Origin of the sequence: Paracoccus alkanivorans (genome assembly GCF_003697785.1) — a bacterium.
Lineage (GTDB): Bacteria > Pseudomonadota > Alphaproteobacteria > Rhodobacterales > Rhodobacteraceae > Paracoccus > Paracoccus alkanivorans.
The window spans coordinates 1-113,432 of the sequence record NZ_QOKZ01000011.1 but is presented as its reverse complement, the minus strand read 5'-3'; the positions used below and the strand labels follow the sequence as shown (position 1 = coordinate 113,432).

Annotated in this window: 105 protein-coding genes and 1 pseudogene (1 of these 106 running past the window's edge); 52 read left to right on the top strand and 54 right to left on the bottom strand. The window is 62.2% G+C overall.

Annotated elements, in window-relative coordinates:
* From C9E81_RS20315 to C9E81_RS20300, 4 genes are all read left to right on the top strand, one after another.
* A protein-coding gene (locus tag C9E81_RS20315; protein WP_122114180.1) for a hydroxymethylglutaryl-CoA reductase, degradative crosses the window boundary here: on the top strand, window positions 1-53 show its final stretch. 1,264 nt of this gene lie to the left of the window's left edge; only the last 53 of its 1,317 coding nucleotides appear in the window; its start codon lies beyond the left edge, outside the window; the stop codon is at window positions 51-53.
* Between the two features lie 74 nt (window positions 54-127).
* On the top strand, window positions 128-1,162 hold the full coding sequence (gene dctP / locus C9E81_RS20310) for a TRAP transporter substrate-binding protein DctP (protein ID WP_122114206.1): 1,035 nt from the start codon (window positions 128-130) through the stop codon (window positions 1,160-1,162).
* A 65-nt stretch (window positions 1,163-1,227) separates the two neighbouring features.
* Complete coding sequence (locus C9E81_RS20305) at window positions 1,228-1,764, top strand: TRAP transporter small permease subunit (protein WP_122114179.1); 537 nt, start codon at window positions 1,228-1,230, stop codon at window positions 1,762-1,764.
* Window positions 1,761-3,077 carry a TRAP transporter large permease gene (locus tag C9E81_RS20300; protein WP_122114178.1) on the top strand — a complete coding sequence of 439 codons (1,317 nt, stop codon included), beginning with the start codon at window positions 1,761-1,763 and terminating at the stop codon, window positions 3,075-3,077. Before C9E81_RS20305 ends, C9E81_RS20300 begins: the two co-directional genes overlap by 4 nt.
* 71 nt (window positions 3,078-3,148) lie before the next feature.
* Here C9E81_RS20300 and C9E81_RS20295 read toward each other — a convergent pair whose 3' ends face one another.
* Window positions 3,149-4,036 carry a LysR family transcriptional regulator gene (locus C9E81_RS20295; RefSeq protein WP_122114205.1) on the bottom strand — a complete coding sequence of 296 codons (888 nt, stop codon included), beginning with the start codon at window positions 4,034-4,036 and terminating at the stop codon, window positions 3,149-3,151.
* 103 nt (window positions 4,037-4,139) lie between these two features.
* Between C9E81_RS20295 and C9E81_RS20290 the strand changes: the two genes are divergently transcribed.
* A complete protein-coding gene (locus C9E81_RS20290; protein WP_122114177.1) occupies window positions 4,140-4,877 on the top strand; it encodes an SDR family oxidoreductase in 738 nt (245 codons plus the stop codon).
* A gap of 82 nt (window positions 4,878-4,959) precedes the next feature.
* The gene (locus C9E81_RS20285; RefSeq protein ID WP_122114176.1) at window positions 4,960-5,169 is read left to right on the top strand and encodes a tautomerase family protein; all 210 of its coding nucleotides are present in this window, start codon (window positions 4,960-4,962) and stop codon (window positions 5,167-5,169) included.
* Between the two features lie 206 nt (window positions 5,170-5,375).
* Here C9E81_RS20285 and C9E81_RS20280 read toward each other — a convergent pair whose 3' ends face one another.
* On the bottom strand, window positions 5,376-6,050 hold the full coding sequence (locus C9E81_RS20280) for a GntR family transcriptional regulator (RefSeq protein ID WP_243698741.1): 675 nt from the start codon (window positions 6,048-6,050) through the stop codon (window positions 5,376-5,378).
* Between the two features lie 123 nt (window positions 6,051-6,173).
* On the opposite strand from C9E81_RS20280, the gene C9E81_RS20275 reads away from it, so the two are divergent.
* The 7 genes from C9E81_RS20275 to C9E81_RS20240 all read left to right on the top strand — a co-directional run bounded on the left by C9E81_RS20275 (window position 6,174) and on the right by C9E81_RS20240 (window position 13,497).
* Window positions 6,174-7,196, top strand: a complete 1,023-nt coding sequence (locus C9E81_RS20275) for a DctP family TRAP transporter solute-binding subunit (protein ID WP_243698740.1) — start codon at window positions 6,174-6,176, stop codon at window positions 7,194-7,196.
* A 57-nt stretch (window positions 7,197-7,253) separates the two neighbouring features.
* The gene (locus C9E81_RS20270) at window positions 7,254-7,745 is read left to right on the top strand and encodes a TRAP transporter small permease (RefSeq protein WP_122114175.1); all 492 of its coding nucleotides are present in this window, start codon (window positions 7,254-7,256) and stop codon (window positions 7,743-7,745) included.
* A 35-nt stretch (window positions 7,746-7,780) separates the two neighbouring features.
* Window positions 7,781-9,052 (top strand): TRAP transporter large permease, encoded by a 1,272-nt coding sequence (locus C9E81_RS20265; protein ID WP_122114174.1) that lies wholly within the window; start codon window positions 7,781-7,783, stop codon window positions 9,050-9,052.
* A gap of 52 nt (window positions 9,053-9,104) precedes the next feature.
* On the top strand, window positions 9,105-10,256 hold the full coding sequence (locus C9E81_RS20260; RefSeq protein ID WP_122114173.1) for a mandelate racemase/muconate lactonizing enzyme family protein: 1,152 nt from the start codon (window positions 9,105-9,107) through the stop codon (window positions 10,254-10,256).
* Window positions 10,257-10,721: 465 nt separating this feature from the next.
* Window positions 10,722-11,717: a TRAP transporter substrate-binding protein DctP gene (dctP, locus tag C9E81_RS20250; protein ID WP_122114171.1), complete on the top strand. Its 996-nt coding sequence runs from the start codon at window positions 10,722-10,724 to the stop codon at window positions 11,715-11,717.
* Window positions 11,701-12,213 carry a TRAP transporter small permease gene (locus C9E81_RS20245; protein WP_122114170.1) on the top strand — a complete coding sequence of 171 codons (513 nt, stop codon included), beginning with the start codon at window positions 11,701-11,703 and terminating at the stop codon, window positions 12,211-12,213. Before dctP (C9E81_RS20250) ends, C9E81_RS20245 begins: the two co-directional genes overlap by 17 nt.
* Window positions 12,214-13,497, top strand: coding sequence for a TRAP transporter large permease (locus tag C9E81_RS20240; RefSeq protein WP_122114169.1), 1,284 nt, complete (start codon window positions 12,214-12,216; stop codon window positions 13,495-13,497).
* Between the two features lie 28 nt (window positions 13,498-13,525).
* Here C9E81_RS20240 and C9E81_RS20235 read toward each other — a convergent pair whose 3' ends face one another.
* From C9E81_RS20235 to C9E81_RS20205, 7 genes are all read right to left on the bottom strand, one after another.
* On the bottom strand, window positions 13,526-14,029 hold the full coding sequence (locus C9E81_RS20235) for a hypothetical protein (RefSeq protein WP_122114168.1): 504 nt from the start codon (window positions 14,027-14,029) through the stop codon (window positions 13,526-13,528).
* On the bottom strand, window positions 14,022-16,874 hold the full coding sequence (locus tag C9E81_RS20230) for a 2Fe-2S iron-sulfur cluster-binding protein (protein WP_122114167.1): 2,853 nt from the start codon (window positions 16,872-16,874) through the stop codon (window positions 14,022-14,024). The genes C9E81_RS20235 and C9E81_RS20230 overlap by 8 nt, the downstream gene beginning before the upstream one ends.
* Window positions 16,871-17,137, bottom strand: coding sequence for a sarcosine oxidase subunit delta (locus C9E81_RS20225; protein WP_122114166.1), 267 nt, complete (start codon window positions 17,135-17,137; stop codon window positions 16,871-16,873). Before C9E81_RS20225 ends, C9E81_RS20230 begins: the two co-directional genes overlap by 4 nt.
* 13 nt (window positions 17,138-17,150) lie before the next feature.
* Window positions 17,151-18,401 carry a sarcosine oxidase subunit beta family protein gene (locus tag C9E81_RS20220; RefSeq protein WP_122114165.1) on the bottom strand — a complete coding sequence of 417 codons (1,251 nt, stop codon included), beginning with the start codon at window positions 18,399-18,401 and terminating at the stop codon, window positions 17,151-17,153.
* Window positions 18,398-19,072, bottom strand: a complete 675-nt coding sequence (locus C9E81_RS20215) for a TetR/AcrR family transcriptional regulator (protein ID WP_122114164.1) — start codon at window positions 19,070-19,072, stop codon at window positions 18,398-18,400. The genes C9E81_RS20220 and C9E81_RS20215 overlap by 4 nt, the downstream gene beginning before the upstream one ends.
* Before the next feature lie 118 nt (window positions 19,073-19,190).
* The gene (locus tag C9E81_RS20210; protein WP_122114163.1) at window positions 19,191-21,602 is read right to left on the bottom strand and encodes a GcvT family protein; all 2,412 of its coding nucleotides are present in this window, start codon (window positions 21,600-21,602) and stop codon (window positions 19,191-19,193) included.
* Between the two features lie 852 nt (window positions 21,603-22,454).
* The gene (locus C9E81_RS20205) at window positions 22,455-23,414 is read right to left on the bottom strand and encodes a GlxA family transcriptional regulator (RefSeq protein ID WP_122114162.1); all 960 of its coding nucleotides are present in this window, start codon (window positions 23,412-23,414) and stop codon (window positions 22,455-22,457) included.
* A 120-nt stretch (window positions 23,415-23,534) separates the two neighbouring features.
* On the opposite strand from C9E81_RS20205, the gene C9E81_RS20200 reads away from it, so the two are divergent.
* Window positions 23,535-24,083 (top strand): cysteine hydrolase family protein, encoded by a 549-nt coding sequence (locus C9E81_RS20200; protein ID WP_122114161.1) that lies wholly within the window; start codon window positions 23,535-23,537, stop codon window positions 24,081-24,083.
* A gap of 24 nt (window positions 24,084-24,107) precedes the next feature.
* The gene (locus tag C9E81_RS20195; protein WP_122114160.1) at window positions 24,108-24,980 is read left to right on the top strand and encodes an MBL fold metallo-hydrolase; all 873 of its coding nucleotides are present in this window, start codon (window positions 24,108-24,110) and stop codon (window positions 24,978-24,980) included.
* 226 nt (window positions 24,981-25,206) lie between these two features.
* Here the strand turns inward: C9E81_RS20195 and C9E81_RS20190 are convergent, their stop codons facing one another.
* Window positions 25,207-25,578 (bottom strand): IclR family transcriptional regulator domain-containing protein, encoded by a 372-nt coding sequence (locus C9E81_RS20190; protein WP_425010675.1) that lies wholly within the window; start codon window positions 25,576-25,578, stop codon window positions 25,207-25,209.
* A gap of 16 nt (window positions 25,579-25,594) precedes the next feature.
* Here C9E81_RS20190 and C9E81_RS23015 point away from each other — a divergent pair, with 16 nt between their 5' ends.
* A complete protein-coding gene (locus C9E81_RS23015; RefSeq protein ID WP_166461989.1) occupies window positions 25,595-25,735 on the top strand; it encodes a hypothetical protein in 141 nt (46 codons plus the stop codon).
* 265 nt (window positions 25,736-26,000) lie between these two features.
* Here C9E81_RS23015 and C9E81_RS20185 read toward each other — a convergent pair whose 3' ends face one another.
* The 3 genes from C9E81_RS20185 to C9E81_RS20175 all read right to left on the bottom strand — a co-directional run bounded on the left by C9E81_RS20185 (window position 26,001) and on the right by C9E81_RS20175 (window position 28,509).
* Window positions 26,001-26,267: a hypothetical protein gene (locus C9E81_RS20185; protein ID WP_122114158.1), complete on the bottom strand. Its 267-nt coding sequence runs from the start codon at window positions 26,265-26,267 to the stop codon at window positions 26,001-26,003.
* Window positions 26,268-26,424: 157 nt separating this feature from the next.
* Window positions 26,425-27,309: an SDR family oxidoreductase gene (locus C9E81_RS20180; RefSeq protein ID WP_166461988.1), complete on the bottom strand. Its 885-nt coding sequence runs from the start codon at window positions 27,307-27,309 to the stop codon at window positions 26,425-26,427.
* Between the two features lie 258 nt (window positions 27,310-27,567).
* Window positions 27,568-28,509: a LysR family transcriptional regulator gene (locus tag C9E81_RS20175; RefSeq protein ID WP_122114202.1), complete on the bottom strand. Its 942-nt coding sequence runs from the start codon at window positions 28,507-28,509 to the stop codon at window positions 27,568-27,570.
* 80 nt (window positions 28,510-28,589) lie between these two features.
* On the opposite strand from C9E81_RS20175, the gene C9E81_RS20170 reads away from it, so the two are divergent.
* On the top strand, window positions 28,590-29,462 hold the full coding sequence (locus tag C9E81_RS20170) for an oxidoreductase (RefSeq protein ID WP_122114156.1): 873 nt from the start codon (window positions 28,590-28,592) through the stop codon (window positions 29,460-29,462).
* A 552-nt stretch (window positions 29,463-30,014) separates the two neighbouring features.
* Window positions 30,015-30,458 (top strand): YtoQ family protein, encoded by a 444-nt coding sequence (locus C9E81_RS20160; RefSeq protein ID WP_122114155.1) that lies wholly within the window; start codon window positions 30,015-30,017, stop codon window positions 30,456-30,458.
* 333 nt (window positions 30,459-30,791) lie between these two features.
* Here C9E81_RS20160 and C9E81_RS20155 read toward each other — a convergent pair whose 3' ends face one another.
* The 3 genes from C9E81_RS20155 to C9E81_RS20140 all read right to left on the bottom strand — a co-directional run bounded on the left by C9E81_RS20155 (window position 30,792) and on the right by C9E81_RS20140 (window position 34,482).
* Entirely contained in the window at window positions 30,792-31,826 is a 1,035-nt protein-coding gene (locus tag C9E81_RS20155) for a M48 family metallopeptidase (protein WP_166461987.1), read from the bottom strand.
* Complete coding sequence (locus tag C9E81_RS20150) at window positions 31,813-32,859, bottom strand: YjgN family protein (protein ID WP_122114154.1); 1,047 nt, start codon at window positions 32,857-32,859, stop codon at window positions 31,813-31,815. Before C9E81_RS20150 ends, C9E81_RS20155 begins: the two co-directional genes overlap by 14 nt.
* A gap of 720 nt (window positions 32,860-33,579) precedes the next feature.
* Window positions 33,580-34,482, bottom strand: coding sequence for a LysR family transcriptional regulator (locus tag C9E81_RS20140; RefSeq protein WP_122114153.1), 903 nt, complete (start codon window positions 34,480-34,482; stop codon window positions 33,580-33,582).
* 113 nt (window positions 34,483-34,595) lie between these two features.
* On the opposite strand from C9E81_RS20140, the gene C9E81_RS23410 reads away from it, so the two are divergent.
* The 3 genes from C9E81_RS23410 to C9E81_RS20120 all read left to right on the top strand — a co-directional run bounded on the left by C9E81_RS23410 (window position 34,596) and on the right by C9E81_RS20120 (window position 38,109).
* The gene (locus C9E81_RS23410; protein WP_243698739.1) at window positions 34,596-36,914 is read left to right on the top strand and encodes an MFS transporter; all 2,319 of its coding nucleotides are present in this window, start codon (window positions 34,596-34,598) and stop codon (window positions 36,912-36,914) included.
* A 216-nt stretch (window positions 36,915-37,130) separates the two neighbouring features.
* On the top strand, window positions 37,131-37,481 hold the full coding sequence (locus C9E81_RS20125) for a cyclophilin-like fold protein (RefSeq protein WP_208021233.1): 351 nt from the start codon (window positions 37,131-37,133) through the stop codon (window positions 37,479-37,481).
* 253 nt (window positions 37,482-37,734) lie between these two features.
* A complete protein-coding gene (locus tag C9E81_RS20120) occupies window positions 37,735-38,109 on the top strand; it encodes a VOC family protein (RefSeq protein ID WP_122114151.1) in 375 nt (124 codons plus the stop codon).
* Window positions 38,110-38,353: 244 nt separating this feature from the next.
* Here C9E81_RS20120 and C9E81_RS20115 read toward each other — a convergent pair whose 3' ends face one another.
* A complete protein-coding gene (locus tag C9E81_RS20115; RefSeq protein WP_122114150.1) occupies window positions 38,354-39,169 on the bottom strand; it encodes a cyclase family protein in 816 nt (271 codons plus the stop codon).
* A gap of 452 nt (window positions 39,170-39,621) precedes the next feature.
* Here C9E81_RS20115 and C9E81_RS20110 point away from each other — a divergent pair, with 452 nt between their 5' ends.
* A complete protein-coding gene (locus C9E81_RS20110; RefSeq protein ID WP_166461986.1) occupies window positions 39,622-40,629 on the top strand; it encodes a DUF4185 domain-containing protein in 1,008 nt (335 codons plus the stop codon).
* Window positions 40,630-40,744: 115 nt separating this feature from the next.
* Here the strand turns inward: C9E81_RS20110 and C9E81_RS20105 are convergent, their stop codons facing one another.
* Window positions 40,745-41,563, bottom strand: a complete 819-nt coding sequence (locus C9E81_RS20105; RefSeq protein WP_122114148.1) for a helix-turn-helix domain-containing protein — start codon at window positions 41,561-41,563, stop codon at window positions 40,745-40,747.
* Between the two features lie 248 nt (window positions 41,564-41,811).
* Here C9E81_RS20105 and C9E81_RS20100 point away from each other — a divergent pair, with 248 nt between their 5' ends.
* The 14 genes from C9E81_RS20100 to C9E81_RS20035 all read left to right on the top strand — a co-directional run bounded on the left by C9E81_RS20100 (window position 41,812) and on the right by C9E81_RS20035 (window position 61,254).
* The gene (locus C9E81_RS20100) at window positions 41,812-43,887 is read left to right on the top strand and encodes an ABC transporter substrate-binding protein (RefSeq protein WP_122114147.1); all 2,076 of its coding nucleotides are present in this window, start codon (window positions 41,812-41,814) and stop codon (window positions 43,885-43,887) included.
* 62 nt (window positions 43,888-43,949) lie between these two features.
* Window positions 43,950-44,972, top strand: coding sequence for an ABC transporter permease (locus C9E81_RS20095; RefSeq protein WP_122114146.1), 1,023 nt, complete (start codon window positions 43,950-43,952; stop codon window positions 44,970-44,972).
* The gene (locus tag C9E81_RS20090; protein ID WP_208021232.1) at window positions 44,969-46,132 is read left to right on the top strand and encodes an ABC transporter permease; all 1,164 of its coding nucleotides are present in this window, start codon (window positions 44,969-44,971) and stop codon (window positions 46,130-46,132) included. Before C9E81_RS20095 ends, C9E81_RS20090 begins: the two co-directional genes overlap by 4 nt.
* 10 nt (window positions 46,133-46,142) lie before the next feature.
* Window positions 46,143-47,759 (top strand): ABC transporter ATP-binding protein, encoded by a 1,617-nt coding sequence (locus C9E81_RS20085; protein ID WP_122114145.1) that lies wholly within the window; start codon window positions 46,143-46,145, stop codon window positions 47,757-47,759.
* Window positions 47,756-49,117, top strand: coding sequence for an alpha-glucosidase/alpha-galactosidase (melA, locus tag C9E81_RS20080; RefSeq protein WP_122114144.1), 1,362 nt, complete (start codon window positions 47,756-47,758; stop codon window positions 49,115-49,117). Before C9E81_RS20085 ends, melA (C9E81_RS20080) begins: the two co-directional genes overlap by 4 nt.
* A 32-nt stretch (window positions 49,118-49,149) precedes the next feature.
* Window positions 49,150-50,637: an alpha-glucosidase/alpha-galactosidase gene (gene melA / locus C9E81_RS20075; protein ID WP_122114143.1), complete on the top strand. Its 1,488-nt coding sequence runs from the start codon at window positions 49,150-49,152 to the stop codon at window positions 50,635-50,637.
* A gap of 35 nt (window positions 50,638-50,672) precedes the next feature.
* On the top strand, window positions 50,673-52,919 hold the full coding sequence (locus tag C9E81_RS20070; protein WP_122114142.1) for a glycoside hydrolase family 2 protein: 2,247 nt from the start codon (window positions 50,673-50,675) through the stop codon (window positions 52,917-52,919).
* 222 nt (window positions 52,920-53,141) lie between these two features.
* A complete protein-coding gene (locus tag C9E81_RS20065; RefSeq protein WP_122114141.1) occupies window positions 53,142-54,158 on the top strand; it encodes a LacI family DNA-binding transcriptional regulator in 1,017 nt (338 codons plus the stop codon).
* Between the two features lie 55 nt (window positions 54,159-54,213).
* A complete protein-coding gene (locus tag C9E81_RS20060; protein ID WP_122114140.1) occupies window positions 54,214-55,470 on the top strand; it encodes an ABC transporter substrate-binding protein in 1,257 nt (418 codons plus the stop codon).
* 54 nt (window positions 55,471-55,524) lie between these two features.
* Window positions 55,525-56,448 (top strand): carbohydrate ABC transporter permease, encoded by a 924-nt coding sequence (locus C9E81_RS20055; RefSeq protein WP_122114198.1) that lies wholly within the window; start codon window positions 55,525-55,527, stop codon window positions 56,446-56,448.
* Window positions 56,445-57,317, top strand: coding sequence for a carbohydrate ABC transporter permease (locus C9E81_RS20050; RefSeq protein WP_122114139.1), 873 nt, complete (start codon window positions 56,445-56,447; stop codon window positions 57,315-57,317). Before C9E81_RS20055 ends, C9E81_RS20050 begins: the two co-directional genes overlap by 4 nt.
* 22 nt (window positions 57,318-57,339) lie before the next feature.
* The gene (locus tag C9E81_RS20045; RefSeq protein WP_122114138.1) at window positions 57,340-59,280 is read left to right on the top strand and encodes a glycoside hydrolase family 127 protein; all 1,941 of its coding nucleotides are present in this window, start codon (window positions 57,340-57,342) and stop codon (window positions 59,278-59,280) included.
* Window positions 59,277-60,368: an ABC transporter ATP-binding protein gene (locus C9E81_RS20040; protein ID WP_279432726.1), complete on the top strand. Its 1,092-nt coding sequence runs from the start codon at window positions 59,277-59,279 to the stop codon at window positions 60,366-60,368. Before C9E81_RS20045 ends, C9E81_RS20040 begins: the two co-directional genes overlap by 4 nt.
* Before the next feature lie 106 nt (window positions 60,369-60,474).
* A complete protein-coding gene (locus C9E81_RS20035; protein WP_122114137.1) occupies window positions 60,475-61,254 on the top strand; it encodes a FadR/GntR family transcriptional regulator in 780 nt (259 codons plus the stop codon).
* A gap of 14 nt (window positions 61,255-61,268) precedes the next feature.
* On the opposite strand, the gene C9E81_RS20030 is transcribed toward C9E81_RS20035, so the two are convergent.
* The 5 genes from C9E81_RS20030 to arfA all read right to left on the bottom strand — a co-directional run bounded on the left by C9E81_RS20030 (window position 61,269) and on the right by arfA (window position 66,986).
* On the bottom strand, window positions 61,269-62,099 hold the full coding sequence (locus C9E81_RS20030) for a carbohydrate ABC transporter permease (RefSeq protein WP_122114136.1): 831 nt from the start codon (window positions 62,097-62,099) through the stop codon (window positions 61,269-61,271).
* Window positions 62,096-62,977, bottom strand: a complete 882-nt coding sequence (locus C9E81_RS20025) for a carbohydrate ABC transporter permease (protein WP_122114196.1) — start codon at window positions 62,975-62,977, stop codon at window positions 62,096-62,098. Before C9E81_RS20025 ends, C9E81_RS20030 begins: the two co-directional genes overlap by 4 nt.
* 69 nt (window positions 62,978-63,046) lie before the next feature.
* Entirely contained in the window at window positions 63,047-64,333 is a 1,287-nt protein-coding gene (locus C9E81_RS20020; protein ID WP_122114135.1) for an extracellular solute-binding protein, read from the bottom strand.
* 70 nt (window positions 64,334-64,403) lie between these two features.
* Window positions 64,404-65,477 carry an ABC transporter ATP-binding protein gene (locus C9E81_RS20015; RefSeq protein ID WP_122114134.1) on the bottom strand — a complete coding sequence of 358 codons (1,074 nt, stop codon included), beginning with the start codon at window positions 65,475-65,477 and terminating at the stop codon, window positions 64,404-64,406.
* 3 nt (window positions 65,478-65,480) lie between these two features.
* Window positions 65,481-66,986 carry an arabinosylfuranosidase ArfA gene (gene arfA, locus C9E81_RS20010; protein WP_122114133.1) on the bottom strand — a complete coding sequence of 502 codons (1,506 nt, stop codon included), beginning with the start codon at window positions 66,984-66,986 and terminating at the stop codon, window positions 65,481-65,483.
* A 307-nt stretch (window positions 66,987-67,293) separates the two neighbouring features.
* Between arfA and C9E81_RS20005 the strand changes: the two genes are divergently transcribed.
* Window positions 67,294-67,920, top strand: a complete 627-nt coding sequence (locus C9E81_RS20005; RefSeq protein WP_122114132.1) for a LysE family translocator — start codon at window positions 67,294-67,296, stop codon at window positions 67,918-67,920.
* A gap of 79 nt (window positions 67,921-67,999) precedes the next feature.
* On the opposite strand, the gene C9E81_RS20000 is transcribed toward C9E81_RS20005, so the two are convergent.
* Both C9E81_RS20000 and C9E81_RS19995 read right to left on the bottom strand, forming a co-directional pair.
* Window positions 68,000-68,635, bottom strand: coding sequence for a Vgb family protein (locus tag C9E81_RS20000; protein ID WP_122114131.1), 636 nt, complete (start codon window positions 68,633-68,635; stop codon window positions 68,000-68,002).
* Between the two features lie 29 nt (window positions 68,636-68,664).
* The gene (locus tag C9E81_RS19995; protein WP_122114130.1) at window positions 68,665-69,885 is read right to left on the bottom strand and encodes an HTH domain-containing protein; all 1,221 of its coding nucleotides are present in this window, start codon (window positions 69,883-69,885) and stop codon (window positions 68,665-68,667) included.
* A gap of 93 nt (window positions 69,886-69,978) precedes the next feature.
* Between C9E81_RS19995 and C9E81_RS19990 the strand changes: the two genes are divergently transcribed.
* Together C9E81_RS19990 and C9E81_RS19985 are read left to right on the top strand one after the other, a co-directional pair.
* Window positions 69,979-70,239, top strand: coding sequence for a hypothetical protein (locus tag C9E81_RS19990; protein ID WP_147457638.1), 261 nt, complete (start codon window positions 69,979-69,981; stop codon window positions 70,237-70,239).
* 24 nt (window positions 70,240-70,263) lie between these two features.
* Window positions 70,264-70,956 carry a DUF899 domain-containing protein gene (locus C9E81_RS19985; RefSeq protein WP_122114128.1) on the top strand — a complete coding sequence of 231 codons (693 nt, stop codon included), beginning with the start codon at window positions 70,264-70,266 and terminating at the stop codon, window positions 70,954-70,956.
* Window positions 70,957-71,123: 167 nt separating this feature from the next.
* On the opposite strand, the gene C9E81_RS19980 is transcribed toward C9E81_RS19985, so the two are convergent.
* Window positions 71,124-71,519: a hypothetical protein gene (locus C9E81_RS19980; RefSeq protein ID WP_122114127.1), complete on the bottom strand. Its 396-nt coding sequence runs from the start codon at window positions 71,517-71,519 to the stop codon at window positions 71,124-71,126.
* A 272-nt stretch (window positions 71,520-71,791) separates the two neighbouring features.
* A complete protein-coding gene (locus C9E81_RS19975; RefSeq protein WP_122114126.1) occupies window positions 71,792-72,733 on the bottom strand; it encodes a Hint domain-containing protein in 942 nt (313 codons plus the stop codon).
* Between the two features lie 460 nt (window positions 72,734-73,193).
* Between C9E81_RS19975 and C9E81_RS19970 the strand changes: the two genes are divergently transcribed.
* The gene (locus C9E81_RS19970) at window positions 73,194-73,496 is read left to right on the top strand and encodes a hypothetical protein (RefSeq protein ID WP_122114125.1); all 303 of its coding nucleotides are present in this window, start codon (window positions 73,194-73,196) and stop codon (window positions 73,494-73,496) included.
* Window positions 73,497-73,504: 8 nt separating this feature from the next.
* On the opposite strand, the gene C9E81_RS19965 is transcribed toward C9E81_RS19970, so the two are convergent.
* From C9E81_RS19965 to C9E81_RS19940, 6 genes are all read right to left on the bottom strand, one after another.
* Window positions 73,505-74,578 carry an ABC transporter ATP-binding protein gene (locus tag C9E81_RS19965; protein WP_122114124.1) on the bottom strand — a complete coding sequence of 358 codons (1,074 nt, stop codon included), beginning with the start codon at window positions 74,576-74,578 and terminating at the stop codon, window positions 73,505-73,507.
* A complete protein-coding gene (locus C9E81_RS19960) occupies window positions 74,575-75,387 on the bottom strand; it encodes a carbohydrate ABC transporter permease (protein WP_243698738.1) in 813 nt (270 codons plus the stop codon). Before C9E81_RS19960 ends, C9E81_RS19965 begins: the two co-directional genes overlap by 4 nt.
* Before the next feature lie 11 nt (window positions 75,388-75,398).
* Window positions 75,399-76,301: a carbohydrate ABC transporter permease gene (locus C9E81_RS19955; RefSeq protein WP_166461984.1), complete on the bottom strand. Its 903-nt coding sequence runs from the start codon at window positions 76,299-76,301 to the stop codon at window positions 75,399-75,401.
* A 70-nt stretch (window positions 76,302-76,371) separates the two neighbouring features.
* A complete protein-coding gene (locus C9E81_RS19950; RefSeq protein ID WP_122114122.1) occupies window positions 76,372-77,580 on the bottom strand; it encodes an ABC transporter substrate-binding protein in 1,209 nt (402 codons plus the stop codon).
* Between the two features lie 41 nt (window positions 77,581-77,621).
* Complete coding sequence (locus C9E81_RS19945) at window positions 77,622-78,554, bottom strand: sugar phosphate isomerase/epimerase family protein (protein WP_122114121.1); 933 nt, start codon at window positions 78,552-78,554, stop codon at window positions 77,622-77,624.
* Between the two features lie 11 nt (window positions 78,555-78,565).
* The gene (locus C9E81_RS19940) at window positions 78,566-79,597 is read right to left on the bottom strand and encodes a Gfo/Idh/MocA family protein (RefSeq protein WP_122114120.1); all 1,032 of its coding nucleotides are present in this window, start codon (window positions 79,595-79,597) and stop codon (window positions 78,566-78,568) included.
* Between the two features lie 136 nt (window positions 79,598-79,733).
* Here C9E81_RS19940 and C9E81_RS19935 point away from each other — a divergent pair, with 136 nt between their 5' ends.
* The gene (locus C9E81_RS19935; RefSeq protein ID WP_166461983.1) at window positions 79,734-80,762 is read left to right on the top strand and encodes a LacI family DNA-binding transcriptional regulator; all 1,029 of its coding nucleotides are present in this window, start codon (window positions 79,734-79,736) and stop codon (window positions 80,760-80,762) included.
* A 173-nt stretch (window positions 80,763-80,935) separates the two neighbouring features.
* On the opposite strand, the gene C9E81_RS19930 is transcribed toward C9E81_RS19935, so the two are convergent.
* Genes C9E81_RS19930 through C9E81_RS19905 form a run of 6 tightly spaced genes read right to left on the bottom strand, consistent with a single transcriptional unit; the run spans window position 80,936 to window position 87,406 of the window.
* Window positions 80,936-81,973 (bottom strand): LacI family DNA-binding transcriptional regulator, encoded by a 1,038-nt coding sequence (locus tag C9E81_RS19930; protein WP_122114118.1) that lies wholly within the window; start codon window positions 81,971-81,973, stop codon window positions 80,936-80,938.
* Window positions 81,970-82,563 (bottom strand): protein-tyrosine phosphatase family protein, encoded by a 594-nt coding sequence (locus tag C9E81_RS19925; protein WP_122114117.1) that lies wholly within the window; start codon window positions 82,561-82,563, stop codon window positions 81,970-81,972. The genes C9E81_RS19930 and C9E81_RS19925 overlap by 4 nt, the downstream gene beginning before the upstream one ends.
* A 3-nt stretch (window positions 82,564-82,566) precedes the next feature.
* A complete protein-coding gene (locus C9E81_RS19920) occupies window positions 82,567-83,592 on the bottom strand; it encodes an MBL fold metallo-hydrolase (RefSeq protein WP_122114116.1) in 1,026 nt (341 codons plus the stop codon).
* Window positions 83,580-85,304, bottom strand: a complete 1,725-nt coding sequence (locus C9E81_RS19915) for an ABC transporter permease (RefSeq protein WP_243698737.1) — start codon at window positions 85,302-85,304, stop codon at window positions 83,580-83,582. Before C9E81_RS19915 ends, C9E81_RS19920 begins: the two co-directional genes overlap by 13 nt.
* A 16-nt stretch (window positions 85,305-85,320) precedes the next feature.
* Window positions 85,321-86,289, bottom strand: coding sequence for an ABC transporter substrate-binding protein (locus C9E81_RS19910; RefSeq protein WP_122114115.1), 969 nt, complete (start codon window positions 86,287-86,289; stop codon window positions 85,321-85,323).
* A 25-nt stretch (window positions 86,290-86,314) separates the two neighbouring features.
* Entirely contained in the window at window positions 86,315-87,406 is a 1,092-nt protein-coding gene (locus C9E81_RS19905; RefSeq protein ID WP_122114114.1) for an ABC transporter ATP-binding protein, read from the bottom strand.
* A 726-nt stretch (window positions 87,407-88,132) separates the two neighbouring features.
* Between C9E81_RS19905 and C9E81_RS19900 the strand changes: the two genes are divergently transcribed.
* Complete coding sequence (locus tag C9E81_RS19900; RefSeq protein ID WP_166461982.1) at window positions 88,133-89,017, top strand: LysR family transcriptional regulator; 885 nt, start codon at window positions 88,133-88,135, stop codon at window positions 89,015-89,017.
* Window positions 89,018-89,373: 356 nt separating this feature from the next.
* Here C9E81_RS19900 and C9E81_RS19895 read toward each other — a convergent pair whose 3' ends face one another.
* Window positions 89,374-89,742 carry a winged helix-turn-helix transcriptional regulator gene (locus tag C9E81_RS19895; RefSeq protein ID WP_122114112.1) on the bottom strand — a complete coding sequence of 123 codons (369 nt, stop codon included), beginning with the start codon at window positions 89,740-89,742 and terminating at the stop codon, window positions 89,374-89,376.
* A gap of 104 nt (window positions 89,743-89,846) precedes the next feature.
* On the opposite strand from C9E81_RS19895, the gene C9E81_RS19890 reads away from it, so the two are divergent.
* Together C9E81_RS19890 and C9E81_RS19885 are read left to right on the top strand one after the other, a co-directional pair.
* Window positions 89,847-90,872: a zinc-binding alcohol dehydrogenase family protein gene (locus C9E81_RS19890; protein WP_122114111.1), complete on the top strand. Its 1,026-nt coding sequence runs from the start codon at window positions 89,847-89,849 to the stop codon at window positions 90,870-90,872.
* Window positions 90,873-90,940: 68 nt separating this feature from the next.
* On the top strand, window positions 90,941-91,387 hold the full coding sequence (locus tag C9E81_RS19885; RefSeq protein ID WP_122114110.1) for a GlcG/HbpS family heme-binding protein: 447 nt from the start codon (window positions 90,941-90,943) through the stop codon (window positions 91,385-91,387).
* A 305-nt stretch (window positions 91,388-91,692) separates the two neighbouring features.
* Here C9E81_RS19885 and C9E81_RS19880 read toward each other — a convergent pair.
* The 5 genes and pseudogenes from C9E81_RS19880 to C9E81_RS19860 form a co-directional block, all read right to left on the bottom strand.
* Window positions 91,693-91,938, bottom strand: a pseudogene (locus tag C9E81_RS19880) (IS110 family transposase); the annotation flags it as partial.
* Window positions 91,939-92,093: 155 nt separating this feature from the next.
* Complete coding sequence (locus tag C9E81_RS19875) at window positions 92,094-93,206, bottom strand: N-acetylglucosamine-6-phosphate deacetylase (protein ID WP_122114109.1); 1,113 nt, start codon at window positions 93,204-93,206, stop codon at window positions 92,094-92,096.
* A complete protein-coding gene (locus C9E81_RS19870) occupies window positions 93,203-94,123 on the bottom strand; it encodes an ROK family protein (protein ID WP_122114108.1) in 921 nt (306 codons plus the stop codon). Before C9E81_RS19870 ends, C9E81_RS19875 begins: the two co-directional genes overlap by 4 nt.
* Complete coding sequence (locus C9E81_RS19865) at window positions 94,111-95,178, bottom strand: AgaS family sugar isomerase (RefSeq protein WP_243698736.1); 1,068 nt, start codon at window positions 95,176-95,178, stop codon at window positions 94,111-94,113. Before C9E81_RS19865 ends, C9E81_RS19870 begins: the two co-directional genes overlap by 13 nt.
* Window positions 95,178-96,071, bottom strand: coding sequence for a DeoR/GlpR family DNA-binding transcription regulator (locus C9E81_RS19860; protein ID WP_243698735.1), 894 nt, complete (start codon window positions 96,069-96,071; stop codon window positions 95,178-95,180). The genes C9E81_RS19865 and C9E81_RS19860 overlap by 1 nt, the downstream gene beginning before the upstream one ends.
* Window positions 96,072-96,230: 159 nt before the next feature.
* Here C9E81_RS19860 and C9E81_RS19855 point away from each other — a divergent pair, with 159 nt between their 5' ends.
* The 7 genes from C9E81_RS19855 to C9E81_RS19825 all read left to right on the top strand — a co-directional run bounded on the left by C9E81_RS19855 (window position 96,231) and on the right by C9E81_RS19825 (window position 103,033).
* The gene (locus C9E81_RS19855; protein WP_122114106.1) at window positions 96,231-96,989 is read left to right on the top strand and encodes a copper homeostasis protein CutC; all 759 of its coding nucleotides are present in this window, start codon (window positions 96,231-96,233) and stop codon (window positions 96,987-96,989) included.
* Window positions 96,986-98,143, top strand: a complete 1,158-nt coding sequence (locus C9E81_RS19850) for a Gfo/Idh/MocA family protein (protein WP_122114105.1) — start codon at window positions 96,986-96,988, stop codon at window positions 98,141-98,143. Before C9E81_RS19855 ends, C9E81_RS19850 begins: the two co-directional genes overlap by 4 nt.
* Window positions 98,140-99,021, top strand: a complete 882-nt coding sequence (locus C9E81_RS19845; RefSeq protein WP_122114104.1) for a carbohydrate ABC transporter permease — start codon at window positions 98,140-98,142, stop codon at window positions 99,019-99,021. Before C9E81_RS19850 ends, C9E81_RS19845 begins: the two co-directional genes overlap by 4 nt.
* On the top strand, window positions 99,018-99,860 hold the full coding sequence (locus C9E81_RS19840; protein ID WP_122114103.1) for a carbohydrate ABC transporter permease: 843 nt from the start codon (window positions 99,018-99,020) through the stop codon (window positions 99,858-99,860). Before C9E81_RS19845 ends, C9E81_RS19840 begins: the two co-directional genes overlap by 4 nt.
* A 30-nt stretch (window positions 99,861-99,890) precedes the next feature.
* Window positions 99,891-101,099 (top strand): extracellular solute-binding protein, encoded by a 1,209-nt coding sequence (locus tag C9E81_RS19835; protein ID WP_122114102.1) that lies wholly within the window; start codon window positions 99,891-99,893, stop codon window positions 101,097-101,099.
* Window positions 101,100-101,162: 63 nt separating this feature from the next.
* Window positions 101,163-102,287: an ABC transporter ATP-binding protein gene (locus tag C9E81_RS19830; RefSeq protein WP_122114101.1), complete on the top strand. Its 1,125-nt coding sequence runs from the start codon at window positions 101,163-101,165 to the stop codon at window positions 102,285-102,287.
* Window positions 102,284-103,033, top strand: coding sequence for a glucosamine-6-phosphate deaminase (locus C9E81_RS19825; RefSeq protein ID WP_243698734.1), 750 nt, complete (start codon window positions 102,284-102,286; stop codon window positions 103,031-103,033). Before C9E81_RS19830 ends, C9E81_RS19825 begins: the two co-directional genes overlap by 4 nt.
* A gap of 6 nt (window positions 103,034-103,039) precedes the next feature.
* On the opposite strand, the gene preA is transcribed toward C9E81_RS19825, so the two are convergent.
* The 9 genes from preA to C9E81_RS19780 form a co-directional block, all read right to left on the bottom strand.
* Entirely contained in the window at window positions 103,040-104,338 is a 1,299-nt protein-coding gene (preA, locus tag C9E81_RS19820; protein WP_122114100.1) for an NAD-dependent dihydropyrimidine dehydrogenase subunit PreA, read from the bottom strand.
* A 33-nt stretch (window positions 104,339-104,371) separates the two neighbouring features.
* Window positions 104,372-105,727 carry an NAD(P)-dependent oxidoreductase gene (locus C9E81_RS19815; protein ID WP_122114099.1) on the bottom strand — a complete coding sequence of 452 codons (1,356 nt, stop codon included), beginning with the start codon at window positions 105,725-105,727 and terminating at the stop codon, window positions 104,372-104,374.
* Window positions 105,728-105,903: 176 nt separating this feature from the next.
* The gene (locus C9E81_RS19810) at window positions 105,904-106,887 is read right to left on the bottom strand and encodes an ABC transporter substrate-binding protein (protein WP_122114098.1); all 984 of its coding nucleotides are present in this window, start codon (window positions 106,885-106,887) and stop codon (window positions 105,904-105,906) included.
* A 24-nt stretch (window positions 106,888-106,911) separates the two neighbouring features.
* Window positions 106,912-107,757: an ABC transporter permease gene (locus tag C9E81_RS19805; RefSeq protein WP_122114097.1), complete on the bottom strand. Its 846-nt coding sequence runs from the start codon at window positions 107,755-107,757 to the stop codon at window positions 106,912-106,914.
* On the bottom strand, window positions 107,754-108,617 hold the full coding sequence (locus C9E81_RS19800; protein ID WP_122114096.1) for an ABC transporter permease: 864 nt from the start codon (window positions 108,615-108,617) through the stop codon (window positions 107,754-107,756). The genes C9E81_RS19805 and C9E81_RS19800 overlap by 4 nt, the downstream gene beginning before the upstream one ends.
* Window positions 108,614-108,853, bottom strand: a complete 240-nt coding sequence (locus C9E81_RS19795) for a hypothetical protein (protein WP_122114095.1) — start codon at window positions 108,851-108,853, stop codon at window positions 108,614-108,616. The genes C9E81_RS19800 and C9E81_RS19795 overlap by 4 nt, the downstream gene beginning before the upstream one ends.
* 11 nt (window positions 108,854-108,864) lie before the next feature.
* Window positions 108,865-109,647 (bottom strand): ABC transporter ATP-binding protein, encoded by a 783-nt coding sequence (locus C9E81_RS19790; RefSeq protein ID WP_425010673.1) that lies wholly within the window; start codon window positions 109,645-109,647, stop codon window positions 108,865-108,867.
* Between the two features lies 1 nt (window position 109,648).
* Window positions 109,649-111,100, bottom strand: coding sequence for a dihydropyrimidinase (hydA, locus tag C9E81_RS19785; protein WP_122114094.1), 1,452 nt, complete (start codon window positions 111,098-111,100; stop codon window positions 109,649-109,651).
* 67 nt (window positions 111,101-111,167) lie between these two features.
* Entirely contained in the window at window positions 111,168-112,433 is a 1,266-nt protein-coding gene (locus C9E81_RS19780) for a Zn-dependent hydrolase (RefSeq protein WP_122114093.1), read from the bottom strand.
* 190 nt (window positions 112,434-112,623) lie between these two features.
* On the opposite strand from C9E81_RS19780, the gene C9E81_RS19775 reads away from it, so the two are divergent.
* Entirely contained in the window at window positions 112,624-113,268 is a 645-nt protein-coding gene (locus C9E81_RS19775) for a TetR family transcriptional regulator C-terminal domain-containing protein (RefSeq protein ID WP_243698733.1), read from the top strand.
* The last annotated feature ends 164 nt before the right edge of the window (window positions 113,269-113,432 follow it).

Below are 113,432 nucleotides of genomic sequence, written 5' to 3'. Positions count from 1 at the left end.
TCCGCACCGACCGGGCAAGGGAAATCCTGCGTGAAATGCGCAGGGAGGCGTGAAAAGAGCCGTAAACCCGGCAACAAACATGGCGGGCGACCCAAAGATTCCCGCCGATCAGGAGGAGGAGACCGGAATGTTCAGAACCATCGCACGCAGGGGGATGCTCGCCTTGTCGGCTGGCGCCGTTATTGTCTTTGCCGCCCCGGCAACCGCGCAGGACGAGGCGGTGTCATGGCGCATGCAAGCGCTTTGGGATGGCGGCACCACGCCACTGGAATACGAACAGATCTTCGTGGATCGTGTGAAGGAATTGACCGGGGGCAAGTTTACCATTCAGCTCTTCTCCGCCGGGCAGATCGTTCCACCCGCGCAGGCCTTCGATGCGGTGCGTGGCGGTGCGTTCGAATTGATGAAAACCTTTGACGGTTACGAGGCGGGAAAAATTCCCGCGCTTGCATTCACCAGCACCATCCCGTTCGGCTTCACGGAATCGCAGCAATATGCCGACTGGTTCTATGAGCATGGCGGCCTTGAAATGGCGCAAGAGGCCTATGCGCCCGCAGGGCTGCAATATATCGCGCCAACCGTTTACGATCAGGAGCCGATTCACTCGACCGTCAGGATCGAGACCATCCAGGACATGGCGGGCAAGAAGGGTCGTTTCGTCGGCCTTGCCTCCAATGTGATGAGCGCCCTGGATGTCGCCGTTTCGCCATTGCCGACATCCGAGGTCTATTCGGCGCTGGACAAGGGCCTGGTGGATTTCGCGGATCGCGGCGATCTGCAGGCCAATCTCGATGCCGGGTTGGGGGAGGTCGCGCCCTACATCGTCCTGCCGGGGGTTCATCAGCCAACCACCGCCACTTCCTATGTCGCCAACAAGGCGGCTTATGATCGATTGCCGGACACCTACAAGGAAGCCCTGGCCACGGCCGCCAGAGAGGTGTCCGAGGCCTATCAGGAAGCCAAGACGAAAAGCGATGCCGAGGCATTGGAGGCATTCAGGGAACAGGGCGTCGAGATTGTCGAGCTGTCGGACGATGATGTGAAACAGGCCCGTGCCCGCGCGGCCGAGGCCTGGCGCGAAGCGACGAAAGACGACGAACTGGCGACGAGGATCCTCGATTCGCAGATCGCCCAGATGCGCGAAATCGGTCTGATCGAGTAGCCGCTCCACAGCAATCATCGGCGAAGCGGGACGCTCGGCCGATGAGTCAATGCAGGATCAGTGCCATGCATCATCTCGCCGTTACCTTCATAGAACTTGTCACCCTGGTGAACCGCTGGCTGTTCAAGGGTGCCGGGTTTGTCATCCTGCTGATCGTGCCGGCGATGCTTTACGCTGTCATCTCCAGATACGGTTTCAACCGGCCATCGGAATGGGGGCTCGAACTGGCGACCCTGCTGTTCGGGCCGTATTTCCTGCTGGGTGGCCCCTATCTTCTGCATATCGGCGGACATGTGAATCTCGACTTGCTGCGGCGCGCCTCCTCTCCTCGCGCGAACCGGATCTTCGATCTCGTCAACTATCCGGTCATCGCGGTCTTCGCGCTGATCCTGCTTTACTATTCATGGCCATTCGCGATGCAGTCCTTCCAGCTGGGCGAGACCTCCTACACCTCGTGGAACCCGGTGATCTGGCCGGTGAAATTCGTGATCCCGCTGGCGCTGATCCTGCTGTTCCTGCAGGCGCTTGCCGAATGGCTGCGGCTCTTGACCGGTGATGAGGCAAGACCCCCACGGCAAGAGGACGCGGGGGAAATCCTATGAGTTCCACGGGCATCCTGTTCTTCATGTTCGCCGGCCTGACCGCGTTTCTGCTGACCGGTCTGCCGGTGGCCTTCGTGCTTGGCGGCCTGTCGGTGCTGTTCACGGTGCTGTTCTGGGATCCCGGCGCGCTGATCATCCTGGTCTTGCAGATATTCGACACCATGCGGTCCGAGGCGCTGCTGGCCATTCCGCTTTACATCTTCATGGCGGTATTGCTGCAGAAATCGGGCATCATCAACGATCTGTACCGCGCGATGGAGCTGTGGTTCGGCCGCCTTCGGGGCGGTCTGGCGATCGGGACGGTGGTGATCTGCGTGCTGATGGCCGCCATGACGGGTGTGGTGGGCGCGGCAGTGACCGCGATGGGCATCCTCGCATTGCCGGAAATGCTCAAGCGCGGCTATGACGCGCGGCTCGCGACGGGGACGATCTGCGCGTCCGGCACCCTGGGCATCCTGATCCCGCCTTCGATCCTTACGATCGTCTATTCGGTGACGGCGCAGGTTTCGATAGGCAAGATGCTGATCGCGGGCATCGTGCCGGGCATGATGCTGGCGGGCCTCTATATCTGCTACATCCTGATCGTGTCATGGTTCCGGCCCGGGCTGGTTCCCGATGTCAGCGGCACCGAAAGGGCCAGCCTGCGCGACAGGCTGCTCTCCCTCCGGTCGCTGGTGCTGCCGGCGCTGATCGTGGTCATGGTGCTGGGCTCCATCTTCTTCGGCATCGCCACCCCGACCGAGGCCGCCTCTGTCGGGGTGCTTGGTGCGGCGGCTGCGGCTTTGATGCGGCGCAGCCTGACCTGGGCGAATATCTCGGAAAGCTGCGCGGTCACGCTCAAGGCCACGGCCATGATCCTGTGGATCACCATCGGCGCCAAGGCCTATGTCGCGATATTCACGGGGCTCGGCGGGGCGGATGCCTTGCTGGGAGCGATCCGTGCGCTTGAGGTGAGCCCTTACCTGGTGCTGGCGGTGATGATGCTGATCCTGATCTTTCTGGGCACGGTGCTGGACGAGATCGGCATCATCCTGTTGACAGTCCCGGTTTTCCTGCCGGTTGTCCGCTTCCTGGGCTTTGACGAGATCTGGTTCGGCGTTCTCTATGCGCTGACCATCCAGATGGGTTATATCAGCCCGCCTTTCGGCTACACGCTGTTCTACATAAAGAGCACGCTGCCCGCGGAAACCTCGATGGCGGTGGTTTATCGCGGCATCGTCCCGTTCTTTCTGCTGCAGGTGGCGGGGCTTCTGATCTGCGTGGTTTTCCCCGGGATCACGACTTTCCTGCCCGAATTGATGGGTAACGGTTAGGCCGGGATACGCCAACATGTCAGGAAATGTGCACCTGCTGTATTTCAACACAACGCGAACCTTACGGACGGTCATTCGAGGCTGGCAAAAATGCCCTTTACCCAATCCAGGAACACTTCCAGTCGTTGGGAAAGGACCCGGCCTCCTGCGTGTATGGCGTTGAGGGGTAGAGGTTCAGGCGGGGTCGCGGCCAAGACCTCGACCAGCGTGCCATTGGCAAAGTCGGCGGCAAAGCGGTAGCGCGGAGCCTGGATCAGCCCCATTCCCTGCCGTGCGAGCGCGGCGGCGGTGTCGGAATTGTCGGTCGACACGATGGTAGGCAGGGCCTTCGTCGTGATCCTGCCCCCATCCGTGAACTCAAGCGGCATCACCTCACCTGTGCGGGAGGACAGGAAGCCTACCATGCGATGCCCCTCCAGATCGTCGATGCCTTTCGGTGTGCCGTAGCGGGACAGGTAGGCGGGGCTGGCACAGGTGACCTCCGGCAGCGCACCCAGCCTACGCATGTGCAGGCTGCTGTCCTGTGGCTGTCCCGCGCGGATCGCGCAGTCCACCCCTTCGCGCACGATATCGACCAGCCGGTCGCTCTGCGTGAACGAGATGGTCAGGCCCGGGAAACGATCGAGGAACTCCGGCAGGCGCGGCACGATGAAAGTTCGGGTCAGCAGGCCCGGTGCCTCGATCCGCAAATGTCCGGAAGGGCTGCCGGAGAAGTGGCCGACGGCATCCTCAACCTCGGCCAGGATCATCCGGGCGCGGCGATAAAACTCCGTCCCCTCCGGTGTCGGCGTCACGTGGCGCGTGGTGCGTGCCAGAAGGCGAACCCCGGTCTCACGTTCCAGATCCTTGATAGCATTGGTCGCCGAGGATCGCGCCACGCGAAGCTCCCGCGCGGCCCGGGCAAAACTGCCCCCTTCGACGATGCGCGCAAAAAGTTCGAGGCGGTCCAGACGATCCATGGCCATTTGTTAGCGCAGAATGAATTGTCATGTCAAAATCTGGATAATTGTTCGAATTAACGACTTCCTCCATTTGTCAGTCAGACGGAAAATGGAGAGAATCATGTCAGATCGACAAAGAACCGCCATCATCACCGGTGCCTCCCGCGGAATCGGCGCAGAGATCGCCCGGCAGCTCGCGAAAGACGATATTGCGGTGGCGGTCAACTATGCAAACAGCCCGGACGCGGCGGAACGCATCGTTGCCGAGATCCGGGCCGCGGGCGGGCAGGCGCAAGCAATCCAGGCCGATCTTACCGATCCGGCCGCGCCGTGCGTCCTTTTCGATGCGGCCGAAGCGGCATTCGGCGGGATCGACATCCTCGTGAACAACGCCGGGATGATGCAGCTTTCCTCGCTCGGAGAGAGCGATGACGCCATGCTGGACGCTCATGTCTCGCTCAACCTCGCCGCACCCGTTCGCCTGATGAGGGAAGCCGCCCGGCGGCTGCCCGAAGGCGGTCGGATCGTGTCGCTGTCCTCGTCCGTGGTTGGGCTCTACCAGCCGGGTTATGGTCTTTATGCCGCGACGAAGGCGGGGATCGAAGCGCTGACCCATGTGCTGGCCAAGGAACTGGGACCCAAGGGGATCACGGTCAACGCTGTCGCGCCCGGTCCCGTGGCAACCGATTTCTTCCTGCGCGGCAAGAGCGATGCGCTGGTTGCGCAGATCGAGGGGATGAACCCCTTCGGACGGCTCGGCACGCCTGAGGATATCGCCCGTGTCGTGAGATTTCTTAGCGGCACAGAAGCGGCATGGATCAGCGGGCAGGTCATCCGAGCCAACGGGGGCGTCGTCTGACGGCGCCTCCGACGATCGCCGGAATGCCTGACAGGACCGGCGCCATCACTTTTCCCGAGAACCTGAAAAAGGAAACAGGCACATGCCTTTCGTAAACATCAAGACTCCCGAAGCCGGCCTGAGCGCCGAACAGAAATCCGAGATCGGCCATCGTGTGACCGAACTTATGGTGGAATATTTTTCCGAAGCGGCCCGGCCGCACACCATGGTCCTGATCGAGGAGGTGAAAGACGGCGGCTATTACCGTGCGGATGAGCTTTTCACGATACCGGAGGGCTTTCGCAACGCATAACCAACGGGATCCATCGGTCAAGACGATCGAACCCGTCCACGACCTGATCGGTCACGCCCGCCCTCGGTATCCGCACATTTATCAAGTAATTGCAGGACAGTGCTTCATAAGGAGTCCCATCATGCGAGAGGCGACAAGGCACCGTGCAGAACGCCGGCTATCGGAGGGCACGCCGATCGCGGATGCTCAGTGGTCAGACGAGTCAATCATTGGCCTTCCCGCATCCTGAGCAGAAGATGACGTTCGGCGCCGCGGGCATGGCGTTCGACGACTTGAGCCGCGCGATCCGCATCATGCGCTTCGACAGCTTCGATAATATCCCAATGATCCTTGAGCACGGTTGCGCGACGGGCGGAACTGATCGGGTAGCGCCGGGCAAGCGCCCTCACCACCTCGCCATGACGTTGGCGAATGGCACGCGCCTCGCCATTGAAGTGGCGCTTGTACATGATGCCGTGGAATTCCTCGTCCAAATTGTCCCACTCGACCTGGTCGCCGTGGGAGAGCTCAAGCTGATGTTGGACCGCACGGGCCCGTTCGAGGTCTTCCTCACGGGCCTGTTCCACAAATACCCGGATCAGGTAGGGCTCGATGAGGGTGCGAATGTCAAAGATATTGCGCACGAAGGTTTCATCAAGGCTCCGCACCTGCGCGCTGCGATTACGCGACAAGACAACGAAGCCTTCCCCGCCAAGTTGGTGCAATGCTTCGCGTATCGGATTGGTACTGACCCCGTAACGCTTTGAAAGTTCGCTGGTTTTAAGCAAGCTGCCGGCCGGTAAAACCCCCGAGACGATATCTTCGCGCATCAATTCGGCCAGTCCCAACCGGGGCCGGGGTCGAAACACTCTGCGCTCGCTCGACGCCTGAACTTCACTCACCGACGCACTCCTTCTGACAGTCTGTTGGAGTCTAGATGCAAATTTCTTGTCATACAATCGATCATTGACTTTGTATAATTTAAATGTAATTGACCATTAATAATTAAGGGATGGGAGGAAAATATGTCTATGATCCGCGCGCTATCCGTGAGTCTTCTGACCACGGCGTCGTTTGCCATCGCTCCGGTGGCACTGGGTGAGGAAATCCGCTTCGCGCTGGAAATGTATGAAGGCGACAATCCCGAATTCAACGCGGTCACCGCGTTCAAGGAATATGTCGAGAACAAGAGCGGCGGCGAACTGACCGTCCGAATCTTCCCCGGCAATCAACTCGGCTCGGTCCGTGACACCACCGAGATGGTCCAGCAGGGCACCTTGCACATGACCCTGCCATCCGATGGCGCTTTTGCCGGCTTTTATGCTCCGATCCAGGCCTGGTCCATGCCATATCTCTTTTCTTCGGCGCCAGTGGCCTGGGAAGTGATGAGTGGCGAATTCGGCCAGTGGATGCTTGAAGATATTCGCGAACAGACTGGTATCCGCGCACTGGCCTTTTCTCAAAACGGATTCCGGTCGTTCCTTAACAATGACCGTCTCATCCAGACCCCGCAAGACATGGCGGGGATGAAGATCCGCACCATGGAGAGCCCGGTATATATGGAAATGGTGTCTGCGCTTGGTGCTGATCCCACTCCGATCGCTGGCTCCGAAGCGACTATGGCTTTACAGCAGGGGGTGGTGGACGGTCTGGAAAGCCCGCCATCGGTGCATCTCTCGGGTGGCGCTGCCGAAGTGGCACAATACATGACCCTCAACGAGCATGTTTTCGGCCTGCATATCGTCGTTGCCAATGACGAATGGTTCACCTCGCTTTCACCCGAGCATCAGCAGATCGTTGCCGACGGCGCCCGCGTTCTGGCTGCCGTCGAGAATGTGGAAAAGACCACGGGTGACTGGGCCGCGATCGAGAAAATTCGGTCGATGGGCGTCGAGGTCCATATTTCCTCGCCCGAAGAAAAGTCCATGTTCCGGGAAGCTGTCTATCAGCCGGTGCGGGAGTTCATCCTCGGTGAGGTCGGCGAGGACGTTCTTGATCGCATTGAAGCTGCTGTGAAAGCCGCCGAAGCCTCGGTCTACGGCGAATAGAACAATGTGCCGCCCTGCTTCAACGGGCCGATCCATCATGATCCAGCGGAGATTTCAATGCCGGTAAAGAACCTGTCGAAAGGGCTGGCCCTGATCTGCCAGTGGAGCGCTGCAGCAATCTTCGTTTTCGTTTGCGGTCTCAATTTCTCGCAAGTGTTCGGCCGGTACCTCATGGGTTCCTCGATTCCCTGGGGAGAAGAAATCATGCGCTATTCCATGATCTGGGTGATGATGCTGGGCGGCACTGCGTCCATTTATTATGCCGAGCACATGGCCGTGGAAAATATCGGCGAGCTTCTCGCACCGCACCGGCGTCACCTGGTGCTGACGGCGACCTATATCATTGGCGGATTGTTCTGCGTGCTTTTGGTCTATTATGGTTGGCCGGCAGCCATGAGCAACATGAAGCAGACAGCGGCAGCCTCGGGCCTGTCGATGTTCTGGGTCTATTTCGCAATCCCGATGGGCGCCCTGCTCATGCTCGTCCAGATCGTACTGTGCGCGATCTCTGGCTTTGCATCTGCCAATGCCGAACCCGAGCGTCTCTAGCGTCATGCTTTCAACTCTTTCGAGAAGGTGATCCAATGGCCTGGATTGCGTCCATATCCTTTGCGCTGCTCGTTCTCGGTGTCCCTATCGCCTTTGCCCTTGGATTGGCCGGGACATTTGGCATCTGGCAATTCGGCATCCCACCACAGGTGATCATCACCCGCTTCTTCGGTGGTGTAGACAGTTTCGTCTTTCTGGCTGTGCCCTTCTATATACTGGCTGCGGAACTCATGAACATCAGCGGGATCACCGACCGCATCGTGCGCGCAACGTCGCTGCTGGCAGGCCGCATACCCGGCGGCACCGCCTATACCAACATCATCGCATCGGTGCTCTTTGCAGGGGTATCAGGATCCGCCGTCGCAGACGCAAGTGCCCTGGGGCGGTTTTTCCTCAAGGTAATGCCCGAAGAGGGCTACACCAAGGAATACGCCGCTGCCGTCACGGCATCCTCCTCGATCGTTGGCCCCATCATTCCTCCGTCGGGCCTTGCCATTATCATGGCAACGGTGTCCGGGCTTTCCATCGTCGACCTGTTTCTTGCAGGCGTCATACCGGGCCTGATCATGGGGCTGGCCTGCATTGTTGTGGTTTTCATCACTGCAATGACCAAAGGTCTGCCCAGGTCCGCAATCGTGGTCGAGCGCAAGCATATGCCACGCGTGCTGCTTGAAAGCGCGATCGTCGCCATTCTGCCCATCGTCATCGTGGGCGGCATGGTCACCGGCGCTTTTACCGCCACCGAGGGAGGCGGCATCGCGGTATTTGTAGCGCTTATTCTGGGCCTGGTGGTTTTCCGTTCAATATCGATCACCGATATATGGCGGGCAGTCGTGGTCTCGGCGCGGGTCACCGCAACCATTTATTTCCTGGTCGCCGCAGCGGCGATATTGTCCTACGCGCTGAACCTCCTGGGCATTTCCAGCCTCGTTACGGCGATGGTACCGTTCTTCGGCGGCGACCCGACCCTGTTTCTTCTGGGTGTGGTTGTCCTGATGTTGGTTCTGGGCATGTTTCTCGATATCGGAGCGGCGCTGATCATCTTCGTGCCGCTGCTCATGCCCACGATCACCCAACTCGGTATCGATCCCATTCAGGCTGCCATGGTCATCATCCTAACCTTGGCCATGGGGCTGATCACACCGCCTTTCGGCGTTGTGTTGTTCGTGCTCATGAAGATCGGCAATATCGGCCTTTCACCGCTTTTCAAGGCGCTTTTCCCATTCATCATCGCGCAGATCGTGGCCATCCTGCTTTTGGTTTTTGTTCCCGAGCTTTCAACCTGGCTTCCGGAACTGCTCAACTGAGCCAGCCGAGTATGGGCCAATTTCCCAAACAAGAAGAACAGAAGATCCATCAATGAAAATCACGGCAATAAAAACTTATCCGGTCTGGGTAGGCGTTCGCAACCAGCTACTGGTCAAGATCGAAACTGACGAGGGTATCTTTGGTTGGGGAGAATCCGGCCTTTCCTTTCGCGAGAAAGCCGTCGTCGGCGCCATCAAGCATTTCACGGAATTTCTGATAGGCCGCGATCCGATGCAGGCTGCTGGAATCTGGCAGGAACTCTATCGCAGCCAGTATTTTGAAGGCGGGCGCGTCTTGTCAGCGGCCATTTCCGCCATCGATATCGCGTGCTACGACATCAAGGGCAAGGCACTCGGCGTTCCGGTTTATCAGCTTTTGGGGGGGCGCGCACGCCAGAGCGTGCCGGCCTTTGCCACGGTTCCAGCCGACCCTGGCCCCGAGATGGTCGCAGCTGCAAGGGTTGCGTTTGACGCCGGCTGGAATTGCATCCGCCTGTTGGGCGGCTTCCAGGAGGCCGAGGCCGTCTATGAACCCCGTGAATCGATCGCGGCGACCGTCGACTGGATCCGTGCCGTGCGCGCCGAGCTTGGTCATTCGGCCATTCTGGGCGTTGAGTATCATCACCGCCTCAATGTCGCCGAAGCCGCATCGTTTTGTCAGAAACTGGGGTCCGGGACGCTCGACTTTCTTGAAGAGCCGATCCGCGACGAGGCGCCGGGAGCCTATGAATCGCTCCGTCGCTTGACTGATGTGCCTTTCGCGATCGGCGAGGAGTTCTCCTCGAAATGGCAGTTCATGCCCTATCTCGAGCGCGACATCCTCCAGTATGCCCGCATCGACATCTGCAATGTCGGCGGATTCACCGAAGCCATGAAAGTGGCCGGATGGTGCGAAGCCCATTATGTCGACCTGATGCCGCACAATCCGCTTGGACCGATCTGTACGGCCGCATCGGTTCACATGGGTGCGGTTGTGCCGAATTTCTCCTGGCTCGAATGCCGTATGAGTCCCGTGGAGGATCTGGGTTTTGATAACAGGGAGATCTTCCCTGTCCAGACAGAGATGGAAGGCAGCCACTATATGGTATCAGAGGCGCCTGGCCTGGGTGTCGAGGTCAATGAGGATTACCTCAAGGCCGCCATCTTCGAATATTCCGAACCACCGCATCTGCGCCGCAGGGACGGCTCTTTCACGAACTGGTAAGGGTAGACAACCTCCGCAAAATGGTCGTTGGCAAGCTCAAGGCCCGGCTTCGCAGGAAAGCGGAGCCACCAAGACCCCTTCGTGCAGGATATTGATTTCACCGTCCAGCAGCGCAGCTTTCTCCAGCCGATCGAATCTGTGTCTAATCTCGCAGACATGGCCATTTTACCTGCGAGTTCTGAATGGCAGGGTAGGGTTCGAACCCTCTTCGTTCCATCCTATATTTTGCGTGCACTGACGGTTGCAGGGAATGCGATCGCACAAATGATACCGGACCCTATCGGGTTGCGGTCGAATGCCTCTGCCATGATCCTTCCTCCGAGCCTCGCTCGGACTGCAGCGGGAATGGAGCCTGCTTCGCGCAGGATTGCTGACACAGATTGACATTAATGGACATTTATGTCCACTCTTTCCGTAAATCGGTTGCCGAGATCGATCGGCAGACCAACAGTGGGAGGCGAGGATATGCTTATGAAAAAGGTCATGGCACTGGGAACCGTGGCGCTGATGCTGGCGCTGACTCCGGCCCGGGCGGAAACCCAGCTCAAGCTTGCCACTGACTCCGGGGCAAAGGGCTCCCCATCGGGGGATGCGCTCGATCGTTGGGCGGCACTGGTCGAGGAAGGCACAGGCGGCGAGGTTCAGGTCGATGTCTTCTACCAGAACGAGTTGGGTAGCCAGGCCGAGGTCTTCGATCTTTTCATTGCCGGCGACGTGGACATGATGATCAACTGGCCAATCACGGCCTATGATGAACGTCTCGGCGTGCTATTCACTCCCTATATGGTCACCAGTTGGGAGGAAGCCTTCGAGGCTTACAAGCCTGGTGGCTGGGTCAATGAAATGCTGGTCGGTATCTATGACGATCTCGGCCTCAAGTTCTTCGGTCCATGGCCGGAAGGCTTCAACGGCATCGCCTCGCGCGGCAAATACGCGATGACCGCCGAAGAGGCTTCGGATCTCAAGATCCGGGTGCCGGCCATGTTCCCCATGGCTGAATCGGTCCAGGCGCTTGGCTACCAGACGGCGACCATCGACTGGAGCGAGGTGTTCACCGCGATCCAGACCGGCGTGGTCGATGGCGATGGTGCCAACATCATCTATTGGGATTACGAGTATTTCCGCGACGTGCTCGATTATTACAACCAGACAAAGATGCAGTTCGTGACCGGTGTGATCGCCATGAACTCGGCTTCCTGGGAAAACCTTTCGCCCGAACATCAGAAGGTCGTGGAGGACGCTGCCATGACGGTCATGGAGGAAGCGTTCGAACAGGCTCAGGAACGGGACCAGCATTATATCGAGCAGGCCAAGGAAGCCGGTATGACCTATATAGAGCCGTCGGAGGAGGAACTGGCCCAGATGGCCGAGAAGGTTCGCGCCGATGTCTGGCCGCTCATGGAAGAGCGGATCGGCTCCGAAATCATGGATATCATCCGGACCAATGCCGGAGAGCGCTGATCCCGACACCCGCGACGGCGGAAGGGGTGGGGGCATCGCGCTTGCGCTCGACATTCTCGCAATGGTCTCGACCGCCGCCGTGACCGGGCTGATGGCCTTTCTGGTCCTTGCCAGATATGTGCTGGGCCTCTCTGTGGTCGGTTTGCACGAGTTGATCATGCTCGCGGCGGTTGCGCTCTACATGACGGGTGCTGTCATCGCATCGCGCAAGGGCGAGCATCTGACCGTGGACTGGATCGCGGGCAATATCACCTCGCCTCGCAAGAAGGCCCTGCACGACTTGCTGATCGCGTTGCTCACCACGGTGATCACCGTGTTCTTCATTGTCTGGGCCTATTTCATGTTCTCATGGGGAATCCAGCGACCGCAGGTGACACCCGCTTACCGGATTCCTTTATGGGTCCCGCAACTGGCAATCGGTCTCGCGGCACTGGGATGTTTTTGCTACGGGCTGCGCGACATTCTGGATGCCGTCCGCCGATACCGGAGCAGCTGAATGTACGGATTAATCGCCCTGCCGCTTCTTATTGTCCTGATGGGGCTCGGCCTTCCCGTCGCCTGGTCTTTCGCCGGCGTTCTGGCCTATCTGACATGGATCTACGACACCAATCTCAACACGCTGATGCTGCAGGGCTTCCGTTCGCTCAACTCGGTGGTGCTCGTCGCCTTGCCGCTGTTCATCCTGACGGGATACCTGATGCAGTCGGGCGGCATTGCACAGCGGATCATCGCCTTCGTCAGCCGGCTGGCGACGGGCAGGGGAGGCATGGGGACGGCGATGGTCCTGTCCTCTAGCGTGTTCGGCGCGATTTCCGGCACGGCGACGGCAGCCATCGCCTCGATAGGCTCGATCATGACCGAGCCCCTGACCGAACGCGGCTATCCGCGTGGACGAATCGCGGCATTATTGGGGATCTCCTCCTTGCTCGGAATCCTCATTCCGCCCTCGATCACCATGATCCTGTTTGCCGTGGTGACACGGCAATCCGTGGCGGCCTGTTTCGCCGCGACGATCGGGCCTGCGATCATCCTGATTATCGGGCTGATCCTCTATAACCGGTTCCTCGTGGGCCGGGCATTCGAGGAAGTGGATATCCCCGATGAAAAAACCGAAAGCTTCGGCCGCGTGACGCTCAAGGCGCTTCCGGCGCTTTCGCTTCCCCTGATCATCCTTGGCGGTATCTATGGCGGCGTCTTCACTCCGACCGAGGCGGCTGCCGTGGCGGCTGTCGCAGCTCTGGTAGTCGGCGGGCTGATCTATCGCGAATTCACCTGGAGTAGCTTGCGCCGCAGCGTCGTGGCCGCCGCGGAAACGACCGGAACGATCATTCTGATCCTGTTATTCTCCTTCATGATCTCGCGGATCATGTCGTTCGAGCGGGTGCCGCAGGACCTGACCGAGGCAATCCAGTCTGTTGTCGGCAACCCGGTCGGGGCGCTGCTGGTGGTCAACCTGGTGCTGATCATCGCGGGGGCGCTGATGGACGATGTATCGGTGACGGTGGTGGTCGCACCGCTTTTTTTGCCGCTGGTGGTCGCCAATGGAGTAGAGCCGGTGCATTTCGCCGCGATTGTCGCCTGCTCGGTCGTTATCGGGGCCAACAGTCCGCCGGTGGCGCCGACATTGTTCCTTTCCTGCAAGATATGCCGCGTGCCGATCCTGCAGGCTGTGGGTCCAGCCTTGGGGCTGATGGGGTTCGTGGCACTGCCCGTGATGCTGCTGACGACATTCTGGCCGGATCTTTCACTCGCGATCCCGCGGATGCTCGACCTGCTTTAAGGCGGGCCGGGCGCTGTGGCGCGCGATCTCACGCCCCGGACAACAGACGGAGCCGTGTCCAGAGCTCTGCTGCTTCGGGGCGGGGAACCCATATGCGGATCGCCGCTCCCGCGCGGGCGACAAGGCATTGCCTGTCTCCGAAAAGTGTCATCGCCGAGGGCGAACCGGGCAAGGCAGACATGCAGCTGTCGCGCAGGGTGCCGGCCTCGTCCCCTGTGATTTCCAGCGGGACGTACAGATCGTCGGCGGGGCTGACGGCGTAAACCTCATGCCAGCCCGGTGCGATATCGAGCGGCTCCGGCGTGCAGAGCAGGGCGCGATCGCGGGCGATGCGCAGGGCAAAGGCGCCGCCGGGAATATCTTCCAGCAGGCCGATCATCCGCGCGCCGGGAGCAAGCCTTGCCAGGGCCTCATCGAGATTTCCGGAGATCAGGGCCGCGCCGCCGGGGGCAAGGCATCGCACCGTGACGCCCGGTGTCTCGATCGCCTCTCCGGCTCCGGGGGCGGCGTTGGTCCAGTCGCGCTCACGCATGCAATCTCTCCCATTCCGGATCGAACGCGCAACTGCCGCAAATCCTGACGCGGCCGGTCTCGCCCAGGTGGAACAAGCCCAACTCGGTTCCGATCCGTTCGCGGCCGCCTTCGACAAGCGCAAGCGCGATCGGGCGGCCAAGGACCGGGCTGAAACAGCTGGATGTGACAAAGCCGAGCGAGCGCCGCTTGCCGTCGACCGGCACGAGATGCGCCCCCGTGGGCAGGGTTTTGCCGTCAGTGGTCTCCAGCCCGACGAGCTGGCGGCGATCCTTGCGCCTGGCCTCGGGCGTGAAAAGCGACCGGCGGCCAAGATACTCGTCCTTGCGCTTGACGCGTGGCCCGCCCCAGCCCAGGTCATGTGGCATGGTCAGCCCGTCCGTGTCCTTGCCGACCAGGATGAAGCCCTTTTCGGCGCGCAGGATCATCACCGCCTCCATGCCGATCCAATGGCCGGAGACTTTTTGCCGTGCGGTCTCCAGGGTATCGCGGAGGGCCGAGGCATGGCGCGCCGGCACTGTCAGCTCGTAAGAGCGGTCGCCGGTAAAGCTGACCCGTGCGACGCGGAGGCCGTGGCCGTTCCAGCGGGTTTCGATCACCGACATATGCGGCAGGCTGCCGTCATCACACAGGATTTCGGGCAGTTCCGCCGCGCGCAGGAGATCGCGGGATTTCGGACCTGTCACGGTGAGCGTCACGAAGCCCGCCGTGACATCATGGATGAAGCTTTTCGCAGGATCGAAAATGTCTTGCCGGGCCTCTTCCATGATCATCCGCACGCTGGCGGCATGCGACGAGGAGGCCGAAACGATAAAGCGGTCCTCGGCAAGGCGCAGAACCACGCCGTCATCATGCACGATCCCGGTTTCGCTCAGCACGAAGCCATAGCGCGCCCGTCCCGGCCGGAGGGTCGAGATTCGAAGGTAGTTGCAATAGTCCAGCAATTCGGCGGCACCCGGACCGATCACTTCGATCTTGCCGAGCGGAGAGGCGTCGTAGAGGCCCACGGTTTTACGTGCTGCAAGCGCCTCCTGCTGGACCAGCTCGGTCTCGTCGCCATGGCCATAAGCCGCAGGACGCAGCCAGCCGCCATATTCGCGGAACGTCGCTCCCTCTTCCTTGTGGGCGGCCTCCAGCGGCAGGCGTTTAGGCGGGTTGAACAGGGCGCCGCGCCGGGGGCCACCGATCACGCTCAGCGGAAGCGGAGAGAAGGGCGGCCGGTAGGTGGTGGTGCCGGTTTCGGGAATGGTCCGGCCGGTCAGCGCTGCCATGGCGGCCAGCCCGGCGAAGTTGGCGCTGCGGCCCTGATCCGTCGCCATGCCAAGCGTCGTGTAGCGCTTGAGATGCTCGACCGAGCGATAGCCCTCCTGCGCGGCTAGCCTGACATCCTTGAGCGTCACGTCGTTTTGCGGATCGATCCATTGGCGCCCGCGCAGGGTGGGGTCGGGGCGCATGGGAGTGAGTTGCCAGTCGCCCACGGCAACCCGCGGAGCCGGACCAGCCCCGCCGCCCGCCGCATGGCCCTCTGCCAGTGCGCGGGCAAGACCAAAGCCGCCATTGGCCGCGCCCGCGACACGCAGGACCGAACTGCCCGGGCGGGGAACGAGGGAATCCGAAGCGGTATTCCAGTCCAGCTTGCCGCCTGCCTGGCAATGCAGGTGGACCGAAGGGGTGTAGCCCCCTGAAACCAGGATCGTGTCAGCTTCGATCGCGCGGTCACCGATCAGGGCACCGGAGACCGAGTTCCTGCCATTTGCGCCTGTCAGGCGTGCGGCCGGCAGGTGCTCGACGCCCTCCGGGGCGGTGGGCGGGTCGGTGCGGGCATCGGCGAGGATGACGGCGCAGCCCGCCTGAGCCAGAGCGTCGGCGATGGGATAGCTGCCGTCGTTTCCGGTGGCAAGCAGGATGCGCCGTCCGGCAATCGCACCATGAAGCGAAAGATAGTGCAGCGCGGCCTCGGCGGACATGATGCCGGGCAGGTCGTTATTGGCGAACCACAGGGGGCGCTCGATCGCTCCGGCAGCCAGCACGGTCTCGCAGGCACGGATCCGCCAGTGCCGGTCAGGGCGGCCATCGCGCCGTTCCCATGCCGCGAACAGCCCGTGATCGAAGGCGCCCCAGAGGGTCGTGCTGGTCAGGAGACGGCCGCCGGCGGCCGTCACGGCCTCGATGGTATCGCGGGCAAATTCGCGCCAGTTTCCGCCATCGATATCTCCGCCACGCCAGCGCAGGCTGCCGCCCGGTTCGGCGGCCTCGTCGATCAGCCAGACCTCGCGGCCGTTCCGGGCGGCGGCCCGTGCGGCGGCAAGCCCCGCCGGTCCGGCCCCGATGACCAAGAGATCGCAGCGCCCGTTGACCGGGGGAATATCGGCGGGCGGGCAATGCCCGGGATCAAGTCGTCCCAGCCCTGCCATCCGGCGTATCATCGGCTCCCACCGCATCCAGCCGAAAGCCATGAAGGTCTTGTAATAGAAGCCTCCGGGCAAAAAACGGTTGAAGAGATCCAGCACACCCATCCTGTCGCGCGCCGCATCAGGTGCCGTGTTCACCGAGCGCAGCTCCATGCCTTCGCGAAGCAAGAGCGTCGTTGCGCGGACATTCGGGGTAGTGTGACCGTTTTCGGTCACATCGAAGATGGCATTTGGCTCTTCTCCGCCCATCCCCCAAAGCCCGCGGGGCCGGTGATACTTGAAGCTGCGGCCCAGCACGCGGATGCCCGAGGCCAGGAGCGCCGATGCCGGCGTATCTCCGGAAAAACCCGAAAGCGGCTTGCCGTCGAAGGTGAAGGGCAGGGGGGCAGAGCGGTCGATCTGCCGCCCGAGGCTGTCATGGCGCCATCCGGTCATCCCGTTCTCCCGCGCAAGGGAGTTATTTCGGCCACTTCGCGGGTGACGGTGTTGCGCATCATCAGAAAGAATTCGCCGCAGGTGACGTGCAGCCAGACCTCGCGGGCCGCGCCGCGTGGCGCGCTGTTCATGTAAAGGTAGTCGGCCCATTCGTCATCGGTCACCGCTTCGGCCGGTATGGGGCGTTTCTTGCCGGCCTCGGCGGCGAAATGGAACTCGGTTTCGTCGCGGGGGCCGCAGAAGGGGCAGGTGAAAACTTGCATTCAGGTCCTTCCGTCAATGGGCGATGCCGGATCCCGCCGCCTCGTCGATCAGGCGTCCGCGGGCAAAGCGGTCGAGGTCGAAGGGGCGGCTGATCTCGTGGTGGCTGCCCGTCGCAAGCAAATGGGCCAGCAGCCAGCCGCCGGCGGGGATCGCCTTGAAGCCGCCGGTGCCCCAACCGCAGTTGAGAAACAGACCTTCGGGTCCCGCCGGTCCGATCACCGGCGAACTGTCGGGCACCACGTCGACGACCCCGGCCCATTGCCTCAGTAACCTGAGCTGGGCAAAGGCGGGGAACATTTCCAGCAGTCCAGAGATCACCGTTTCCTGTGCTGGCAGATTACCGTTCTGACCATGGGTTGGCACGCGGTCCAGACCGCCACCGAAAACCAGCTCCCCCTTGTCGGATTGCGAGACATAGGTTCCCGTGCCGAGATAGAGCAACACGGTATCCAGTATCGGTTTCACGGGCTCCGAGACGAAAGCCTGCAGCGCATAGGTATGGATGGGCAGCCGGATCCCGGCCATCGCCGCCAGTCCCGGTGTCGCCCCGGCAGCGGCGAGGCCCACCCGATCGGTGCGGATCGCTCCCCTGTCAGTGTCCACGCCGGCGATCTTTCCGCCTTCAATCAGCAGACCGGTGACGGTGCAGTTCTCGATGATATCGACGCCCATGTCGCTGGCCGCGCGGGCATAGCCCCAGGCCACGGCGTCATGCCTGGCCACACCTCCGCGCGGTTGCCATACCCCGCCCATGCAATTGTAACGTGCATCCGCCGTCCGGTTGAGCAGCGGCGCCAGCTTCAGGGCCTTCTCGGCGCCGATCAGCTCGCCATCGACGCCGTTCAACTGCATGGCATTGGCGATCCGCGTGCAGATCTCCATCTGTGCGGGCGTATGCGCGGCGATCAGCATGCCACGCTGGCTGAGCATGACGTTGTAGTTCAGTTCCCGGGAAAGCCCTTCATAGAGGCGCAGGGCAAGATCGTAGAGCGCGACGCTTTCGGGGTAGAAATAGTTCGAGCGGACGGCAGTGGTGTTGCGGCCGGTATTGCCGCCGCCAATCCAGCCTTTCTCCAGCACCGCCACGCGGCGGATGCCGTGGTTCCTTGCCAGGTAATAGGCGGTGGCAAGGCCATGCCCTCCGCCTCCCACGATGACCGCGTCATAACCCGGTTGCGGGTCGGCCTTTCGCCATGCGGGCCTCCAGCCGCGATGCCCGCGCAATCCTTCGGTGACGAGGGAAAAGGCGGAATATCGTTTCATGTCTGTCCCGCATTCCGGGCAAAGTCGAGAAAGTCTTCCACCTCCTTACGGGAGGGATGGACGCCGGTGAAGCAGTAAAGATAGCCTTCGACACGCGAAAGCCGGTCTTCGAGGGTTTCGGACAGCTCCAGAGCATAATAGCCGATCTGCTGATAATAGAGCACGCGGGCACGGATATCGGCCTCTTTGGGAGGGTAGCCGAAGCGTTCGTACATCCGCATCAGCGCTTCGTGGCGCGCGGTGTCGCTGCGGTCGATCACCTGCCGAACCGCCTTGTCGCGGCGCGCCCATTCCCGCACGGCGAAATCGAGCCGGTGATCGAAGCCTCCCGGCACGACAATGCACCGGAAGAAGTTGGTGACTGCCTCGGTAATCGTCGCGGCCTCCCTCTGGCTGTAATCGATCAGGACGCCGGTATTCGTTTGCTCCCATTTTCCAAGAAGCTGGTTGAGCAGATCCTCGCGGCTCTTGAAATACCAGTAGAAGCTGGATCGGGACACCCCGAGGCGGTTCCCGATCGACAGCACTTTCACCTCGGATACGCCGTGGCTGACAAGCAGCTTCATGGCGAGGCTCAACCAGTCCTCGCGGGTCACCTTCACGTTTCCGGGCAGGGCTGTCCTGGCACAATCGCCCGGCTCTCCCGTCTGTTTCAGCTTTGTATCGGCCATGCTTTGGTTCTTTCCCGAGGATTTTCGTTTTCACCTTGTCAGGATATCAGGCTGGCCGGCCACACTGGAACCGAGAAGTGGCGGGCGGGGGTAGGTCCGCGATCCCGTTTCCGCTTCGTCATGTGCCGCGCATGGCTTTGCCTTCGGGGTCGTAAGGCGAGGGGGCGATTACCTTGGCCGCTCGTTCGGCGCCGACGATATGGGTGGCAAGACGTGTTCCCTCGGCCGCACAGTCACGATCCAGCATTGCCAAAGCAAGGGATTTCCCGACTGTATGACCGTACCCGCCCGAAGTGATGAAGCCGACCCGCCGGCCATCTTTCCAGACCGGTTCGAAGCCGCGGGCATCGGCATCGATGGCGTCGATCTCGAGGGGGACGATCACTTGTGCGGGACCGCCACCATCGCGCTCCTTCAGCGCCGCATCGCGCCCGACGAAATCGCCCTTCCGCCAGTCGATCCAGCGGTCCATGCCGGTCTGCGCCGGTGTATAGCCCTGCGTGAATTCGGCGGACCAGATGCCGAAGGACTTTTCCAGCCGCAGCGATAACAAGGCGTTGAAGCCCACCTCCTTCAGGCCGAGATCCACCCCGGCTTCCAGCAGGGTTCGGCGCAGGGTGGCATGTTCGGCCGCCGGACAATGTATCTCGTATCCCAACTCGCCGGATACCGAGAGGCGCCCGATCCGGGCCCGGACCAGTCCGATATCGAAGTGGCCGCAACCCATGAAAGGCAGATCGGCGATGAGGCCGTCTGTGAGGGGTTCCAGGATCTTGCGGCTGTTTGGCCCTGCAACCGCAAAACCGACGGTGGCATCGGAGATATCGTTGATCGCGACATCTGTGCGCATATGGTCGTTGAACCACCGCATATGCCATTCGCGCAGATAGTAGGAGCCCATGATCCACCAGGTTCCGTCGCCCCAGCTCATCACAGTCAGATCGCCCTTGAGCCTGCCAGTTTCGCCGAGCATCGGCGCGAGCCTGGCGCGCCCCGGCTTAGGCAGCCTGGATGCCATCACGTAAGTCAGCCAGCTTTCGGCACCCGGTCCGCTTACCTCGAAGCGGGAAAAACCCGAGATGTCCAGCAGGCCCGCCGCTTCGCGCACCGCCTTGCATTCCCGTGCAATGATGGGAAAGGCATTGGAGCGCCTGAGCGTCGGTTTTTCCTCGAAATCCGGCGCTGGCGCGAAATAGAGCGGCAGTTCCAGCCCGTAGCTCACGCCCCACCGGGCCCCTGCGGCGGTCATGTCGGAATAGGCCCCCGGCACTTTCAGCGGCCGGCCGGCGGGCAACTGCTCGTTGGGATAGGTCATCACGAAGCGGCGCGAGTAGAACTGGCCGGTGGTTTCCCTGATATAGCGCTTGTTCTCGGCGAAATCGCCGTATCGCGCGACGTCCATGCCGAAGACATCCGCCTCGGGTTCTCCGTGGATCATCCATTCGGCAAGGCTCTTGCCCACGCCGCCGCCCTGAAGAAAACCGGCCATCACCGCGCAGGCGCACCAGTAGCCGCGCTTGCCGCGCACCGGGCCGACCAGCGGGTTGCCGTCGGGCGAGAAAGTGAATGCGCCGTTGACCCAGTTGCGCACCCCCGCCTTTTGCAGGACGGGATAGCGTTCGAAGCCGAGCCTGAGCTCGTTCCCGATTCGGTCGGGATCCTCCTGCAAAAGCTCTATCCCGTAATTCCAGGGCGCACCGTCCATCATCCAGTGCTGATGGTCGGTCTCGTAGATCCCGAGCAGCATTCCCTTTTGGTCCTGGCGCATATAGGTGAAGCCCTCGAGATCCACGACGAGCGGCATTTCCTTGTCGAGCGCTTCGATCTCGGGGATGGTCTCGGTCAGCAGGTAGTGATGCGCCAGCGGGCTGACGGGCAGTTCGATCCCGGCCATGCGACCGACCTGCTTGGCCCAGAGACCCGCAGCATTGACCACATGCTCGCACCGGATCGTGCCCTTCTCGGTGACGACCTCCCAGCCATCGGCGGTTTGGATCAGTTCCAGCACCCGGTTATGCTCGATGATTTCGGCGCCGCGTTTCCTTGCGGCCCCGGCATAGGCGTGCACCGTGCCGGTGGTATCGACATAGCCCTCGCGTTCGGCGAACATGCCCCCGAGGATGCCATGGATTGATAGGACCGGGCAAAGGTCGCCCGCCTCCTCCGGCGTGATTAGATGCACGTCGTCGATACCGATCGACTGGAATATGCGATAGGCCGATTGCAGCCATTCCCACCGGTCCGGCGTTCCCGCAAGGGTCATGCCGCCCGTCATGTGCATTCCGACCGAATGGCCGCTTTCCTTTTCGATCTCGGACAGCAGGTTGATGGTATAGGATTGCAGGGCCGCGATATTGGGATCGGCGTTCAGGGCATGAAAACCGCCCGCGGCGTGCCAACTGGATCCGGCGGTCAGAACGGATCGCTCCACCAGGCAGATGTCGGACCATCCGAACTTGGCCAGATGATAGAGGACAGAGGCCCCGACGACACCGCCGCCGATCACCACCACACGATATTCCGACTTCATACTGTGCTCCCGACCCGACCCGTTCAGCTAACCGTAATTATAATGGACACTTATGTCTAGAGATTTCTATGCCGCACCGAGCCGTCCGGGTTGCCACTCCCGGCCGCACTCAGGACTGCCAAGACAGATGCGGCCATCGGCGCAATATTGCCTCAGGATCAGACAAAGCTTTCGCGACCGGGGCAGACCCGGACGAGTTTTCTGACATCGGGTTGGATCCTGTATTGGGCGTCGCTACTGTGCGCGGAAATCGGCATGTCGAATATCATCACCGCAAGCGAAACTTAGGCCAGCACGAAATCAGATGTGCATTTTGGTGATAATAGAAATATTGTTTACGGGGTCATCAGGCCTTGCTGACAACTATTGTCATTGAAGGGTCTCCACACATCCCGTCTTTGCTACGGTTGAAGCTGTAATCTCGCCGAATGGGATCTACTGTTGATGAGAATGTGACCGGGCGCTGAAGCTTCATGCAACCGGGTGCTGATTTGTCTGGGAACCAGCATCATAGCCATATTCAAGCACGATACTTGCCGGGAGGTTCTGTGCTGCCCGGCCTGACGGCCATGAATTGGTATTGACCGGAACGAAGGAATCAGATTTTCTTTTTATAAAACAGTATATTACAATGAATGTAAGTATCGGTGACTGCCAGCCCCCGCAACCAGAAAACACAACAAAAACCCCGCTAAACCAACCGGCTAGCGGGGTTTTGCTTTGCGCGGTCATTGTCCGCTTCAACAAAATCAATGACTTGAATCTGCAGGTTCAAATCGGGGGGTCGTGTACCTCGCAATCAACGACACATGCCGGAAGGGGGAAGCACCCAGAGCCCACGATTTCGCGCGCTTATCCGATATGGAATCGTTGCCGGTATTCGCTTGGCGTCAGGCCCACGATGCGGCGAAACACCTTTCGGAAGGTGGCCGGATCGGAATAGCCCGCTTCCCATGCGATCCTGTCCACCGGAAGGGTTCCGAACTGCAGCCGCTCTCGCGCCCTGCCGACCCGTAATCGCTGGGCATATTCCGACGAGGTCAGGCCGGTCGCCTTCTGGAAGCGGCGCAGGAAGGTGCGCTCCTCCAGCCCGGCCTGCCGTGCCAGGACGGTCAGGCTTGTGTCCCTGGCGCCCGTGGCCTGCAGCCAGTGCTGCGCTTTCAGGATGGCGGCATCGCCGTGATTCAGCCGGGGAGTGAAACTGCTGTAGTACCGCTGCTCCCGTCCCGGGGGATCAACCAGCAGCATCTGCGCGGTTTCCAGCATGACGGTTGGCCCCAGAAAGCGGTCCACCAGCTTCAACCCGACATCGGTCCACGACATCAGGCCACCGGCCGTCAGGATATCGCCATCGTCGATGATCAGCCGGTCGGTATCGACCGTTACGTTTGGAAAACGACTGCTGAACACCTCGGTATAGGTCCAATGTGTCGTGGCGCTCCGCCCGTCCAGAAGCCCGGTTTCGGCCAGAAGGAAGGCACCGCCGCAGATCGAGGCGAGAATACATCCGCCTTCATGGCGCTCATGCAGCCAATCCGCGATCGGCCTGGCTGCCTCGGCTGAAACCGGCGCGCTCAGGGTGGGAGGCAGGATCAATACGTCGCTGTCACTTCCGGACTCAGGTGGCGAGGGAAGACTGTGTCCTTCCTCGAAGATCCATTGGCCAACGCAGAGCCGTGGCAAATCGTTATCGGACCGTTTTGCGGCAGCTCGATCCGCGATCTCGAACAGGTCGGCCAATCCCAATACGGCCGAGATCTGTGCGCCGGGATAGAGTACAAGCCCGATGTCGATTTGCGCCCTGTTGGTCATGTCAGCCTCATATATGGCGATATCGCCTCGTATTATGTCGATACCGCCAATGGTGGCGCAAGCCGTATATGTCCATATTCGTTGTCGCAACCGTTTCAACCGGAATCAAAGGATCATGATATGAGCAAGCGCGCCATCCTCGTCGTCGACCTCCAGAACGAATATTGGCCCTCGGGAAAGCTGCCCCTCGTCGGGATCGACATGGCCGCCGCCAATGCCGCGAGAGTGATCGCGGCGGCGCGCGACAAAGGGGACATGGTGGTGAACATCCGTCACGAGATGCCCGCGGCTGACGCCCCGATCTTTACGCCCGGCTCTGAGGGTGTGCAGATCAACGGGGCCGTGCAACCGGCGGATGGTGAAGCCGTCATCGTCAAGAACTTCCCGAACTCCTTCCGCGACACCGGGCTGAAGGCGATGCTGGACGAAAAAGGTATTGAAGACGTCGTTATAGTCGGCGCCATGAGTCACATGTGCGTTGACGCGACCGTCCGGGCGGCCTCGGATTTCGGCTACAAGACCACCACCATCTTTGATGCCTGCGCCACGATGAATCTGGAATTCGGCGAGACCACGATTCCGGCCGCACAGGTTCACGCCACGATGATGTCGGCACTGGCCTTCGCCTATGGCGATGTGGTTTCCACTGACGAATTCCTCGCCCGCTGAATTCGCCAGAACGGAGCAAAGCCCATGACCACGCGCAGAGACCTTTTTTCCCTTTCCGGTGCCGCGCTTGCCGCGAGTGCCCTTCCCGCAAGCGCGCAGGATATCCCGGCACATAGGAGTGACACGACAATCACCCAGATCCGCAATGCGACCTTGCATATCGACTATGCCGGCATGCGATTCCTCGTCGATCCGATGCTGTCGGAGCGTCAGAGCTGGCCCGGTTTCGAAGGCACGGCCAACAGCGAGGAGCGCAATCCACTGGTGCATCTGCCGCTGCCGGTCGAGGAGATCATCGACGTTGATGCGGTGATCGTCACCCATCTCCACGAGGATCACTGGGATGAGGCGGCGCGTGATCTGCTGCCCAGGAACCTGCCGGTCTTTGCTCAGAACGAGGCCGACGCGGAGGTGATCCGCAGCCAGGGGTTCACCGATGTGCGAGTGCTGTCAGAAACCTCGGAGTTCAACGGCGTGCAACTGATCCGGACTGCCGGCCGTCACGGGACCGATGCGGCCTATGAGATGATCGGCCATCTTCTTGGTGAGGTCTGCGGTGTCGTCTTCAAGCATCCGGACGCAAAGACCATTTATCTTGCGGGCGATACCATCTGGAATGACGATGTCGCTGCTGCCTTGGCAACGCACAGACCTGACGTCGCAATCCTGAACGCAGGCTATGCCATAGTCGAGGGCATCGAGGACGGTATCATCATGGGAACGGATGATGTTCTTCAGCTACATGAGGCCGCGCCCGAGACGGTTCTGATCGCCTCGCACATGGAAGCCGTGAATCACTGCGTTCTCACGCGTGCCGAACTGCGCGCATTCGCCCTCGAAAAAGGCTTTGCCGATATGCTCCGCACGCCGGGCGACGGGGAAACCATCTTCGTTTGAGCAACGAAAACACCGTTGTAGGGATGTGTGCGGGGTTCACAAATGACCATGGTCTGATTTATCGCTGATCAGTTTCACCGCATGGGTTTTACTGCATTTTGCGAACAAGGCATCTACGAAGATGTTCCACAGGCATTCTGATATACATAGCGGGACAGCTTACCTCGAACGCCGCGACAGCTGAGAAGAGAAGCCGTGAGTAGTGTTCCGGCACTATGGGAATCAATCAGATCATCATCGCTCGATGCCATGTCCCCGGGGTTTGGGATATCGAACCGGCCAGGGCAACCGTGCCGATCAACTGGTTGTTGTGATCAAAAACGGGAGCGGTGATGACATTGACCTCCAAGAGTATCTCTTCCGGAGCTAGGGCGCAGCCCTTCCGGCGAACATCGTCGATCCGATCTCTCAAGACATTCGGGCCGGTTATTGTCTTGGAGGTCAGGGCAGGCAAATCGGCTGAACAGGTTTCCTCGATCAGCGAGGGATCACCGAATGCCAGCATGACTTGGCTCTGGGAGGAAGCATGCAGTTCCAGCCCGTTGCCCTCCCGGGCTCCGATCACGATATCATGTGCTCCATGATATGCGGCGATCACGTTCAGCGATGTTCTGTTGACCGGGCTTGGCGCGGCCGTGATCGAGGCTCTGTGCAAGGCCGGTGTGCATGTGGCGACGACCGCCCGTATCGTGCCTTCGATGAAGAGGAGGCGTGACGCTTTCGCGCCGCGTTACATCGTTTCGGTTTTTCGTTGAAACACCCAAACGATGTAAATTTTTGTTTTTACGCATTTCCGGACGCAAAACCGGTATCCACTTTTGCCGAAAATGCTTTAGGGGCGCTCCGGGCCGACCTCGGGGGTGGTCTGGAAGTCCTCCGCGTCGTGAAAGGAAGCAATTCCGCCTTGGAACGACGCGGCGAATACCACTCCCCCGTGGCGGCTTCGCTGCTCAATTTGTGGCGATCTCGAAATGCGGCAGTCCCATCGCCGCCAAAGGGGAGCAGCCAGGGGGCGGTCGGTCAGCGCTCGTAAAGGTTCCTGGCCCATTCGCTGGTCGGAAAGCTCGTCACGGTGACGAGGTCGTCGGCGGACAGACCGGCGCTTTGCAGTTCGCGTGCAGTCAGAACCTTGCCGGCCCTGACCTGGATTTGCCGGGTATTGGGCGCGGGACGCTCAATTCTCGCGTTCCGGTGGGTCTCGGGGAAGCTGTCGAGAATGGAGTCAGCCGCCATTGCTGGCATAGACGGAACTGACAGAGCAGAAGCGAGAAGGATGACGTTACGCATTGCAATTTCCTTTCATGCAGGATTGAGAGTATCGGGAGCGACCTCGCTGCTGTTTCAGGGCAGGGGAGGATGACCGCATTTCCGTCATCCGCAGAGCCGCGTGACGGAAGATGCGGCCTTGTTGCTATTCTTGCCGGTGCGGTTGCCGTTGCGCCAATTACGCAATGCCCCCATTCGCATACACGACTTCACCATTCACCCAGTAGGCGTCGCCGCTGCACAGCAGGGAAATGACATTGGCGATGTCCTCCGGCTCGCCGATCCGTCCGTGTGGCGTGCGCTGCGCAAAGCCGGCAATCTGGGTCTCCGACTTGCCGTCCGTGAACAGCGTCGTATTGACCACACCCGGCGCCACCGCCATGACCGAGATGTTTCGCCCGGCCAGTTCCTTTGCCAAGACACTGGCATACAGTTCCTGGGCCATTTTCGAGGCTGCATATGGTCCATAGGCCGGCGTGCGGAACTTGGTGATAGTGGAGGAGGTGGTAAAGATCCGGCCGCCGTCGCGAACACGCCGGGCGGCCTCGCGCAGCGTGTTGAAGCCACCGCGGATATTGACGTCGATCATGTGGTCGAAATCCTGGTCCGTCATGTCCGCAAAGGGCGCCAGGTGCATCACCCCTGCATTGGCTACCACGACATCGACACCGCCGAACGATTCTTCGCATGCATCGAAGAGTCCCCGGACGGCCGCTGGATCACGAACATCGGCTTGCCGCCAGATTGCCCGGCTGCCTCCGGCCTCGATGTCCTGCGCGACTTGATGCGCCAAATCCCGGTTCACCTCGCAGTTGACCACCACGCGGTAGCCGTCACGACCAAGACGGCGGGCGATCGCCGCGCCAATCCCCCGGGATGAGCCGGTCACGAGGGCAACCCTGGGGCTTTCGCCGTCTTTCCTGCGCGCCCCGTCCTGGTCTGCGGCCGGTTGCGCTTGCGCGGCCCCCGAGAGGGCGGCCGATGCGGCAAGAACGCCGGCTCCGGTCAGCATTTTGCGGCGCGACACGTCATTGGTGCCCGATGTTCTTTGATCCTGTCTCATTTCGATCTCCTTTGCGTCCGGCGGGTGGGCCGACGCATACGCTGCGCATTTCTTCGTAATAACGACCGCCAGCAGGGAGCATCGAAGTCACCCACCGGGATCGGAGACTTGATAGCAGCGAGTCATCCGGCAGGGCTTGCCTCGGGCTGCGAGAAACTTGCCCGATCCTGCAACCTTGATGGATCCGGGTTCCCCGCATGCCAGGGCGGGCGGACAGCCGCAGGCGCCGCCGGTGCTGGTCAGCGGTTGGTATGGCCGTCAGGAACGCTCTTGCCAGGCCGGGGCTGCCGCACCCTTTTCCCTCGCGATGAAGTCTATGAATGCGCGCAAAGGGGCCGATGTGAAGCGGCTTGAGAAGTAAAGACGCGGGCCGTCGAACCCGGACCACCAGTCGGGCAGAACCGGCAGCAATGCTCCACGGTTCAGATGAGGCTCCAGCCAATTGTGGAACGTCCCGATGATGCCCCGGCCTGCGATCGCCAGATCGATGGATGCCGTGGCCCCCGCGGTCCCCATGACGATCCGTGCCGGAGGATCGACGGTAAAGGTTTCTCCGTCCCTTTCGAATTCCCATTCGGTCAATGCCCCGCTGGAAAATCGCGTGCGGATGCAGTCATGCTCGACAAGTTCCCTCGGATGAGCCGGAACGCCCCGGCGTCCCAGGTAATCCGGTGACGCGGCGTAGGCCACGGTTTGCCTTTGCGGGCCGATGGGAACGGCGATCATGTCCTGGGCCAGATGCTCGCCATAGCGGATTCCCGCGTCGCAACCGGCAGCCGTGATATCCACCAGGCGATCATCGACCATGATCTCCATCCGGATCTCGGGATGCAGCGCAAGGAACCTGTCCATCAGGGGCGGCAGGATATCGAACATCACCGCGCCCGGCACGTTCAGCTTGATCCGTCCGCGCAGCCTGTCCTGCGAACTTGATATATCGTCAAGGGCGGCACGGGCCTCTTTCACCACCGGCTCCAGCCGTTCTGCCAAGGTTTGCCCGGCCTCGGTCATCCGGACGCTGCGGGTCGTGCGGATGAACAGGGGCACACCCAGGTGGTTTTCCAGCCGCGAGATCGTCTCGCTGACCGTGGAAGGCGACACGCCCAGCCATCGCGAGGCGGTGCGGAAACCGCCTCCGCGGGCCACCGCCAGGAACACCGAGAGATCGTCGAGAGGCGGAAAGGCATCATTGTTCGGCATGTCGAACAGGCTATTCGGATAGACATGGATTATCAATCAGTGCCGGATCGGTCATATGATGACCGGAAAAGGAGTTCCCCATGACACAAACATCCCCTGCCGCCGCCGCTGGCCGCTTTACCTTCCCCGGAACGGATATCAGCGTGAACCGGATGGGTTACGGCGCGATGCAACTGGCCGGCCCGCATGTTTTCGGACCGCCCGCGGATCCGGAGGAATGCCGCGCCGTGCTGAAAGAGGCCATTGCTCTCGGGGTCGATCATATCGACACCAGCGATTTCTACGGCCCCCATGTGACCAATGACCTGATCCGCGAGGCGCTGTATCCCTATGACGAGTCCCTGACGCTGGTGACCAAGATCGGTGCCTGGCGGGATGACAAGGGCGACTGGATCCTCGAACGGAGCGCGGATTTCCTGCGCAAGTCGGTCGAGGACAATCTTGAGCGGCTCGGGCTGGAACGGATGCCCATCGTCAATCTGCGCATGGGCGGTCCCGAGGACGATATCGCCGCGCCGATGCAGGTGATGCGGGACATGCAGGAGGAGGGGCTGATCGCGCATATCGGTATCTCGACCGTCGATATGGCCCAGTTGGGCATCGCGCGCGATATCGCCCCGGTGGTCTGCGTGCAGAACCAATACAACCTTGTCCAGCGCGGGGATGACGCCATGATCGATGCCCTGGCCGAGGACGGCATCGCCTATGTCCCTTATTTCCCGCTTGGCGGCTTCACGCCGTTGCAGGCCGATGCATTGTCCGGTGTCGCCGAGGATCTGGGGCAGTCACCGCAAAGCGTTGCCCTTGCATGGCTGCTGCAACGCAGCCCGAACATCCTGCTGATCCCCGGCACCTCCCGCCGCGCGCATCTGCGAGAGAATGTGGCCGCCGCCGGTCTGAAACTGGATGAGGCGTCGCTGAAACGGCTCGATGCGATTGTCTCTGCGGTTTAACGGGGTGGAACCCGAAGCGCTTTGCGCGATCTTCGAATAGTGTACCGGCGCCATCTGCCGGGCGGAGGCCGGACGCCCGAATGCGTCGGCGGCCTCCGCGATTGAAGAAGTCTCAGCGCAGTGCCACTGGCGCGTCCCTCGCCTGCAAGGTGGCGTCGAAAAGCGGTTTACCGGGACCAGAGAGCCAGAGATCAAGGGTCGTCAACGCACCGAACTCTCTGCGAAGAGCGTCAATATCGGCTGCACCGGCACATCTGCCGTCATCGACAAGCTCTGCCAGACGCCCAGGGAACGCGTTCTGCTCAATGAGACAGCCAGGGAAACGGCTATATGTGATTGTCCTGCCCGCGCTCCGCCCGGCTGAGGCTTCCCATGCTGGCGGCCTGACGACTGACGGTGGCGTAGCGGCCGGCCCGGTGAATGCTCGGGTCAGGAACACCCCCTCATCGGTTGCCAAAGTCCTTCAGATCGCCGAAGAAGCAGGAGGAGATCGCATTATCCGGCGGGTCTGCGAAATCCTCGATTTGAACGGCAGGAGCAGGGGTTCTTCCGATGCAATTGACTGTGTATCTGGCTGGCGAAATCCATACTGATTGGCGGGAAAGCATTATTGCGGCCTGCGAGGGTCTGGCAATCGAATGGTGTTATCCCGTGACCGACCATGACGCGTCAGATGATTGCGGGGTCGAAATTTTCGGCGCCGAAGACAGCAAGTTCTGGCACGATCGCAAAGGTGCATTGCTGAATGCCGTGCGCACCCGCACGGCGATCGCGCGCAGCGACGTGGTCGTGGTGTGTTTCGGCGAGAAATACAGGCAGTGGAACGCCGCGTTCGATGCCGGTTATGCGTCGGCTCTTGGCAAGCCGCTGATCGTGTTGCAGCCTCCCGAACATGATCACGCATTGAAGGAAATCGATGCGTCGGCAAATGCGGTGGCGCGCAGCCCTTCGGAGGTTGCCCGGGCCCTCAAATATGTGGCTGCCGGACAACTCTGAGAAGGCGGGTATCCGCACGCCCGTTCCGGGGTGCAGACATGGTCAACATATCCCGATCGTCCCCACGCCCCGGCTCCGCATGATGTTCAGCCCAGGAAAGTCTATCCTGGCATCCGGCATTCAGGCCAGTGCCGGTCCGTTGTTACTGCTGAGGGCTCCGGGCCGTGCCAGCGGTGCCCATGTGACATTCGGGCAGGATGCGCGCATCGCTTGGCCGATCCGGCTGCTCAGGCATTGATCCTGACCTTCGGTTGCAGGGGAAGGCCGGTCGATACATGTGATCCGCCCGGCGAGGTTTGCCGTTCGAAGATGTTCGGGCGGGCAGGGGGCTGGTCACTCCGCTTCTGTCGAATAGGCCCTGATTTGCATGATCCGGTCCCCTGCGGCAGGGTGTGTGGAAAGCCAGCCAGGACCGGTCCCCTCTGATTCAGCCGCGAGCAGCTCGAAGAACCCTGCCAGCGCAGCGCCGTCATAACCCGCTTTATTGGCGATCCGCACTCCGAGCCGGTCGGCTTCTGTCTCGTGCTGGCGGGAATAGGACAGCGACAACAGAACATTCCCTTCCCGCAAAAGGTCCTGCAGAAGCGGTCCCGGATCCCCGGCAACCAATGTGATCAGCAAATAGGTTGATCCGGCACGATAGAGCTGCGCCAGCGCATGTCGCTCGGAGACATGCGCGATTTCATGCCCCAGGACGGCTGCGATGATATCCGGATCCTCGAAACGTTCCACCAGTTGATCGGTGATGATGATCGAGCCACCGGGAAGTGCGAAAGCATTCGGGCCGACCTCCGGCATGTCCCGGAACAGCAGATGATACTCACCCCAGGGTGCGGGTGGCGCCGCTTTGCGCAGATCGTCGAAAATTGCCTGCACCTTCTGCTGCGCCTGCTGCGAAAGGCCGGTATCTTCCGCAAGGGTTCTGTCGATTATCTCGATATTGGCGCTGTCGATCCCGCGCACCGCAGTCTCGGGCGTGACGGCAAGCCCGATCGCGACAAGAAGCCCGAGACCCCAACGCCAGATAACGAAAGCAGAAAGCAGACAGAACAGGCTGAACAGGATGAGGCGGGGATGCCACTCCTCCATCCGTGCCAGAAGGCCGGGCCGGTGCAGGCCCCCCAGGGATTTCAGTTCATTCTCACCCGGTTCCGCTTCGAAATGCCACCCGTCCTTCAGATGCACCAGAAGTGGTCCGCCCGGAAGCTGCTCGGTCTTCTGCACCGGTCCCTGAACGAGGAGCGTTCCCTGTGCATCTTCCAGCCGGGCGGTATCGGCGGCCCAGACCAGCCGTGCAGGAATACGGCGGGAGGTCTGCGGGGCGAAGCCATGCCCCGCGAGGCTGCCGCCTTGTTCAGATCGCGACACCAAGGTCGATCCCTTCGATATCCGTATAGGCGTCGCCGAGTGCCGAAACCTTCTCGCTTTCCTGGCCGACAAATTCATCCAGCGATCCTGCCGCATGAACCTGCGTGTGATCCGCGAGATAACGCGCCATGCGGATCTTGGCCCATGGCAGCATCAACCCCAAAGTGCAGGCCACGACCACCGCGTTCGAAAGCGCGATCCACATCAGCTTCACCGGTGAAAGACTGGAATGGAAACGGTACCCGCCTTCCAGCGTGGCCTGTGCGTAAACCGCATTGCGCAGATATGCCTGATAGATGAAGCCCGCAGGCAGGATTGCCACAAGCAGGACGACATAGAACAGCACGATGCTCCAGATGAAAGCCGGGTCGGGCTGCCCGCCCGGCTGCTGGCTCATCGCCAGTGTATATAGCAATTGTGTGCCGCCAAGGGCAAAGAACCCGACGACAAGTACCAGGGCCGACCAGCCGACCGCGAACAGGAATGCCTTGTAGAACGGGCCGATGGGGCTGTCGAAACCGAAATTCGCGGTGCCGAAACGATGTTGCCCGATAATGTAGCGATGTGTGGCGCGTGCAGAGAAGGGATAGGTCGTGAACAGGGTCAGCGCCGCAAGGATGGGATACAGTATGAAAACCAGGAATGAGCGGCCGTAACTGCCCTTGAACCCGAAGCGAACGCCCGAAAAGCTGGTCATCCGTGCATTGAAGGCGATGGAGCGGTTAAGCAGCCATGGCAAGGCGAAAAACAGTGCTATGGCCGCGACGATATTGACCAGAGGGATGGCCAGCACAGCCAATCCCAACACGACAATGATCCGGCCGATCAGGATTTGTCCCCCGGTTGCGTGGTAATCGAAGCGTCTTTTGTCAATCAATGTGTTTTGTGCGAAATAGCGGCGCGTGCGCACCTTGGCCCAGGCCGAATAGATACCCAGTGTCACGATGGAAAGCAGAATGTTGACGATCCAGATTCCGAAATAGGTTTTCGCATTTCCAATAAATTCTACGCGGTGTGTCTGCGGTTGGCTCATATATTCACGCTTTGCTTGCTTTGAAATGGTAACTTTGTGTTCATGTGGCGTATGCCACCATCCATATCCCCGCAGAGAGCGAGGATAAAGATTTTTCACCTTGGTTCGGCAGAAGGCGATGCCGGGCCACGCAGGTATTTTGACTGGAAAAATTAAAAAGACATGACTGGTTCTGCCATAATTTCATGATCGAATCCGGACAGGACCTGTGCTCTGTCATTTTGACCGTAGCGGAACCGGATCCATGATAGACAAGGCAATTGGCGTTGAGATAAAAATCCGCCTTCATTTCAACGAACCGCGGGATGATATCGATTCCGATTTGCCGATCTATCCCATGCTGAACCGTTGAGGCATGAGCGCGCCGGACTGTTCAATATCGATCCTGAAAACCAACTGGTCACTGCGGGTAGCGATCAGGCCGTCGAGAGCGCAGCTACGCAGACATAAAGGCTGAAAGCGACACCGACCCGCTGCTCAGGAGGCTGTTGTCTGCACGAAGATCGGGTCCGATGACTCCCGCATTCCGGCCGATGGGGTGGTTGCTCTGAAGCCCCCGGTGCGGCCCACATGTCGAGGGCAACTGTAATCTGGTCAGGCGTAAACCTGACCGCGTTCCGGCAGCAGTGCCAGCAGGGCGGGATTGATGTAAAGGTTTTCCCGCCCGGCCTTCACATTCTCCGGCGGTCCCTCAGATACCATCGCCTTGAGATAGACGCTTCAAGATCGCGCTGACCGATGCCGCAGGGCGTCGAGAACCAGTTTGAACACGGGAAGGTTCTGCCGTCTGGTCGGATAATAGAGAAAGTAGCCGTCGAAGAACGGTGACCAATCGTCGAGCAGCAGGATCAGGTCGCCCGATGCGACGTAAGGGTCCGCAATGGTGTTCGGGAGGAAGGCCACGCCGAGACCGCTCAGCACGGCATCCATCATGGCATAGGAATTGTTGAAGGTCAGCTGGCCGTCGACGCGGACATTCACTTCCTGCCCGTCCTTTTCAAACTCCCAGGCATAGAGTCCGCCCCGGGTTTCGTGCCGCATATTGATACAGTCATGATCGACCAGGTCGCGCGGATGCCCCGGCATGTCTCGTGACGCCAGATAGGCGGGCGAGGCCACGGCGATCATGCGCCAGTCGGGGCCGATCCGTGCGGCGATCATGTCCTTTTCGACGCTTTCCCCCAAGCGCACTCCGGCATCGAAGCCATCCTCGACAATATTGCGAAAGCCGCTGTCCAGGCTGAACTCGATCCTGATGTCGGGATGCTCCTGCAGGACAGGTTTCAACTTTGGCCAGACCACCGTTTGAAACGCGTGATCCGACAGCGTCAGCCGGAGCGATCCGGAGGGTTTGTCGCGGAAGACCATCAGCGCCGCGATTTCGTCCTCGATCTCGCCCAGACGCGGCGCGACGGTCGCCAGCAACCGCTCGCCTGCCGGCGTTGGCGAGACGTTCCGCGTGGTGCGGTTCAGCAGGCGCAGGCCCATATTGGTTTCCAGCCGCTTGATGGTGTGACTCAGCGTGGACTGGGCCACGCCGATCCGCGCGGCGGCCCTGGTAAAATTGCGTTCTTCCGCGACGATGCGGAACCACATCAGGTCATTGAAATCCGTCCTGGGCATGAATGCATGATTAATCGATCCGGTCGATTAGTCCATACCATTCCACATGGCTAATCTGATGACGGCCGAACCGCTATCTTCCGCCCGACCCAGGAAAGAGGCCGGAGGATCGGATGATGACGGATGCAGCCTTCATGAATACGGATCGCCTTCCTGCTGCGGCATGGGGCGCGGTGATGTCGATGGCGCTTTGCGTCGCCATGCTGATCGCATCGGAATTCATGCCGGTCAGCCTGCTGACGCCGATGGCCGAAGGGCTGGGGTCGAGCGAAGGCCAGACCGGGCAGGCGATTTCCATCAGCGGACTGTTCGCCGTGGCTGCCAGCATGCTGATCACGACCGCTGCGGGACGGCTGAACCGCAAATGGGTGCTGGTTGGCCTGACCGGGCTGATGCTGCTGTCGCTGGTGATGGTCGCGATGGCCCAGAGCTTCGCCATGCTGATGATCGCGCGCGCCATTCTGGGCCTCTGCATCGGCGGGTTCTGGGCGCTGGCGACCGCCGTGATCATGCGGCTGGTGCCGCAAGCCGAGGTGCCGCGCGCATTGTCGCTGATGTATGGTGGACAGGCGATTGCCGCGGCTTTCGCTGCCCCGCTTGGCAGCTATCTGGGCAATATCATCGGCTGGCGCGGCGTTTTCTGGGCACTGACGCCCATCGTCGCGATCAACCTGATCTGGCACCTGATCGCGCTGCCCTCGCTGCCCGCGCGCGGCCGCCGGAATTTCGGCGCGCTGATCGCGGTGATGCGCCGCCGCTATTTCGCGCGGGGCATTATCGCGGCGATGCTGTCCTGGGGCGCGGCCTTCACCATGTTCACCTATCTGCGCCCCTATCTGGAGCAGGTTACCCGGGTTGATATCACGACGCTGTCGATCCTGCTGCTGGTACTGGGCTGCGCGGGCTTTATCGGCACCTGGGCGTCGGGCCGCCTCGTTGGGGGCAATGTCGCGTTCCAACTGAAACTACCGGCCCTGATCATGGGCGCTGTCACGCTCGGGCTTCTGCTCGCGGGCGCCTCGCCCATCGTGACCGGGATCCTGCTGTTCATCTGGGGTGCGATGAATACCGCCATGTCGGTCATCTTCATGACCTGGATGTCACGGAATGTCGATGACGCGCCGGAAGAAGGCGGCAGCCTGATGGTCGCCGCGATCCAGGCCTCGATCCTTCTGGGGGCCGTCATCGGCGGGGTGCTGCTGGACGGCTGGTCGATCACCGCGACCTTTACCGGCAGCGTCATCCTGTCTGCTGCCGGTAAAGGTCGCGCTGATCGGCAACGGTCAGCGGATGCTGAAACCCGGCCTGGAGAAACAGTGAATGCAATGGAGAAAGATATGACCAACCACGACAAGACCGAAGGGCAGAGAGCCGGAATGCATTTCCGCCGCCGCGCGCTGCTGAAGATGACCGGCGCCGGTATTGCTGCCTTTGGCATGGCTTCAACGATCAGTATTTCAACAGCAAAGGCCCGCACCATGACACAGGATTGGGACAAGGTTTTCCCCAAGAGCGATCAGGTAGATCACGAGAAGATCCGCTTCACCAACCGATATGGGATCACATTGGCCGGCGATCTCTATCTGCCGAGGAACCGCGCCGGTGATCGCCTGCCGGCGCTTGCCGTCGGCGGCCCGTTCGGCGCCGTCAAGGAACAGTCATCGGGCCTCTATGCCCAGACCATGGCCGAGCGCGGTTTTGTCGCGCTGGCTTTCGATCCGTCCTTTACCGGCGAAAGTGGTGGCGAGCCGCGCAACGTCGCCTCGCCGGACATCAATACCGAGGATTTCATGGCGGCGGTGGATTATCTTGGCCTGCACGAGCGCGTTGACCGCGAGCGGATCGGCGTCATCGGCATCTGTGGCTGGGGTGGCATGGCTCTCAATGCGGTGGCGGCGGACAAGCGCGTCAAGGCGGTTGTGGCCAGCACCATGTATGACATGACCCGCGTCATGTCGAAGGGCTATAACGACAGCATCAGCCTTGAGCAGCGCACACAGACACTGGAACAACTGAGCCGCCAGCGTTGGGCGGATGCCGAAAACGGCACTCCGGCCTACCAGCCACCCTATAATGAGCTGAAAGGCGGCGAGGCCCAGTTCCTGGTCGATTACCACGACTATTACATGACGCCGCGCGGCTATCATGCGCGCGCGGTCAATTCGGGCAATGCCTGGACACAGACCACGCCGCTGTCCTTTATGAACATGCCGATCCTCAGCTATATCGCGGAAATCGCGCCGCGTCCGGTCCTGTTCATCCATGGAGAGAATGCCCATTCGCGCTATTTCAGCGAAACCGCCTATGAGGCAGCCGCCGAGCCGAAGGAGCTGATGATCATCCCGGGCGCCAGTCACACCGATCTCTATGACAAGATGGATGTGATCCCCTTCGACCGCATTGAAAGCTTCTTTGGCGATGCGCTCGTCTGATGGAACAGGCCCGCCCCGCCCCAGGTTTCCGGGGCGGGGCGGCACAGACTCCACAAGGGCTGTTGATCGGACAGGTCATAGCCCGGCTGATAAAACGACCGAACCATGAGACATAAGCCATCACGCTTTACTCTGCCGCGCCGTGCTGTTCTTGCAGGTGCCATCGCCACCCTCGCCTTGCCACGCCATCTGCATGCAAAATCAGGAGGTAACGCCATGCGCATTCGCTGCATCTTTGCCGATCAGGGCTTCACCTGTCTGTTGCAGGACAACCCGACCACGCGCGATCTTATTTCGATGCTGCCGCTGGATCTGACCATCGAGGATTTCTCGACCAACGAGAAACTGGCCCATCTTCCGCGCCGGCTGGATGAGGGCGGGTTGGTCGATTACGATGACGAAGCGCCCGGGGATCTGTGCTATTTCCGTGGCTGGGGCAACCTGGCGTTCTTTCATGACGACTACCGCTATCGCGGCGACCTGATCCGCCTTGGACATATCGAAGGCGGCGTCGAGCCTTTGCTGGTGAAGGGCGCGTTTCCACTGCGCATCGACCTGATCGGCTGAACAATCGGCATATCGGACTGCCGGAATATCCAGCCGTTGAAGCTGTCATACATACGCGCCGCAGCAGAACGCGATGGTTCGTGCTCGGACGGGCTTGCCGCATAATGTCCCAGTTGCCCACTGATTGGAGGTTCGGCCCAGGATGCGGACCGCCGTCATGGTCCTTAGCTGTGCGGGGCAGTTGCTGCGGAACGCAACTCTCATGCTCCAATGACAGCTTGACGCATGGGCGTGCACGGATCAGTGTTGATCCATGTCCTATAAACCCCATGGCTACACCGATCTGGCTCCCTACCTGCTGGTCAGGGATGCGGAGGCAGCGCTGACCTTTTGCGAGACCGTGTTCGGGGCAACCCGTCTCAGGATCATCCCTGGCAATGACAACGGCATCATGCATGCCGAGTGCCGGATCGGCGATACCGTTCTGATGATGGGCGAGGCGGATGGGCCCCCTGCCATGCTGCATCTCTATCTTTCCGATCCCGACGCCGCCTTCGACCGCGCCATTGAGGCCGGTGCCGAGGTGATCCAGCCGATGATGGAGAAGGGCGACGGCGACCGGCGTGGAGGAATACGGGCACCGGATGGGACGCAATGGTTCGTCTCGCGGCAGGTGGATGGCGGCTAAGTCCTCCTGCCTGAATGAATGGGACTAATACGGCGGCTATGGCATTTGACAGAAACGCATGGTTCCGGTCGTCGGACATTGCCGCGCTTCCCCTCCTGAGTTCATTGATGGACCTGCCTGCGGTCATCTTGATGATGCGTCGATGCTGTCGGTTAACCGGGCTCTTGCGCTGTTTCCGGGTTATGCCGAATAGCCATTCCGAACCGGAGGGGCTGGTCATGCTCCGTCATATATCCGGGCGCCGTCACAACACCGCCATGATGCGGGCCGGGCCGCCTGTGCCGTTTGCGTGCTTGGGGGCTCCGACGAAGATTGTCGCCCCGCTAGCGGGAAGCCCGTCGAGATTGGCGAGGTTCTCGATCCCGTAGCGACCGGCGGGCAGCCAGGAGTAATGCACCGCGAAATCGGCCGAATTGCCCGGGTCGAGCGACAGAGTATCCACCCCGATCGAGGCCACGCCCATGCCGAGCAGCATGTCGGTGGCAGATTTGGCGAAACCGGGAAAGGCGAAATTGCCCTCCGGGTCATTGCGGAAAGACGCATCGCCCATCTTTGCGCCCCAGCCTGAATTCATCGCCACGCAGGCCCCCTCGGGGATGTCGCCATTATCCGAAATCCAGTTCTCGATATCTTCGGGCTCCACCATGGCATTGGGATCCTCGGCGGCCTTGGCCTTGAGATCGATGATGCAGAGCGGGCATATCAGGCTCTCGGCGGTGAGATTGTCGACCGACAGGCCGCCTTCGGCAAAATGCATCGGCGCGTCGACATGGGTGCCGGAATGCTCGAAGAAGCTGACCTTCCATATCTTGTAGCCATCGGCGGCATAGTCCTTGTCGGGATCGAGGGAAATCCCGGGCTTTCCGTCGAAGGTGGGGAATTCAGGGGTAAGCGTGTAGGTCAGATCCACCACCTTGCCGCTCGACTGCGCAAGGGCAGGGCGGGCGGCAAGGGTTCCGGCGGCGGTGGCGGCAAGCCCGGCCGCGGCGGACCGGCGGAAGAAATCCCGCCGTGACAGGGCGGATTCACGGACGCTGTCGATAAGGCAGGCGTTACACATCTTTGATGGCTCCCTTCGGTTGGTTTCGTCGTTTCCCGATCTGCGCGGCTTTCGGTGGACAGGACGGGCAGCCGGCATTTGTCGTCTTGTGGGGAAAAACCTGTCCATGAAGGAACCGGACGACCGGAACCACGGCCTGATTTCATTCCTGACGGGATGATGCGGCATCACCGCGGTTCCCGGGACCGATGCAGGAATCCCGGAACTCTGGCCCAGTTTCACGGCACAGGGGTAACGGACAGGCATGGCACCCCCTGACATCAGACAGATCGCGCGAGAATAGCATGAAATCCCGGCGCTGTAAGTCAGCAGCTCGCAGCCATTGGAACTTCGGTCGGGGGCGGCGTGTTTCTGTTCTGCGCTCTGGATTCTGCGAGGCTGGATATTCAGGAAGGGGCGATGGAAACGTTGCGCTTGATACAGTGAAACCTGCGCCCATGGACAGGTCCGGCGTGCCGGACCTCCGTGTCGGCGCGGCCGAGGTGGTGCGGCAACTGACCGGTCCGAATTCGGCCAACAGGACCGATCGCTGGAACGTCCACGGCACCGATCTTGGCCATATGTTCCGTCACAAGGGTGCGCTTTACATGGTATTCGGGGATACCTTTGGAGCTGATGGCGGCGCATGGCGCAGCAGCACGATGGCACGGATCACAGAGCCGCCCGGGTCCTTCGACTTCGCGCAGATGATCGAGGGGCCGGATGGCAGCGCGAAGGAACTCATAGGCTCCGCCAAGCTTCCCGGCTTCGAATGGACCGTGATCCCCACCAACGGCATCTCGCTTGGCGACCGGATGGTGCTGCATTACATGTCGGTGCGGATGTGGACCTCGAACGGCCGCTGGCTCGTCCGGAGGTCCGGCCTTGCCTATTCCGACGATGACGGGTGGACCTGGCACAGATCGCCGGCTGCCGTCTGGCCGAATGGCGTGGGTTTCGAGCAGGTGGCCTTCGTGGACCTGGGCGGGATGATCTACAGCTTCGGTATCCCCGCAGGGCGCTTTGGCGAGGTCCGGCTGCGGCGTGTCGGGCGGGATGCGATATTCGATCCTGCCGCCTACCGCTATTGGGACGGCAGCGGTTGGGTGCCGGATCACCGTGCTGCGGCGGCTGTCGTGCCGGCACCGGCAGGCGAGCTTTCGGTTGCGTGGAGCGAGACGCACCGCCGATGGCTGATGATGTATCTCGACGAGGTTCAGGCAGCGATCGTGCTGCGCATGGCCGACGAACTCACCGGCCCCTGGAGCAAACCCCAGACAGTGGCGCAGGCACGTGATTACCCTGGCCTCTATGCCCCTTTTATCGTGCCGGGCGACGCGCTTGACGATGCGGTCAGCTTCACGATGTCCCGGTGGAAACCGCTCTACAACGTCTTTCTGATGAAGGCGCCGCTTCACTATGAGACGCCCGTTATCGCGGCGGCCGGGGACGGCAGCTCGACGAACACTGCATCCAGTTGAATTGCGGATCCCGGTCGTCCTGTGAATAAGCGCATTGCTGGCCGCAAGCCCGGGACGCAGGACGGGGCCGGGGCCGCCGCTTTGCCTCTGGCTTTGATCACGGCACCGGCGCGGTTCAGATCCGGTTATTCTTGTAATGCTGGCGCAGCCTGTCGGGTGAGGTGCCATAGGCCTGCCTGAAATGGTCATAGAACTGGCTGACCGAGGAAAAACCGCAATTCTGCACGATCTGGCTGATGGCGGTGCTGTTTTCGATAAGCTGCGCCCTTGCGCGCAGCAGGCGCATCCGGATGGTGAAACGCTTTATCGGAACCCGCATGATTTTCGAGAACAGCGTTGCCGCGTAATTCTCGTGCAGCCCCGTGACTGCGGCCACATCGGCATTGCTCATCGGTTCGGAAAGATTTTCCAGAATAAAGCGGACCATGGCGACGACATGGTGGACATGTGCCGAGCCGAGTATCCTGCCTTTCTCGAACCGGGTGAACGGCTCTGCCAGATAGGTGATTTCCTGCGTCTGCGCCCGGCGAAGCATGGCGTTGAGTTCCATCTTGACCACCTCCAGCCGCTCGAAATCATTGCTACGGTAATCGGCATACCAGCCCGCTATGGTCTCTTTCGTGCAAAGCGGCGCGGGCAGCATCGCCATGCCCCCCGACAAGAGCGAAGCCTGCAACTGCCCGATATGCGGCAGGAACAGGAACGCATCCGCCGGGACATAGATATTGTTCAGTTGCATCGGCCCGTTTCCGGTCGGGTGGACCCTGGTCAACTGATGGGGAATCCCGGCCCAGAAGATCACCAGGCGGTTTTCGGGCACGACGATCTCGCGATCATCGAAGAAATAGGTCATGGCGGCGCCGGAAATCAGGTTCGCCTCGACATGGCCATGCCAGTGGGGTTCCTTCATCGTGATTGGCTTGAAACAGCGCATCCCGAATCTTCCGAAAGCGCGCGTCGCGTCATAGAACCGCCTGTCGTGACGCAACCCATTGCCAGCATGTGTATTTTTTGCGTTCAAGCCTCACCCTGAATTGCAGGACAAATAAGAAATCTGAGAAACCCGGAAAACAATATGAGGATTTGAGACTGTCGTCAAAACTTTGGCGGGATAGGTTTCCGGCGGGGAGAACAGCCGGCCGAGGCTGAAGAACACTCGTAAGGCTCAGGGGAGGATGAACCATGAAGTTTCTGACCACCGTATCCATCTTGGCGTTGTCGGGCGGGCTGTCCGTTTCAGCCGCGATGGCGCAGTTCGTAGAACCGACAACCCCGCCCGCACCGCCGAAATTCGATGCGCAAACCGATCCGGTGCTGGTGCAGCGCTCGGAGATTTTCCAGTATCGCGCGCTGGACAGCTATTCCGAGCCTGCCTTTGTCAGCGAATTTGTCGAGACTGGCAAATTGCCGCCCGTCGAAGAGCGCCTGCCGAAAGAGCCGCTGGTTTTCTCATCCGCCAACATGCCGGATGGTCCCGGCGTTTACGGTGGCGTCATGCGCCATGTGATTGGCGGCCGTCCCGAAGGATGGAATTTCTGGGCCGGGCAATCGCAAGGCTGGGGCGGAATTGACATCGCGATGTACGAGTGCCTGACGCGCAACGGCCCACTGTTCACGATCAAGCCCGAGGATCTGGAACCCCTGCCCAATCTCGCGAAAGGCTGGGAATGGTCCGAGGATGGAAAAACCCTGACGGTTCACCTGATCGAAGGGGCCAAATGGTCGGACGGCGATCCATTCGACACGAAGGATATCGAATTCTACTGGAACGATATCGTCATGGATCCGTCGGTCACGCCGGTTGTGGGGACGTCTCCCTCGAGTTTCGGGGATGCCAGGCTGGAAGTGGTTGACGACTACACCTTTACCATGAGTTTCGATACCGCCTTTCCGGAATCGGTCCTTTACGCGCTCGCCTATGGCAATTTCTGCCCGGGACCCAGCCATGTCCTGAAGCCGGAGCATCCCAAATATGGCGGTGAAAGCTATCAGAGCTTCCGCAACGCCTTTCCGCCGGAAAAGCTGGCCTTCCCGGTGATGGGGGCATGGGTTCCGGTCAAATACGCGTCCGACGACATCATCGTCATGCGCCGCAATCCCTATTACTGGAAGGTGGACGAGAACGGCAACCAGCTGCCCTACCTGAATGAGCTTCATTACCGCCTTTCGACATGGGCCGACCGGGATGTTCAGGCGATTGCCGGGACGGGTGATTTCTCGAATCTCGAACAACCCGAGAACTATGTCGAGATCCTGCGCAAGTCGGCGGAAGAGGATGCACCCGCGCGGCTGGCCTTTGCGCAGCGCACCATCGGCTATACGCTGATCCCGAACCTTGCCGCGAACGGGACGGGAGAGCCGGACGAGCGCGGGCAGGCGGTGCGGGAGCTGAACCGGAACCGCGATTTCCGCATCGGAATCAGCCAGGCGCTGGACCGTCAGCGTTTGGGCGAGGCGCTGGTCAAGGGGCCGTTCACCACGCCCTATGCGGGCGGGTTGATGCCGGGAAGCTTTTTCTACGATGACGCCTCGACAGCCTTCTATCCCTATTCGGTCGAAAGCGCCCGCGCCCATTTCGAGGCGGCGGGACTCGAGGATACCGACGGGAACGGCTTCTACAACTTCCCCGACGGGGTTGCCGGTGGCGGAGATGTGCAGATCGTCATTACCAACACCAACGATTACCAGACCGACAAGAATCTTGGCGAAGCCGTGTTGGCGATGCTGAATGATGCCGGGATCAAGGCCAGCCTCAATTCGCAGAACGTCAATGACCGCAATGGATTGCGGGCCGCGGGCAAGTTCGACTGGCTGTTGCTGCGCAACGAAGGCGAACAGTTCACCGTCGTTCAGAATACCGACCGCCTCGCGCCGCTCGGCAAGCACAGCACATGGGGGCATCAGGCCAATGATGCGGGGGAACTCGACTTGCTGCCCTTCGAGGAAGAGCTGGTCGATACGCTCAGGGCCTTTGCCGGGACCCGGGACGGTGAAGAGCGGGTAGAGCTGATGAAGGGCTTTCAGAAGACCTATACCGGGAATGTCTATACCGTCGGCCTGACCGTCTATCCCGGCGCGCTGATCGTCAACAAGCGCTTCGCGAACATACCGGAAGGCGCCCCGATCTTCATGTTCAACTGGGCCGAGGACAGCATCATGCGCGAGCGGGTCTATGTGCCCGAGGACGAGCAGCGGGATCTTGAGCTGTTCCCGGACAGCCTGCCCAGCCCTGAAGGTCCGGTCAAGGCGGATGGCTGAGCCCGACCCATGTGGCGGCAACCCCGCCACATGACCCCGCATGAAATCCCGAGGCCCTGACGATGTTGAAATTCCTTCTGGTCCGCGTCATGCAGGCCATCCCCGTTCTTCTGGTGATGAGCATCATCACCTTTGCGATCATCAACGCGCCGCCCGGCGACTATGCCGATTTCATCCGAACCAGCATGATCAGCCAGGGCGGCGCCTCGACCGAGGCCGCGAATGCCGCGGCCGAGGAATACCGGGAAACCCACGGTCTGAACGACCCCCTGGTGGTGCAGTATTTCCGCTGGATCGGCGGCATCGTGACGCGTGGCGATTTCGGCTATTCGTATTTTTACAACAAGCCGGTGGCCGAGGTCGTTGGCGAAAGGCTGCCGCGCACCATCATGCTTGCGCTGGCCTGCCATTTCTTTGCATCGCTGCTTGGCATCGGTTTCGGCATCCTCGCGGCGGTCAGGCAATATAGCTGGGTCGATTCCGCGCTTTCCGCTGTCGCGTTCCTTGGCATGACGATCCCGCGTTTCCTGCTGGCGCTGCTGATCCTGTATGTCCTGGCCTTCCGGCTGGATATCCAGGAACTGGGCAGCTTCTATTCCAGCCGGTATGGCGGCCAGCCCTTCTGGCTTGGGTTCCTGGACTTCAACTGGGCCAAGCTCGGCAACCTGATCGAGCATGTCTGGCCGGTCGTCGCAATCGCGACCCTTGGCGGTCTGGCATATAACATGCGGGTCATGCGCGGCAATCTTCTGGATACGCTGAACGCGCAATATGTCGAATCCGCGCGGGCGAAGGGGCTGTCCGAGACATCGGTGATCATGAAGCACGCGGTGCCGAACGCGCTGCATCCGCTGATCGCCTATCAGGGTGTCATCATGCCCTATATGCTGACCGGCGAGATCGAGGTGGCCATCGTCTTTTCGCTCGCCACCGTCGGCCCGGCCATCGTCGGCTCGATGAGCATCGGCGATGTCTATGTCACCTCGACACTGCTGCTGGTGCTGGGGGCGACGCTGATTGTCGGCAATATCATCTCCGACATGATGCTGGCGCTGCTCGATCCGCGGATCAGGGTGGGGGAATGACCATGACCGACCAGATAAGGGAGCGGGCGGATATTCCCGAAGCAGAAGACGCCGACCTGCGCGTCTCCACGGTTTCGAACGAGGGGCAAAGCTATTTCAGTCTCGTCTGGCGCAGGTTCCGGCGCTCGATCCCCGGTGTCATCGGGCTGGTGCTGGTGGCGGTGCTGCTGATCGTTTCCCTGTTTGCCCCGTTCTTCGCGCCGGTTGATCCCAACAACACGGCGGAATCCTTCACACCGCCGACATCCATCGGCTTCCATGTTCCGGGCGATGGGCCGGAGGCGGGCTGGCGCCTGCTGCCGGTCGCCTTTCCCATCGTGGAAACGGACGAACTGGACCCGGTCACGTTCCAGCCGCTGGTCGGCCCGGATCATGACAATCCGGTCGAACTCGGCTTCTTCGTGAAGGGGTGGGAATACAGCTTCCTCGGCCTTACGATGAACCGCCATTTCATCGGGGCGACGGATGGAACGCCGATCAACTTCCTCGGCACCGACAAGCTGGGGCGCGATATCCTGTCGCGCGGCATCATCGGCAGCCGCATTTCGCTGACCATCGCGCTGAGCGCGATCACCCTGATAACCGTCATCGGCACCCTGATCGGCATCACCAGCGGATATATCGGCGGACGGACCGACCTGTGGCTGCAGCGGCTGGTCGAGATCGTTCTCGCCTTTCCGCAACTGCCCCTCTATCTGGCGCTGGCCTCTCTTATCCCGGTGACCGCCTCCTCGACCCTGTTCCTGACCTTCGTCATCGTGGTGATCGTAGGTCTGGGCTGGGCGCAGTTGTCGCGGGAGGTGCGCTCCAAGACGCTGGCGCTGCGGAGGGTCGATTACGTCAAGGCGGCAAAGGCGGTCGGGGCCAGCGATTTCCGTATCATCAGCAGGCATATCCTGCCCAATGTCGTCTCGCATGTCATCGTTGCGGTGACCCTGGGCATCCCGACCATCGTGCTGCTGGAATCCTTCCTGGGTTTCCTGGGCTTTGCCGTGAAGCCGCCGATGATCTCCTGGGGGCTGATGCTGCAGGACGCCGCGACCTTCTCGGTCATCGGTTCCTATCCGTGGATCCTCAGCCCGGTGGGCTTTGTCCTGCTCGCGGTATTCGCGTTCAACGCGCTCGGTGACGGGCTGCGCGATGCGATAGATCCCTATTGAGGTGCTTGCCATGAATGACATGACCCCGATCATAGATGCGCGGAAGATCGGCGTGACCTTCAGGATGCAGGGCGGCGTCGTCGAGGCGGTGCGAGACGTGTCGTTTCAGGTCTACAAGGGCAGGACCACGGCGCTTGTCGGAGAGAGCGGCTCGGGCAAATCGGTCACGGCGCGCGCGATCATGCGGCTGTTGTCCAGGCGCGCCGTTCTGTCCGGCGAGACGCGGATATTCTTCGAGGGCGCGGACATGGCGCATCTGTCCGGCGGCCAGATGCGGAAGCTGCGCGGCAACCGGATCTCGATGATCTTCCAGGAGCCGATGTCCTCGCTGAATCCGATCTACAAGATCGGCAGGCAACTGGTCGAGGTGATCCGGCTGCACCGGAAAATCGGCCGGCGCGCGGCGTGGAACAAGGCCGTCGAATTGCTGGCAGAGGTGCATATCCCCGATCCCGGGATGCGCGTGCATCAATATCCGCACCAGCTGTCGGGCGGGCAACGCCAGCGGGTGATGATCGCCATGGCTCTTGCGAACCGCCCGGATGTGCTGATCGCGGATGAGCCGACGACGGCGCTTGATGTGACGGTGCAGGCGCAGATCCTGCGATTGATCGACGAGTTGAAGGCGAAATACGGCATGGGCGTGATCCTGATCACCCACGACCTGACCGTGGTGCGGCAATTCGCCGATCATGTCTATGTCATGCAGCATGGCGAGGTGCGCGAGAGCGGGCCGACCGACGCCATATTCGGCAATCCGGCCCATCCCTATACAAGGCGCCTGCTGGCCTCCGATCCGAAGGGCTCGGCGGGGGCGCTGGACGCGAATGCCGAAACGCTTTTGCGGGGCGATGCGGTCCGTGTCGAGTATCCCTTGCGCAGCGGCGGATTTTTCAACGGCAAAAGCTCGATCCTGACTGCCGTGGATTCGCTCGATATCGAGCTTAAGCGGGGTGAGACCCTTGGGCTTGTGGGCGAATCCGGATCGGGCAAGACGACATTCGGTCAGGCCCTGACGCGGCTGATCCACATGGATGGCGGCAGGATCAGCTTTTGCGGGCAGTCGCTCGAAGGGCTGAGCGAGCGCGAAATGCGGGCCTGGCGCCCGAGGATGCAGATCGTGTTCCAGGATCCCTTCGCCTCGCTGAATCCACGCATGTCCGTCCGCCAGATCATCGAAGAGGGGCTGATCGTCAACGGCATCGGGGCGGGTGCGAAGGACCGGTTCCGCCGTGTCCAGCAGGCCTTGCGCGATGCCGGCCTGCCCGACACGATAGCCCACCGGTTTCCGCACGAGTTTTCCGGCGGCCAGCGCCAGCGGCTGGCCATCGCCCGCGCAATTGCGCTGGAGCCGGAATTCATCCTGCTGGACGAGCCGACATCGGCGCTGGATCTGTCGGTCCAGTCGCAGATCATCGCGCTCTTGCGAAGATTGCAGCAGGAGCGGGGCCTCTCCTACCTGTTCATCTCGCATGACCTCAAGGTTGTCCGCGCGCTGTGCCACAGGGTCATCGTGATGCAGCGCGGCAAGATCGTGGAGCAGGGTCCTGTCAGCGACGTCCTGTCCAATCCCCAAACCGAATATACTCAGCGGCTCGTCCGCGCAGCTTTCGAGGTGGCAATATGACGACAATCACATTCATCGGCGCGGGCAGCACTGTTTTCACCCGGAATATCGCGGGTGACATCCTGCACCGGCCAAGCCTGAAGGGCGCGACCATCCGGCTGATGGATATCGACCCGGCACGGCTGGAGGAATCGCAACTCGTCGTCGGCAAGATGGCCGCGACGCTCGCACCCGGCGCGAAGGTCGAAACCTATGCTGACCAGCGCGCGGCCCTGGACGGGGCGGATTTCGTGGTGGTCTGTTTCCAGATCGGCGGTTTCGAGCCCTGCACCGTGACCGATTTCGAGGTGCCGAAGAAATTCGGCCTGCGCCAGACCATCGCCGACACGCTCGGGATCGGGGGGATCATGCGCGGCCTGCGGACCGTGCCGCATCTCTGGGCGATATGCGAGGACATGCTGGAGGTCTGTCCGCAAGCCACCATGCTGCAATATGTGAACCCGATGGCGATCAACACCTGGGCGGTGGCCACCAGGTATCCGCGGATCCGGCAGGTCGGGCTGTGTCATTCGGTTCAGGGCACCGCCGAGGAACTTGCGCGCGACCTGGAGATCCCGCTGGACGAGATCCGCTATCGCTGCGGCGGGATCAACCATGTCGCCTTCTACACGCATTTCGAGCATCGCCAGCCCGATGGCAGCTATCGCGATCTCTACCCGGCATTGAAGCAGGGCTATGCCGAGGGGCGCTTTCCCAAGCCCTCGGCCTGGAATCCGCGCTGCCCGAACAAGGTCCGCTACGAGATGCTGATGCGCCTGGGTTATTTCGTCACCGAAAGCTCGGAGCATTTCGCCGAGTATACGCCGTGGTTCATCAAGCGCGACCGTCCCGACCTGATCGAGAAGTTCGGCATCCCGCTGGACGAGTATCCCAAGCGCTGTGTCGAGCAGGTCCGGAACTGGCGCGCACAGGCCGAACGTTACCGCAAGGCAGAGACGATCACCGTCGAGCCAAGCCGTGAATATGCGTCCGAGATCATCAACTCGGTCGTCACCGGCGAGCCCGCGGTAATCTACGGCAATGTCCGCAACCGCGGATATATTCCGCAGCTGCCGGATGGATGCGCCGTCGAGGTGCCGATCCTTGTCGATGCCAACGGGCTGGAGCCGACGGTCGTTGACGATCTGCCGCCGCAATGCGTCGCGATCATGCGCAGCAATATCAATGTGCAGGAACTGACCGTCGAGGCGCTGCTGACCGAAAACCCCGACCACATCTATCACGCGGCGATGATGGACCCGCATACCGGGGCCGAACTGGACCTGCAGCAAATCCGGGACCTGACGGATGAGTTGCTGGCCGCGCATGGTGACTGGATTCCGCGATGGGCGCGGCCGGTCGAACAAAATGCTGCCTGACCCTTAAAAGACCGATTCAAGGAAACTGGAACATGTGTGATTTCAAAATCTGCATCATCGGGGCCGGCAGTGTCGGTTTCACGAAAAAGCTGTGCTCGGATATCCTCAAGGTGCCGGAATTCGCGAATATCGAGATCGCGCTGACCGATATCAACCCGCATAACCTCGACATGATCCGCCAGATCATCGAAAGGATCGTGGCCAGGAACAGGCTGCCGGCACGCGTGACGGCAACCACCGACCGCCGAAGGGCACTGGACGGTGCCCGCTATGTCATGAATTGCGTCCGCATCGGCGGGTTGGAGGCATTCGCCGACGATATCGGCATTCCGCTGAAATACGGGATAGATCAGTGCGTCGGCGATACGCTTTGCGCCGGAGGCATCCTCTATGGCCAGCGCGGCATCGCGGCGATGCTGGATTTCTGCAAGGATATCAATGAAGTCTCGGAAAAAGATGCATTGCTGCTGAACTATGCCAACCCGATGGCGATGATGACATGGGCCGCGATCGAATACGGCAAGGTCCCGGCTGTCGGCCTGTGTCACGGCGTCCAGAACGGCCACCGCCAGATCGCACGCGCGCTGAAGGCGGATTTCGAGGACGTCGAAATCATCTGTTCGGGGATAAATCACCAGACATGGTATCTGGATATCCGGGTGAAGGGCCGGCCCGTGGGCCGAGACGAGCTTGTCGCGGCATTCGAATCCCATCGGGCCTATGCACAGCAGGAAAAGGTGCGGATCGACGTGCTGAAACGCTTTGGCTATTACTCGACCGAGAGCAATGGCCACCTGTCGGAATACCTGCCCTGGTATCGCAAGCGCCCGGAAGAGATCGAGAACTGGATCTCGCTTGACGATTGGATTCACGGCGAAACCGGGGGATACCTGCGCTATTGCACCGAAAGCCGCAACTGGTTCGAAGAGGATTTTCCGCGCTTCCTCGAGGAAGCGGACATATCCCTCGCCGATTACCAGCGCACCGACGAGCACGCCTCGCATATCATCGAGGCGCTGGAGACGGGGCGCATCTATCGCGGTCATTTCAATGTCAGGAACGGCGGCGCGATCAGGAATTTGCCGGAGGATTGCATCATCGAGTCAACCGGGTTCGTGGACCGGTTCGGCATCAACATGGTCGAGGGGATCGAGTTGCCGCAGGCCTGCGCGGCGACCTGTTCCGCCTCGGTCAATGTCCAGCGGATGAGCGTGGAGGCCGCGATCACCGGCGATGTCGAGTTGCTCAAGCAGGCGGTGCTGCACGATCCGCTGGCCGGGGCAATCTGCACGCCGGAAGAGATCTGGCAGATGGTGGACGAGATGCTTGTGGCACAGGCCGCCTGGTTGCCGCAATATGCGGACGCCATACCGGCGGCAAAAGAGCGGCTGAAGGTGCCGAAGGCCCAGACCCGCGAATGGAAGGGCGCGGCGCGGCAGGTGGTGCGGTCCGTCGAGGAACTTCGCAGTGAAAAGCCGAAACCGGTCAGGCACGATCTTGGAACAAGGATCATGGGCTGATCCCCTGCGGCTCCGGCGGAAAGGTTTTCCAGAACATGCGTATCACAGAAAAATTCAACGGCGACTGGTGCTTCCGGCATGGTTTTGACGCGGGGCAGGTGAATGAACTTCAGGATGGCGAGCTTGTGACCCTGCCGCATAATGCCGTGGAGTTGCCCTATAACTATTTCGACGAAACCGATTATCAGAAACCATTCACCTATCAGAAAATGCTTGAATGGCGGCCGGAATTCGAGAACCGGGAGGTTTCGCTGCTTTTCGATGCCGCCATGGCCGACAGCGCCGTCTTTCTGAACGGTCAGGAGGTGATTGCGCACAGGGACGGCTACACCCCCTTTCGGGCACGGCTGACACCATATCTGAAGCGGGGAAAAAACCTGATCACGGTCAAGGTCGATGGTTCCGAGAACCCGGAAATCCCGCCATTTGGCGGCCAGGTAGATTATCTGTGCTATGCCGGGATTTACCGCGACGTCTGGCTTTCCGTGACCAGCCCCGTTTCGATCGGCAATGTGAAAATCGAAACATCGGGGGTGCTGCAGCGGGAAAAGTCGGCCACCGCCCGGGTTTTCCTTGCCAATCCGGGGGATGTTCCGCTTTCGGGTAAACTGACAGGAGAAATCCGCCGCGCCGATGGCGGTCAGGTGGCGGTGGCGTCTGCCGATGCCGATAGTCCCGAGGTCATTCTTACCTTTCCCGTCCTTGCGGATATCGATCTGTGGGATATCGATAACCCCGTGCTTTACGAGCTTTCGCTGCAACTGCAGACCTCGCAGGGCAAGGATGACCTGACACGGCGTTTCGGGTTCCGCGAAGCGCGGTTCACGCCGGGCGGCTTTTTTCTTAATGGCAGGCGGCTCAAGCTGCGGGGCCTCAACCGGCATCAAAGCTGGCCGCATGTCGGCTATGCCATGGGCCGCCGCGCGCAGGAAAAGGATGCCGAGATCCTGAAATTCGAACTTGCCTGCAATATCGTGCGCTGTTCGCATTATCCTCAATCGACATATTTCCTGGATCGCTGCGACGAGATCGGCCTTCTCTGCTTCGAAGAGATCCCCGGCTGGCAGCATATCGGCGGCGAGGCATGGAAACGGGAAGCCATCGGGAACGTGCGCCGCATGATCGAGCGCGACTGGAACCACCCGTCTGTCGTCATCTGGGGGGTGCGGATCAACGAAAGCAGGGACGATCACGGTTTTTACGTTGAAACCAACCGTCTTGCCCGGGAACTCGACCGGACCCGCCAGACCGGCGGGGTGCGCTGCATCACGGATTCAGAGCTGCTTGAAGACGTCTATACGATGAACGACTTCGTTCTTGGCACAGAGGAGATGCCCGGCACCAACCGCGACCGCGTCTTCCTGCGCCGCCGCAAGGAAGTGACCGGGCTTGCAGGTGCCGTTCCCTATCTGGTGACCGAGTATAACGGGCATATGTTCCCGACCAAGCGGTTCGACCAGGAACAGCGGCAGGCAGAGCATGTCACCCGCCATCTGCAGATCCTGGATGCCGCCGCCGGTGATGACGAGATTTCGGGCTCCATCGGATGGTGCATGTTCGATTACAACACCCACAGGGATTTCGGGTCCGGCGACCGCATCTGCTATCACGGTGTGCTGGACATGTATCGCATCCCCAAATTCGCGGGCTACGCCTATGCATCGCAGGGAGACCCGCAAAACGGCGTGGTCCTGCAGCCGGTGACATTCTGGGCGCGCGGAGAACGGAATATCGGTGGTGTCCTGCCGTTGATCCTGCTGACTAATTGCGACTATGTCGATGTGAAATTCGGCGAGTGGCCTGCCAAACGGGTTTATCCCGACAGGGAGAATTACCCTCACCTTCCGCATCCGCCAGCCGTGCTGGACTTGCGCCAGGTCGGGCCTGATGAATTTGGTGACTGGGGCCGTGTCTGGCGGGACGGCGTCATTACCGGCTATGTCGATGGCAAGGCCGTCAAGGTTCTGACATTGCCCGCCGATCCGCTTCCGACGACATTGGAGGTGCTGCCCGACGGCACCGAATTTCAGGCCGGTGAAAAGGATGCCCTGCGCGTGGTCGTGCGCGTGCTTGACCAATGCGGCAACTTGTTGCCCTTTTTCGACGAGCCGGTCTCGTTGGATCTTGCGGGGCCGGGGCGGATCATCGGCCCGCAGGATATCACGCTCAGAGGTGGCGCGGCCGGTTTCTGGATCGAGGCGGGAAACGATAAGGGTGAGCTGACGCTGACCGTGAAAAGCCGCCGCTTCAAGACCCGGCAGATCACCTTCACCGTAGGCTAGGGAGCCGCATGGCGATCCGCCTTACGCCGCTCCGGATCCTTGTGGCGAGCCAATCCATCGAAATATCCGGTTGACACGAATCGCAAGGCATGGTGCCTTTGCGCAAACGTTAAACCATTATGGGATAACGTTTGCGTGGCGTTAAGCCAAAGCTCTTCGACCGGCCTGTCAGGTCACTGGCGGGCTGGCCGGTCATCGCAACCCGGCTGCATCGGAACGGATATGCGGATAACAATCAGGGAGGTTGCCGCCAAAGCGGGGGTCAGCGTTACGACAGCGTCGCGCGCGCTGAACGGTTCCGGTCGGATGCTGCCCGAAACCCGCGAGCGCGTCCGCGCAATCGCAAGTGAACTCGGATATCGCCCGAACTCGATCGCCCGGGGATTGGTGCAGCAAAGATCCTTTACCTTCGGCATGCTGACCAACGACACCTACGGGCGCTTTACCCTTCCCGTGGCAGCGGGGCTTTCGGAGGCCCTGCTTGATCGCGGCGTGTCCGTGTTCCTTGCCGCCGGAAAGGACGATCCCGATCTTGTCCGCCTTAACCTTAATGCGATGGAGGAGAAGCGCGTCGACGGGCTGGTTATCGCCGGAAAGCGCATCGATCGCGGCCTGCCGGTAGAGTTGCCGGATAACGGCATTCCGACAGTTCATATCATGGCGGCCTGCCCGGAGGGCGGGATAGGCTTCGCCCCTGACGACCTGTCCGGGGCAAAACTCGCGACGCGCCACCTGATCGGGCAAGGGCGGCGGCGGATTGCCCATATCACCGGGCGGGAAACCTTCCTGGCGGCGCGTATACGGGCAGAGGGCTGGCAGCATGCCCTGCATGAACAGGGTCTTGCGCCTTTCGGCCCCGCGGTTTTCGGAAGCTGGTCGGAGGCGCATGGTTTCGAAACCGCCAGAACCATGTTCGGCAAGAATGCCTCGTCCCGTCCGGACGCGGTTTTCTGCGGCAATGACCAGATCGCGCGCGGCCTGATCGATGGCCTTGGCGCCTTGGGAATCCGGGTGCCCGACGATGTCGCGGTTGTGGGTTTCGACAATTGGGAAATCTTTGCCCAGGCAACCCGGCCACCGCTGACTACCGTCGATATGGGGCTGACGGAGATGGGCAGGCAAGCCGGGCTGACCCTGCTTGACCTGATCGACGGCAAACCGGTCGAAGCCGGTCTGAGGCATTTGCCGACAAGCCTGGTGGTGCGGCTGTCCTGCGGCGCGGAGGGGGCGGCGCAATGAGACCTTCCCCCATCGGAAAACACAATGAAACAACGAATGAAACGGAGGAGAAGACATGTATTTCAGGACGGTATCGGGGGCTGCGGTCGCAGCGGCCCTGCTCGTGCCCGGACAGTTGGCGGCAGAGGAATTTTCTATCTGGGTCCGTTCGGACGGATCGGAGTTCATGCCGAAACTGGTCGAGGCCTATAATGCCAGGGGCGAACACAAGGCCGATCTCCAGATCGTTCCGGTCAACGAGCTGGTGCAGAAATACGCCATCGCCAGCGCCGGCGGCTCGGCGCCCGACGCCCTGTCGCTGGACCTGATCTATACGCCGGCCTTCGCCGAGCAGGGACAGCTTCGCGACCTGACCGAGTTTGCGAAATCGTTGCCCTATTTCGACAGCCTGTCGAAGGCGCATCTTTCCGTCGGCACCGTGGACGGCAAGATCTATGGGCTACCGTTTTCCGGCGATGCCTCGCTGCTTCTGTGGAACAAGGATCTTTACGAAAGGGCGGGGCTCGATCCGGAGGACGGACCGTCAAGCTGGGCCGAGATCCAGGAGGACGCCAAGGCCATAGCGGCGCTGGATGACGAAACCTATGGCTTCTATTTTTCGGGCAATTGCGGCGGCTGCAATATCTTCACCTTTGCGCCGCTGATCTGGGCCTCGGACGGCGAGGTTCTGTCCGAGGACGGCAAGAAGGCCATGCTGGATTCGCCCAAGGCTGTCGAGGCGATCGACTTTTATCGCGGCATGGTTGCCGACGGGCTGGTGCCTGCCGGGTCGCAGACCGATAACGGGGCCAATTTCTTCGCGGCATTCGCGAATGGCAATATCGGCATCTCGCCTTCGGGCTCCTTCGCCATCGGAGCGCTGAACAACCAGTATCCGGATCTGAATTACGGCGTCACCTTCATTCCCGGCCAGGAGGAAGGGAACTGGTCGTCATTCGCGGGCGGCGACAATATCGTGATCTCGGCGGGAACGGACGAAGGCAAGATCCCGGCGATTCAGGACTTCATCGAGTTCGCATATTCGCCCGAGGGCCAGACGATCCTGGCGCAGAACGGTGCGATGCCGGTGCGCGGCGATATCGCCGAAGAGGCATTGGCCGGGCTGGATGAGCGCTATCTGATCTCGGCCGAGGCGATGGCGAATGGCCGGACCCCCTATACCGTTGTGTTCAACGATCTCATCAATTCCAGCAACGGTCCCTGGGTGACTACCCTGAACCGGGCATTCTTCGCATCCTCCGAAGAGGACATGCGGCAGGCGGTCGGGGACGGGCAGGCGCAGATGCAATCGGTCATCGACGCCGCCTATTGAGGGGACGCTGGCGGGGTTGATCCCGCCAGCACCTCATGACCCCGGAGGATCATGATGATTGAAGCGAATCCATCGGATGAGGCAGCGCCACCCACTCCGCGCAGGTCGCGGAAAGGGGACTGGATGGGGCTTGTCTATGTCCTGCCCGCCATCGCGCTTGTCGTGGTGTTCTTCCTTGTTCCACTGGGGATGACCGTCTGGATGTCGGTGCATGACTGGCCGCTGATGGGCAATCCGCGATGGATCGGGCTGGACAATTATCAGCGCCTCTGGGGCGATGGCAGCTTCTGGCAGGCGCTCGGTTTCACGGTGCTCTATACGCTGGCCGCGACGGTCGGGCTGATGTCGGTCGCTTTCGCGCTGGCCCTGATGGTGCAGTCCGAGGGCAGGGCGACCGCGTTCTATCGCACCGCCTATTTCCTGCCGGTGGTGACGGGCTTTGCCTCTGCCTCGCTGTTATGGGCGTGGCTGTCGAACGTGGATTCCGGCCTGTTCTCTCCCGCCGCGCAAATGCTGGGAATGACCGAGCGGCGCGTGAATATCCTTGCCGAATTCACCCCGGCCTTCTGGTCCGTGACGATCATGGTAATCTGGAAGATGGCCGGTTTCTTCATGGTCATCATCATGAGCGGCCTGCAGGCCATTCCCGCGGATTACCAGGAGGCCGCCCGCATAGACGGCGCCGGGTGGTTCCAGCGGTTCCGCTGGATCACCCTGCCGCTTGTCCGCCAGCCATTCGCCCTGGCGCTCATCCTTTGCGTTGCCGGTTCGATGCTTGCCTTCGACCAGTTCTACATCATCCTGAACGGAGGACCCAGCAACCAGACGGTGACGGCGGTCTACAAGATCTTCAACGAAAGCTTCGTGTCGTTCCGCTTGGGCTATGGGGCGGCGCTGTCGGTGGTCCTGCTGCTGATCCTCCTGGCGCTCTCGGTCATTCAGCTTCGCCTGCTGCGCGAGAAGGGGGCGGACAAATGACCGGGACATTGACGGCGCCGACTCCGCGTGGCGGACGCATCCGGTATCATCGTGTCCTGTTTCATGTCACCGCCACGCTGGTCGCGCTGCTGTTTCTTGCGCCGATCGCATGGGTCGTCCTGGCAAGCTTCCGCCAGGCCACGGATTCGCTCAAACCGCCCCTGCCGCCATGGCCGACGGACGGGTTCACCGCGGACAGCTATGTCCGGCTACAGGAATTCGGCCAGTCCATCCTGCATTACACGGGAAATTCGGCATTCGTGGCAATCGGCACGGCGGTCCTGACGATCATTGTCTCGGTGCTCGCGGGATACGGTTTCTCGCGCTACCGCTTTCCGTTGAAAGGGCTGGTCTTCGTGCTGATCCTGTCGACCATCATGATCCCGTTCCAGTCGATCCTCACGCCGTTATTCCTGCTGCTGGCCAAGATGGGCCTGCAGAACAAGCTGATCGGGCTGGTGCTGATCTACACGACGCTGCAACTGCCCTTTTCGGTGTTCATGATGCGCAACGCCTTCGACGCGGTGCCCAAGGAGATCGAGGAGGCCGCCCGTATCGACGGCATGAAGGGGATCGCCATGCTGACGAAAGTCATGATCCCCCTCGTCAAGCCGGGTATCGTCACGGTCGGGCTTTTCGCCTTCCTCAATGCATGGAACGAATTTCTGGCGGCGCTCGTCCTGTTGACCGATCAGGACAAGTTCACCCTTCCCGTGCTCATGACGGCGGTGCGCTATGGCCGCTTTGGCTCTGTCGATTGGGGCGCGGTGCAGGCGGGCGTCATGGTGATGATGATCCCCTGCCTGATCCTGTTTCTCATCCTCCAGCGCTCCTACATCCGCGGCCTGACGGCCGGCGCGGTGAAGTGAGCATTTCCCGAAAGGACCCGAAATGAACAATATCGTCTCTCGTGTCGCCGGTGACGCCGTTCCCAGCAAGGCCAGGTTCCGCCCGCTCTCCATCGACAAGCTGCGGATCGACGGCTTTTTCGGGCCGCGCCTCGACACGATCTGCGCGACCACCGCATTTACCCTGTTCGAGCGCTGCATCAACGCGGGCATGCTTGACCAGGTTGATCCCGATCGCCCCAATCCGGGCGTCGTCATGCCGCCCGAACCCAGCAATACCGTCACCACCCAGATGTTCTGGGACAGCGATTTCGGCAAGTCCATCGAGACGGCGGCCTATGCGCTGAACCGCGAACGCAACGAAAAGCTGGAGGCGATGGTCGATGAGGTTGTCGAGGCTTACGGGCGCCTTCAGCAGGAGGATGGCTATCTCAACTCGTGGTATATCCGTATCGAGCCGGGCAAGCGCTGGACCAACCTGCGCGACAAGCACGAGCTGTATAACGCCGGCCACCTGATCGAGGGTGCCGTCGCCTATTACCACGCCACCGGGAAGCGCCGGTTCCTCGACATCATGTGCCGCTTCGCCGATCATATCGGGCAGGTTTTCGGACCGGGCGAGGGGCAGTTGAAAGGCTATCCGGGGCATCCGGAGCTGGAGCTTGCGCTGGTCAGGCTGGCGCGCGCCACCGGCGAACAGCGCTATCTCGATCTGGCCCGGTTCTTCGTGGATCAGCGGGGCCAGCAGCCGTCCTATTTCGATGAAGAGGCGCGGGCGCGCGGCGAGGAACCGGGGGATTTCCATTTCGGCACGCTGGAATATTGCCAGGCGCACAAGCCGGTGCGCGAGCAGGACGCGGTGGTGGGGCATGCCGTGCGCGCAGCCTATCTTTACGCCGGAATGGCCGATGTCGCGACCGAGTTCGCCGATGACAGCCTGACCGGGGCGCTCAATCGCCTGTGGTCGCATCTGGTGGACCGCAACCTGTATATCACGGGCGGTTTCGGGCCCTCGGCAAGAAACGAGGGGCTGACATTCGATTACGATTTGCCGAACGAGTCGGCCTATGCGGAAACCTGCGCTTCGGTCGCCCTCGTGTTCTGGGCCAGCCGGATGCTGGGGCGGGGGCCGAACGGGGAATATGCCGATATCATGGAGCAGGCGCTGTATAACAACTCTCTCGCCGGGCTATCGCTGGACGGCACCCAGTTCTTCTATGACAACCCGCTGGAAAGCCGCGGGGATCATCACCGCTGGACCTGGCATCGCTGCCCCTGCTGCCCGCCGAATATCTCAAGGCTGATCGCCTCTGTCGGAACCTATTTCTACGGGGTCTCGGCGGATGAGATCGCGGTGCATCTGTATAATTCCGGCACGGCAGAGATCGGGTTGGAAAGCGGCATCGTCAACCTGACGCAAACCACCGGCTATCCGTTTGACGGTGACGTCGAGATCGGAGTTGACGCCGCAGAGGTGCAGAGCTTCACCCTGTCCCTGCGTGTTCCCGGATGGGCCGCGGATTACGAATTGTCGGTGAACGGCGCCCCCGTTTCCCTGCAGACCGAGAACGGCTATCTGCGCCTTTCGCGCGAATGGCAGCCGGGTGACAGGGTTTCGCTGAAGCTTGACCTGACACCGCGCCGCATTTTCGCGAACCCGAAAGTGACGCCGGATCAGGGCCGGGTCGCCCTGATGCGGGGGCCGCTCGTCTATTGCATGGAAGAGGTGGATAACGGCGGCGACCTGAACAGCATTATTCTGCCGGACGATGCGCGGATCGATGCGGAGCGTTCCGATATTCTTGGCGGAATCACCCGGCTGACTGCCTTGGCCTGCCGCGAAAGCTGGGCGGGCAATGCGCTTTACGCCGAAACCGCACCGGCGCGGCAAAAGGCACGGATCACCGCCATTCCCTATTACGCGTGGGACCACCGCGAGGCCGGGGCCATGCTGACATGGATTCGGAGGGAGCAGGAGACATGAACCGGATGGGCGGCACCGCGCGGGAACCGGCAGGGCTTAGCCTGAAGCGCGTTCACAAGTCATACGGCGCTCACGAGGTGCTGAAGGATATCAGCCTCGATATCCAGGGGGGCGAGTTCGTGGTATTCGTCGGTCCCTCGGGCTGCGGCAAATCCACGCTGCTGCGGCTTATCGCGGGGCTCGAGGATATCACGGCGGGCGATGTTTATATCAGTGATACCGACGTGACCGAACGCGATCCTTCGGATCGGGGCATCGCCATGGTGTTCCAGACCTATGCGCTGTATCCGCATATGACCGTCGCCGAGAATATGGGTTTCGGGCTGCGGGCGGCCAGACGGCCCAGAACCGAGATCGAGCAAAAGGTCAGGCAGGCCGCCGAGGTCCTGCGCCTGACGGATTATCTGGACCGCCGGCCGGGGCAGCTATCGGGCGGACAGCGGCAGAGGGTCGCGATAGGCCGGGCCATCGTGCGCGACCCGGATGTATTCCTGTTCGACGAGCCCTTGTCGAATCTTGATGCGGAATTGCGGGTCGGCATGCGGATCGAGATCGCGCGGCTGCACCAGGAATTGCGCAACACGATGATCTACGTCACCCATGACCAGACCGAGGCGATGACGCTGGCCGACAGGATCGTGGTGCTTCGTGACGGCAGGATCGAGCAGATCGGCACCCCGTCCCAATTATACGACGACCCGGACAATGTTTTCGTCGCGGGCTTTATCGGCTCGCCGAAAATGAACTTCTTCAAGGCGGTGGTGCAGGGTGCTGACCGGCTGCGGCTTGGCGAAACGGAACTGCCGTGCCCCCGGACAGATGCGGCGATTGCCGGCCCCGTTATCCTGGGCCTGCGCCCCGAGGATCTTCGGGTTGCCGGGCCAGAGGAACCCGGTTTTCCCATGGAGGTCAAGTTCTCGGAGTTTCTCGGCGGCACCACCTATGTTTATGGCGAGATACCGGGCGGCACGGGTTGCACCGTCGAGCTTGAGCGTTCCCGGCAGGCGAGGCCCGGAACGATATTGACCCTGACCGCCGATATCGCTGACATGCGGTTGTTCGATGTCGAGGGAATGCGAATTCGCTAGGCGTTCATCCGGGCGGGTGCCGCGCCGGATTCCGCCTGCCGACCTCCGGTTCGCGGAAAATTAAAAGTGAGATGCATTGTCCCTCGGAGACGGCTAAATTGCCGGTATGTCGGACAAATCCAATATCATCAGCACGGTTTTCGACGCCTCGGACAGGCCGGACAAGCGCAAGAACGAGTCCATCGCCGATTGGCTGGGCCGCCGGATCGTCTCGGGTGCGATAGAGCCTGACGAAACGGTTCCCAAGGAGATGGATTTCCTTGCCGAGACCGGAATTTCCCGGGGAGCCTATCGCGAGGCGCTGCGCAGATTGGTGGGCAAGGGAATGCTTGTCACCCGGACCCGCAGCGGCACCCGCGTCGCCCCGCGCGAGAAATGGTCCCTGCTGGATCCCGACGTGGTCCGCTGGAGTTTCGAGAGCGGCGCGCCGCCCGACTGGTATATCAGGGCGATCTATGAGCTGCGTGCGATGATCGAGCCCCCGGCGGCGGCTTTCGCCGCCGAGCGCCGCAGCGAGGACGACCTGCAGGCTTTCCGCGACGCGCTGCATTCGATGCGCTATTGCGACATGACCGAGGAAAGCTGGCACAATGCCGATGCGAGTTTTCACCGCGCGATACTTATCAGTTCGCATAACCCGGTTCTGCTGTCGCTGGAGGCGGGGATCTGCGCCGCCGTCGCTTTCACCACGGCGTTCCGCTATCGCGACATGCCCAACCCACATACGCGCAACCCGGTCGAGGAACATGCCGCGGTGTTCGAGCGGATCGAGGCGCGCGATCCGGTCGGCGCGCGGCGGCTGATGACCGAGCTGGTCGATACCGCGCTGCTCGATTCCAGGGGCACCACGGTCTTCGACCTCGGGTTGCCGACGCTCAAGGTCTGAGCGCCGGCCCCGGATCAGCCCTTGACGCCGGAAGAGATCATCACCGCCTCGGTGACCTTCTTCTGAAAGATCAGATAGGCGATGACCACCGGCGCGGCGGCCAGCAGCGCCACCGACATGATCCGCGCATAGGCCACGCCGAAGGCGTCATTGACTTGGGTGATGCCGACCGGGATGGTCATCATGTCCTCGGTCGTGATGACCAGGAAGGGCCAGAGAAATGCGTTCCAGGACATGATGAAGGTGATGATGCCAAGCGCGGTGGTGATCCCCCAGTTCAGCGGCAGGTAGACCCGGAACAGCAGCGTGTAATCCCCGCCGCCATCGAGGACGACGGCTTCCTTCATCTCCTTGGGGACGGCGTCGAAAAACTGCTTGTAGACGATGATCACCACCGGCACGACAAGCTGCGGCAGGATGATCCCGCCCCACCGGTTGATCAGGCCAAGATCGTTCATCAGCACGAATTGCGGCACCACCAGCGCCTGCGCCGGCACCATGAAGCTGGCCAGCACGATGCCGTAAAGCAGCCTGCGGCCGGGGAATTCCATCTGGCTCAGCGCATAGGCGCACATCATGCCGGTGACCAGCACGACCAGCGTGATGATCAGCGAGGTGCCGATGGAGTTGATATACCAGTCGATCAGGCTGGTGTTGAACAGCGCATCCACATAGGAGCTGATGTTGAATTCATCGGGGAACAGCCCCGCCGCTTCGGACACCACCCGGTCCTCGGAACGGATCGAGGTGACGAAGGCCCAGTAAAGCGGGAAGATCCAGATGATCCCAGCCAGGAGCGTGATGCAGGTCAGGGCGATATTCTCGACACGGCGCTGGCGGTTCATTTGCCTTTCCCTCCGATGCGCAGGATCTGGAACTGCAGGACCGAGATCACCACGATCAGCAGGAACAGCACCAGCGAGATCGCCGCCGCATAGCCGCCGTGATTGAGCTGGAAGGCCTCGCGATAGACCATCAGCAGCAGGACATAGCTGGAATTGAACGGTCCGCCCTCGGACAGCAGGTAGATCTGGTCGAAGATCTTCAGTTGCAGGATCAGTTGCAGCGTCAGCACCAGAGCCGTTACCGGCCACAGAAGCGGCCACGTGATCCGCCAGAACAACTGCCGCCTCGTGGCCCCGTCAAGCGCGGCGGCCTCGTAAAGCTCCGACGGGATATTGCGCAGACCGGCAAGGAACAGCAGCACGTTGAACCCGTTGGTCCACCAGATCGTTACCGTGGCGACGGTGGGCATGACCCAATGGGGGTTCTTGAAGACCGGCACCGGCTTGCCGGTAAAGAACTCGATGACCGGCTGCAGGATGCCGAACTGGAAATCCAGCATCCAGGCCCAGATCTGCGTGACCACCGATACCGGCAGCACATAGGGCGTGAAGAACATCACCAGCACCAGCGCCTGCATGCGCCCCGACAGCCGGTTCACGGCCAACGCAATAGCCAGCGCGATCACCGTGGTCGGGATCACCGTCAGCAGCACGAAATAGCCGTTATTGACGACCGAGGTATAGAACAGCTTGTCCGAGAAAAGCCGGATGTAATTGCCCAGCCCGATCCATTCTCCGCCGCCGATCAGCGGTGCGTCGGTAAAGCTCATCCGGACGACCTCGATCACCGGATAGGCAAAGACCAACGCGAAGATCGCCACGAATGGCAGGATCAGTGAAACGGCCACCAGCCTGTGCCGCGCCTTGTTCCGGATCATCGCCATATTCTACCCCATACCCCTTGCCAATATGGCCCCCGCGCACGCGGTGCGCGCGGGGGCGATCCGTCAGTTCATGCGGCTTTGCAGTTCCGATTTCACCTGCTCGACCGCCTCTTCGGGCGACAGGTAGCCGTGGATGGCGGGCGATATGATGTTCAGCGCCGCGTCATAGGCGGGCGAGGCGACACCGGCGACCTCGCTGCGCGGATCGTAGGTTGCCCGGTCGGCCAGCGTGGCATAGGTGGCGTTGGGCTGCATGGTGGAGAATTCCTCGCTTTCCGCCACCGGCTTGTAGGCCGGGATATGCCCGGCTTCGGCCCAGGCAATCGACTGTTTCTCCATCCAGCCGATGATCGTCATCACGGCCTCGCGCTTTTCGGGCGACATTTCCTTGCCTTCCTGATGCGGGATGGCGAAAGCGTGGCTGTCGGCCCAGGTGGTCTGGCTGTCCAGCAGTTTGGGCACTTCAACGGCGCCCCATTCGAAGCCCAGCTTGCCGCCCTCTTCGAGATCCTTCATCGTGGGCACCTCCCAGACACCGTTCAACTGGAACGCCGACTTGCCCGAGGTGAACAGGGCGACCGAAGCCTCATACAGCGCCTGTTCGGGCTGCCAGCCCTGCTCGTGCCATTTGGTCATGATCTCGACGGCCTTGACCGCCTTTTCGGTGCTGTCCCCGGGCAGAACCTCTCCGTCCTCCGAGATCAGTGTTCCGCCCTGCTGCGCCAGAAGCGTGTAGAAGACGCGATAGGCGCCGCCGTCGTCACCGGTCGCATAGGTCACCGGGGTTTCCGAGCCGTTTTCGGCCGCAAGCTGCATCGCCTCTTCGAAATCGGCGATGCTTTCGATGCCGGTCAGCTTGCCCTCTTCGTCAAGGAAGCGCGAGCCTTCCAGGAAGGACTTGTTATAGTAAAGCACCAGCGAATGGATATCGAAGGGCACCGCGTGAAGCTGGCCCGAAGGGGCGCGGGCGGCGTCAAGCGCGGTTTCGAAGAAATCCCCCTCGCTCAGACCGGCGGCCTGCAGGTCTTCTGCGGTGATCGGCGACAGCACGCCTTCGCTCAGGCCCAGGGGCATGCGCGACAGGTGATAGGTCATCAGGTCCGGTCCCTGCCCGACGGCGGCCGAAGTCCGCACCTTGCTGTAGAAGGGCACGCCCCATTCCAGCGTCGTGCCCTCGATCTTGATATCGGGATGCTCGGCGTTGAACTTTTCGATCAGCGCCTTCATGCGCACGCCATCCCCGCCGGAGAAGAAGTCCCACCAGGTCACGGTCTGCTGCGCCCATGCGGGCGATATCGCGCCCAGTGCCGCCGCGATCGCGGATGCCGTTACGAGTGCCTTGATGTTCATTTGTTTTCCTCTTTACATTGGGCTACGTTTACCGCGTGCCCCCTCCCTTCAGGTCCTGCCGTTTGCAGGCCTAGCGAAGCCTTCCGCCCTCGGGCGAAAAGGCCATGATCCTGTCGGCATCGGCGCCGATATGCAGTTTTTGCCCTTCAAGGCTGTCGCGGCTGCCGCGCCGTTCGAACACCAGGTCGGCGCCGGAGGCCGAGCGGGCATGGACATAGGAATTGCCGCCCAGTTCCTCGGCGACCTCGACCGTGACCGGCAGGCCGCCTTCGTTCACGGGGGCCAGATGTTCCGGCCGGATGCCCAGGATGATTTGCGTGCCCTCGCCCGGTTTCGGGCCGGAAAGCGCGGCGCGCAGGTTGCCTTGCTCGGCCTGCACCGTGATCCCCCCTGCATCGGTGCCGGTGACGGTTCCATTGACGAAATTCATCGCCGGAGAGCCGATGAAGCCCGCCACGAAGCGGTTGTCCGGATCGTCGTAGAGCGTCAGCGGCCGGCCCGACTGCATGACATGCCCGCCCTTGAGAACGAAGATATCGTCGGCCAGCGTCATCGCCTCGACCTGGTCATGGGTGACATAGATCATCGTCGCGCCGATCTGCCGGTGCAGGCGCGTCAGCTCCAGCCGCATTTGCACGCGCAGCTCGGCGTCAAGGTTGGACAAGGGTTCGTCGAACAGGAAGACCTCGGGTTCGCGGACGATGGCCCGGCCGATGGCAACGCGCTGACGCTGACCGCCGGACAGGGCAGAAGGCTTCTTGTCGAGATGATCGGTCAGTTGCAGGATACGGGCGGCTTCGCGGACCTTCTCCTCGCGTTCATGCCGTGGTGCGCGGGCGAGGCTGAGCGAAAAGCCCATGTTCTCGGCGACGGTCAGATGCGGATAGAGCGCATAGGACTGGAACACCATCGCCACGCCGCGCCTTGCGGGCTCGGCATTGGTGACATCGCGCCCGCCGATCTCGATCCGCCCGCCGCTGGTTTCCTCCAGCCCTGCGATCATCCGCAGCAGCGTCGATTTCCCGCAGCCCGAAGGCCCGACAAAGACGCCGAACTCACCCTTTGGCACCTCGAGCGAGACATCCTTGATGACGTCCACCTCACCGAAGGATTTCTTGACATTGGTCAGCTTTACACCCGACATGATTTACACCCTCAACCGCAGAACGTGATAGGACAGCGGAGCGACGGCACCGCCAAGCGTCCCGTCCTCGATCGCCAGCCCCTTGCCCGGAACGGGCGCGATGGTTTCCTGTCCGGGGCCGTTGCGGGTCATCAGGTCGTGGCCCTCGATCACCTGATGCTCGGCCAGCTGGGCATTCCCGAACCCGGTCAGCGCCATCCGCAGATCGGCGGCTTCGGTCAGGTGCCGGTTCACGATGAACAGCGTGACCGTGCCGGCCTGCGCGTCATGCGTTGCGGCGACATCCAGATAGGCCACGTCATCGGCCACGTTGCAGTCATATGTCGGCCCATCGACCGAGACGCGCAGCGCCCGCCCGCGCCCGTAAAGCGAGGCAAGCTGATAGGGCCAATAGATCGATTGCCGCCATGCCAGCCCGCCCGCCTCGGCACGGATCGGCGCGATCACGTTCACAAGCTGCGCGATGCAGGCGATCTTGACCCGGTCGGAACGGCGGATGAACTCGTTCAGCAGGCAGGCAATGAAGAGCGTATCCTCGAAGGTATAGCTTTCCTCCAGCAGTGCCGGAGCCTCGGGCCAGTCCCATGTCCGCCAGCGGCGCGAATCCTCTTCGCGGTTGTGATACCAGACATTCCATTCGTCAAAGCAGATATGGACGTCGTTTTTCGCCCGCTTCTTGGTCTTGACGAAATCGATCACCCCGGAAATCGTCTGGATATAGCGCCCGGTTTCCTCGACCTTGCCAAAGAAGTTCAGCGTGTCGCGGCTGGAATTGCCGTAATAGTTGTGCAGCGAGATGTAATCGACATTCTCGTAGCATTCCTCGAGCACGCCACGCTCCCAATCGGGATAGGTCGGCATCTCGTTGTTGGAGGAACCGCAGACGATCATCTCGGCGCCCGGCGTCAGTTGCCGCAGGGCCTTGGCGGTCTCGTTGGCGAGGCGTCCGTATTCCCCGGCCTTCTTGTGGCCGATCTGCCATGGCCCGTCCATCTCGTTGCCAAGGCACCACATCTTGACGTTGTAGGGCTGCTCGACGCCGTGGCTGCGGCGCAGATCCGACCAGTAGGTGCCCGAGGGATGGTTCACATATTCCGCGAAGTTGCGCGCGTCCGGGATCCCGCGCGAACCGAGATTGACCGCCAGCATCATGTCGATGCCCAGTTCATTGGCCCAGGTTGCGAATTCGTTGATCCCGACCTGGTTGCTTTCCTTGCTGCGCCAGGCCAGGTCGAGCCGCGTGGGGCGGTCCTCCTTGGGGCCGATCCCGTCCTCCCAGTTATAGGCCGAGACGAAATTGCCGCCCGGATAGCGGATCGCGGGGATCTTCAGGTCGCGCACCAGCCGGGCGACATCGCGCCGGAAACCGTTGGCGTCGGCCTCGGGATGGCCCGGCTCGTAGATGCCCGAATAGATGGCCCGGCCCATATGCTCGATGAACGCGGCATAAAGCCGGTCGTCGATTTCCGAGATTTCGAATGCGCGATGGATAGCGGCTGAAACCCGCATCAAGCTCTCCCTCTTAATTTGTCCTACAAATAAGCGAGAGCGAAAAACCCTGTCAAGCCGGTTTTGTCAACAGGCTGCGCAAGAGGCCCGAACCATCGGCTTATCCCCGCGTCATCTCTGGCGGGCAGGGGGGCGGATCAGTCACGTCCATCCCATCACCAGCATGCCGCCGGCGATTCGACTCATCACGGTTCAGATGCAGCGGCCGGCCGATCCGAGCCTGATCCGGCCTGCCCGAAAAAACGCTTTACTTGCCGGGCTTTCTATAGCTGGCTCAACGGAAAGACACTTGCCGGGAGGTATAATCATGGATTTCCACGTCTGGCTCGCATTCGCATCGGCCACGATTGCCCTTCTTCTGATTCCGGGGCCGACCGTGCTGTTGATCCTGAGCTATGCCATCAGCCAGGGGCGGCGGGTTGCGTTGGCAACGGTCGCGGGCGTCGCTCTGGGCGACTTGATTGCCATGTCCGCATCCCTGGCAGGGCTTGGAGCATTGGTCCTGGCATCGTCGAATCTGTTCATTCTGTTGAAGTGGGTCGGCGCGATCTATCTCATCTACCTTGGCATCAAGCTGTTCCGGAGCGCCCGGGATGCCTCGCTGGAAATGCCGGACGACGCGCCGTCAGCATCACCTCGGAAGGTTTTTGCGCATTCCGCGGCAGTGACGGCACTCAACCCCAAATCCATCATTTTCTTTATCGCCTTCGTGCCCCAGTTCATCGACCCGAATGCCGTATTGGCACCGCAATTCGCACTGCTCATCGCGACCTTCGTTGGCTGCGCGGCGGTCAATGCACTCGCCTATGCCCTTCTTGCTGACAAGCTGCGCCAGAAGATTGCCCGTGCTTCCGTGCTGCCGTTCCTGACCAGGCTTGGCGGCGGCGCTCTTGTGGCGATGGGGATTGCGACCGCTACAATCCGCCGTTCCTGAGAACGGCGCCTGCAGCGGCGGGACCGGCACGGAAACCGGCCAGTTCCGTCCTGCACCCCATCATCGCTGAAAAATGCGGTTACTCGCCCGGCCTGCGGACGGCTCTGATCGTTCCGCTGTTTCCTCCGCCGCAGAAGAACAGGTCCTTTCCATCCGATTCAAGTCCCGAGACGCCGGTGCCAGCGGGCATCTCGATACGCTCCAGCACCTCGCCCGTTCCGGGGTCAATGCGTCGAATATCGCTTTGATCCTCTTGCCAGGTGCCATGCCAGAGCTCGTCATCGACCCAGGTGACGCCGGTGACGAAACGGTCGGATTCGATCACGCGCAATACGGTCCCGGTCTCGGGATCGATCTGGTGGATCCTGTGGCCGCGATGCTGGCCAACCCACAGCGTGCCCTCGGCCCAGGCAAGTCCTGAATCCTCGCCATTGCCCGGCGCCGGGATCGTGGCAAGAATCTCACCGGTTTCGGGGTCGATCTTGCGGATCACCGCTTCGGCGATCTGGAACAGATGCGTGCCATCGAATGCCGTTCCCGCATCGGCGGCGATTTCAAATCTGCGCGCCGCCTCTCCGCTGTCGGGATCAAGCACGTGCAGGCCCTCACCGCTGGCGAACCAGACCTGTTGCCCGTCAAAGCTGACCCCGTGCACACCGGCTATGCCGGGGAAAGGGCCATATTCACGAATGATTTCTGCATGTCTGTGTTTCATCGGCCAATCCTGTGTTGCATGGGCCAATCCTACACTCTCGGCAGCGGTGCGGGGAGTAACAAGCTTGTCGGGAAACCCGGCACGTTCGGCGCTATCCAGCGACGGGCCCGCCCGCGACCGTACCATTCGACCTTACCCTGTTCGGCAAGCGCTTCAAGTGCCCGCTGAACGGTCCGGGGGCTGACATCCAGTGCAAGCGCAAGAGCCGAGCTTGACCACGCCTCGCCGTCGTTGAGCAGGGCCAGCACCTCGGCATGATCTCCCTCGACCGGAGGCGCCAGAACAGCGACTCCTGCCTTTCCATGCGGATTCAACCGAAAGCCTTGCTTCGTGGCGTCAAGACCGGCAAGTGACCCGATCATCCCACGAAGCCGTCCCATCTCGACCCGCAGCCGCGCCCGATGCGATTCGTCCGCCTCCCTGGCACGAAAGGCGCGGGCCAGCAGCGATTCCCGCGATACGTCCCCGGGCCATGCCTCGGCAAGTGCACGGGTCAATGCGAACAATACGGGCCGGCCGGAAAGCGAAACGACATTGGCGCGGATGCGCAGGATATTGCGGCAGGCATCGACAATCAGCATATCCGAGGCAATCAGCGCCTCGACCTCTGCCAGCCCCAGCAATCCGCCGCGCCCCTTCTCGAACTTCCGGGCGGCGGGGGCCTCCAATGCGGAGGCCGCCCGGTCCACTTCGGCCAGAAGTGCCGGAACCCTCGTTTCGCGCGCCGCGTCCCTTGCACGATCAAGCGCCGTGTGGGCGGCTTTCGTCCGGATGCGCCGCATGGCGATGCCGGTTGCAACCAGCCAGTAGCCGCTTTGCGAGGTGACCGGCAGAGCGTCGAAATCCAGCATGTCCAGCATTTGCTCTGCCTCGTCGAGACGCCCGATCAAAAGCAGCCGGCGCGCCTCCAGGCAGGCGGCATGTGCCGCATTCGCACGATCTCCATGCTCATCGAGCACCTTTCGCACCGTGGCAAGGGTCTGCATGGCGCCACCGAGGTCACGCAGGACGAGAGCGATCTCGGCTTCGGCGAGCACGCACCGGGCCCTTGCCATCGGCTCCTTCATCCCGAAGGCCCGTGCCGCGCGGCGCAGTAATTCGCGCGCCATCGGCAAATCGCCGATTTGCGCCATCGCGATCCCGCGCAGCGCAAGCGCCGGTGGATCGTCACGCAATGCGACCCGTTTCATCGCCGCCAGCGGATCGCCCGCCGCCAAGGCCCGGGCTGCAGCCGTAATCAGAGAGTCCATCGAAATCCCGTCACGCTTGTTACTCTCACCCGGTTTCCGCTTTGTCGTAATGTCGCAACTGGTCCTACACGACATTTGATCGGGAGCCGGAAAATGACAACCTCTACAACCATCGACATGACAGGCACCGGCCCCTCGCGAGCCCGGCGGAAGCTGGACTGGCTTGCCCTCGCGGCATCGCCGGTCTTCGCTTTCATGGCCTGGGCCGAGACCGGCAGCATGGCGGCGCTTTGCGCTCCCGGTCCGGGCATTCTGCCGTTCAGCAGCATGACCACGATGTATCTGCTGATGAGCCTGTTTCACCTGCCGGCCTGGCTGAAGATCGGCCCGGGCAGGACGAAAGCACGCAACTGACCATTAACCAGAAGGAGACAAACCATGACACACGCAATCGTTTCACGCGAAGAATGGCTGGAGGCGCGCAAGGCGTTGCTCGCCAAGGAGCGCGAGATGACCCACCAGCTTGACGCATTGCGCGCCGAACGCCGGCAACTGCCATGGGTGCGGATCGAGAAGCCCTATGTCTTTCAGACCCCCGAGGGGGATTGCACACTCGGTGACCTGTTCGGCGGCCGCAACCAGCTTGCCATCTACCATTTCATGCTCACCCCGGGTTCCGATCACATCTGCCCGGGCTGCGCCTATACCGCCGATCATGTCGATGCGGCGCGGCAGCATTTCGAGCAGGCGGATCTGGCATTCGCCGCGGTCTCGCGCGCATCGATCGGGCGGATTGGCGAGGTAAAGGAGCGGATGGGCTGGACCTTCCCCTGGGTTTCCTCGGGTGACAGCGACTTCAATTACGATTTCGGAGTATCCTTTACGCCCGAGGACCGCGCCGCCGGGCGCGCTATCTACAATTACGGCACGGTCATCGAAAATAGCCCGGATATGTTCGGCACCAGCATCTTCGTGAAGGGCGAGGATGGAAGCATCTATCACAGCTACTCGACCTATCACCGCGGCACCGAACTGTTGATGGGCGCGTTCAACTGGCTCGACCTGACTCCCGGGGGCCGGAACGAGACCGGCGGCACCATGAACTGGGTCCGGCTACATGATGAATATTGAAGCGGCAGGCATGGCCGCATCCTGCATCGTTCGGGTTTTTCGTTGATACACCCGAACGATGCAGATTTTTGTTCTCACGCATTTCCGGACGCATCGAGGGAGGATCGAAAAGCAGTCCGGGGACCTGTTCTTCTGCCGAAACGGCATCCACCCTTGCTGGAAATGCTTTAACCAACCGATAACGACTCCAGAAACGCCATGATCTCGTTTCGCATTACCACGGCAACAATGCCGAACGCATATATGCTCAGCATTGCATAGCCGACCTTGCCATCCAGCTTGCCGTTCAGGCTGGCCAGCTGCGTGGATATGTCGGAAAGGCGTTTTGCGGTGCTGGACATGTCCGGCTTGAGGCCGGAGGTGTTGTCCAAGGCTTTGGTAACCTGGATTTCAAGAGATCTGATACCCTCTTCCATCTCATCGAATGCGCGTCTGCCGCCTCTGTCTTGCAAGGCCTCGTTCTGCTCCGTGAGGGCTTGGATTCGCTTCCACAAGGACTGGTTGTCCTGCTCCAGCGCCGCGATGCGGCGGGCGAGCGTCTTTCGTTCCGGTTCTCTATCCATGCTCTATGGCTCTCAATGCATTGTGTTCGTCGGCGGCAAGTCCTCCATGCCGCCGCTGTTCAGGTGACTGTGGAATTCTTCCGCCCCGATCGGCTCCGGTTCGTCATCCCTTGTTCCAAGCCGCTTCGCCGCGCCGGGATCATGTGGTTCAGGGAAGATCTAATTTTATTTCGGCGGTCCGTTTGCCGAAGCGGGCAAGGGGCGGGTGCACATGATGGACAGGGCGGGAACTGATCCGGAAGCTCCGCCCTGTCCGGTTGCCTGACTGTTACCTAGCTCACCGCGCTCCGGTTATTCTTGCCAAGCCGGCCGGCAAGCTTGCGGCTCTGGCGCCCGCCGGGGAGTGGCCTTGCGGAGGGGGAAAGTCCATCGAACTGCCGGTCGCGCAGTTCCGGGAAAAGAGTGAAAATCTCATCCCGCGCTGCGGGGCCAACCGCTTTCAGCGCTTCAGGGCCGGTATAGAGGGACTCGGTTTCGGCGCCATTCGAATAGACCACCTCGTGCTGATCGAAGAGGAAGTGGAAATACTCGACATCGGTGACGTCGGCTGCGGCTTCGATGCCGTCCAGCTCCAGCAGATGCCGGGCCGCAACCAGCACTTCCATTGCGCCAAACATGCGCAGTGCAACCTTCGAACGGACCAGCACGCGGTGTTGCGGGGAAACCAGCAGGTCGTTCAGAGGTGCATTCGGCCCCAGAGCCCCGGCCCGGATGCGGATGGGCCGCAGATGCGCGGACCGCGAAAGCTCGGCTGCGCCCAACTGGCGCGAACCGATCCAGCGGACAGGCTGTAACCCATGGTCGCGGGTTTGAACGAGATCACCAGCGGACAGCGATTCGACCGCAACCGGCCCTCTGTCCGTTTCGATCATCGTGCCTGCCGCGAAACAGGGAACCGTCAGGGACAGCGGCTCGAAGCGATGTCCCATGCTGTCCAGGACCTCGTTGAGATCATCACCCTCTTTATAGGCTGAAGGCGAATAGAGATACCCGTCACGGGTATGGCCGGCACCGTCGCCGTCATAGCTCGATGCCTCCTCTTCGCTTCCTTGCGAATGCCCTTTGGGACCGCCGAGATAGGCTGACCACTCATCGGGATCGATCAGCCCATCCTCGTTGGTGTCATCGATCGTCACCGTGACCGGTTCGGAATCGGACTGGGCGATCCCCTCCACCACATGGGTCCTGTATACGTCAAAAGTCAGCTCAGACATGAAGCGCCTCACTATTGCGGTTTGTTGTCCCTTCCGCGCCTTGCGGAATCAGGTGCGGGAAGTAGGAGCTTCGCCCGGCCAAAACAAAGTGCCGGGCCAGAGGATTGGCAGTGCTGCGCCGGAGGAACTGGCCCCTTTGGCACGGACCTGCCGAACTATCAGGTTCACAGGCGCTGCCTTGCCTGCAGCAGGCTGCGCTTAGGCGAATTAGCGCAGGACCGTGCTAGCCAGATCAAATCCTTGTGCAGATTGTCCTGTGCCGCCCGGCCCGTGTTTCACGCCGATGCCATCGATGCGCCCCCTTCCGAAAGGCGAATTGCCTGTCAGGGCGGGGGAAGGTCTGCCATCCAGGTGACACATCGACCCCCTATCAGGTTCGAGTCGATTGCCCGGCGGTTTGCGAACACGCATGGCCGGCAAGAGCATTTGAAGACGGGTATCCGAAGCCAGGAAGAATGAAATGACTGAACAACGTATTGTAACGCGAAACATTGGCCACAGCACGTGGCAAGGCTACGAGGATGAGATGCCGGAACTGGTCCGGTTATGGAGTGACCGGATGATGGCCCATTTCGCGGCGTCATATCAGGAAGCTGCCAAGCTGGCGGGAATGAACCCTTTTCTTGGCCCGCAGGTCGAAAAGATGATTCAGAGTTGCATTCCGGCAAGCGCGCAATCCGCGCTCGATCGGAAACTCAGGGAAGCGGAGGAGCGTGGATATCAACGCGGCTTGACGGAGGCCAGGACCCCTCCGGAGGAATAGGGGTCGGATTACAGAAGTGCCGTGCCGTCCTCCTTCGAGAACAGGTGGACCAGTTCCGGTGCGATTTGCGCGTTGACGGAGCCTTGTTCCTTGGGGAAACGTTCGGGGACGCTCAGCAATATTTCGGGCGTTGTCGAACTCAGCACGTAGGAGGTCGAGCCGGTACGTTCGACGAATCCGACCGGCAGGGACAGGATATTGCCCCCGGTCGCGGCCATCGTCACGGAAAGATGCTCGGGCCGGAAACCGACGGTGACGGTTTCCCCGGCCGGTCTTGCGCCGGCAAAGCGCAAGACTGCCTCGCCCGGCAGGTCCAGCCTGACGGAAACGCCGTCTTCCCGAATGATCCCATCGACGAAATTCATCGCCGGCGAGCCGATGAAACCGGCCACGAACCTGTTGCAGGGACGATCGTAGAGATCCAGCGGAGCGCCCATCTGCTCGACAACCCCGGCGCGCATGACCACAACCCTGTCGGCCATGGTCATCGCCTCGATCTGGTCATGGGTGACATAGACCGAGGTTGCATTGAGCCGGTTATGCAATTGCCGCACCTCGGAGCGCATGTGAACGCGCAGCGCCGCATCCAGGTTGGAAAGCGGCTCATCGAACAGGAAGGCCTTGGGCTCGCGGATAATGGCGCGGCCCATGGCGACCCGCTGCCGCTGCCCGCCCGACAATTCGCGCGGATAGCGGTCGAGCAGGGATTCCAGCCCGGTAATCCTAGCGATTTCCTCGACCGATCTCTCCATATCCGCTTTCGAGCGGCGCTTGAGGCGCATCGAATAGGTGAGGTTGCGCCGCACGGTCATATGCGGATAGAGCGCGTAGGACTGGAACACCATTGCAAGGTCGCGCTCTCGCGGGGCGCGGTCGTTCACGGTTTCCCCCGCGATGCGCAGCGTGCCGCCCGAAATCCCCTCAAGCCCCGCGATGGTGCGCAGCAGGGTCGATTTGCCGCAGCCGGACGGACCGACCAGCGCCACGAACTCGCCGGGCTCGATCCCCAGGCTGATGTCCCGCAGGGCATGATACCCGCCGTAATACTTGTTTATGTTCTCAAGCTCGATCTGGTAGGTCATTTCAGGGCTCCGGAAGTCAGGCCGCTGACGATCTGGCGTTGCAGCAGCACGAAGACGATGAGGATCGGGGTGACATAGATCGCCGAGTAGGTCATGACGCCCGCCCAGTCAGAACTGTTGGGCCCCATGAAGGATTGCAGGCCGACGGTGGCGGGCTGCAGCGCCCTCTGCGTGATCAGCGAGCGTGAATAGACATATTCCCCGAAGGACTGCAGGAAGATCAGCACGGATGTCACCAGGATGCCGTTGCGCGCAAGCGGGACGATGATGGTCAGGAAAGCGCCGACGCGGGAATTTCCGTCGACCCGGGCGGCTTCCTCCAGTTCCTTCGGAACCTGCAGGAATGTGGCGCGGCACAGGACGATATAAAGCGGCAGCACCTTTGCCGCTTGCGCGAGGATCACGGAGAGGCGCGGATATTCGCTCAGCCCGACCTGGTTGAAGACCACGAAGATCGGCGTGATCATCAGCGAGGACGGCAGCACCTGCATCATCAGCACGGTGAACAGCACGGCATCCATCCAGCGGTTGCGAATGCGTGCCAGCACATAGGCGCAACCGGTTCCGGTCATGGTGACGATGACCGTGACGCCGAAGGCGATGATCAGCGAGTTTCGCAGATAGACATCCATCTTCATGCGCTGCCAGACATCCATCACGATCCATTGCGGATCACGCGGCCAGAAGGTCGGCGGGATCGCGAAGATCTCGCTATTCGATTTCAGGGCGGTCACATACATCCAGTAAAGCGGGAAAAGATATATGCCGACGAAGAGCAGGGCGAGCGCAAGCAGACCATAACGTTTCACGTCGTTTCCCCTCATGCCACATGCTCATGCCGCGTGGAGCGGACATAGACTGCCGCCACGAGGACGACGAACAGGATCATCAGCACCGAGATCACCGACCCCACGCCGATCTCGTAGTTTTGGAACGAGAGCTGCCAGCTCCAGTATTGAAAGACATTCGAGGCATTCGACGGCCCGCCCTGCGTCAGCGACGCGAAAAGATCGAATTGCTGCAAGGTGAATATCACCCCCAGAGAGATCACCGCGCCAAGCTGCGCCCGCATGAGCGGCAGGGTAATCGTGAAAAATCGCTGGATCCGCGTCGCGCCGTCCATCTGGGCGGCCTCGTAGACATCCTCTGAAATGCCGGACAGTCCGACCGAAAGCAGGATCATGTTGAACGGCACGCCCAGCCAGATATTCGCGAGGATCACGGAATAAAGCGCGAATTCGGGATCGGAGAGCCAGAAGATTTTCTCATCGCCAAGGCCGGTCGCCAGAAGGATATGGTTCAGGACACCGAAATCGCCCGCGAGAATCCAGCTCCAGACACCGCCGACGACGATTGCGGGCATGATCCAGCCGGCAAGGAACAGCCCGCGCAGCCAGGTATTGCCGGGGAAATCGAGCTGAAAGAACATCGCCAGGCCGAAACCGATCGCCAGTTGCGCGGCGACGGAGAATCCGACGAATTTCACCGTGTTGAAGAATATCTGCATTGTTTCGGGACGGCCGAGGACGTCGCGGTAATTGTCCAGGCCCACGAATGGCCGGTCGAAGGAGGCGAGGCTGAAAAGATCCACCTCCTGCATGGACATGACGATGTTGTAGACCAGCGGAAAGGCGGAAAAGAGCACAAGGTAGCCCAGTGCGATCATCACCAGGATCGTATCGAAGCCGACCCCGTCGCTGAAGGTATTCTTGAACCGTGACAAGAGAATGCTCCTCTGGATTCAGAGAGTCCCGGTGGCGGGGCGGCGTTCGGGCCGCCCCGCCGGGAGGAACCTATTGCAGAACCCGGTCGATCGCGGATTGTGCCTGCGTCAGCGCCTCCGCGGCATCGGCCTGCCCGGTCAGCGTCGTCTGGATCGCCGTCTGGAGCGCCTTGCTGATCTTTGGCCACTCGGGATGAGGTCCGCGATTCCGCGCGTATTTCATCGATTCAGCGAAAACCGCGTAGATCTCGGGAAATTTCGGGTCCGTCACCTCGACTTCCGAGGCGGGCAGATAGCCGAAATCGTTCCAGACCCGATCCATGTCGGCATAAAGGAACTCGATGAACTTGAACGCCTCGTCCGGATTATCGCTGGAGGCGAGGATGACATTGTCTCCCTCTCCCAGTGCCGAAGCGCGTTCCGCCCCCTCTTCGGGAACCGGCAGCAGGGTGGCGCGAAACTCGAAATCCGCCTCCTTGCTCATGCGCGGCAATTCCCAGGGGCCCGAGATCACCATGGCCGCCGATCCGGTGTTGAACGTGCCCGTGCTGTCCCATTGTCCACGGATGAGCGTATCGGGGGAGGCCAGCCCCTCGCCGATGAAGGATTTCCAAAGCTCCAGCGTGCGCGCCGCGCCCTCGGTGGCGATGTTGTCGTAATCGCCGCCGGTCATTTGCACCCATGGCAGGAACTGGAAGGTTCCCTCCTCGCTTGCCTGGGCCGAGAAGGCGAGGCCGTAGATGTTCTCTTCGGGCCTGGTCAGGACCTTGGCGGCCTCATACAGCTCGTCCCATGTTTTCGGGGGATTGTCCGGGTCGAGCCCCGCCTCGCGGAACATGTCCGCATTATAGTAAAGCGCGATCGTGTTGGCTCCGCGGGGCAGGCCGTAGATCCCGCCGTCATAGCTCACCGATGCCAGCGGTCCGGGATAGATATCCTCGGTATTCACGATATCGGAGGCCTCGATATAGGGCGTCAGGTCAAGCAGCATGCCGCGGGACGCGAACAGGGCGACTTCCGGATTGTCGATATAGGTGATGTCGGGCGCGTCCCCGGCGGCGATCCCCCGTGCCAGATCGTTGACCATGTCATCGAACTGCACCGTCCGGACATTGATCCTGATCTCGGGGTGCGCGGCCATGAATTCCTCGGCCATGACATAGTGATATTCGCCCGGATCGTCGATCGTCCACAGGTCCAGTTCCACCGGTTCGGCGAATGCCGTGGCGGTCAGTGCGCCCCATGCCGCACCCGCCAGTATCAAGCCCTTCATGTTCATCGTTTCTCCTCCCTTTTTTCTGAATGAAACTCGCCGGTCTGCTAAAGCAGCGACGGATCGCCGCCCTCGTATTTGCCGCTGGCGGGGACGAAATCGCCGCCGCGGCATTGTTGCAGGAACCTGAGCGCGTGAACCTGACCGGTCATTTCCAACTCGTCGCGATAAACCGGATCGTGCCAGCCCTCGATGTCGATCGAACCCGACCATCCCGCCAGGCGCAGTTCGGATATGATGTCGGTCCAGTTGGAATCCCCGAAGCCGGGGCTGCGCATGAAGACAAAGGGATGCTTGCCGAAAATCCCGTGTTCACGGATCACGTCATGCCGGATTGTCGCGTCCTTGCCGTGAACGTGGAAAATCCTTCCCGCCCATTTTCGGATCTGGGGCAGCGGGTCGATCAGATAGACCATCTGGTGGCATGGTTCCCATTCCAGGCCGATATGCTCGTCCGGGGTTTCGTTGAACATCAGCTCCCAGGCATCCGGGTTATGCGCGATGTTCCAGTCGCCGCTTTGCCAGTTGCCGTCCATGGCGCAGTTCTCGAAAGCGATTTTCACGCCCTTGTCCGCCGCGCGTTTCGCAAGCTCCGACCAGATTTCCCTGTATCTTGGCAGGCTCTCTTCCAGCGGCCGGTTGCGGATGCGGCCGGTAAAGCCTGCGACGCAGCTGGCCCCGAAGTGATGCGCGTTGTCGATGCAGTCCTTCCAGGCCTGAAGCGTGTCGAGATCAAGTTTCTCTTCCTCCAGCGGATTGCCGAAGACTCCAAGGGTCGACATGGTGATGTCCCGGTCCCCGATGGCGTCGAGACAGCGTTTGCCCAGTTCCGCGATGTCCTGGCCATTGGTGGTCTGCCAGAAGAACGGCTCGAAACTCTCGAACCCAAGATCGGCGATCTCGGAGATCCTCGTGGCCGCCTCGCCACCAGAAGCGGCGATCATGGTTCCGATACGGATGGATTTCGCGGGGTCGGACATGAATTTTCCTTTCAGATGTCGATTTCTACGGAAACGCCGCGTTCGGCGCTTTCAATGGCGGCAAAGGTCATGGCGAGGCTGCGAATATTGTCGCGGCTGTCGGTCAGCGGCGGGCGGCCTGTCTCGCGGGCATCGAGGAAATCGGCGATGACCCCGGCATGCCCCTCGAATTCAAGCGGAGCCGCAAGCTCGGGGATCGGGACGGCTTCGGCCTTGTTGAACAACCCGTCACGGCTGCCCGCGATTTCCGCGCGGAAGCCCTGATTGCCGTCCCAGACCAGGCTGCCCCGCGATCCGACGATCCGCCAGGACGCTTCCCAGCTTGTCGGTACGCCCTCGGCGCACCAGGAACCGCGATAGCTCATCGTCACGTCATCGGCACAATCGAATATGGCGATGGCGCTGGCTCCGTGGCGATACCACGAATGCGCGGGGTTGCTTTCATGGCAATAGGCTTTCTGGGGGTCCAGATCCGCGATGAAGCGGGCGGTGTCGAACGTATGGATGGCCATGTCATGCAGCAGCACATGCTCCATCTCCTCGCGGAAACCGCCGAAATGCGGGCCAAGGAAGAAATCGCAATGGACTTCGGCAATTCGGCCAATCCCACCGCTTTGCAGAAAGGTTCTGGCCCGGTGGATACCCGCAAGGTGACGGCGATTCTGGACGATGGCATGCAGGCGCCCGGTATTTTCGCGTGTTTTCAGCAGTTCACGCGCCTCTGCCATGCTGTTTCCCATCGGTTTTTCCGACAGAACGTCGCATCCGGCGTTGAACGCGGTCGTTACCACATCGACGCGTGCCGATGGGACGACGATGTCGAAGACGATATCGGCCCCGGTTCCGGACAGGACCGCTTGCAAATCGCTTCCGCAGATGGCGCGGTCATAACCGCCCTCTGCCGCGCGTTGTCTTGCGATCTCCGCATCAATATCGACAAAGCCGGTGATCTCGACCCGCTGTCCGGCCGCATTGATCTGCTCGACCGCCCGAAGCCAGCCTTGCGACATATTTCCACAGCCGACCATCACCGCTGAGTGCATGCTGCCCATATCCTCCCCGCCGGCATGCCGCTTTGGCCTGCACGATTCCGTAAACGTTTACGATGCTAGATTGAGTGCGAATAATGTGTCAAGGATTTTTCGTAAACGTTTTCGGGAACGGGCCGGAGAAGCAGTTTTGAACATCAAGGAACTGGCCAGGCATCTTGATCTGTCGATAGGAACGGTCTCGCGTGCGCTGAACGACAAGCCGGATGTGAACCCTCAAACGCGCGAGCGTGTGCTGAATGCCGCGATCGAGCTTGGTTACAGTGCCAACGCCTCCGGCAGGTCGCTTCGCCGTGGCTCGACCCAAACCATTGCCTTCATGCTGGAAACCGGCCATCCGGAGCTTTCGACCGGACATAATTTCTTCATGCGTGTGATTGGTGCGATGCAGCCCGAACTGCATCGGGAGGGCTTCGATCTCGTCATCCTGCCCTGCCATCCCACGACCGACCCGACAAGTTTCCTCAGAAGAACCATTGCCCGGGGGATGGCCGATGCGATCATCGTCACCGCGACGCAATGCAACGATCCCCGTATCGAGCTTTTGCTGAAATCCCGGATCCCCTTTGTCGCATTGGGCCGATCCCGCTTTCAGGACCGGCATCCCTGGATCGACCTCGATTTCGAGAGATTCGTGGATGTGACGATGGATGAACTCGTCCGGCGCGGGCATGAGCGTATCGCGATGACTATCTTGCCGAACGATTCCAACATCTCGCATGTTCTTCGCGATGCATATGCCGCCGCGCATGAACGGTTGGGGTTGAAACACGATCCGGCTCTGATCGTTACCAGCGACGCGAGCGAGTTCGGGGGCAATCAGGCAACCCGGCAGATACTGGCGATGGAAAGGCCCGCAACCGCGATCCTGCTGAATAACGAACAGATGGCTTTCGGCGTTTACGCGGCGCTTTTCGAAGCGGGGCTGACGCCCGGGCGGGATATGTCGGTGGCGACGCTGAGGCGCAGCAAGCAGCTTCGGTTTCTCAATCCTCCGGTGACCGCGTTCGATATCGACCTGGAGGCTCTGGGGCGCGAACTGGCCAAGCAGGCTTTACGGGCATTGCGTGGCGAAACGCCGCTCGCGGCGCTTCTGTGGCCGTCGCATTTCGTTCCCACGGATAGCCTCGCAGATGTTCCGGGAACGCTATCTGATTGAAAAAATGCCGTGGGATAGCGGTATGGCCAGGTCGGGATCTCGTTTTCGCCCACGCGATGACGACGGATACGAGGGCAGGGTTCCGATTTCCGCAAGCCGTTTGGAATCGCGAAACCGATCCGCCGATCTGCGATTTTCAGGCGCAAGGGCTGCAGTTTTCGGCGAGTGGCTTCTCAAGTCCTGTCGGTGCGGCGCTTATACCTCGCCGGCGCGACGCTGCTGCGTTCGACCAGTTCGACCGGGATATCGCTGCGGTTCGGCGGGGCATCGGCGGGACGCTCGATCGCCTCCATCGTGGCGCGGGTCAGCGCGGGCAGCGACTGCCGGATCGTCGTGAGCCGATGCGAGGACCAATCCGAGATCGGCGCGTCGTCGAAGCCGATCACCGACAATTCGCCGGGAACCGCAAGGCCCAGTTCGAACCGCGCCGTGTTCAGCACGCCGAGCGCGATTTCGTCGGTGACGCCGAAAATGCCGTCGATGCCCGGCCCGGCCAACAGGGCGCGGGCGGCATCGATGCCGGTCTGGTAGCTGTTCGGCCCTTTCTCCCACCGCGTCACCGGGATGCCGCGCGCCGTCATCTCGTCGCAGAATGCTCGCGCCCGGACCCGCTTGGCCGAGGTGCGCGATCCCGAGACCACGACCGCCACATGCCGGCAACCTGCCGCCGCCAGCCGCCCTGCCGCCAATCGCCCCCCGGCGGCGGAATCGGCGAGGATCAGGTCTGCCAGCGCGCCCTTCGGCGGGGCGGGGCGGTTGATCAGCACCATCCGCGCCCCGTTGGCCGCGCAAAGCCGCATCAGCCGGTCCGGGGCCGCGCCCGACAGCAGCACCACCGTCCGGACCCTGTAATCCAGCAATCGCACCAGCTCGGAACTTTCCGCCATGCCAGCGGTATTGAGCAGCAGGCATTGCAGGTTACGCCGGTGCAGTTCGGCGCTGAGCGCGTCGAACTGGGCCGAGATATAGGGATTGGCGAAATTCGCGCCGACCACGCCGACGAGATCCGAGCGGTCCTGATGCAATATCCGGGCAAGGCGGTTGACGCGGTAGCCCAGCTTTTCCGCGGCGGCGAGTATGCGGGCGCGGGTCGGCGGGGAAACACAGCCTCCGGGCGTGAAGGCGCGCGACACGGCCGAGCGAGAGACACCCGCCAGCCGGGCCACATCGGCCGAGGACACGAAGCGTGCGCCTTTCTCCGGGGCGGTCATCCGCCGGGTCTCGCGGAAAGCCGGGCCTGCACGTCCCGGGCCAATGCGACCATCGGGGGCAGGGGATAGCCGTCCTTCAGCCCTCGCAGATCCCGCAGATACGCCAGTGCCGCGTCGAGATCGGGAAAATCGCGGCACCGCCGCAGATGCAGCCACAGCGCCAGAACCGCGACCGAGCGTGAACGCCCACCCCGGCAATGCACCAGCAACCCGCCGGGCCGGTGCGGCGGGTAATGCGGTTTGCCCTCGGTATAGGTCGCTGCCAGCCCGTCGATCAGCCGGATGGCGGCTTCGAACAGCTGCAGTGCGTTTCCGGGGCCATCCAGCAATCCGATCTGGTAGCGGCGCAGCAATGTGCCATCCGGCAACGCCAGCGGACCGGGAAAGATATTCATCGCCAGGTTCAGCGAGGCGGTGATACCCGCCCCGGCCAGCGCCCCGGCATCCTCGGCAGCGGCTAGGTTGCCGAGGTAGATCCGGCTCAGTCCCGGTCCCGGCGCGTCAGTGACCGGGACCAGCAAGGGGGCCGCATCCTCCCGCGTTTCGGATGACGGCGCGTTGTCGGGCAGGAAATGACGGCGCGCGGGCATGGCTCAGACCTCGACAGGCGTTTCGCGGATCAGGCGCGCGCCGAGGGCGCGGCACAAAAGAGGTGCCTTGGCCAGATCGGTGAAGGCGGGAATGACCTGCCGGGCCTCGCAGTGCTCGGCCATGGCCAGCAGGTCGCGGCGGCGCGGATGGACATTCCACGGCATCCAGCGCGCCCGGCCCGCCGATACCGCCGCATGGGCGGGACTGCTGCGCGGCACATGGCTGGAAAAGATCAGCCGGAACTCCGTTCGCGCCAGCAGGGCAGCGGGCAGCCCGCTTTCGGCGATCGAGCCCGCCGCGACGATGACCTGATCGGGGCGGGCGTCATGCGCGCCCACGACCGGAACGGACCTGCCGCGAAGCGCGCGCATCTCGGCGGCGATAGCGGCGCAGGCATGGATTTTCAGCCCCCGCGCCTCAAGCGCCTCGATCATGTCCGGCCCGCGCCCGGCGGAGGGGGCGGGCAGGACCGCACCGGCCCGTGCCGCCTCGGCGATATGCCCGACCTGATCCGTCAGCGCGTCGTCGCGGTCGCCATAGGACGCATCGGCCAGCACGGTCGCGGCCTTGGGGAAGGGATCGAAGGGCAGGGCTTGCGCCTCGGTGCTGAAATCTCCGGTATAGAGGAAACCACCCCCTTCTGTCGGCATATGCAGCCATATACCACCCGGCGCATGGCCCGCCTGTCCGGTCTGCAACGGCAGGCCCAGAACCTGCGTCACGCCGTGCAGGGGCAACGGATGGGGGGCAGCAGGGCACAGATCGGGCGGCAGATGGCGCAGCGTTTCGGCGGTGGCGAAAACCGGCGGGTTGCCCAGTTCGTCCAGCCGGTCCAGGCCGCCATGGTGGTCGATATGGGCATGGCTCAGCAGCACCGCATCGACCCGGCCCGCCGATGACAGGTCGGGGCGTTCGCCCGCCTCCAGCGCCGCACCGAGATCAAGGAGCAGGCGCCGTCCCGAATGTTCCAGCAGGAAGATGGCGGCGCTCTTGCGTCCCAAGCCACTGATAGCGGTCAGTCTTGCCATGGCAGCACTCCGGGCGGCAGGTGGCGGCGGAATGGCAGGCTGGCAAGCATCAGCACCAGGACCAGCGCCACCATCAGGCAACCCACCGCCGCCGCGAGGGTCGAGGAACCCGCCTCTTCGAGGAAGATGATCATCGGCCCGATGGTCTGCGCCCGCGACGAGACCAGCAGGACCGAGACCTGTATCTCGTTGATCGCGGTCATGAAGACCAGCACGCCGGAGGCCATCGCCGCCGGGGCGAGGCTGGGCAGCACGATATCGCGCAGCCGTGTCAGCAGGCCCGCGCCGGTCAACTGCGCGGCCTCGTCCAGCGCCCGGTCCATCTGGGCATAGCCGCCAAGGATCGGGCGCAGCGCGAGGGCGAGGAAATTCGACAGATAGGCGGCAAGGATCACCCAGGCAGTGCCGTAAAGCCCGGTGCCGATGATCGGCAGGGGCCGCAGGAAGAACAGGATCATCGCCACGCCGATGATGATGCCGGGCAGCGCATAGGCCAGTTCCGAGGCGATCATCAGCCCGCGCGCGATCCTTCCGCGCCGCCAACTGAGCACATAGCCGAGCGCGACCGAGACCGGCACCAGCACCGCCACCGCCGCCAGCGTCAGCCACAGGCTGGTCAGGAAGGCGTCGCGGATGCCGGGATGGTGGAACAGCGCATTGACGAAATTCCCGAATGTGAGGGTCTCGGCGCTCAGCGGCTGGCCATAGCCACGCACCAGTGCCGTGCCCAGAAGCGCGGTCAGCGGCAGGGCGAGGCACAGCGCCAGGTAACCCCATGCCAGCAGCGTCACCGGCATGCGCCAGCGGCCAAGGGACAGGCGCGGCGGGCGGGCGGCGCTGTCCACGCGCTGGTCTCCGCGCCTGCCCAGCCATGCGGTCAGCCCCATGCCCAGAAGAGTCAGCCCTGCCAGCAGCAGCGCCAGCAACGCCATATCGTTCAGCGCCGACGGGCCGTAGGAATTCAGTTGCTGATAGATCAGCGTGATCAGGGTAGGCACGCGCGCCGGAATGCCCAGCATCGCCTGGATGCCGAAATTGCCGATCGAGGACACGAAGGCCAGTGCCGCCCCCGCGAAGATGCCGCCGCGGATCAGGGGCAGGACGATGTCCCGCGTCACCGGCAGGCCCCCGGCCCCGGCCGAGCGGGCGGCCTCGATCAGCGGGGCGGGCAGGCGGTGCAGGCTGGCGCGCACCGACAGGAAGACCAGCGGCGCATTGTAAAGCCCCAGCAGAAAGACGATGCCGCCCGCGGAGTAGAGCGGGTGACGTGTGCCGGGCGGCAGGGAAAGGCCGAAGGCGCCCAGAAGCGGGCTGGCGGGCGAGAACGCCTGCACCCAGGCCAGCGCCGTTACTTGCGGCGGGATCATCAGCGGCAGGACGAAGCCGAATACCCATGCCGTGCGGCTGCGCATGTCGGACAGCCCGGCAAGCAGCGCCGCCGCCGTGCCGGCCAATGTCGCCAGCATCGTGGCCGAGACCGAGATCCAGATCGTGTTGATCGTGGCCTCGATGACCCGGCGTCCGCCAAGCAGACCGGTAATCCGTGCCGGATCAAGGACACCATCCGGCAGCAGCGCGGCATATCCCAATCGCGCCAGCGGTGCGATCGAAAGCAGCCCCACGAACAGGACCAGCAGTGCCATCACCGCCTGCTCGTCCCCCGCCCGCCGCAGAAGCCGAAGCGCCCGCGAGGGGCGCCCCGATCCGTTCATCACCAGCTCCACCGGTTCACAGCCCGAAGATATCCGAGAATTTCGCGCGGATCTCGCCGTCTTTCCCGAGGGCTTCTTCGACGTCGTAACCAAGCAGCTTCATTCCGGCGAGTTCCGGGAAGCCTTCGGGCCCGGCGACACCCGGCCTGAGCGGCAGGTTGCCCTGTTCGGCCACCAGTTTCTGGCCCTCTTCGCTCAGCAGGAAATCGACGAACAGCCTGGCCGCGTCCGGATGCTCGGTCGTGGACATGATCGCCACCGGTTCGGTGATGAAGGAGACGCCGTCCTTCGGCACGATGAAGTCGATCGGCGAGCCGTCGGCCTTGGCGCGCAGGGCGTTGGCATCGACGAGGATGGCGTATTTCGCCATGCCGGAGGCGACCGCCTTGGTGGCCGGACCATTGCCGCCCTCGGGCACGATATCCAGTTCGTTCAGACCCTCGTAGAACTCCCAACCGATCCCCTCGGCATTGATCAGCGCATGCAGGTGGTTCAGCGCCGCGCCGGAATAAAGCGGGCTGGGCACCGCGATCTGGCCCCGGTTTTCCTCGGTCAGCAGTTCCGCCCAGCTTTCGACCGGCTCGGCGATATCGGGGTTGTAGGCGATGCCGGTGGTGATGGCCTTGGTCCCGAAATAGGTCATGTCCGGGTCATAGGTCGCCGCGTCGTAGCCTTCGACCGGGGCCTCGGGATAGGCCATCAGATGGCCGCCCGCCTTCAATTCGCCCAGGTTGATATTGTCGGCGACCAGCAGCAGATCCGGCTGGACCTGCCCGGCCTCGATCTCGGCGCGGATCACGTTCATCAGTGCCGAGGTGCCGTTGCGTGTCCACTCGACCTTGATATCGGGATGGGCCGCCTCGAAGGCGTCCACGGTGCTTTGCGCCTGCTCGGGCGGCTGGCTGGTATAAAGGGTCAGCGTTGTTTCGGCATGGGCCGCACCGGTCGTCAGCGCGGCGGCAAGGGTCAGGGAAAACAGGCGCATCTTCGGTCCTTCATTCATGTCGGGGTTACGGGGAACAGGGGGTGGCGGGGTCGGGAATGACCCAGCCATCGCGCAGGGCGATACGGACGCGCTGCCCGCGATCCAGCGAGGCGGGCGCAGCGACATTCAACGAGAGCGGCACCGAGGCCGATGGTCCGGCGGCCAGTTCGGCGCGCAGATAAGCGCCGCGATAGGTAGCGCGGGTCACATGCGCCTCGATTCCGGGCTGGTGATCGTCGGTCAGCAATTGCAGGTCACCGGGGTGAACCGAGATCTTGCCGCGGCTTTGCCCGCGCTGGCCGGGCGCACAGCGCAGACGCACGGGCTGACCGAGCAGGAAGGCCGAGGCATGGCCATCGCCAAGCGGACGGATATCCTCTGCCTCGATCACCCGGCCTTCACCGATGAACCCCGCGACGGTTTCGGTCGCGGGCTGGCGGAACAGCGCCTCGGGCCGGTCGAACTGGATGATCCGGCCCCGGTCCATGACGGCGACGCGATCGGCCAGCGCCAGCGCCTCGGCCTGATCATGGGTGATATAGAACATGGTTGCGCCGGAACGGGCATGGAAGGCGGCGAATTCCTCTTCCAGGGCGCTGCGCAGATGCACGTCCAGATTGGCAAGGGGTTCATCCAGCAGGACCACCCGGCTCTCCATCGCCAGGCAGCGGGCCAGGGCCACCCGCTGCCGCTGCCCGCCCGACAGATCGGCGGGACGGCGCTGCGCAAGCGCGCCGAGTTCGACCAGTTCCAGCACGCGGGCGACGCGGGCATCACGCTCGCTTCGGGGAATGCCCGCGATCTTCAGCCCGTAAGCGACGTTCTGCGCGACACTCATATGCGGCCAGAGCGCGTAATTCTGGAATACGACGCCGATGCCGCGCCGCTCGGGCGGCAGGTGGCTTTCAGGGGTCGAGACGATCCGGCCGCCGACCCCGATCCGTCCCGCGTCGATCCGTTCGAACCCGGCGAGACAGCGCAGAAGTGTCGTCTTGCCGCAACCCGAGGGACCGAGGATGGAGACGAACTCTCCCGCCGCGATGGACAGCGATACCTCGCGCAGCACCCGTGTCTGCCCGAAGGATTTGTCCAGCCCGTCGATCTCGATCCCAGCCATCCCGGCCTCCGCGACATGCCGTTGCAAAGCTGTGCAACACGAGTGGCGGCATCGCCCGGCTGCGCGACAACCGGGTGACGGGAAGATGAAGAATTGATGAAATCACCGGATCGGCGGCACCCGGTATATCCCGTGTCTATGAAACCGCCATCCCGCAGGATTATCCGCCATTCTTGATCGCGTTTAATAGCCGTTGAACGACCGGCAAATTATTTTATTATATATCAATACATAATGTGGTTGCGGCATTCAGGAAGCCCTCCCAAAATCTGACGCAATCGAACTATATCGAGGGCGACTGCGATGACCCCTTCGGGAACCGGATCGAGCTGCTTGAACTGATAGAATGACTGGCTTGGACTGGACCACCACCCTGCCCGCACCGGAACTGTCCAGGCAGCGCGCCCTTTGCGTGGCGACGACAATGATCAGTCCGATTCATTATCGATCATTTATCGGCGCCATTTCTCGTCCAGGCCGAATTTTCACGCATCGGAGAGCATTCGCTTTGCGCAATTTCCGGGCTGACCTGAATGGTCGCCACCAGAACGGGACAGGCCGGTGGGACAAGGAAAGTTTTCCAAGAGAATAGAACTCATCCTCGGTCATTTGACGGGGAGGCCGCGGCGGGATCACAGGCAACATGTTCGACTCCATCTGTTCAATGATGAAAAGATGTCGTATGTTTTGCGGTGGAAACAGGCCAAGAAATGCAATGCACATTTCATGAATGAAAGACTTGACTGGAATGATCTGGAGATATTCTTTCATGTCGCAGAAAATGGCGGCCTGAGTGCAGCTGGCCGGCGATTGGGACTCAGCCCACCGACCGTAGGCCGGCGGATACTCGCCCTGGAGCAACGGTCGGGCCAGATCCTGTTCCATCGGGCGCAGACGGGCTATTCCCTTACCATTGTAGGCAAAGCCCTTCTCGAGAGAGTGCGGGTCATGCATGCCGCGGCATTGCCGGTTCACGAGATACTGTCCTCACAGGCCGAAACGCCGCTGATCCGCCTGTCTGCCGGAACGGCGACCGCGAATTTCCTGGCGGACAAGATCAACCTTCTGCACCGGTCAGGAGACGGTTTCCGGCTGAACTTCGTAACGACCGAAGCAGTTCTCGATATCGCGCACAGGGAGATCGACCTCGGGATTCGCAATCGTCCTGCCGAAGCCGGAAATCTTGCCTCGCGCCGGTTGGGCACCTTGCGGTTCGCGGCCTATCGAAGCTGGAGTGTTTCCAATCCGGATTTGCTTGGCTGGGTGGCCGTGGACCCGTCCCATGCCAGGCATCCGGCAGCTCAATGGCTGCACCGGCAAAACCATACGATCAATGTCATGGCCAGTTCGGTTGCCACGGTTCACGAACTGGTCAAAGCCGGGGCGGGAATTGGTGTGATACCGTGCATGATCGGCGATTGTGACCCGGCACTCTGCCGTGTTGGTGCGGTCATAAACGAGCTTACTGAGCAACAATATCTTGTCATGCATGATGATGACCGCCACCGTCCCCCTATTCGCAGGCTGATCGAGCGGATCACAAAGATATATGACGACAATGCCGATCTCCTGGCAGGGCAGAGACCGCTGCGCGTCGGCCAGGATCAATAGAATTCTTGGCCTCCGCTTCCACTACCTGACATGCACAGCGCGACAGCTCACTTGAGAATGCCGCGACAGCCAAGACGAGAATCTGCGCGACACGTCGACGATATCATCCACGGTAGCGATGATGGTAAGCGCGCAGACATCATGTATCGCAGCGTCTCCTGCCTTCGCGGTTCAATGGGCGGACAAGCCCCCGCTCTCGCGAGAACCAGCCCGGCGCAACTGCGCGCGGTGGGCTCATCGTCAGTGATTTTACAGAAGGCGAACTTCTGATCCATCAGACGGGAGACAGACATGCCTGCAATCGTGGCGAGGTGATCATGCATCCCGCAGTCAGCGGAGGTTTCCATCTCCGGGATTTAAGCGGTGATTGCCGATGCCGGAGCCTTGCCGAAGCGGCCTATGTTCAGATCGCCCCACTCCTTGAGCGCGTTGAGCACGGGCACCATGCTGTGCCCGAGTTCCGAGAGGCTGTATTCCACTTTAGGCGGCACCTCGGCGTAAACCTTTCGCACGATGAGCCCGTCCATCTCGAGCTCGCGCAACTGGTTCGTGAGTGTCCGCTGGGTGACGGCGGGCACGCGGCGTCTAAGCTCGTTGAAGCGCATTGTTCCCTCCAGAAGGTGGAAGAGGATCACGCATTTCCATTTGCCGTCGATGAGGCTGATCGCCGCCTCGACCGAGCAGCCCGGGGCGCAGTCGAAGCGGGAGTGGCGGGGCTTGGCCATGACGGTATCCTTCTTGATACTATAGGCAATTTTTGTGCGTATCGCGCAAAATTACAATACAGACTAAATATGTTTCCAGCAACTGCGATTAGGAGATATTTTTTATGAAAGCCGTTGGATATCAAACACCCGCCCCGATTACCGATGATGCTTCGCTCGTTGACATTGAACTGCCCAAGCCCGTGCCTGCCGGACATGACCTCCTGGTCGAGGTGAAGGCGGTTTCGGTGAATCCGGTCGACTACAAGGTCCGTCGCAGCAGCCCGCCGGAGGGCGCTGACTGGAAGGTGATAGGCTGGGATGCCGCCGGGGTCGTCAGCGCCGTCGGCCCGGACGCCATTCTCTTCCAGCCGGGGGATGAGGTCTTCTACGCGGGTTCGATCACTCGCCCGGGCACCAACGCCGAATTCCACCTTGTCGATGAGCGCATCGTCGGCCGCAAGCCGAAGGCGCTTGACTGGGCCGAAGCCGCCGCCTTGCCTCTGACGTCGATCACGGCCTGGGAAGCCTTCTTCGACCGGCTCGACGTGAACAAGCCGGTGCCTGGCGCGGCGCCGGCGATCCTCATTGTCGGCGGCGCCGGCGGCGTCGGGTCGGTCGCAGTCCAGATTGCCCGGCAACAAACTGACCTTACGGTGATCGCCACAGCGTCGCGCTCCGAGACACAGGAATGGGTGAAATCGCTGGGTGCGCATCATGTCATCGACCATTCCAGGCCGCTGGCGGCGGAAGTCGCCGCGCTGGAACTGGGTGCGCCGGCCTTCGTGTTCTCGACGACGCACACGGACAAGCACGTGACCGAAATCGCAGACCTCATCGCACCGCAGGGGCGGTTCTGCCTGATCGATGATCCCTCTGGCTTCGACATCATGCTGTTCAAGCGCAAGGCCGTGTCGATCCATCATGAACTGATGTTCACCCGGCCCATTTTCGGCACGCCGGACATGGCGGAGCAAGGCCGGCTTCTGAACAACGTTTCGCGCCTGGTCGACGAGGGTAAGCTGCGTACGACGCTCACCAGTCGTCTTTCGCCGATCAACGCCGCCAATCTGAAGCAGGCTCACGCCCTGGTGGAGAGCGGCACTGCCAGAGGCAAGGTGGTGATCGAGGGTTTCGGGCCGCAGGGCTGATCCTACGCTTCACATCCTTTCGAACGAATCCAGGAAAGTCGAACGACCCCTTCATCAAGGAGGCCCGCATGAGCGCTGCACCCGAATTCACGAAAACGGTTCCGACGGCCTCGATCAACCGTCAGGCCGCTGCCGCCCTGATCGAGGCTGCCCTGGCCGCGGCCCGAGACATCGGCATGGAAGCGGCGGTGGCAATCACCGATGCGACGGGCAATCTGCGCGCTTTCGAGCGAACGGACAATGCCCCGTTTCTGACGGTGGACGTCGCCATCGACAAGGCCTGGACCGCCTCGTCCTTCGGCTTGGCAACCCACGTCTGGAACGACTACGTGACCGGCGATCCGAAGGTTGCACCGCTTGCGCATCGACCGCGCATGGTGGCCGTCGGGGGTGGCTATCCCATCATCGAGGGCGGAAAGTTGATCGGGGGGATTGGGATCTCCGGTGGCAACTATCAGCAGGATCAGGATGTCGCTGTCGCCGCATTGCGCCAGCTGGGTTTTGAAGTGGCTTAGGACCCCCGCAGCCAAGAGCTCCGGCCACCTTCCACCAAGGTGGGTGGCCGGAGGCCTGCGGCGGACCGCAACGGTTCGCAATCACTCTCATCCGCAACTATCGCTTACGGCGGCTCGCGCCTGAAAGCGAGGGCCATCAGGAATTCCGAAATGATCAAGATAACACTCTCTGCCCCTGCACTTGGTTTGCCCGGCCTCGGCGTCACGACCGCCCCAGCAGCGGCGCAAACACCTGCGCCGACCTACAGGCAGCCGGACGCGGGTGAATACGCGCTCGTGGTGAGACTCACGGTGCTGCCGGAACAAGGCTTGACGTAGGCAGGGGGGATCAGCTGAACGTTGTGGCCGAGCTTCCCGATCTCGCTGCCCCAGAAATGTGCACCGCCGCATGCTTGCATCGCGACAACGCAAGCCGGTAACTGGCTGAAGAGCTCCAGCACTTGCGCTCGCCGCAGCTTCTTGCGCAACAGCGCGCGGCCCGATGCAACAGATCCATGCGCTTGAAACACATTCTTCGCCCGATCGGGCCCGACCGCGATAATCTTCGGCATGACCGTCCGCCTTTGTGGATCATCGCAACCCCCTTGGCGCAGAGATGCCACCTGCGGGCGGTCACATCATCGATGCCGAGCAAAAGCAATTCACCGCCGCCGGTTTGCTTCTGGGCATCTTCCATGGCGGAGGCTTGGTGAGCCCGGAACTCGTCCTATTGTCCGGTTCCGGGGATCCCGACCAGATCCAGCCTTTCGTCAAGCCCGATCAGATCGCTCATCGCCATGCCGGGAGCGATCTTCAGCGGGGCCAGCCCCATGGCCGCGCAGGGGATGTCGGTCGCCATCGCGATGGCGCGTTCGGGCGCGATGCCGGTCATCCTGACCAGCCGCCTGACGGAGGTAACCATGTCAACATGCGCCCCGGCAAGCGAACCCTCGCTGTTCACCAGGGCGCCGTTCCGCACATGGATATCCATGCCGTAAAGGTCGAAATGATCCGGCCCGCCGACCGTCGGCATGGCGTCTGACACGATGAAGCAGCGGTCAGGGCGCGGGCGCGCGCGCAATGTCAGCTCCAGCATCTCGGGGCTGACATGGATACCGTCGGTGATCAGCCCGCACCAGGCATCGGACAGGATCGCCGCCGCGATCATCCCCGGCTCGCGGGAGTTCATCTGCGGCATGGCGTTGTAAAGATGGGTGAACATGGAGACGCCGTTATCCATCGCCTCGCGCGCCTGTGCCGCCGTCGCCATGCTGTGCCCGGCCGACAGCACGACACCCATCGCCGCCGCCTCGCGCAGCAATGCCGGATCGGCGCGTTCGGGGGCCAGTGTCAGCAGAACCGGCACGCCGGCCCCGCGCAGCCGCCGCAGCACCGCCATGGTCCGCTGGTCCAGAGGACGGATAAAGCGCGCGTCATGCGTGCCGCGTTTTTCGGGCGAGATATGCGGGCCTTCAAGATGGATGCCGATGATACCGGGTTGTTCCATCGCGGCGATGACGGCATCCGCGGCGGCCTCCATGAGTTCCGGCGCATCGGTGATCAATGTCGGTAGGATCCGGGCGGTGCCCAGCCTGCGATGGGCGGCGGCGATGGCCTCGATCCCGGCGACGGTGGGATCGGCGTTCAGCAGGACGCCGCCGCCGCCATTCACCTGCAGATCGGTGCAACCCGGCATCAGCAGCGGCAGATGCACGTCGGGCGTATCCCTGCCAAGGGGGCGCAGGGCAGTTACCCGCTGCCCGTCGGTCTCGATGGCGAGGCCGGTTTCCAATATGCCTCCGGTCCAGATCCTGTCCGCCGCGATCAGCAATTCATTCATGCCCGGTATGCCTTTGCCATCAATGCCGCGCCGCGTGCGCCGGCGCTGTCGCCATGGACCGCCCGCCGGATCGCGGGCAGCCGTGAATTGCCAAGCCGCAGCCGGGACAGCGCGTCGGTCAGCCGCTGCGGCACATCGGGGATGTTCGACAGCCCACCGCCCAGCACGATGACTTCGGGATCCAGCAGCAATTGCGCGGTATAGACCATCTCGCCCGCCAGATCAGCCCAGATATCCATGACCCTCGCCGCGCCGGGATCGTCAGCGACCGAGGCGGCGACATGTTCGGGATCGGGATTGGCCAGCCCCGCCCATTCCGCCAGCCGCCGCAGCCCGGTGCCCGACACGTAGTTTTCAAGACAGGCCACCCGCCCGCATCCGCATTGCCAGATCGGCAGGTCATGGCGGGCGAGCGCGCGGGCGGGCATGCCGATATGGCCGATCTCGACCGCAAGTCCGGCATGGCGATGCGGTAGCCTGCCCCGTTCGACCAGCCCGCCGCCGACGCCGGTGCCGAGGATGATGCCCATGACCGACTCGGCCCCGTCCCCGGCACCGCCATGCGCCTCGGAATAGGCGAAGGCCATGCAGTCGTTGATCAGCGGCAGGTCGCGCCCGATCTCTGCCTCCAGCGCCTTGGCGATGCCGCGCCCCGATACCGGGATATTCGAAGCAGTGGCGATGCCCGTCTGCGGGTCGATCACCCCGGCGATCGAGATGGCGACGGGCAGGGTGGGGTCATCCGCCTGCTGTTCCAGCCAGCGGATCTGACCCGCCAGCGCGGCGATGAAATTGTCGAAACTGTCGCGGGGCGTGGGGATGCGGCGGGTCTCGACGGTCGCCATCGCCTCATCGAACAGCCGCGCCTCGATCTTGGTGCCGCCCAAATCGATCGCGCCGCAATTCATCGCTGCCATCCATACAGCTTCACGCCCGAAACCACCCGCGTCAGGTTCCGCCCGGCGAAAGGATCGTCCACCGGCAGGCCCAAAGCCTCGGACCAGCGATGCGCCAGCACCTGCGCGGGCAACACGTAAAGCACCGCATCCCCCGCCGTGCCGGTCAGGTCAAGCGCGATGTCGCAGCCCTCGCCGCCGATGGTGGTGACACTGATATCCGGGAATTGCCGGCGGATCTCGGCGGCAAGGTCCATGTCGTAGCGGGCGGTCTGCGGATCGGGATGGATCATCACGAAAACCGCCGTGGCACCATCGACCGCCGCCTTGGGACCGTGGCGAAAGCCCAACGTGCTGTCCCATTGCGTCAGCGTGCGCCCTGCCGTCAGCTCCAACACCTTGAGCGCCGATTCGCGCGCGATGCCGGTCAATTCGCCGGAACCGAGAAAGATCGCCCGTTCGGGCCGGGGGGCGTCCAGCGACCACAGGCCGGGCAGAACCGCAGCGGCCGCATCCGACAGGGCGGGCAGGGCTGCGCCCGCATCGAAACCCGCATCCAGGCAGGCCAGCGCGGTCAGATACATGGTCGTGAAACTGGAGGTCATCGCGAAACCCCGGTCATGGGTCGCCGGGGGCAGGATGATCGCCTGCGTCTCTCCGGGGCCGGGGCCCTGGCTTGTGGCAAGGGCGCTGTCGGGGTTGCAGGTGATGTTCAGCCGGTCCACACCGGGCATATGCGCGTCCAGCAGATCGATCAGCCCGACGGTTTCCGAGCTGTTGCCGCTGCGCCCGAATTGCACGGACAGGGCGGGGCCTGGGCGATTCGCACCAAGGCCGGGGCGGGCCACCAGATCGGTGGTGGCAAGCGGCAGCAAAAGGGGGCCTTCGCCGGTGATCTGCCGAGCCAGCGCCTCGCCGATATAGGCCGAGGTCCCGGCGCCCGACAGCCAGATCTCGCGCGGGGCACGCGCGGCGATCCATTCGCGGATCCCGGCGGCCCGGCTGGCCAGCGGTGCGGCCCAGTCCCGCCAGATACCGGGCTGGGCGTTGATTTCGTCAAAGGTGAAGCTGCTCATCATCGGTCCTTGTTGTCAGCGGCAGGATCGTCGGCGACGATCAGCCTGATCCCGGCGGCATCCAGCGCCGCACGGATTTGTTCGTCCGGGTTACGGTCGGTGACCAGGATGGCGATGCGCCGCAAGCCACAGATGCGGTGCAGGCGCGCGCCCCGGAATTTCGTATGGTCGGCCAGCACGATGACGCGCGAGGCGGCCTCGACCATGGCGCGGGTCACATGCGCCTCGTCCTCGGAATAGGTGGACAGCCCGCCATCCGGGTCGATGCTGTCCGCGCCCATCACGAAACTGCTGAAGTTCATGCCGCTCAGGCTGCTTTCCACCAGCCGCCCCGACAAGGAGCCGGTCGAGGCGCGAATCACCCCGCCGGTCAGCATCACCCGATGGCGCCCGCTGCGCAGCGCCTGTTGCGCCACCATCAGCCCCGAAGTCATCACCGACAGGGGCGGGACATCCTCTCGCGTGCCCAGCAATTCGGCCAGCACCTCGACCGTCGTGCCATTGTCGATCAGGATCGCGCTGTCCTCGGCCAGCAGGCCGATAGCGGCCTCGGCGATGCGCCGCTTGCCGGCGGGATTGGACAGGCGGCGGTCGGCGATCTGCGGATGCACCGATGCCGCCGCACCCTGCGATGCCAGCGCCAGCGCCAACTCGATCCGGAAATCCGCCAGCCCCGCGAAGCCCAGGCTTCGGCAAAAGCGGATCAGCGTGGGTTCCGATGTGCCCAGCTTCGCGCAGATCTCGCGCGAGGTCATGCGGATGAACTCCGCCGGATCCTCGGTCACGAAACCGGCGATGGCGCGCAGCTTGGCGGGCATGCTGTCCTGCGCGGCGGAAATCGCGGCCCAGAGGGCGGCGCCGCTGAGCGGTTTGTTGTCGCTTGCCATTTGCATCGGCGTTTCTTTCAGGTTTGCGCAAGCCCTATGGTTATGCGCCCAGAAATATTTGTCAAACTAAAATACATGCTGTTAAATATTAGTCAGACTGAAAAAACATCTTTACAAAAGGAATATTTTGGTGTTGCCTTGGCTCGTCTTAACACCCGAGGTGACATGCCCCAGGCATCCAAGACCCCCGTGCTGGAAGTTTGCGTCGATGATCCGCAGGGATTGTCGGCGGCGGTTTCCGGCGGTGCCGACCGGGTCGAGCTGTGCTCGGCCCTTGCGCTTGGCGGGCTGACGCCCTCGCCGGGGCTGATCGCGGCAGCGGCGGAACTCGCGGTGCCGGTCTTTGCCATGATCCGCCCACGCCCCGGCGGTTTCGTCTATTCACCCGAGGAACTGACGGTGGCCAAGGCGGATATCGCGGCGGTCCGGAATGCCGGGCTGGCGGGGATCGTGCTGGGCGTCACCCATCCGGACGGGCGGCTGGACCGCGAGGCGATCGGCGGGTTGCGGGATGCGGCAGGGGATCTGCCGATGGTGCTGCATCGTGCCTTTGATCTTTCCCCGGACCTGGACGAGGGGCTGGAGACCGCTATCGAGCTGGGCTTTTGCCGCATCCTGACCTCGGGCGGGGCGCCATCGGCAATCGAAGGCGCGGGCAATATCGCGCGGCTGGCGCAGCAGGCGCGGGGGCGGATCACGATCATGGCGGGCGGCGGCGTCGATGCGGGCAACGCGGCGGAATTGCTGCGGGCGGGGGCGGATGACCTGCACGGCTCCTGCAGCGATATCCGGGCCGATCAGGACATGGGCGGGCGGCTGCGGATCGCGTCGGAGCGGGCGCAGACCTCGGTTGCGAGGATCCGGGCGCTGCGCGCCGCGATGGAACGGGCCACGATAGAACAGACGGGGGAGAAAACATCGTGAAAGCGGGTATCATCGGGTTGGGCGCAAGGATCGCCTCGCTCCTGCCAAGGATGCGGGCGGCCTGCCCGGAATTCGAATTGCTGGCGGTGGCCGATCCCGGCCCCGGGCATCAGGACCGGCTGGCCGAGGCGGCACCCGCCCATGTCTATACCGATCCGGCCGGGATGCTGGCGGCGCATCGCTTTGACCTGCTGATGATCGGTTCGCCCAACTACCTGCATCTGGATCATCTGCGGCTGGCGCTGGCCTCTGACACGCCGCATATATTCGCCGAGAAACCGGTCGTGATCTCGCTGGACGAGACGCTGGAGCTTGCCCGGCTGCTCGCCGCCCATGACGGGGTGAGGCGTGTCGGGGTGGGCATGGTGCTGCGCTATTCGGCGCTTTATCGCGCGGTCAGGGCGGCGCAGGCCGAGGGCCATCTAGGCGAGATCATGTCCATCGAGGCCGCCGAGCATATCGGCCCCTATCACGGCAGCTTCTTCATGCGGGACTGGCGGCGCGACAGCGCCATGTCCGGCGGCTTCATGCTGGAGAAATGCTGCCACGACCTTGATCTTTACCAAGGTGTCGCGGGGGCGCGGGCGGCGCGCGTCGCCAGTTTCGGCGGGCGCAAGAAATACCTGCCCGAACGCCGCCCGGCATCCGCGCCCGCCTATCTGCAGGAAATGTCTCCGCGTTGGGGCGGGGCAGGGGATGCGTTTTCGGGCGAGGGCGACCTGATCGATTACCAGACCGCGCTGGTCGAATATGAGAACGGCGCGACGCTGGCCTTTCACACCAATATGAATGTCCCCGACGAGTTCCGCCGTTTCGCGGTGATCGGCACCGATGGCATGGCCGAGGGCGATTTCATCCGCAATTTCTTCAGGCTGACCCGCTCGGATGACGGCGCCGTGCTGCGGGACGATCCCGCCATCGGCACGGATGGCAACCAGAAGGGCCATTACGGCGCCGATCAGGCCATGGCCGAGGATCTCTGCGCCTATTACATGGGCCGCCTGCCCGCCTTGCCGCTGACCGTCACCGATGCGCTGGAGGCGGGTGTGACCGCGCTGGCCATGGACCGGGCGCGCAAGGAAGGCCGCATCGTCGATCTGACCGATTTCTGGACCCGCTTTGACGAGGCGCTTGCAGGGAGGGCCGCCGCATGAAGACAGGCCGCGATCCTTTTCCCTATCTGCTGCTGGTTCCGGCGGTTCTGCTGGTCGGGCTGATCGCCGCTTGGCCGATTATCGAGACCTTCAGGCTGTCCTTCACCGACGCCTCGATGCGGCCCACGCAGGAATATGTGGGGATGGAGAACTATACCAAGTTCTTCAACCGTGATTTCTGGCCGGTCATCACCCGCACGCTGGTCTGGACCACGCTGTCGGTCAGCCTCAAGCTGATCCTGGGCCTGTTGGGTGCGGTGCTGCTGAATGCCGCCGTGCCGGGGCGGGCGCTGTTCCGGGTGCTGATCATGCCGCCTTGGGTGGTACCCATCGCGGTGGGCTGCTTCATGTGGGCATGGCTGTATAACGGCCAGTTCGGGATGATTTCGGGGCTCGGGCAGCGGATCGGGCTGTTCAGCGGTCCCTTCGAGTTTCTGGCCTATAAACAGGCGGCCTTCATCGCGACCGTCGTCACCGATGTCTGGATCGGCACGCCGCTGGTCGCGCTCTACCTGCTGGCGGCGATGCAGACCGTGCCGGCCGATCTCTACGAGGCCGCATGGACCGACGGGGCCAGCCGCTTCTATCGTTTCCGCCGGATCACCCTGCCGCTCTTGATGCCGTCCATCGCCACCATGGCGCTCTTGTCGACGATCTGGACCTTCAACAGCTTCGACATCATCTGGATCCTGACCGAGGGCGGGCCGCGCGGTTCGACCACCACGATGATCATCGACACCTATCGCACCGCCATCTCGCGTTTCCGCTATGGCGAGGGCGCGGCGCGGGCGGTGATGATCCTGATCTGCCTGTCGGTGCTGTCGGCGATCTATCTGGCGATGCTGCTGCGGCTGACGAGGAAAGGACGCGCGAGATGATCAACCGCTACCGCTGGTGGGAATATCTGCTGATCTATGCCGGAATGGCGCTGTTCCTGGTCTTCATGCTGGCGCCTTTCGTCGAGGCTTTCATGGTCTCGCTGCGCCCCCTGAACGAGGTGTTCCGCGTTCCCTACCGCTTCATCGCCGAGGGAATGGGCTTCGGGAACTACGTGACCATCTGGACGGCGCAGCCGATGCTGCTGCGCTGGATCATGAACAGCTTCGGCATCGCGGTGGCAGTGACGATCCTGTCGATGTTCTGCTCGGTCCCTGCCGCCTATGCCTTCGCCCGGTTCGAGTTCAGGCTGCGCGGCAGCATCCTCGCCGTGTTCCTTGTCGTGTCGATGGTCGGGGCGGCGGTGCTGATCATCCCGCTTTACAAGCTGATGCTGGCGGCCGGATTGCTGAACAGCTATGCCGCGATGATCGTGCCGGGCGCGGCCTTTACCGTGCCTGTGGGGATCTTCCTGATGCGCAGCTATTTCATGCGCATTCCGGCCGAACTGGAAGAGGCCGCCTATGTCGATGGCGCCAGCAGGCTTTACACCATGCGCCGGGTAATCCTGCCACTGGCGGTGCCGGGAATGGTCGTCGTTGCCGTGACCACCTTCATCACCGCCTACGCGCAGCAATTCCTGTTCGCGCTGACCTTCAATTCCAGGAACGAGCTGAACCCGCTGCCGGTCGGCCTGTTCCAGTTCTTTGGCCATGAAACCGTCCGCTGGAACGAGATCATGGCCGCCAGCCTGGTCGGCGTGCTGCCGGTGCTGGTGCTTTACGTGTTCCTGCAAAGATTCATCGTCGCCGGGCTGACCGCCGGTGCGGTGAAGGAATGATGATCCAAGGTCCAATCAGGGAGTAAGCAAATGAAATTCCGTTCCATCATCCTCGCCTCGACCGCGCTGATGGCATTGCCGCTGGTGGCGCAGGCCGCGGAAGAGCTGCATATCGTCAATTGCGGTTCCGATACCGAGCCGCAGGCGCCGGTGCAGCAGAAGCATATCGACGAATGGGTGGCCGAGAACCCGGATTACACCGTCCGCGTCGAATACCTGCCGTGGGAGCAGTGCCAGGCCAAGACCCTGACGCTTGCCGCCGCCGGAACCCCGCCTGCCGCCGCCTATATGGGCTCGCGCGTGCTCAAGCAGCTATCCGCCAGCGACCAGATCGTGCCGATCGAACTTTCCGAAGAGGAACTGGCCAGCTACGAGCCCTCGGTGATCTCGACGGTGCAGATCGGCGGCGAGGTCTGGGGCCTGCCGCGCGCGTTCTCGACCAAGGGCCTGTTCTGGAACAAGGACCTGTTCGCCGAGGCCGGACTGGACATGCCCGAAGGCCCGCAGACCTTCGAGGAGATGCTGACCGCCGCCAAGGCGATCTCGGAAAAGACCGACGCGGCGGGTTTCGGTCTGCCCGCGGCCGATATGGACAATACCTTCCACGAATTCCTGAACTTCCTCTATTCCAATGGCGGGCAGGTCGTGGATGCCGATGGCAATGTGGTCTTCGACAGTCCGCAGAATGTCGAGACGCTGGCCTTCTACCAGGAACTGGCGAAATATTCGCAGGAAGGTCCCCTGGCCTATGAACGTGGCGGGCTGGAGCCGCTGTTCAAGGAAGGCCAGATCGCGATGTATACCTCTTACGCTGCTGGCCGGGGCAAGGCCGAGGGCGTGAATTTCGGCGTGTCGCTGATTCCGGCGGGACCGCAGGGCGAGCATTCGACCCTGCTGATCACCGACAGTCTCGTGGTGTTCAAGGGCACCGGGCTGGAGGAGCCGGCGCAGAAGCTGATCAAGTATCTGACCGCCCCGGAACGTCAGGCCGAGTTCGACAAGGAGGGCGGCTGGACGCCGATCCGCCTTGGCACCGATACCGATGCGCTGATCGCCGAGGATCCGACCTGGAAGCCCTTTATCGACGCGATCCCGACCGGAGGCCCGGAACCCCTGATGACCGATTTCGTCGGCATGCAGGATATCGCGATCGAGAATATCCAGGGCGTGGTCCTGGGGGAACTCGCCCCGGAAGAGGCCGCGACCCGGATCCAGGAAGATCTGAGCGCGCTGGACTGAGTTCCGCATAACCCATGGCCGGGGGCGCGACCCGCCCCCGCCTTACCCCTTCAGGAGATGCCGATGGGCGATTTGAAACTGAACGGAGTGACCAAGGATTTCGGCTCGGCCCGGGTGATCCATCCTACCGACCTGCATATCCGCGATGGCGATTTCACCGTCTTCGTCGGCCCCTCGGGCTGTGGCAAATCCACCATGCTGCGGATGATCGCGGGGCTTGAGGATATCAGCGAGGGCACGCTGGAGATCGACGGGCGCGTGGTCAACAAGCTGCCCCCGGCCAAGCGCGGCATCGCGATGGTATTCCAGTCCTATGCGCTTTATCCGCATATGACCGTGTTCGAGAATATCGCCTTTCCGCTGCGTGTGGAGCGGCTGCCGCAGGCCGAGGTCGATGCCCGGGTGAACCGCGCCGCCGAGGTGCTGAAACTGACCGAGCGGCTTGGCCATCGCCCCGGCGAGCTGTCCGGCGGCCAGCGCCAGCGCGTCGCCATCGGGCGGGCCATCGTGCGCGAGCCCTCGGTCTTCCTGTTCGACGAGCCGCTGTCCAATCTTGACGCCGCCCTGCGCGGCGAGATGCGGGTGGAATTGTCGCGGCTGCATGGGCAGCTTGGAAACACGATGATCTATGTCACCCATGACCAGGTCGAGGCGATGACCATGGCCGACCGGATCGTGGTGCTGAATGGCGGCCATGTCGAGCAATCCGGCACGCCGCTGGAGCTGTTCCACCGACCCGCGAACCGTTTCGTCGCGGGCTTCATCGGCAATCCGAACATGAATTTCCTGTCCGCCCGGATCGAGGCGGTCGAGGCCGACGGTATCACCGTGCAGATCGAAAGCGGCCCGCGCGTGACTGTGCCGGTCGATCCGGACGGGGCATCAGTGGGCGATCAGGTCACATTGGGGATTCGCCCCGACGACCTGCACCCCGCCGACGAGGGGCTGTCCTGCCGTGTCGATGTGGTGGAGCGCTTGGGCAGCAGTTCTGTCGTCTATGTGTTCGCGCCGGGCGGGTTGCCGCTCTGCATGGTGACGGATGGCACCGCCCGCTGCGCCCCGGGAGAGGAAATCCTGCTGGGTTTCGATCCCGCCGATGCCCATCTGTTCGCGGCGGATGGCAAGGCATTCACCCGCCGGCAGGTGCCGGTCGATCTGGCGGCCATATCATTGAAGCGGACAGCATGACCGTAAGCCGTTCCCTGACCCTGAAACAGATGCCCGATGCCGAGACCGCCGCCGCCGCGGTCGCGAGGCAGATTGCCGAGACGGTCGCGGCCAGACCCGATGCCATTCTGGGGCTGGCCACCGGCGGCACGATGGAGCCGGTCTATGCGCATCTGGTCCGCGCCCACTGCGAGGGGCTGAGCTTTGCCCATGTGCGCACGGTCAATCTTGATGAATATGTCGGCCTGCCGCCCGATCACCCGAATTCCTATCACAGCTACATGGCGCGGCATTTCCTTGACCATGTGGACATCCCGCGCGAGCACAGCCTTATCCCGCGCGGCGACCGGGAACCCGAGGCCGCCGCAAGGGAATACGCGGCGCTGCTGGAGCGGTTGGGGCCGGTCGATCTGCAGCTTCTGGGGGTGGGTCACAATGGTCATATCGCCTTCAACGAACCGGGCACGCCTGTCGACGCGCCGACCCGCGCAGTCCGGCTCAGCCCGGAAACGAGGCGGGCCAACCTGCGCTTCTTCGCCGGGGGCGAAACGGTTCCGGCCGAGGCGGTGACGATGGGAACGGCACAGATCATGTCGGCGCGCAGCCTGCTGGCATTGGCGGTCGGAGACGCCAAGGCCAGGGCCCTTGCCACGGCGCTGGACGGGGTCATCGGCCCGGATTGCCCGGCCAGCTACCTGCGCCTGCATCCCGCCTGCACGATCATTGCCGATCGGGCGGCATGTTCCGATTTATACCCGCAGGGCTGAGGCGCATCACTCCGCCGCCTTCGCCATCGGGTTGTTGGGATGCGTGGTCCAGTTGGCGTAATCGCCGCGCTTGATGCCGGTGCGCCGGTCCAGCTCTCCGGGGGCGAGTTCGCGCATGGTGATGCAATCCTCGACCGGGCAGACATCAAGGCACAGGTTGCAGGCGACGCATTCTTCCTCGATCACCTCAAAGACGCGGCCCGGCTTCATCGCGATGGCCTGGTGGCTGGTATCCTCGCAAGCGGCATAGCAGCGCCCGCATTTGATACAGGCCTCCTGATCGATCACCGCCTTGGTGACATAATTCAGGTTCAGGTATTGCCAGTCGGTCACATTGGGCACCGCCCGCCCGACCAGGTCCGACAAGGCCATATCGTGGCTGTCGAGATAGTCGCGCAGGCCCGAGATCATCTCTTGCACGACCTTGAACCCATAGGTCATCGCCGCAGTGCAGACCTGCACGTTCCCGGCACCAAGCGCCATGAACTCGGCGGCGTCGCGCCAGGTCGTCACCCCGCCGATACCGCTGATCGGCAGACCGTGGGTCTCAGAATTGCGGGCGATCTCGGCCACCATGTTCAGCGCGATGGGCTTGACCGCCGGGCCGCAATAGCCGCCATGCGCGCCCTTGCCGTCGATGGTCGGCTGCGGCGCGAACAGGTCCAGATCGACCGAGGTGATCGAGTTGATCGTGTTGATCAGGCTGACCGCGTCGGCGCCGCCACGTTTCGCGGCCTCGGCGGGCTTGCGGATATCGGCGATATTGGGCGTCAGCTTCACGATGCAGGGCATGCGCGAATATTGCTTGACCCAACGCGTGACCATCTCGATATATTCCGGCACCTGGCCGACGGCGCTGCCCATGCCGCGCTCACTCATGCCATGGGGGCAGCCGAAATTGAGTTCCACCCCGTCGGCGCCGGTATCCTCGATCTGCTTGAGGATATCGCGCCAGGATTCCTCGTCGCATGGCACCATCAGGCTGATGACCAGCGCCCGGTCGGGATAGTCGCGCTTGACCTGCTTGATCTCGCGCAGGTTCACCTCCAGCGGGCGGTCGGTGATCAGCTCGATATTGTTGATGCCCAGAACCCGCCGGTCGGGGCCATGCACCACGCCATAGCGGGGGCCGTTGACATTGACGACCGGCGGCCCCTCGGAGCCGAGGGTTTTCCAGACCACGCCGCCCCAACCGGCCTGGAAGGCGCGGCGGACATTATATTCCTTGTCGGTCGGCGGGGCAGAGGCCAGCCAGAACGGGTTGGGAGATTTGATTCCGATGAAGTCACTGCGCAGATCGGCCATGTCTCAGCCTCCTTGTCAAAGCGCGAAATTGGGTCAGCCGGGGATCTCGGCGGGGCGGCCGGTCAGGCGGGCGTCGATATCCTCGGCGGCATCGCGACCCTCGGCCACCGCCGTCACCGTCAGGTCGTCGCCGCCCGAGGCGCAGTCGCCCCCCGCCCAGACATCGGGCAGCCCGGTGCGGCCCGGACCGGTGACGGCGATCTTGCCGCCCTTCAGCGCCAGGCCGTCCGGAGCGTCCTGCAACTGCTGGCCGATGGCGCGAAAGACCTGGTCGGCCTTCAGCCGGAACCGATCCCCGGTCATGGTCAGGCCGTCGGGTCCGTCCTGCGTATAGCAGAACTCGATCTCGGCCACCGTGCCATTGCCGTGAATGGCGACCGGGGCGGCATTGCAGATGATCCGCACGCCGGAAGAGGTGGCGTGATCCTGCTCGTGCCGGCTGGCGCCCATGCGCTCGGGCCCGCGGCGGTAGACCATGGTGACATTCTCGGCCCCCAGCAGCTTCGACTGCACTGCCGCATCCACGGCGGTCATGCCGCCGCCGATCACCACCACGTCGCGGCCGACGGGCAGGGCGGTCAGGTCGCTGGCCTGCCGCAATTCGCGGATGAAGGAGATCGCGTCGGTGACATGCTCGCGATCCTCGCCTTCGGCCCGCAGCGCGTTCACGCCGCCAAGCCCCATGCCCAGGAACACCGCGTCATATTCCCCGCGCAGCCCGTCCAGAGTGATCTGCTGGCCAAGACGCTGGCCATGCCGCAGCTCGATCCCGCCGATGCCCATCAGCCATTCGATCTCGGCCTGCGCGAAGCCGTCCACGGACTTGTAACTGGCGATCCCGTATTCGTTCAGCCCGCCCGGTTTCTCACGCGCCTCGAAGATGACGACATCATGGCCCTTGGCGGCCAGCCTGTGCGCCGCCGCCAGCCCTGCCGGGCCCGCGCCGACCACGGCAATCCGCTTGCCCGTGGGCGCGGCGCGGCGGAAGGGATGGCCCTGCTGCGCCATCAGCCCATCGGTGGCAAAACGCTGCAATGCGCCGATCTCGACCGGCTGGCCCTCGGCATCCATGCGCACGCATGCGCCTTCGCACAGGTTTTCGGTCGGGCAGACGCGGGCGCACATGCCGCCCAGGATATTTGCGTGCAGGATCGTCATCGCCGCCGCATCCGGCGTGCCGGTGGCGATCTGGCGGATGAACAGCGGAATGTCGATCGAGGTCGGGCAGGCCGTGACGCAGGGCGCGTCATGGCAGAAATAGCAACGATCAGCGGCGACGCGCGCCTCGTGATCGTCCAGCGGAGGGGCGATATCGGCGAAATTCGCCGCAAGTTCTTCCTTGCTGAGGCGGCCGGGCACGACACCCGGCGACAGTCTGGCTTGGGACATTTTCGTCTCCTGGCTCACCTGTTGGATATGATCAGGCTGGCATAGGTCAGAAATTTTATCAAATGGTAAAATAAACCCGTGGCCGAATTGCACAAATTCAAGGCAGTCCGGGCCGCCTTATCCGAATCGGCGGCCCTTCTTCATGCAAATATCCCCGGGCATCGCGAAACGCCCGCCTACTCTGCCAGTGCCTTGTCGGTGATGGCATGGCTCCATGCGCCCTCGGGTTCCTTGGAGATCACCGGATCGGAGCCGCCCGCCAGCAATATATCGACCGTGCGCTGGTAATCGGCCTCGTCCAGCGCGCCGTTCGACCCGGCGGTCAGCTTGGCGATCTCGGTCATCATGCGGGTCTGGTGCTCGATGGTCTGGGCACCGGTCTCGTCGTTTTCCAGCACGATCTCGGCGGCTTCCTCGGGGTTCTCCTCGGCATATTTCCAGCCCTTCATGCTGGCGCGGACGAATTTCTCCAGATCGGCGACCTTGGCCTCGTCCTCCAGCGTGCTTTCCAGCACATAAAGCCCGTCCTCCAGCGTGGCGACCCCCTGATCCTCGTATTTGAATGTCACCAGGTCCTCGGGCGCGATGCCGGCATCGATCACCTGCCAATATTCGTTATAGGTCATGGTGCTGATGCAGGCCGCCTGTTTCTGCAGCAGCGGATCGACATTGAAGCCCTGCTTCAGCACGGTGACGCCATCCGTGCCGCCCTCGGTCGACAGGCCGAGCGTGTGCATCCAGCTCAGGAACGGGTATTCGTTGCCCGCGAACCAGACGCCCAGGGTCTTGCCCGCGAAATCGGTCTTGGGATCGGTGATGCCGCTTTCCTTCAGGCAGGTCAGCATCATTCCCGAGGATTTGAAGGGCTGGGCGATATTGACCAGCGGCAGCCCCTTTTCGCGGGCGGCGAGCGCGGCGGGCATCCATTCGACGATCACATCCGCGCCGCCACCTGCCAGCACCTGCGTCGGCGCGATATCCGGCCCGCCCGCCTTGATCGTGACGTCAAGCCCTTCTTCCTCGTAGAAGCCCTTGTCCTTGGCGACGTAATAGCCGCCGAACTGCGCCTGCGTGACCCATTTCAGTTGCAGGGTCAGCTCCTGCGCATCGGCCGCGCCCGCGAATGCGAGGGCGGCACAGCCAAGCATCAGTCTTTTCATCTTCACTCTCCTGTTGGGGGGCGTTCAGCCCCGTTGACCGCGCTGCGACGGGTGCCAGAACGTCACCTTCTTTTCGATCAGCGCCACGATACCATAGAACAGGGAACCGGCGATTGCCGCCACGAGGATCTCGGCCCAGACCAGCGGCAGGTCCAGCCGCCCCACCGCGGTCGAGATGCGGAACCCCATGCCCTTTGTCGGGCTGCCGAAGAATTCCGCGACGATGGCCCCGATCAGCGCCAGCGTGGTGGTGATCTTGAGCCCGTTGAACAGGAAGGGCATGGCGGCGGGCAGGCGCAGTTTCCACAGCGATTGTCCGTAAGGCGCGGCCCATGTCGCCATCAGGTCGCGCTGCATCCGGTCGGTGGCGGCGAGCCCCGCGACCATGTTCACGAGGATCGGGAAGAACACCATCACCACGACGACCGCCGCCTTGGATTGCCAGTCAAAGCCGAACCACATCACCAAGATCGGGGCGATGCCGACAATGGGCAGGGCGGCGACGAAATTGCCGATCGGTAGCAGCCCGCGTTGAAGGAATGGGCTGCGGTCGATGGCGATGGCGGTCAGGATCGCCGCCGCGCCACCCAACAGCCAGCCGGTCAGCGCACCCTTGACGATGGTCTGGACGAAATCGCCCCAGAGGATCGCGGTGTTCGCCGCGAAGCTGGCCGCGATCTGTGTCGGCGGGGGCAGGATGACCGGCGGGATCGCGTATATCCGCACGATCATCTCCCACAGCACCACGATGGTCAGGCCGAATATCAGCGCGACAAGGAACCTTGTCGCGCGGGTGCCGAACCGCGCCAGCCAAATGTTGAGGCCCCATGCCCCCAGCCATACCGCCAGAATGGACAGCGCCCCGGTCATCGCGCCAGCCCCATGCGCCGCAGCGTGACGGCCTCGATCCGCCCCACCGCGATGACCAGCCCTGCCGCCAGCGCTGCCGCTGCGAACAACGCCGCCCAGATCTGCACGGTCTGGCCGTAATAGCTGCCCGAAAGCAGCCTTGCGCCCAAGCCCGCGCTTGCTCCGGCGGGCAGTTCGCCCACGATAGTGCCGACCAAAGCGGCGGCGATGCCGACCTTCAGGCTGGCGAACAGATAGGGCAGGGACGAGGGCAGCCGCAGCCGCCAGAACATCTGCGGGCGAGAGGCGCTCCATGACCGCATCAGGTCAAGCTGCATCCTGTCGGGCGTGCGCAGCCCCTTGACCATGCCGACCAGCACCGGGAAAAAGGACAGCCATGCCGCGATGACCGCCTTGGGCAAGAGCCCGGTGATCCCGGCGCTGGCAAAGACCACGATCACCATCGGCGCGATGGCCAGGATCGGCACGGTCTGGCTGGCCACCGCCCAGGGCATGACCGACTGGTCCATCGCCCGGTCATGCACGATCCCCACCGCCAGCAGGATCCCGGCAAGACTGCCGATGGCGAACCCCGTCAGGGTGGCCGAGAGCGTGATCCAGCCATGCCAGACAAGGCTGCGTTTCGAGGTGATCTTCTGCCCCGCGATCCCCTCCCATAACCCGGCCGCGACCTGATGCGGGGCGGGCAGAACCGGGCGCTCCAGCGTCAGGGTCTGTATCACCAGATCCCCCGCTGAAAGCCGGGTCTCGGCCCGCGCCGCCTGATCACGCGCCCATGTCGAGTTCATGCCGATGGCCGCGACATACCAGATCGCGACAATCGCCAGAAGCACGGTCAGGATGGGCAACAGGTTTCTCATTTAGTTAGAGCCCACTCTCCACCTTTGCCCTGCTTTGTTAGTTTTCCTGCTCTTTGTAGATTTTGGCCATCCCAACGCATTTGATACTGCCACTTGTAAAAATAATCACCAGAAGCACGTAGCTCTGTTTCGTGGTTGATCCAAATATGCTTGCAAATATCAACGATTGAGCCAGAGCCTCCATTTGCTTGAAGTGCCTCAACTATCCAATCTTGCATTTCATCTTTTGCGTTCATTATTTTCTTCCTTATATATCATCGCCATGCCCCTCGCGCAGCCCTTCGCGCACCTCATGCGCCAGCGCGATGAATTCCGGCGTGTCGCGGATATCCAGCGGGCGCTCGGCGGGCAGGGGGCTGTCGATGATCCGGGTGATCCGCCCCGGCCGCGGAGACATCACCACGATCCTCGTGGACAGGTAGACCGCCTCGGGAATGGAATGGGTGACGAAGCCGATGGTCTTGCCGGTCTTGCGCCACAATTCCAGCAGAGCCTCGTTCAGCCGGTCGCGCACGATCTCGTCCAGCGCGCCGAAGGGCTCGTCCATCAGCAGGATATCGGCGTCGAAGGCCAGCGCCCGGGCGATGCTGGCCCGCTGCTGCATCCCGCCCGAAAGCTGCCACGGGAACTTGCCCCCGAAACCCTCCAGGTCGACCAGTTCCAGCACCCGGCGCACGCGTTCCGCCCGATCCGCCTTGCCAAAGCCCATGATCTCCAGCGGCAGCGAGATATTCCCGGCGATCGTCCGCCACGGATACAGTCCCGGCGCCTGGAACACATAGCCATAGGCGCGGGCGCGCCGGGCCTCGTCCGGGCTCATCCCGTTCACGGTCAGCGCGCCGCCAGTCGGGCTTTCCAGTGCGGCGATGGTGCGCAGGAAGGTTGTCTTGCCGCAGCCCGAGGGGCCGATGAAGCTGACGAATTCACCCGCCCCGATGCTCAGATCGACATCCTTCAAGGCATGGACCGGCCCGTCTGCGGTCTGGAATGTCAGGCTTACGGCATTGGCCTCGATCACCGGCTGGCCCAAGTTACACCCCGCTTGCCGGAATGCCCGAACGTTCGACCGGTCTTGGCGCGGTCAGTTCCTTCCACTTGCTCAGCGCCCGGTTGACCTGTCCGCGAGGCTCGCGGGCCACGAATTCCCCGTGCCCCTCGCGGCTGTCCAGCGCGCCCTCGCGGACCGCCACCACTCCGCGCGTCAGCGTATAGCGCGGCAGGCCCTTGACCTTCTGGCCTTCGAACACGTTGTAATCGATGGCGGATTGCTGGCTGCCCGCGCTGATGGTCTTTTCGGCCTCCGGGTCCCAGACCACCAGATCGGCATCCGCACCGACCAGCACCGCACCCTTGCGCGGATAGAGGTTCAGGATCTTGGCGATATTGGTCGAGGTCACGGCCACGAATTCGTTCGGCGTCAGCCGCCCGGTCCCGACCCCATGCGTCCACAGCATCGGCATCCGGTCCTCCAGCCCGCCGGTGCCGTTCGGGATCTTGGTGAAATCGCCGACCCCGTAACGCTTCTGCTCTGTGGTAAAGGCGCAATGATCGGTCGCCACCACCGACAGGCTGCCCGATTGCAGCCCGGCCCAGAGACTGTCCTGATGCAGCTTGTTGCGGAAGGGCGGAGACATCACCCGCCGCGCGGCATGATCCCAATCGGGGTTGAAATACTCGCTCTCGTCCAGCGTCAGGTGCTGGATCAGCGGCTCTCCCCAGACCCGCTTGCCCTGCTGTTTCGCGCGCCGGATCGCCTCGTGGCTGTCCTCGCAGCTCACATGCACGACATAAAGCGGCACCCCGGCCATATCGGCCACCATGATCGCCCGGTTCGTCGCCTCGCCCTCGACCTGCGGCGGGCGGGAATAGGCATGCGCCTCGGGGCCCGTATTCCCTTCGGCCAGCAGGCGGGCCGACAGTTCGGCCACCACGTCGCCATTCTCGGCATGCACGAGCGCGATCCCGCCCAGGTCACCGACCCGGCGGAAACTGGCGAAGAGCTCGTCGTCATTCACCATCAGCGCGCCCTTGTAGGCCATGAAATGCTTGAAAGAGGTGATGCCGCGCTTCACCACCGCCTCCATCTCGTCAAAGACCTGCTCTCCCCACCAGGTGACGGCCATGTGATAGCTGTAGTCGCAATGCGCCCGCCCGGACTTGTTGTCCCACATCTTCAGCGCATCCAGCAGCCCCTGACCAGGGGAGGGCAGGGCGAAATCCACCACCATCGTGGTCCCGCCGGCCAGCGCCGCGCGGGTTCCGCTTTCGAAATCGTCGGCGGAATAGGTGCCCATGAAGGGCATCTCCAGATGCGTATGCGGATCGATCCCGCCCGGCATGACAAGGCAGCCGGTGGCGTCCAGCACCTCGTCGCCCGTCAAGCCCTCGCCGATCGCCGCGATCCTGCCGCCCTCGATCAGCACATCCGCCTTGTAGCTGAGATCCGCCGTCACGACGGTTCCGTTCCGAATGACCGTGCTCATCGCGTGAACCCTTCTTCTTTGTGCAAATACCTTGGGGTCCGGGGCAAAGCCCCGGCCTCCGCGCGCGTCAGCGCGCAATCTCCGCCGCCTCGAGCACCGCGTGCAGCAGCACATCGGCCCCGGCCGAGGCCCATTCGGGGCTGATCTCTTCGGCCTCGTTATGGCTCAGCCCGTCCACGCAGGGACACATGATCATCACCGTCGGCGCCACCCGGTTGATCCAGCAGGCGTCATGCCCGGCGCCCGAGACGATATCCATATGGCTGTAGCCGAGGCGATCGGCCGCGTCGCGCAGCATCCCGGCCAGCCCGGGATCGAATGTCACCGGATCGAAATGCCCGACCGGCTCGATCTCGATCCCCAGTCCCAACTCGTTCGCGATCTCCGGTGCCTCGGCCTCCAGCCGCGCGCGCATCGCGTTCAGCTTGTCCAGGTCGGGGGAGCGGAAATCGACGGTGAAAACCGCGCGTCCGGGGATCACGTTGCGTGAATTGGGCCAGACATTGGCCTGGCCGACCGCGCCCACGGCATTGGGCTGGTGGTCCATGGCGATGCGATGCACCGCCTCGATGATCCGGGCCATGCCCAAGCCTGCATTCACCCGCATCTTCATCGGGGTGGAGCCGGTATGCGCGTCCTTGCCGGTCAGCGTCACCTGCAGCCACCACAGGCCCTGCCCATGCGTGACCACACCGATCTGCGTGTTCTCGGCCTCCAGTATCGGGCCCTGTTCGATATGGTATTCGAACATCGCGTGGATCCTGCGCTCGCCCGGAACCTCTTCGCCGCGCCAGCCGATCCGGTCCAGCTCATCGCCGAAGCGCTTGCCCTCGGCATCCTCGCGGCTATTGGCGTAATCCTCGTCATGCATCCCGGCGAACACGCCCGAGGCCAGCATGGCTGGCGCGAAACGGGTGCCCTCCTCGTTGGTCCAGTTGACCACCACGATGGGGCGGCGGGTCGAGATGCCCATGTCGCGGATCGAGCGGATCACCTCCAGCCCCGACAGCACGCCCAGCACACCGTCATATTTTCCGCCTGTGGGCTGCGTGTCCAGATGACTGCCGATATAGACCGGATCCAGTTCCGGCTCGGTTCCCTCGTGGCGCATGAACATGTTGCCCATCCGGTCGACGCCCATCGACATCCCGGCCTCTTCGCACCAGCGCTGGAACAGGCGGCGGCCCTCGGCATCGGCATCGGTCAGGGTCTGGCGGTTATTGCCGCCCGCCACACCGGGGCCGATCCTGGCCATCTCCATCAGGCTGTCCCACAGCCGGTCGCCATCGATCTTCATGTTCGCGGCTGGAACAGCCCCGTTCGGCTCCGCCATGTGTTTTCCTTCCTGTCTGATCGCCCCGTCTTGCCGCGGGGTCGAATGGATGGGTCTGGCCCCTCCGGGCATTGCGCGCGGGGAGTGTTGCCAATTATTGACCAAAGAGTCAGGATCAGGCTAGCACGGGGCCTTGCACAGTCAAGCGCCGTTATTGCCATCTTGGCGTTGCAGGATTTCCTGCCCAATAATGAGACAGAACAACGAAGGGCAGGCAATGGGCGAGCAGGATGACAGCGGGTTGACCAGAATTCAGCGCCGGAACCGGGAACTGATCCTTGAAGGTGCGCTGACGGTATTTTCCAATAGCGGCTTTCGCGGCGCGACGATCGACCAGATCGCGGGCGAGGCGGGTCTGTCCAAGCCCAACGTGCTGTATTATTTCGCCTCCAAGGATGAAATTCACAAGACCCTGCTGACCACGCTGCTGGATATGTGGCTGGCGCCCCTGAGCAATATCGATCCAGAAGGGGAACCCTTGCAGGAGGTGTTGGACTATGTCGCGGCAAAACTGCGCATGTCCCGGCAATACCCGCGCGAGAGTCGGCTTTTCGCCTATGAGATCCTGCGCGGCGCGCCCCATCTGACCGAGATCCTGGGCGGGCGGCTGCGCGGGACGGTCGAGGATGCGGTGGCGATCCTGCAAGACTGGATGCAGTCGGGGCGGCTGCGGAATGTCGAGCCGCATCACCTGATTTTCTCGATCTGGGCGATGACGCAGCATTATGCCGATTTCGAGGTTCAGGTCCGCGCCGTACTCGGCAAGGGACATGACCCGTTCAGCGAGGCGCAGGAATTTCTGGACGATCTGTATCGCCGGCTTCTCTCGCCCTGATATCCGCTGCGCCGGTCGGCATCGCCGCCGCTGTTGCCGGAACCGTGATTGCCATGCCCTGCGTCTTCACCTTGCGGTGACTGCCATCGGGTCATCAGCGTCAATTTGCCGAGCGGAATCGGCAAAGACATGCCTGTTCCGGCCTTTATCCGCCGATCTTCGGA

What these genes read in the sequence shown, in the direction of transcription:
- C9E81_RS20160 (WP_122114155.1), top strand. Translation starts at nt 30,015, where the DNA reads ATGCAATTGACTGTGTATCTGGCTGGCGAAATCCATACTGATTGGCGG.
- C9E81_RS19915 (WP_243698737.1), bottom strand. Translation starts at nt 85,304, where the DNA reads ATGAACGGATCGGGGCGCCCCTCGCGGGCGCTTCGGCTTCTGCGGCGG.
- C9E81_RS20270 (WP_122114175.1), top strand. Translation starts at nt 7,254, where the DNA reads ATGCCGGTAAAGAACCTGTCGAAAGGGCTGGCCCTGATCTGCCAGTGG.
- hydA (WP_122114094.1), bottom strand. Translation starts at nt 111,100, where the DNA reads ATGAGCACGGTCATTCGGAACGGAACCGTCGTGACGGCGGATCTCAGC.
- C9E81_RS19855 (WP_122114106.1), top strand. Translation starts at nt 96,231, where the DNA reads ATGCCCCAGGCATCCAAGACCCCCGTGCTGGAAGTTTGCGTCGATGAT.
- C9E81_RS20175 (WP_122114202.1), bottom strand. Translation starts at nt 28,509, where the DNA reads ATGCCGAACAATGATGCCTTTCCGCCTCTCGACGATCTCTCGGTGTTC.
- C9E81_RS19870 (WP_122114108.1), bottom strand. Translation starts at nt 94,123, where the DNA reads ATGGCAGCGATGAATTGCGGCGCGATCGATTTGGGCGGCACCAAGATC.
- C9E81_RS19835 (WP_122114102.1), top strand. Translation starts at nt 99,891, where the DNA reads ATGAAATTCCGTTCCATCATCCTCGCCTCGACCGCGCTGATGGCATTG.
- C9E81_RS19845 (WP_122114104.1), top strand. Translation starts at nt 98,140, where the DNA reads ATGAAGACAGGCCGCGATCCTTTTCCCTATCTGCTGCTGGTTCCGGCG.
- melA (WP_122114143.1), top strand. Translation starts at nt 49,150, where the DNA reads ATGTGTGATTTCAAAATCTGCATCATCGGGGCCGGCAGTGTCGGTTTC.
- C9E81_RS19925 (WP_122114117.1), bottom strand. Translation starts at nt 82,563, where the DNA reads ATGCCCGCGCGCCGTCATTTCCTGCCCGACAACGCGCCGTCATCCGAA.
- C9E81_RS20025 (WP_122114196.1), bottom strand. Translation starts at nt 62,977, where the DNA reads ATGATCCGGAACAAGGCGCGGCACAGGCTGGTGGCCGTTTCACTGATC.
- C9E81_RS20105 (WP_122114148.1), bottom strand. Translation starts at nt 41,563, where the DNA reads ATGCGCTGTTTCAAGCCAATCACGATGAAGGAACCCCACTGGCATGGC.
- C9E81_RS19805 (WP_122114097.1), bottom strand. Translation starts at nt 107,757, where the DNA reads ATGACCGGGGCGCTGTCCATTCTGGCGGTATGGCTGGGGGCATGGGGC.
- C9E81_RS19800 (WP_122114096.1), bottom strand. Translation starts at nt 108,617, where the DNA reads ATGAGAAACCTGTTGCCCATCCTGACCGTGCTTCTGGCGATTGTCGCG.
- C9E81_RS20060 (WP_122114140.1), top strand. Translation starts at nt 54,214, where the DNA reads ATGTATTTCAGGACGGTATCGGGGGCTGCGGTCGCAGCGGCCCTGCTC.
- C9E81_RS20180 (WP_166461988.1), bottom strand. Translation starts at nt 27,309, where the DNA reads ATGAGACAGGATCAAAGAACATCGGGCACCAATGACGTGTCGCGCCGC.
- C9E81_RS20030 (WP_122114136.1), bottom strand. Translation starts at nt 62,099, where the DNA reads ATGAACCGCCAGCGCCGTGTCGAGAATATCGCCCTGACCTGCATCACG.
- C9E81_RS20305 (WP_122114179.1), top strand. Translation starts at nt 1,228, where the DNA reads ATGCATCATCTCGCCGTTACCTTCATAGAACTTGTCACCCTGGTGAAC.
- C9E81_RS20285 (WP_122114176.1), top strand. Translation starts at nt 4,960, where the DNA reads ATGCCTTTCGTAAACATCAAGACTCCCGAAGCCGGCCTGAGCGCCGAA.
- C9E81_RS19815 (WP_122114099.1), bottom strand. Translation starts at nt 105,727, where the DNA reads ATGTCCCAAGCCAGACTGTCGCCGGGTGTCGTGCCCGGCCGCCTCAGC.
- C9E81_RS20150 (WP_122114154.1), bottom strand. Translation starts at nt 32,859, where the DNA reads ATGAGCCAACCGCAGACACACCGCGTAGAATTTATTGGAAATGCGAAA.
- C9E81_RS20045 (WP_122114138.1), top strand. Translation starts at nt 57,340, where the DNA reads ATGAACAATATCGTCTCTCGTGTCGCCGGTGACGCCGTTCCCAGCAAG.
- C9E81_RS19840 (WP_122114103.1), top strand. Translation starts at nt 99,018, where the DNA reads ATGATCAACCGCTACCGCTGGTGGGAATATCTGCTGATCTATGCCGGA.
- C9E81_RS20050 (WP_122114139.1), top strand. Translation starts at nt 56,445, where the DNA reads ATGACCGGGACATTGACGGCGCCGACTCCGCGTGGCGGACGCATCCGG.
- C9E81_RS19905 (WP_122114114.1), bottom strand. Translation starts at nt 87,406, where the DNA reads ATGGCTGGGATCGAGATCGACGGGCTGGACAAATCCTTCGGGCAGACA.
- C9E81_RS20120 (WP_122114151.1), top strand. Translation starts at nt 37,735, where the DNA reads ATGTCCTATAAACCCCATGGCTACACCGATCTGGCTCCCTACCTGCTG.
- C9E81_RS20295 (WP_122114205.1), bottom strand. Translation starts at nt 4,036, where the DNA reads ATGGATCGTCTGGACCGCCTCGAACTTTTTGCGCGCATCGTCGAAGGG.
- C9E81_RS20220 (WP_122114165.1), bottom strand. Translation starts at nt 18,401, where the DNA reads ATGAAACGATATTCCGCCTTTTCCCTCGTCACCGAAGGATTGCGCGGG.
- C9E81_RS20095 (WP_122114146.1), top strand. Translation starts at nt 43,950, where the DNA reads ATGTTGAAATTCCTTCTGGTCCGCGTCATGCAGGCCATCCCCGTTCTT.
- C9E81_RS19890 (WP_122114111.1), top strand. Translation starts at nt 89,847, where the DNA reads ATGAAAGCCGTTGGATATCAAACACCCGCCCCGATTACCGATGATGCT.
- C9E81_RS20300 (WP_122114178.1), top strand. Translation starts at nt 1,761, where the DNA reads ATGAGTTCCACGGGCATCCTGTTCTTCATGTTCGCCGGCCTGACCGCG.
- C9E81_RS20200 (WP_122114161.1), top strand. Translation starts at nt 23,535, where the DNA reads ATGAGCAAGCGCGCCATCCTCGTCGTCGACCTCCAGAACGAATATTGG.
- dctP (WP_122114171.1), top strand. Translation starts at nt 10,722, where the DNA reads ATGCTTATGAAAAAGGTCATGGCACTGGGAACCGTGGCGCTGATGCTG.
- C9E81_RS19900 (WP_166461982.1), top strand. Translation starts at nt 88,133, where the DNA reads ATGAATGAAAGACTTGACTGGAATGATCTGGAGATATTCTTTCATGTC.
- C9E81_RS19885 (WP_122114110.1), top strand. Translation starts at nt 90,941, where the DNA reads ATGAGCGCTGCACCCGAATTCACGAAAACGGTTCCGACGGCCTCGATC.
- C9E81_RS19975 (WP_122114126.1), bottom strand. Translation starts at nt 72,733, where the DNA reads ATGTCTGAGCTGACTTTTGACGTATACAGGACCCATGTGGTGGAGGGG.
- C9E81_RS19780 (WP_122114093.1), bottom strand. Translation starts at nt 112,433, where the DNA reads ATGGCGGAGCCGAACGGGGCTGTTCCAGCCGCGAACATGAAGATCGAT.
- C9E81_RS19910 (WP_122114115.1), bottom strand. Translation starts at nt 86,289, where the DNA reads ATGCGCCTGTTTTCCCTGACCCTTGCCGCCGCGCTGACGACCGGTGCG.
- C9E81_RS19860 (WP_243698735.1), bottom strand. Translation starts at nt 96,071, where the DNA reads ATGCAAATGGCAAGCGACAACAAACCGCTCAGCGGCGCCGCCCTCTGG.
- melA (WP_122114144.1), top strand. Translation starts at nt 47,756, where the DNA reads ATGACGACAATCACATTCATCGGCGCGGGCAGCACTGTTTTCACCCGG.
- C9E81_RS19775 (WP_243698733.1), top strand. Translation starts at nt 112,624, where the DNA reads ATGAGACAGAACAACGAAGGGCAGGCAATGGGCGAGCAGGATGACAGC.
- C9E81_RS20090 (WP_208021232.1), top strand. Translation starts at nt 44,969, where the DNA reads ATGACCATGACCGACCAGATAAGGGAGCGGGCGGATATTCCCGAAGCA.
- C9E81_RS19865 (WP_243698736.1), bottom strand. Translation starts at nt 95,178, where the DNA reads ATGAGCAGCTTCACCTTTGACGAAATCAACGCCCAGCCCGGTATCTGG.
- C9E81_RS20290 (WP_122114177.1), top strand. Translation starts at nt 4,140, where the DNA reads ATGTCAGATCGACAAAGAACCGCCATCATCACCGGTGCCTCCCGCGGA.
- C9E81_RS19940 (WP_122114120.1), bottom strand. Translation starts at nt 79,597, where the DNA reads ATGCACTCAGCGGTGATGGTCGGCTGTGGAAATATGTCGCAAGGCTGG.
- C9E81_RS20070 (WP_122114142.1), top strand. Translation starts at nt 50,673, where the DNA reads ATGCGTATCACAGAAAAATTCAACGGCGACTGGTGCTTCCGGCATGGT.
- C9E81_RS19810 (WP_122114098.1), bottom strand. Translation starts at nt 106,887, where the DNA reads ATGAAAAGACTGATGCTTGGCTGTGCCGCCCTCGCATTCGCGGGCGCG.
- C9E81_RS20230 (WP_122114167.1), bottom strand. Translation starts at nt 16,874, where the DNA reads ATGACCGGATGGCGCCATGACAGCCTCGGGCGGCAGATCGACCGCTCT.
- dctP (WP_122114206.1), top strand. Translation starts at nt 128, where the DNA reads ATGTTCAGAACCATCGCACGCAGGGGGATGCTCGCCTTGTCGGCTGGC.
- C9E81_RS20115 (WP_122114150.1), bottom strand. Translation starts at nt 39,169, where the DNA reads ATGTGTAACGCCTGCCTTATCGACAGCGTCCGTGAATCCGCCCTGTCA.
- C9E81_RS20125 (WP_208021233.1), top strand. Translation starts at nt 37,131, where the DNA reads ATGCGCATTCGCTGCATCTTTGCCGATCAGGGCTTCACCTGTCTGTTG.
- C9E81_RS20055 (WP_122114198.1), top strand. Translation starts at nt 55,525, where the DNA reads ATGATTGAAGCGAATCCATCGGATGAGGCAGCGCCACCCACTCCGCGC.
- arfA (WP_122114133.1), bottom strand. Translation starts at nt 66,986, where the DNA reads ATGCGGGTTTCAGCCGCTATCCATCGCGCATTCGAAATCTCGGAAATC.
- C9E81_RS20005 (WP_122114132.1), top strand. Translation starts at nt 67,294, where the DNA reads ATGGATTTCCACGTCTGGCTCGCATTCGCATCGGCCACGATTGCCCTT.
- C9E81_RS19965 (WP_122114124.1), bottom strand. Translation starts at nt 74,578, where the DNA reads ATGACCTACCAGATCGAGCTTGAGAACATAAACAAGTATTACGGCGGG.
- C9E81_RS20265 (WP_122114174.1), top strand. Translation starts at nt 7,781, where the DNA reads ATGGCCTGGATTGCGTCCATATCCTTTGCGCTGCTCGTTCTCGGTGTC.
- C9E81_RS19980 (WP_122114127.1), bottom strand. Translation starts at nt 71,519, where the DNA reads ATGGATAGAGAACCGGAACGAAAGACGCTCGCCCGCCGCATCGCGGCG.
- C9E81_RS20275 (WP_243698740.1), top strand. Translation starts at nt 6,174, where the DNA reads ATGTCTATGATCCGCGCGCTATCCGTGAGTCTTCTGACCACGGCGTCG.
- C9E81_RS19920 (WP_122114116.1), bottom strand. Translation starts at nt 83,592, where the DNA reads ATGGCAAGACTGACCGCTATCAGTGGCTTGGGACGCAAGAGCGCCGCC.
- C9E81_RS20185 (WP_122114158.1), bottom strand. Translation starts at nt 26,267, where the DNA reads ATGCGTAACGTCATCCTTCTCGCTTCTGCTCTGTCAGTTCCGTCTATG.
- C9E81_RS20205 (WP_122114162.1), bottom strand. Translation starts at nt 23,414, where the DNA reads ATGACCAACAGGGCGCAAATCGACATCGGGCTTGTACTCTATCCCGGC.
- C9E81_RS20240 (WP_122114169.1), top strand. Translation starts at nt 12,214, where the DNA reads ATGTACGGATTAATCGCCCTGCCGCTTCTTATTGTCCTGATGGGGCTC.
- C9E81_RS19970 (WP_122114125.1), top strand. Translation starts at nt 73,194, where the DNA reads ATGACTGAACAACGTATTGTAACGCGAAACATTGGCCACAGCACGTGG.
- C9E81_RS20245 (WP_122114170.1), top strand. Translation starts at nt 11,701, where the DNA reads ATGCCGGAGAGCGCTGATCCCGACACCCGCGACGGCGGAAGGGGTGGG.
- C9E81_RS19825 (WP_243698734.1), top strand. Translation starts at nt 102,284, where the DNA reads ATGACCGTAAGCCGTTCCCTGACCCTGAAACAGATGCCCGATGCCGAG.
- C9E81_RS19795 (WP_122114095.1), bottom strand. Translation starts at nt 108,853, where the DNA reads ATGAACGCAAAAGATGAAATGCAAGATTGGATAGTTGAGGCACTTCAA.
- C9E81_RS20170 (WP_122114156.1), top strand. Translation starts at nt 28,590, where the DNA reads ATGACACAAACATCCCCTGCCGCCGCCGCTGGCCGCTTTACCTTCCCC.
- C9E81_RS19950 (WP_122114122.1), bottom strand. Translation starts at nt 77,580, where the DNA reads ATGAACATGAAGGGCTTGATACTGGCGGGTGCGGCATGGGGCGCACTG.
- C9E81_RS20235 (WP_122114168.1), bottom strand. Translation starts at nt 14,029, where the DNA reads ATGCGTGAGCGCGACTGGACCAACGCCGCCCCCGGAGCCGGAGAGGCG.
- C9E81_RS20040 (WP_279432726.1), top strand. Translation starts at nt 59,277, where the DNA reads ATGAACCGGATGGGCGGCACCGCGCGGGAACCGGCAGGGCTTAGCCTG.
- C9E81_RS20065 (WP_122114141.1), top strand. Translation starts at nt 53,142, where the DNA reads ATGCGGATAACAATCAGGGAGGTTGCCGCCAAAGCGGGGGTCAGCGTT.
- C9E81_RS20085 (WP_122114145.1), top strand. Translation starts at nt 46,143, where the DNA reads ATGAATGACATGACCCCGATCATAGATGCGCGGAAGATCGGCGTGACC.
- C9E81_RS19930 (WP_122114118.1), bottom strand. Translation starts at nt 81,973, where the DNA reads ATGACCGCCCCGGAGAAAGGCGCACGCTTCGTGTCCTCGGCCGATGTG.
- C9E81_RS23410 (WP_243698739.1), top strand. Translation starts at nt 34,596, where the DNA reads ATGATGACGGATGCAGCCTTCATGAATACGGATCGCCTTCCTGCTGCG.
- C9E81_RS20020 (WP_122114135.1), bottom strand. Translation starts at nt 64,333, where the DNA reads ATGAACATCAAGGCACTCGTAACGGCATCCGCGATCGCGGCGGCACTG.
- C9E81_RS19945 (WP_122114121.1), bottom strand. Translation starts at nt 78,554, where the DNA reads ATGTCCGACCCCGCGAAATCCATCCGTATCGGAACCATGATCGCCGCT.
- preA (WP_122114100.1), bottom strand. Translation starts at nt 104,338, where the DNA reads ATGGCCGATCTGCGCAGTGACTTCATCGGAATCAAATCTCCCAACCCG.
- C9E81_RS20210 (WP_122114163.1), bottom strand. Translation starts at nt 21,602, where the DNA reads ATGAAGTCGGAATATCGTGTGGTGGTGATCGGCGGCGGTGTCGTCGGG.
- C9E81_RS20100 (WP_122114147.1), top strand. Translation starts at nt 41,812, where the DNA reads ATGAAGTTTCTGACCACCGTATCCATCTTGGCGTTGTCGGGCGGGCTG.
- C9E81_RS20260 (WP_122114173.1), top strand. Translation starts at nt 9,105, where the DNA reads ATGAAAATCACGGCAATAAAAACTTATCCGGTCTGGGTAGGCGTTCGC.
- C9E81_RS19875 (WP_122114109.1), bottom strand. Translation starts at nt 93,206, where the DNA reads ATGAATGAATTGCTGATCGCGGCGGACAGGATCTGGACCGGAGGCATA.
- C9E81_RS19990 (WP_147457638.1), top strand. Translation starts at nt 69,979, where the DNA reads ATGACAACCTCTACAACCATCGACATGACAGGCACCGGCCCCTCGCGA.
- C9E81_RS20195 (WP_122114160.1), top strand. Translation starts at nt 24,108, where the DNA reads ATGACCACGCGCAGAGACCTTTTTTCCCTTTCCGGTGCCGCGCTTGCC.
- C9E81_RS19995 (WP_122114130.1), bottom strand. Translation starts at nt 69,885, where the DNA reads ATGGACTCTCTGATTACGGCTGCAGCCCGGGCCTTGGCGGCGGGCGAT.
- C9E81_RS19985 (WP_122114128.1), top strand. Translation starts at nt 70,264, where the DNA reads ATGACACACGCAATCGTTTCACGCGAAGAATGGCTGGAGGCGCGCAAG.
- C9E81_RS20140 (WP_122114153.1), bottom strand. Translation starts at nt 34,482, where the DNA reads ATGCCCAGGACGGATTTCAATGACCTGATGTGGTTCCGCATCGTCGCG.
- C9E81_RS20015 (WP_122114134.1), bottom strand. Translation starts at nt 65,477, where the DNA reads ATGTCGGGTGTAAAGCTGACCAATGTCAAGAAATCCTTCGGTGAGGTG.
- C9E81_RS19895 (WP_122114112.1), bottom strand. Translation starts at nt 89,742, where the DNA reads ATGGCCAAGCCCCGCCACTCCCGCTTCGACTGCGCCCCGGGCTGCTCG.
- C9E81_RS19830 (WP_122114101.1), top strand. Translation starts at nt 101,163, where the DNA reads ATGGGCGATTTGAAACTGAACGGAGTGACCAAGGATTTCGGCTCGGCC.
- C9E81_RS20035 (WP_122114137.1), top strand. Translation starts at nt 60,475, where the DNA reads ATGTCGGACAAATCCAATATCATCAGCACGGTTTTCGACGCCTCGGAC.
- C9E81_RS20225 (WP_122114166.1), bottom strand. Translation starts at nt 17,137, where the DNA reads ATGCAAGTTTTCACCTGCCCCTTCTGCGGCCCCCGCGACGAAACCGAG.
- C9E81_RS20000 (WP_122114131.1), bottom strand. Translation starts at nt 68,635, where the DNA reads ATGAAACACAGACATGCAGAAATCATTCGTGAATATGGCCCTTTCCCC.
- C9E81_RS20215 (WP_122114164.1), bottom strand. Translation starts at nt 19,072, where the DNA reads ATGGCCGATACAAAGCTGAAACAGACGGGAGAGCCGGGCGATTGTGCC.